Origin of the sequence: Rhodanobacter sp. ANJX3, from assembly GCF_014200755.1 — a bacterium.
Lineage (GTDB): Bacteria > Pseudomonadota > Gammaproteobacteria > Xanthomonadales > Rhodanobacteraceae > Rhodanobacter.
Genome location: NZ_JACHCM010000002.1, coordinates 571,387 through 686,729, shown reverse-complemented (window position 1 = coordinate 686,729; position 115,343 = coordinate 571,387). Strand labels below are relative to the sequence as shown.

At 63.2% G+C, this 115,343-nt stretch carries 87 protein-coding genes, 2 tRNA genes and 1 pseudogene (2 of these 90 only partly in view); 48 read left to right on the top strand and 42 right to left on the bottom strand.

The window, feature by feature from the left end; genetic code table 11:
- Positions 1-69, top strand: the final stretch of a protein-coding gene (csrA, locus tag HDE76_RS07760; protein ID WP_179477238.1) for a carbon storage regulator CsrA. Its footprint begins 135 nt before the window's first position; the window shows 69 of its 204 coding nt (coding positions 136-204); its start codon lies off the left edge, out of view; it ends in the stop codon at positions 67-69.
- Positions 70-142: 73 nt separating this feature from the next.
- Positions 143-235 (top strand) — tRNA-Ser (locus tag HDE76_RS07755).
- Positions 236-1,002: 767 nt separating this feature from the next.
- Here the strand turns inward: HDE76_RS07755 and HDE76_RS07750 are convergent.
- Positions 1,003-1,614: an acyl-homoserine-lactone synthase gene (locus HDE76_RS07750; RefSeq protein ID WP_179477237.1), complete on the bottom strand. Its 612-nt coding sequence runs from the start codon at positions 1,612-1,614 to the stop codon at positions 1,003-1,005.
- 148 nt (positions 1,615-1,762) lie between these two features.
- Positions 1,763-2,185 (bottom strand): DUF4902 domain-containing protein, encoded by a 423-nt coding sequence (locus HDE76_RS07745; RefSeq protein WP_255457617.1) that lies wholly within the window; start codon positions 2,183-2,185, stop codon positions 1,763-1,765.
- On the opposite strand from HDE76_RS07745, the gene HDE76_RS07740 reads away from it, so the two are divergent.
- Positions 2,161-2,991, top strand: a complete 831-nt coding sequence (locus HDE76_RS07740; protein WP_179477235.1) for an autoinducer binding domain-containing protein — start codon at positions 2,161-2,163, stop codon at positions 2,989-2,991. The genes HDE76_RS07745 and HDE76_RS07740 overlap by 25 nt on opposite strands.
- Positions 2,992-3,413: 422 nt before the next feature.
- Here HDE76_RS07740 and HDE76_RS07735 read toward each other — a convergent pair whose 3' ends face one another.
- Both HDE76_RS07735 and HDE76_RS07730 read right to left on the bottom strand, forming a co-directional pair.
- Complete coding sequence (locus HDE76_RS07735) at positions 3,414-5,042, bottom strand: CocE/NonD family hydrolase (protein WP_184506454.1); 1,629 nt, start codon at positions 5,040-5,042, stop codon at positions 3,414-3,416.
- Between the two features lie 26 nt (positions 5,043-5,068).
- Entirely contained in the window at positions 5,069-5,788 is a 720-nt protein-coding gene (locus tag HDE76_RS07730) for a TetR family transcriptional regulator (protein ID WP_179477233.1), read from the bottom strand.
- An 82-nt stretch (positions 5,789-5,870) separates the two neighbouring features.
- Between HDE76_RS07730 and HDE76_RS07725 the strand changes: the two genes are divergently transcribed.
- The 3 genes from HDE76_RS07725 to HDE76_RS07715 all read left to right on the top strand — a co-directional run bounded on the left by HDE76_RS07725 (position 5,871) and on the right by HDE76_RS07715 (position 9,316).
- Entirely contained in the window at positions 5,871-6,749 is an 879-nt protein-coding gene (locus HDE76_RS07725; RefSeq protein WP_184506452.1) for an SDR family NAD(P)-dependent oxidoreductase, read from the top strand.
- A 63-nt stretch (positions 6,750-6,812) separates the two neighbouring features.
- A complete protein-coding gene (locus HDE76_RS07720) occupies positions 6,813-8,381 on the top strand; it encodes an NAD(P)/FAD-dependent oxidoreductase (RefSeq protein ID WP_179477231.1) in 1,569 nt (522 codons plus the stop codon).
- Entirely contained in the window at positions 8,378-9,316 is a 939-nt protein-coding gene (locus HDE76_RS07715) for an alpha/beta hydrolase (protein ID WP_184506450.1), read from the top strand. Before HDE76_RS07720 ends, HDE76_RS07715 begins: the two co-directional genes overlap by 4 nt.
- A 117-nt stretch (positions 9,317-9,433) precedes the next feature.
- On the opposite strand, the gene HDE76_RS07710 is transcribed toward HDE76_RS07715, so the two are convergent.
- The 8 genes from HDE76_RS07710 to HDE76_RS07675 all read right to left on the bottom strand — a co-directional run bounded on the left by HDE76_RS07710 (position 9,434) and on the right by HDE76_RS07675 (position 21,971).
- Complete coding sequence (locus tag HDE76_RS07710) at positions 9,434-12,439, bottom strand: TonB-dependent receptor plug domain-containing protein (RefSeq protein ID WP_221262327.1); 3,006 nt, start codon at positions 12,437-12,439, stop codon at positions 9,434-9,436.
- Positions 12,440-12,802: 363 nt separating this feature from the next.
- Entirely contained in the window at positions 12,803-13,531 is a 729-nt protein-coding gene (gene lpxH / locus HDE76_RS07705) for a UDP-2,3-diacylglucosamine diphosphatase (protein WP_184506448.1), read from the bottom strand.
- Positions 13,532-13,540: 9 nt separating this feature from the next.
- A complete protein-coding gene (locus tag HDE76_RS07700; RefSeq protein ID WP_179477228.1) occupies positions 13,541-14,197 on the bottom strand; it encodes a peptidylprolyl isomerase in 657 nt (218 codons plus the stop codon).
- A 73-nt stretch (positions 14,198-14,270) separates the two neighbouring features.
- Positions 14,271-15,788 (bottom strand): Ppx/GppA phosphatase family protein, encoded by a 1,518-nt coding sequence (locus tag HDE76_RS07695; RefSeq protein WP_184506447.1) that lies wholly within the window; start codon positions 15,786-15,788, stop codon positions 14,271-14,273.
- Positions 15,789-15,885: 97 nt separating this feature from the next.
- A complete protein-coding gene (ppk1, locus tag HDE76_RS07690) occupies positions 15,886-17,994 on the bottom strand; it encodes a polyphosphate kinase 1 (protein ID WP_184506444.1) in 2,109 nt (702 codons plus the stop codon).
- A 54-nt stretch (positions 17,995-18,048) separates the two neighbouring features.
- Entirely contained in the window at positions 18,049-19,320 is a 1,272-nt protein-coding gene (phoR, locus tag HDE76_RS07685) for a phosphate regulon sensor histidine kinase PhoR (RefSeq protein WP_255481475.1), read from the bottom strand.
- A gap of 127 nt (positions 19,321-19,447) precedes the next feature.
- The gene (phoB, locus tag HDE76_RS07680) at positions 19,448-20,137 is read right to left on the bottom strand and encodes a phosphate regulon transcriptional regulator PhoB (protein WP_179477224.1); all 690 of its coding nucleotides are present in this window, start codon (positions 20,135-20,137) and stop codon (positions 19,448-19,450) included.
- A gap of 154 nt (positions 20,138-20,291) precedes the next feature.
- On the bottom strand, positions 20,292-21,971 hold the full coding sequence (locus tag HDE76_RS07675; protein WP_343205676.1) for a M48 family metalloprotease: 1,680 nt from the start codon (positions 21,969-21,971) through the stop codon (positions 20,292-20,294).
- Positions 21,972-22,100: 129 nt separating this feature from the next.
- On the opposite strand from HDE76_RS07675, the gene grxC reads away from it, so the two are divergent.
- The 3 genes from grxC (at position 22,101) to HDE76_RS07660 (ending at position 24,037) form a co-directional block, all read left to right on the top strand.
- Complete coding sequence (grxC, locus tag HDE76_RS07670; RefSeq protein WP_179477222.1) at positions 22,101-22,364, top strand: glutaredoxin 3; 264 nt, start codon at positions 22,101-22,103, stop codon at positions 22,362-22,364.
- The gene (locus tag HDE76_RS07665; protein WP_184506437.1) at positions 22,361-22,747 is read left to right on the top strand and encodes a carboxymuconolactone decarboxylase family protein; all 387 of its coding nucleotides are present in this window, start codon (positions 22,361-22,363) and stop codon (positions 22,745-22,747) included. The genes grxC and HDE76_RS07665 overlap by 4 nt, the downstream gene beginning before the upstream one ends.
- 276 nt (positions 22,748-23,023) lie before the next feature.
- Entirely contained in the window at positions 23,024-24,037 is a 1,014-nt protein-coding gene (locus HDE76_RS07660) for an isocitrate dehydrogenase (RefSeq protein ID WP_184506435.1), read from the top strand.
- A 95-nt stretch (positions 24,038-24,132) separates the two neighbouring features.
- Here the strand turns inward: HDE76_RS07660 and HDE76_RS07655 are convergent, their stop codons facing one another.
- The 4 genes from HDE76_RS07655 to HDE76_RS07640 form a co-directional block, all read right to left on the bottom strand.
- Positions 24,133-25,089, bottom strand: a complete 957-nt coding sequence (locus HDE76_RS07655) for an aspartyl/asparaginyl beta-hydroxylase domain-containing protein (protein WP_184506433.1) — start codon at positions 25,087-25,089, stop codon at positions 24,133-24,135.
- Between the two features lie 393 nt (positions 25,090-25,482).
- A complete protein-coding gene (locus tag HDE76_RS07650) occupies positions 25,483-26,862 on the bottom strand; it encodes a PhoH family protein (RefSeq protein ID WP_179477217.1) in 1,380 nt (459 codons plus the stop codon).
- Between the two features lie 130 nt (positions 26,863-26,992).
- Complete coding sequence (locus tag HDE76_RS07645; protein ID WP_184506431.1) at positions 26,993-27,454, bottom strand: peroxiredoxin; 462 nt, start codon at positions 27,452-27,454, stop codon at positions 26,993-26,995.
- A gap of 298 nt (positions 27,455-27,752) precedes the next feature.
- Positions 27,753-28,316 (bottom strand): glycine cleavage system protein R, encoded by a 564-nt coding sequence (locus HDE76_RS07640; RefSeq protein WP_184506429.1) that lies wholly within the window; start codon positions 28,314-28,316, stop codon positions 27,753-27,755.
- 135 nt (positions 28,317-28,451) lie between these two features.
- On the opposite strand from HDE76_RS07640, the gene dapA reads away from it, so the two are divergent.
- Entirely contained in the window at positions 28,452-29,348 is an 897-nt protein-coding gene (gene dapA, locus HDE76_RS07635; protein WP_184506427.1) for a 4-hydroxy-tetrahydrodipicolinate synthase, read from the top strand.
- 34 nt (positions 29,349-29,382) lie between these two features.
- The gene (locus HDE76_RS07630; protein WP_184506425.1) at positions 29,383-29,985 is read left to right on the top strand and encodes a hypothetical protein; all 603 of its coding nucleotides are present in this window, start codon (positions 29,383-29,385) and stop codon (positions 29,983-29,985) included.
- A gap of 96 nt (positions 29,986-30,081) precedes the next feature.
- Here HDE76_RS07630 and fdxA read toward each other — a convergent pair whose 3' ends face one another.
- Complete coding sequence (gene fdxA / locus HDE76_RS07625) at positions 30,082-30,405, bottom strand: ferredoxin FdxA (RefSeq protein WP_179477212.1); 324 nt, start codon at positions 30,403-30,405, stop codon at positions 30,082-30,084.
- A 136-nt stretch (positions 30,406-30,541) separates the two neighbouring features.
- A tRNA-Glu gene (locus HDE76_RS07620) sits at positions 30,542-30,617 on the bottom strand.
- Between the two features lie 176 nt (positions 30,618-30,793).
- On the opposite strand from HDE76_RS07620, the gene pcnB reads away from it, so the two are divergent.
- The 5 genes from pcnB to panD all read left to right on the top strand — a co-directional run bounded on the left by pcnB (position 30,794) and on the right by panD (position 34,886).
- The gene (gene pcnB, locus HDE76_RS07615) at positions 30,794-32,155 is read left to right on the top strand and encodes a polynucleotide adenylyltransferase PcnB (protein ID WP_184506423.1); all 1,362 of its coding nucleotides are present in this window, start codon (positions 30,794-30,796) and stop codon (positions 32,153-32,155) included.
- On the top strand, positions 32,152-32,631 hold the full coding sequence (gene folK / locus HDE76_RS07610) for a 2-amino-4-hydroxy-6-hydroxymethyldihydropteridine diphosphokinase (protein ID WP_184506421.1): 480 nt from the start codon (positions 32,152-32,154) through the stop codon (positions 32,629-32,631). Before pcnB ends, folK begins: the two co-directional genes overlap by 4 nt.
- Before the next feature lie 76 nt (positions 32,632-32,707).
- On the top strand, positions 32,708-33,538 hold the full coding sequence (panB, locus tag HDE76_RS07605; RefSeq protein ID WP_184506419.1) for a 3-methyl-2-oxobutanoate hydroxymethyltransferase: 831 nt from the start codon (positions 32,708-32,710) through the stop codon (positions 33,536-33,538).
- Positions 33,539-33,554: 16 nt separating this feature from the next.
- Positions 33,555-34,415, top strand: coding sequence for a pantoate--beta-alanine ligase (gene panC / locus HDE76_RS07600; RefSeq protein WP_184506417.1), 861 nt, complete (start codon positions 33,555-33,557; stop codon positions 34,413-34,415).
- A gap of 84 nt (positions 34,416-34,499) precedes the next feature.
- Positions 34,500-34,886: an aspartate 1-decarboxylase gene (panD, locus tag HDE76_RS07595; protein ID WP_179477207.1), complete on the top strand. Its 387-nt coding sequence runs from the start codon at positions 34,500-34,502 to the stop codon at positions 34,884-34,886.
- Positions 34,887-34,890: 4 nt separating this feature from the next.
- Here panD and queG read toward each other — a convergent pair whose 3' ends face one another.
- Complete coding sequence (queG, locus tag HDE76_RS07590) at positions 34,891-35,964, bottom strand: tRNA epoxyqueuosine(34) reductase QueG (RefSeq protein WP_184506415.1); 1,074 nt, start codon at positions 35,962-35,964, stop codon at positions 34,891-34,893.
- A gap of 38 nt (positions 35,965-36,002) precedes the next feature.
- On the opposite strand from queG, the gene HDE76_RS07585 reads away from it, so the two are divergent.
- The 5 genes from HDE76_RS07585 (at position 36,003) to HDE76_RS07565 (ending at position 42,682) form a co-directional block, all read left to right on the top strand.
- A complete protein-coding gene (locus HDE76_RS07585; RefSeq protein WP_184506413.1) occupies positions 36,003-37,502 on the top strand; it encodes an NAD(P)H-hydrate dehydratase in 1,500 nt (499 codons plus the stop codon).
- The gene (gene tsaE, locus HDE76_RS07580) at positions 37,495-37,968 is read left to right on the top strand and encodes a tRNA (adenosine(37)-N6)-threonylcarbamoyltransferase complex ATPase subunit type 1 TsaE (protein ID WP_184506411.1); all 474 of its coding nucleotides are present in this window, start codon (positions 37,495-37,497) and stop codon (positions 37,966-37,968) included. The genes HDE76_RS07585 and tsaE overlap by 8 nt, the downstream gene beginning before the upstream one ends.
- 221 nt (positions 37,969-38,189) lie before the next feature.
- Positions 38,190-39,779, top strand: a complete 1,590-nt coding sequence (locus HDE76_RS07575; protein WP_184506409.1) for an N-acetylmuramoyl-L-alanine amidase — start codon at positions 38,190-38,192, stop codon at positions 39,777-39,779.
- Between the two features lie 66 nt (positions 39,780-39,845).
- On the top strand, positions 39,846-41,675 hold the full coding sequence (gene mutL / locus HDE76_RS07570; RefSeq protein WP_184506407.1) for a DNA mismatch repair endonuclease MutL: 1,830 nt from the start codon (positions 39,846-39,848) through the stop codon (positions 41,673-41,675).
- A 68-nt stretch (positions 41,676-41,743) separates the two neighbouring features.
- Entirely contained in the window at positions 41,744-42,682 is a 939-nt protein-coding gene (locus tag HDE76_RS07565; protein ID WP_184506405.1) for a DUF1684 domain-containing protein, read from the top strand.
- 70 nt (positions 42,683-42,752) lie between these two features.
- Here HDE76_RS07565 and HDE76_RS07560 read toward each other — a convergent pair whose 3' ends face one another.
- Entirely contained in the window at positions 42,753-43,535 is a 783-nt protein-coding gene (locus tag HDE76_RS07560) for an enoyl-CoA hydratase-related protein (RefSeq protein ID WP_179477200.1), read from the bottom strand.
- A 165-nt stretch (positions 43,536-43,700) separates the two neighbouring features.
- Here HDE76_RS07560 and HDE76_RS07555 point away from each other — a divergent pair, with 165 nt between their 5' ends.
- The 3 genes from HDE76_RS07555 (at position 43,701) to HDE76_RS07545 (ending at position 46,197) form a co-directional block, all read left to right on the top strand.
- Positions 43,701-44,447 (top strand): FKBP-type peptidyl-prolyl cis-trans isomerase, encoded by a 747-nt coding sequence (locus tag HDE76_RS07555; protein WP_184506403.1) that lies wholly within the window; start codon positions 43,701-43,703, stop codon positions 44,445-44,447.
- 81 nt (positions 44,448-44,528) lie between these two features.
- Positions 44,529-45,332, top strand: a complete 804-nt coding sequence (locus tag HDE76_RS07550; RefSeq protein ID WP_184506400.1) for a CoA pyrophosphatase — start codon at positions 44,529-44,531, stop codon at positions 45,330-45,332.
- A 13-nt stretch (positions 45,333-45,345) separates the two neighbouring features.
- Positions 45,346-46,197, top strand: a complete 852-nt coding sequence (locus HDE76_RS07545; RefSeq protein WP_184506398.1) for a sulfurtransferase — start codon at positions 45,346-45,348, stop codon at positions 46,195-46,197.
- Positions 46,198-46,213: 16 nt separating this feature from the next.
- Here the strand turns inward: HDE76_RS07545 and HDE76_RS07540 are convergent, their stop codons facing one another.
- The 3 genes from HDE76_RS07540 to HDE76_RS07530 all read right to left on the bottom strand — a co-directional run bounded on the left by HDE76_RS07540 (position 46,214) and on the right by HDE76_RS07530 (position 49,384).
- Positions 46,214-46,984 (bottom strand): enoyl-CoA hydratase/isomerase family protein, encoded by a 771-nt coding sequence (locus tag HDE76_RS07540; RefSeq protein ID WP_179477196.1) that lies wholly within the window; start codon positions 46,982-46,984, stop codon positions 46,214-46,216.
- A gap of 22 nt (positions 46,985-47,006) precedes the next feature.
- Entirely contained in the window at positions 47,007-48,470 is a 1,464-nt protein-coding gene (locus HDE76_RS07535) for a DUF4139 domain-containing protein (RefSeq protein WP_255481474.1), read from the bottom strand.
- Between the two features lie 143 nt (positions 48,471-48,613).
- On the bottom strand, positions 48,614-49,384 hold the full coding sequence (locus HDE76_RS07530; protein ID WP_184506396.1) for an IclR family transcriptional regulator: 771 nt from the start codon (positions 49,382-49,384) through the stop codon (positions 48,614-48,616).
- A gap of 212 nt (positions 49,385-49,596) precedes the next feature.
- Here HDE76_RS07530 and fucP point away from each other — a divergent pair, with 212 nt between their 5' ends.
- Together fucP and HDE76_RS07520 are read left to right on the top strand one after the other, a co-directional pair.
- On the top strand, positions 49,597-50,895 hold the full coding sequence (gene fucP, locus HDE76_RS07525) for an L-fucose:H+ symporter permease (protein ID WP_255481506.1): 1,299 nt from the start codon (positions 49,597-49,599) through the stop codon (positions 50,893-50,895).
- Positions 50,892-51,242: an L-rhamnose mutarotase gene (locus HDE76_RS07520; protein ID WP_179477192.1), complete on the top strand. Its 351-nt coding sequence runs from the start codon at positions 50,892-50,894 to the stop codon at positions 51,240-51,242. The genes fucP and HDE76_RS07520 overlap by 4 nt, the downstream gene beginning before the upstream one ends.
- Positions 51,243-51,277: 35 nt before the next feature.
- On the opposite strand, the gene HDE76_RS07515 is transcribed toward HDE76_RS07520, so the two are convergent.
- Genes HDE76_RS07515 through HDE76_RS07490 form a run of 6 tightly spaced genes read right to left on the bottom strand, consistent with a single transcriptional unit; the run spans position 51,278 to position 57,358 of the window.
- Positions 51,278-52,459, bottom strand: coding sequence for an alpha-hydroxy acid oxidase (locus tag HDE76_RS07515; RefSeq protein WP_255457615.1), 1,182 nt, complete (start codon positions 52,457-52,459; stop codon positions 51,278-51,280).
- Positions 52,426-53,745: an L-fuconate dehydratase gene (locus HDE76_RS07510; RefSeq protein WP_179477191.1), complete on the bottom strand. Its 1,320-nt coding sequence runs from the start codon at positions 53,743-53,745 to the stop codon at positions 52,426-52,428. Before HDE76_RS07510 ends, HDE76_RS07515 begins: the two co-directional genes overlap by 34 nt.
- Positions 53,746-53,797: 52 nt before the next feature.
- A complete protein-coding gene (locus HDE76_RS07505) occupies positions 53,798-54,655 on the bottom strand; it encodes a fumarylacetoacetate hydrolase family protein (protein ID WP_184506393.1) in 858 nt (285 codons plus the stop codon).
- Positions 54,656-54,667: 12 nt separating this feature from the next.
- Positions 54,668-55,414, bottom strand: a complete 747-nt coding sequence (locus tag HDE76_RS07500; protein WP_179477189.1) for an SDR family oxidoreductase — start codon at positions 55,412-55,414, stop codon at positions 54,668-54,670.
- Between the two features lie 46 nt (positions 55,415-55,460).
- On the bottom strand, positions 55,461-56,336 hold the full coding sequence (locus tag HDE76_RS07495; protein WP_179477188.1) for an amidohydrolase family protein: 876 nt from the start codon (positions 56,334-56,336) through the stop codon (positions 55,461-55,463).
- Positions 56,333-57,358: an aldo/keto reductase gene (locus HDE76_RS07490; protein ID WP_184506391.1), complete on the bottom strand. Its 1,026-nt coding sequence runs from the start codon at positions 57,356-57,358 to the stop codon at positions 56,333-56,335. The genes HDE76_RS07495 and HDE76_RS07490 overlap by 4 nt, the downstream gene beginning before the upstream one ends.
- A gap of 407 nt (positions 57,359-57,765) precedes the next feature.
- Between HDE76_RS07490 and HDE76_RS07485 the strand changes: the two genes are divergently transcribed.
- The 10 genes from HDE76_RS07485 to HDE76_RS07440 all read left to right on the top strand — a co-directional run bounded on the left by HDE76_RS07485 (position 57,766) and on the right by HDE76_RS07440 (position 78,271).
- Positions 57,766-58,791 (top strand): glucokinase, encoded by a 1,026-nt coding sequence (locus HDE76_RS07485; protein WP_343205679.1) that lies wholly within the window; start codon positions 57,766-57,768, stop codon positions 58,789-58,791.
- 244 nt (positions 58,792-59,035) lie between these two features.
- Positions 59,036-61,615 (top strand): TonB-dependent receptor, encoded by a 2,580-nt coding sequence (locus HDE76_RS07480; RefSeq protein WP_184506699.1) that lies wholly within the window; start codon positions 59,036-59,038, stop codon positions 61,613-61,615.
- Positions 61,616-62,049: 434 nt separating this feature from the next.
- Complete coding sequence (locus HDE76_RS07475) at positions 62,050-63,690, top strand: alpha-L-fucosidase (RefSeq protein WP_184506389.1); 1,641 nt, start codon at positions 62,050-62,052, stop codon at positions 63,688-63,690.
- A 32-nt stretch (positions 63,691-63,722) separates the two neighbouring features.
- Positions 63,723-64,751 carry a glycosyl hydrolase family 18 protein gene (locus HDE76_RS07470; protein WP_255457646.1) on the top strand — a complete coding sequence of 343 codons (1,029 nt, stop codon included), beginning with the start codon at positions 63,723-63,725 and terminating at the stop codon, positions 64,749-64,751.
- Positions 64,752-64,764: 13 nt separating this feature from the next.
- Positions 64,765-67,203: a family 20 glycosylhydrolase gene (locus tag HDE76_RS07465; protein WP_184506387.1), complete on the top strand. Its 2,439-nt coding sequence runs from the start codon at positions 64,765-64,767 to the stop codon at positions 67,201-67,203.
- 11 nt (positions 67,204-67,214) lie between these two features.
- Positions 67,215-69,974, top strand: coding sequence for a glycoside hydrolase family 2 protein (locus HDE76_RS07460; protein WP_184506697.1), 2,760 nt, complete (start codon positions 67,215-67,217; stop codon positions 69,972-69,974).
- A complete protein-coding gene (locus HDE76_RS07455; protein WP_184506385.1) occupies positions 69,974-72,580 on the top strand; it encodes a glycoside hydrolase family 3 C-terminal domain-containing protein in 2,607 nt (868 codons plus the stop codon). The genes HDE76_RS07460 and HDE76_RS07455 overlap by 1 nt, the downstream gene beginning before the upstream one ends.
- A gap of 19 nt (positions 72,581-72,599) precedes the next feature.
- The gene (locus tag HDE76_RS07450; protein WP_184506383.1) at positions 72,600-74,039 is read left to right on the top strand and encodes a glycoside hydrolase family 125 protein; all 1,440 of its coding nucleotides are present in this window, start codon (positions 72,600-72,602) and stop codon (positions 74,037-74,039) included.
- Between the two features lie 33 nt (positions 74,040-74,072).
- Positions 74,073-76,430: a GH92 family glycosyl hydrolase gene (locus HDE76_RS07445; protein ID WP_184506381.1), complete on the top strand. Its 2,358-nt coding sequence runs from the start codon at positions 74,073-74,075 to the stop codon at positions 76,428-76,430.
- Positions 76,427-78,271: a beta-galactosidase gene (locus tag HDE76_RS07440; protein WP_184506379.1), complete on the top strand. Its 1,845-nt coding sequence runs from the start codon at positions 76,427-76,429 to the stop codon at positions 78,269-78,271. Before HDE76_RS07445 ends, HDE76_RS07440 begins: the two co-directional genes overlap by 4 nt.
- Before the next feature lie 135 nt (positions 78,272-78,406).
- Here HDE76_RS07440 and HDE76_RS07435 read toward each other — a convergent pair whose 3' ends face one another.
- Entirely contained in the window at positions 78,407-79,807 is a 1,401-nt protein-coding gene (locus tag HDE76_RS07435) for an alpha-L-fucosidase (RefSeq protein WP_184506378.1), read from the bottom strand.
- 167 nt (positions 79,808-79,974) lie between these two features.
- On the opposite strand from HDE76_RS07435, the gene HDE76_RS07430 reads away from it, so the two are divergent.
- Positions 79,975-81,063, top strand: a complete 1,089-nt coding sequence (locus HDE76_RS07430) for a sialidase family protein (protein ID WP_255481505.1) — start codon at positions 79,975-79,977, stop codon at positions 81,061-81,063.
- A 221-nt stretch (positions 81,064-81,284) separates the two neighbouring features.
- Here HDE76_RS07430 and uvrA read toward each other — a convergent pair.
- Positions 81,285-84,095, bottom strand: a pseudogene (gene uvrA / locus HDE76_RS07425) (excinuclease ABC subunit UvrA); the annotation flags it as partial.
- A 256-nt stretch (positions 84,096-84,351) separates the two neighbouring features.
- On the opposite strand from uvrA, the gene HDE76_RS07420 reads away from it, so the two are divergent.
- The 4 genes from HDE76_RS07420 (at position 84,352) to cgtA (ending at position 87,120) form a co-directional block, all read left to right on the top strand.
- Positions 84,352-85,125 (top strand): DUF2059 domain-containing protein, encoded by a 774-nt coding sequence (locus tag HDE76_RS07420; protein WP_255481473.1) that lies wholly within the window; start codon positions 84,352-84,354, stop codon positions 85,123-85,125.
- Positions 85,126-85,278: 153 nt separating this feature from the next.
- A complete protein-coding gene (gene rplU / locus HDE76_RS07415) occupies positions 85,279-85,593 on the top strand; it encodes a 50S ribosomal protein L21 (RefSeq protein WP_179477175.1) in 315 nt (104 codons plus the stop codon).
- Positions 85,594-85,612: 19 nt separating this feature from the next.
- On the top strand, positions 85,613-85,870 hold the full coding sequence (gene rpmA / locus HDE76_RS07410) for a 50S ribosomal protein L27 (protein WP_179477174.1): 258 nt from the start codon (positions 85,613-85,615) through the stop codon (positions 85,868-85,870).
- Positions 85,871-86,040: 170 nt separating this feature from the next.
- Positions 86,041-87,120, top strand: a complete 1,080-nt coding sequence (gene cgtA / locus HDE76_RS07405) for an Obg family GTPase CgtA (RefSeq protein WP_179477173.1) — start codon at positions 86,041-86,043, stop codon at positions 87,118-87,120.
- Between the two features lie 45 nt (positions 87,121-87,165).
- Here the strand turns inward: cgtA and HDE76_RS07400 are convergent, their stop codons facing one another.
- From HDE76_RS07400 to HDE76_RS07380, 5 genes are all read right to left on the bottom strand, one after another.
- Entirely contained in the window at positions 87,166-88,647 is a 1,482-nt protein-coding gene (locus tag HDE76_RS07400) for a J domain-containing protein (protein ID WP_184506372.1), read from the bottom strand.
- Positions 88,648-90,336: a molecular chaperone HscC gene (locus tag HDE76_RS07395; protein WP_179477171.1), complete on the bottom strand. Its 1,689-nt coding sequence runs from the start codon at positions 90,334-90,336 to the stop codon at positions 88,648-88,650. It abuts the gene before it with no gap.
- Positions 90,337-90,373: 37 nt separating this feature from the next.
- The gene (locus HDE76_RS07390) at positions 90,374-91,981 is read right to left on the bottom strand and encodes a carboxyl transferase domain-containing protein (RefSeq protein ID WP_179477170.1); all 1,608 of its coding nucleotides are present in this window, start codon (positions 91,979-91,981) and stop codon (positions 90,374-90,376) included.
- Between the two features lie 160 nt (positions 91,982-92,141).
- On the bottom strand, positions 92,142-92,549 hold the full coding sequence (locus HDE76_RS07385; RefSeq protein WP_179477169.1) for a hypothetical protein: 408 nt from the start codon (positions 92,547-92,549) through the stop codon (positions 92,142-92,144).
- Between the two features lie 173 nt (positions 92,550-92,722).
- A complete protein-coding gene (locus HDE76_RS07380; protein WP_179477168.1) occupies positions 92,723-93,907 on the bottom strand; it encodes an acetyl-CoA C-acyltransferase in 1,185 nt (394 codons plus the stop codon).
- A 223-nt stretch (positions 93,908-94,130) separates the two neighbouring features.
- Here HDE76_RS07380 and HDE76_RS07375 point away from each other — a divergent pair, with 223 nt between their 5' ends.
- On the top strand, positions 94,131-96,992 hold the full coding sequence (locus HDE76_RS07375) for a S8 family serine peptidase (RefSeq protein WP_184506370.1): 2,862 nt from the start codon (positions 94,131-94,133) through the stop codon (positions 96,990-96,992).
- A 144-nt stretch (positions 96,993-97,136) separates the two neighbouring features.
- Here HDE76_RS07375 and agaR read toward each other — a convergent pair whose 3' ends face one another.
- Genes agaR through HDE76_RS07360 form a run of 3 tightly spaced genes read right to left on the bottom strand, consistent with a single transcriptional unit; the run spans position 97,137 to position 100,162 of the window.
- Positions 97,137-97,934, bottom strand: a complete 798-nt coding sequence (gene agaR / locus HDE76_RS07370) for a transcriptional repressor AgaR (protein ID WP_179477166.1) — start codon at positions 97,932-97,934, stop codon at positions 97,137-97,139.
- Between the two features lie 2 nt (positions 97,935-97,936).
- On the bottom strand, positions 97,937-99,193 hold the full coding sequence (locus HDE76_RS07365) for an amidohydrolase family protein (protein ID WP_179477165.1): 1,257 nt from the start codon (positions 99,191-99,193) through the stop codon (positions 97,937-97,939).
- Positions 99,194-99,244: 51 nt separating this feature from the next.
- Positions 99,245-100,162: a fructose-bisphosphate aldolase gene (locus HDE76_RS07360; RefSeq protein WP_184506368.1), complete on the bottom strand. Its 918-nt coding sequence runs from the start codon at positions 100,160-100,162 to the stop codon at positions 99,245-99,247.
- Between the two features lie 104 nt (positions 100,163-100,266).
- On the opposite strand from HDE76_RS07360, the gene HDE76_RS07355 reads away from it, so the two are divergent.
- From HDE76_RS07355 to HDE76_RS07330, 6 genes are all read left to right on the top strand, one after another.
- Positions 100,267-101,427, top strand: a complete 1,161-nt coding sequence (locus tag HDE76_RS07355) for a tagatose-6-phosphate ketose isomerase (protein ID WP_184506367.1) — start codon at positions 100,267-100,269, stop codon at positions 101,425-101,427.
- Positions 101,424-102,347 carry a carbohydrate kinase family protein gene (locus HDE76_RS07350; RefSeq protein WP_184506365.1) on the top strand — a complete coding sequence of 308 codons (924 nt, stop codon included), beginning with the start codon at positions 101,424-101,426 and terminating at the stop codon, positions 102,345-102,347. The genes HDE76_RS07355 and HDE76_RS07350 overlap by 4 nt, the downstream gene beginning before the upstream one ends.
- Positions 102,344-103,273: a 1-phosphofructokinase family hexose kinase gene (locus HDE76_RS07345; RefSeq protein WP_184506363.1), complete on the top strand. Its 930-nt coding sequence runs from the start codon at positions 102,344-102,346 to the stop codon at positions 103,271-103,273. Before HDE76_RS07350 ends, HDE76_RS07345 begins: the two co-directional genes overlap by 4 nt.
- Before the next feature lie 267 nt (positions 103,274-103,540).
- Positions 103,541-106,537, top strand: a complete 2,997-nt coding sequence (locus tag HDE76_RS07340; RefSeq protein ID WP_184506361.1) for a TonB-dependent receptor — start codon at positions 103,541-103,543, stop codon at positions 106,535-106,537.
- 124 nt (positions 106,538-106,661) lie between these two features.
- On the top strand, positions 106,662-108,749 hold the full coding sequence (locus HDE76_RS07335; protein ID WP_255481472.1) for an enterotoxin: 2,088 nt from the start codon (positions 106,662-106,664) through the stop codon (positions 108,747-108,749).
- A 249-nt stretch (positions 108,750-108,998) separates the two neighbouring features.
- Positions 108,999-110,867, top strand: a complete 1,869-nt coding sequence (locus HDE76_RS07330) for a beta-galactosidase (protein WP_184506359.1) — start codon at positions 108,999-109,001, stop codon at positions 110,865-110,867.
- 5 nt (positions 110,868-110,872) lie between these two features.
- On the opposite strand, the gene HDE76_RS07325 is transcribed toward HDE76_RS07330, so the two are convergent.
- From HDE76_RS07325 to HDE76_RS07315, 3 genes are all read right to left on the bottom strand, one after another.
- The gene (locus HDE76_RS07325) at positions 110,873-112,030 is read right to left on the bottom strand and encodes an isovaleryl-CoA dehydrogenase (protein ID WP_179477158.1); all 1,158 of its coding nucleotides are present in this window, start codon (positions 112,028-112,030) and stop codon (positions 110,873-110,875) included.
- 109 nt (positions 112,031-112,139) lie between these two features.
- Positions 112,140-114,308: a YccS family putative transporter gene (gene yccS / locus HDE76_RS07320; RefSeq protein ID WP_343205675.1), complete on the bottom strand. Its 2,169-nt coding sequence runs from the start codon at positions 114,306-114,308 to the stop codon at positions 112,140-112,142.
- A gap of 90 nt (positions 114,309-114,398) precedes the next feature.
- Positions 114,399-115,343, bottom strand: the 3' portion of a protein-coding gene (locus HDE76_RS07315) for a Glu/Leu/Phe/Val dehydrogenase (protein WP_184506357.1). It continues 159 nt past the right edge of the window; 945 of the gene's 1,104 nt are visible here — the last part of the coding sequence; its start codon lies beyond the right edge, outside the window; the stop codon is at positions 114,399-114,401.

The following is a 115,343-nucleotide window of genomic DNA, read 5'->3' as shown; positions in this document are numbered from 1 at the left end:
GAAATTTACCAGCGCATCAAGGGCGAAGGTGGTACGGACGGTCCTGCCGATGAGGCCGTCGAGCACTGATTGAGCATCAAGTCTTTACCTTGATGACGTCGATCGGTATCCTTGCCGGCTCCACAGCGATGTGGAGAATTATGGAGAGATGCCCGAGTGGCCGAAGGGGCTCCCCTGCTAAGGGAGTATAGGGTCAAAAGCCTTATCGAGGGTTCGAATCCCTCTCTCTCCGCCAGTTTACATAAAGCCTTGATTATTCAAGGCTTTTTTGTGGTCTGGGAGCGAGTCGTCGAGATGCGAATCGGAACCCATGGGTTCCGTTGCTCATGCATCATTTGAAAGCTTTGCAAAACTTTACAGTATGCTAAAACCTTTGGCCTAGGCCAGTCGTATTGATGTCGGTCAGTAGTCGTAAGCGTTTGAGCAAGCGTTTTAGAATGAGTAGCGCCGCCCCGTCATCCGCCGAATTTGCTGCGCTACGGACAGATAGAGATGGCCTCCGACAAGCCAATGGCATAGCTCTCTTATTGCCGATCGGACTCCGCTTCGCGCGGTAAGCCGATGATCTGTCCTTCGGAAACGCTTCTTCACGCCCAATCTCTTCATGGGATCGAGCTGTAACGATTCTTGCTAGTCGATTCAGGCCAGACGAGGGCGGAAAGTACCGGATAAGCGCGATGCGGACCATTGGCAGCAGGTTCACTGATTAACAGAGAGCGAACCTCTCCAGTGCTGGTACTGCGCTTGTGCTAACGCCTTTTGAAGACAAGCTTTGGCGTTCTGGTGCGGCCTACACTTTAAGCCGGTTGGCTCTGTAAGTCGTCCTACCGCAGTGCAGAGCACATTTGATACCTGTCATTTCTTGCAGTAGCCCCGGTTTGGCATTGAGTTTTTAATTCAGACGTCGGCGGTCCTAAGGAATGGACCAAGGATTCGGCGGGATTTGACCGACATTGAACGACTAAAAATACCCAGTCGAGGTGACCTCGACTGGGTATTTTTTTACTGTTCGCTAGCAGTTACCGGTATAGCGGGTAAGCCCAAAGCCTTTCGGGTCCTATCATCCAGTTCAATCCAGAGTGCGAGCACGGGCTTGTCATCAATCATCTGGGGTGGTCCAACTCGGTGCGCATGTATGCCAATGCTTCTGAGAATTCGCTCGACTCCAAGGGCGGTGAAGGTAATGAGGCGGGTTGCACCTTGTGCGCAGGCGACCTCAACCACCGACGCGAACAAGGAGCAAAAGCGTCGCCTGGCCTCTTCCCGGGAAGGCGCAGTCGATTCGCCGGGGGCCATCGTTGAAAAGCGCGACAGCTCCCAGGTGTCGGGGGAGTGGGGCGCTGGTGAGCCATTCATCAGTTCCGGGAACACCTCATCGAGCAAGTAGGGCTTGGTCGTTGGCAGCAGGCGCGCACAACCACACACAATGCCATTGGCATCTCCGACGACGACGTATAGTGTGTCCGGTCGGTCGAACTGATCGCGCTCCAAACCATTTTCGACGGGCAGCTGCCATTGCAGTGCCTTGATGAAGACTTCATACCGATACGCGGCGAGCGCTATTTCGAGGCCGATGGGAAGCTCGCTTTCCGTTCCAGTTGCCACTGTAAACATGTGCCGTTACTCCACAAAGGGGGATTGACGGCATTGGAGGAGATTCCCCAGGTACGAATAACTGGAAGCTCATACAGTTGACTTTGGCTCAAATGTCGACGCTTTAACCCAGGCGTAGCGGTTCTGGTTGGGTAAGGTGGTCGCGTTTTTATGACGACAAACGGTTCATAGCCAAGGGCGGTGCGCATTCCTTGGGTTGCCAGGGTTCACCACTAAGCCATGCTTGCAGTAGCTCTTCCGTTTTCGCCTGCCCCAAGTCGTAGCCGGTTTTTGGTGTGATGAGCATCACGTTCGTACTGATGCCGCCTGGCGCAATGGCATGCGTTCCATTGGGACACTCAAACCAGGCCCATCCGATGCTGACGGCTCGTGTGGCATCGGTTTCCCATTCGCAGTAGCCTGCGTGGTGGGTTTCGATACCTTCATGGCGAAGGTCGTCATTGAGAGTGCTGTCTTCCCAGGACTTTCGAAGAGTAAACTCGAGTCCGGTAAAGACTTCGAAGGTCATACGAATATAGCCGTCCAAACAGATTTGGGCGACTTTCGATGTTGATGGGGCTGGCAGCCTCATGGCGCCTCCGGGTCGATGCGGCGCTACACCGTAGCTGCAGTTGGGAAGGTAACAAACTGCTAGAAAGAACAGTATTAGGGGAATCGTTCAGTGTGAAGACTTGGCGTGAAGATTGCCTGGACCTATTGTCTTCGAAGGCGTCGTCGTCTGACGGCATTTTGAAGGAACTTGCCGCCATCGTTGATAAAATGGGGTTCGAGTACTGTTCCTATGTGCTTCGTGTGCCGTTTCCTATCGGCAGTCCCACGGTGACCTGGTCGAGCACTTATCCGGATAAGTGGTTGGATCACTATTTTTCACATCATTACTTAGAGACGGATCCACTCATTCAGCAAGCTTCTCGCGACCTTGCCCCCGTGGTCTGGGCGAGCGGGGAGTCCCGGGACCAGCCGGAGTTTTGGGAGGAGGCGAGGGCGCATGGTGTTCAGCATGGATGGGCGCTCGCCACGCATGGCAAATTCATGACCACCGGAATGCTTTCTCTCGCACGAAGTCACGACAAAGTCAGCGCGCGAGAACTGTCGGATATCGAACCGCAGCTTGTTTGGCTCTCCCACGTAACCCATGGTCTCATCAGTGCGATTGAAACCAAGGAATGGGGGGCGGATATCGATCACCGACTTACCGAGCGCGAGCTTGAAGTTTTGCGTTGGAGCGCGGGTGGGAAAACAGCGGATGAAATTGGGACCATTCTCGGAATCTCCGCGCGTACCGTGACGTTTCATATCACGAGCACCCTTGCCAAACTCAATGCGACGAATAAAGTCCAAGCCGTAACCAAGGCTTTCTTGTTCAATATTCTCTGATGGCGAAGATCGGCAAGGTTTGTATGGTGGTTTAGCCTTCGATTCCAGTGGCGGGTGCATGCCATTGCCTCTGCCGAAGCAGCCCGATCGGAGCGAACATCGATAGAGCCAAGCCGATTCTATTGCTCGGTCAGCATGCTGAGTCGTTTTCGAGATTGTGTGCCCCGTCGTTAGGCATATATGAGTTGATTCAAACGTACCAGGCCGGTGACACATCGGCCTGGTATTTTTGTATGCGGGTTTCGCGGCTTGCAGCGAAACCCGAAGCGGTTCGTGCGGTACACCACGATGGATGCCCCTCAAACTCGCGGACATTGTGCGGGGCTATGAATAGGGCCTCGGATCCACTGGCCAGTCGGCTCGATGCTTGGTTGCGTATGGCGATGGTGGGGTGCCAATGCACAGGTCATCCATGCACGGCTTCACTGAGCTGATGTGGCGGCTTTACTTGAAAAAGTCAGCAAACAGGCGTCGGCCGAGATGCAATGCAGGGTGATTTCGACTGGCGCCATCGTGCCGTCGCCGCCGTCGTTTTCATCGATGCCGAAGTTGCGCGCAAATCGAGGGAAGGCACCGCCGGATACCAGCAGCCGCAGATGGTGACCGGGAGGCACTCGCCACGCGACAGGGGACGTCTTGAGCACGGTTGTGCGAGGGCTTGCGTCAGGCGATGACGATGGTCGAAGCCTGGTGTAGCCGTCGGTGATGTTGACGGTGCGCCCCCAAGCGTCGACATCGCACAGGCAGACAAAAAGATCGTGATGCGGTCTGCTGGATGACGTGGTCAACGTCACGCGAATATCGCCGATAAGGTCGAGGGCTTGCTCGAGGGCTGGGCCGTCGAAGCTCAACACATCGCTGCGCGCACAGAGCGTGCGAACGTCGCCGCGACCTTTGCGGTTCGCCAGCATGGGGCCGGCCACGCTGGGCGTCGGGTCGGATGGATCGTAGGTGAATGAACGAACGCCAGGGGTCACGTGGTTATCGGAAAGGCGGCCGTCGGCGCTCAGGGCAAGTTGCGTTGTCCGGATATCGGTCGGCGGCCATGTGGTTGTCGAGCGCCATTCATTCGGCCCGTTGAACCAGAATTTCACCCGATCGAGGTCTTGCGCCCGCGCCGGCCTCGCACCTTTGAGATGGATGTCGAACCACTCCAGTGCGTCACGCAGGCTTTCGCCGATCATACCGATGCTCGAGTGCGTCCACTGGCCGACGGTCATTCGTGCCGTGCAGCCGCACGCCCTCAGCGCCTGAAAGTCGCGCATCTGGTAGGCGAATAAAAAATCCGACCAGCCGGTGACCATGCTGACCGGCGTTTTGATGCGGTCGATCGTGTCGGTGAAACGAATCGGCGCCCAGCGCTCGTCCTGCGGGTTGCCTGTGGCCCACTCGCGCCAGAAATCGACCCGCCTGCCCAGCGCGTCGACGTCGATGGTGTGGACCGGCAACCGAGCGTAGTAGCGTTTAAGCGGATCGCCGAATAGACGTTCGCGGATGGCGTTACGCAAGCGATGGCTGCGCTCCTGATGCTCCAGCAGGTGCGCCCAGACCAGCAGATCCTGCAGCCGAAAGCCGCCGCCGTCGTGGATGGCTTCTTGAAAATCGCTGGTGGTGACGCTCATGGCCATGGCGGAAAGGCGATCGCCCAATTCGGCCGCCATCGCCCACTGCACTTGTCCCATATAGCTGCCGCCATAAAGGCCTAAACGGCCGGCAAACCAAGGCTGGTTTTCGATCCAGCTCACCGTATCGATGCCGTCGGCAGACTCCTGGAAAAAGGGATGAAAGCGACCCTCGGAGCCGAATGTGCCGCGGCAGCTTTGGATGACAGTTGCATATCCGCGGTTGGCAAAGGCCTGCGCCATCAGGCCGAAAACGCTGCCGCGGCCGTACGGCGAGCGCAACAATACGGTTGGCTGACCCGATGGCTCTGCCGGGAGATAGACGTCACCGAGAAGGCTCACGCCATCGCGCATTGTCATGCGCACATCGCGATGCCGAACGGTGCGCGACGTGCGTGGCGGCAGTTTCAAAAGGCGATCGAGCAGCATGCGGGTCTCGCGACGTTGGGTTACGCCTAGCGTCGCACTCGCGAGGTGTTTTTTACGGCAGCATGGTTCAGCGCGGCGCGGTTCGATCGGCTGTTACGGGCCTGCTTGATGGCGTAGGCGTAAGTTCCCAGCAATACCTGGCTGCAGTTGCGCACCATCTTTTCTTCGGAGTCGCGATAACCCGAGAGCAGCCAGGCCGTGCCTGCGTTGGTCATTGCGCCGACCAGCGCCATGCCGACAATGCGCTGATCGGCGTGATCGCCCAGCGCGTTCTGCGTGGTCGGGTCGGCCGAGGCAATGATCTGCTTGGCGAATTCGGACAAATTGCGCTGATAGGTGGCGTCGGTTTCCGCGTTGATGCCCATCACTTCGAGCATCAGCACGCGCGCCGCGCAGGTATCGCGTAAAAAAGCGAAAAATGCGCGCAGACCGGCATCGATGCGTTCTTCAAGGCGTTCGCCCTGGCTCTCTATCGCCTGCTGCAGCGCTGCGTGCAGCCGCTGGGCGTGGTGTTCATAGGTCGCGCGCAGCAGGTGGTCGGTGCTGTCGAACGCCGCGTAGAAATAACGATCGTTCAATCGGGCTTGCTGGCAGATGGCGCGCACGGTCGCCTTGCGAAATCCGAACGTGCCGAACACCTGGGTCGCCGCCTGGATCAACGCCTGGCGCCGCTCGGCGGCACGGTCCTCGTGGGCGACGCCGCCGTAGGGCCGGCCGGCAGCTTGGGGTTCAGCAGTTTTTTTCATGCGTTCATTTGACAGCAGAAAGAGCAAAATTTAAAGTGGTGACACGTAACACCACACTTGCGTGGTGGTTGAGGAATGTCCAGTGCAGATCTTCAAGGGCAAGGTCGCTGCTATCACCGGCGCGGCATCGGGGATGGGCCGCAGTCTCGCCGTCGAGCTGGCCCGGCGCGGCTGCGCTCTGGCGCTCAGCGATCGCAACGAGGCGGGCCTGCAGGAAACCGCAGCGCTGTGCGCAACACACGCGGTGAAGGTAACGACCCAAATGTTGGACGTATCCGACCGGGCGGCGGTATTCGAGTGGGCACGCCTGTCGAACGCCGCGCACGGCAAGATCAATCTGATCTTCAACAACGCCGGTGTGGCGCATACCGCCTCGGCGGCCACGGCGACCATCGAAGATTTCGAATGGATCATAGGCATCAACTTCTGGGGCGTGGTGCACGGTACGCAGGCGTTTCTGCCCTATCTGCGCGCCTCCGGCGAAGGCCATGTGATCAATCTATCGAGCCTGTTCGGTCTCATGGCCATGCCGACCCAGAGCACCTATAACGCCAGCAAGTTCGCCGTGCGCGGCTACACCGAAGCGCTGCGTATGGAATTGGATCTGGAGGGTGCACCGGTCAGCGCAACCAGTATCCACCCCGGCGGCGTGGCCACGAATATCGTGAACTCGTCGCGCATCGACAAGCAGATTGTCGACGCCACCGGACTAGATGAGGAAACCCACCGCCGTCGCGCCAATCGGCTGATCAACGTCACCACGCCAGACGCCGCAGCGCTGCAGATTCTTGCCGGGGTGGAGAAAAACGCGCGTCGCGTGCTGGTGGGCAAGGATGCATGGGTGATGGACAAGTTGATTCGCTTGCTGGGTTCGGCGTATCAGGTGCTGGTGCTTCGACGCGCGCGCAGCATGCTGGGTAGTCCAGCGAAAAGCAGCAGTGCGCCGCCTGCGGGCGATTGAATCCACCGTTTTGTATGGCCGTCCAAATCACGGCGGCAAGCAAACCTCGCCAGGAGAGATCGCATGATATCGATGAGCGAATTCAAATCATCCGGTGCGCCGGCTAGTACCGAGGTCGACTACGACATGCTAATCGTGGGCGCCGGGCTATCGGGCATCGCTGCGGCCTTCCATTTGCAGGATCGGCTGCCGTCGACGCGCTTCGCCATTCTGGAAAGCCGCACGACACTGGGCGGCACGTGGGATCTGTTTCGCTACCCCGGCGTGCGCTCCGACTCGGACATGTATACGCTGGGCTTCAGCTTCCGCCCGTGGCAGGGCGACAAGGCGATTGCCGAGGGTCAGAACATCCTCGACTACGTGAAGGACACCGCGCACGAGTTCGGTATCGACAAGAAGATCCAGTTTGAGCACAAGATGCTCGGCGCCGACTGGAACTCGGCGACCGCGAGCTGGAGCGTGCTGGTGGAGCGCACGGTCGACGGCTGTCGCGAGCAGCTGCGTTACAGCTGCAGCTTTCTCTACATGTGCAGCGGCTATTACGACTACGAAACCGGGCATGAGCCGAAGTGGCCGGGGATGGATCAATTCGGCGGGCAGATCGTCCATCCGCAGCACTGGCCGGCCGATCTCGCTTATGCGAACAAGCGCGTGGTGGTGATCGGCAGCGGCGCCACCGCGGTTACGCTGGTGCCGACCATGGCTGCAACGGCCGAGCACGTCACCATGCTGCAGCGCTCGCCTACGTATATTTTCGCGCTGCCGTCGCGCGACGCGATCGCCGACAAGCTGCGCAGCTGGTTTCCCTCGAAGATCGCGCACCGGCTGATCCGCACCAAGAATGTGCTGCTCAGCATGTATCTGTACAACTACGCACGGCGCAAGCCCGACGCGGCCAAGAAGGCCATTTTGAAAATGGCGGCCAAGCAGCTTGGCCCGGATTTCGATGTGGGCAAGCATCTGACGCCGCGCTACAAGCCGTGGGACCAGCGCCTGTGCGTGATCCCCAATGGCGATCTGTTCAAGGCGATTCGCGCGGGCAAGGCATCCATCGTGACCGACGAAATCGAATCCTTCAACAGCACCGGGCTGCGCCTGCGCAGCGGTGAGCAGCTCGATGCCGACATCATCGTGACCGCAACAGGCCTGAAATTGAAATTGCTCGGCGGCGCGACCATCACGGTCGATGGTAAAACGATCAATCTCGGTGACACGGTGTCTTACAAGGGCATGATGACCAGCGGCGTGCCGAATCTTGCATCGACGTTCGGTTATACCAACGCGTCGTGGACGCTTAAAGCCGAGCTGGTGGCGAAGTACGTGTGCCGTTTGATCGAGCACATGAAGGTCGGCGGCTACGACACTTGCGTGCCGGTGCTCGACAGCGCCGACGCCGGCACGCAGCCGGCGGTCGACCTTACCTCAGGCTATATCCAGCGGGCCGCCGCGCAGCTGCCGAAGCAGGGCGTGCACAAGCCCTGGATCTACCACCAGAACTATGCGCGTGACCTCGCCGCTTTTCGCTACGGCAAACTCGAAGATGGTGCGATGCAGTTCGAGCGACGCCGGGTGTCGAAGAGTTCCGCCAACCGTGAGCCCCGCCAGCCAGCCAAAGCGAGTGCCAGCCTGTGACCGTTATTCTTTCCATCGTCATTTTGCTCGTTGTGGTGATCGCGGCACTGGTCGCGTTCTCCGCGTATATCGCCGCCAAGGTCGAGAGGGCGCTGCCGCCGTGCGGCCGTTTTATCGATATCGGCGGCGATCGCATTCACTACGTCGAGCAAGGCAGCGGTTCGCCGATCGTGCTGGTGCACGGACTGAGCGGCCAGCTGCTCAACTTTGCCTATCTCGATCTGCAGAAGCTGGCGCGATCGCATCGGGTGATTTTGATTGACCGTCCGGGTGCGGGTTATTCCACGCGCGGGGAGGGCTCGTCAGCCACCATCGTCAATCAGGCCGCGACCGTTGCCGCTTTCATCGAGGCGTTGAAGCTCGACAAGCCGCTGCTGGTCGGTCATTCGCTGGGTGGCGCGATTGCGCTGGCGGTAGGGCTGAATCATCCGCAGTCCATTTCACGATTGGCTCTTGTCGCACCGTTGACGCACACGCAGAGCGAACCACCGGAATCCTTTCGCGGCCTGATGATTCCCTCGCCGCTGATGCGCCGTGCGATCGCCCACACGCTCGCCACGCCGCTGTCCATTCGCAAAGGCCCCGAAGTGTTGGCCTTTGTCTTTGGGCCGGAGCCGGTGCCGAAGGATTTTCGAACCAAGGGCGGTGGCCTGCTCGGGCTTCGCCCGAACAGTTTTTACGCGGCTTCGTCCGACATGCTGGCCACAGCCGAGGATCTGCCGACCATGGAAAGCCGGTACGGCACGCTACGAATGCCGATCGACGTGCTCTACGGCCGACAGGATCAGGTCCTCGATTATCGGCAGCACGGTGAGGCGCTGACGCAGAAAATTCCGCACGCCACGCTGAAACTGGTGGACGGCGGTGGCCATATGCTGCCGGTGACCGTGCCGGCCTTGACGACGGAATGGCTGCTGGCCATTGCCGGCGGTTGAACGATTTCGCTTCATCCGTTCCTGGATGAAGCGAAGTGTTTACATCCCGCAGTGGGCGCCGGCGTGTTCAGCTCCATGCATCAAGGATGGCGAGGCCTCCGCTTAGCGCCGCTGTCATCAGTAATCGTAAGTCGCGCTCAGCCGCACGTAACGAGGCTGCTGCCGCACCACGGCGGAGCCGTAGAGTGGATCGGGCGTACCGGGCGAGATTTGAAAGAACGGGTAGGCGTTGAGGATGGTCTGGCTATTGAAGAGATTGAAGACATTCACCGAGAACGCCAGCTTGCCCTCGCCGAAACTCGGTCGGTAGGTTGCACCCACGTCCACCTGCTTGTTCCACGGCAGACGATACGTGCCAGGCGGCGACGGCTGGCCGCCGCACCAGTGGTAGTAGCTGCCGTAGCCATCCGGATCGGTCTGGTTGGGGCCGTAGTAGCCCAGGCAGTTGCGTGGGTTGCCCGATTCAATCTGGATGTTGCCTGAGATCTGCCACTCGGGCGTGAGCTGGTAGTAGCCGAAGATCTTGATCTGATGCGTGTGATCGTTGCTCTGCGCGCCGTTGCTGTACGACATCAGCGCCGGGAAATCCCAGTCGATGCTGGTGGATGCAGCGGTCTGTTGAATATCGGAGCGCAGCTGGCCTTCGGTATCGCCGTAGCTGCGTGAAAACACGTAGTCGATCTTGCCGTACCACGTGCCGTCGAACGGATGCTCCAGAAAGGTTTCCAGGCCGTAGTACTGGCGCTTCAATGGCGGAAAGCCGGCGTCGGCATTGGTGAGGGTCACACTGCGGTAGGTGCCGCCGGTATCGGCCACGGTAAACGTATTGGCGCGGCCGGGATTGATCAGATAGCAGCTGTTGGTCGCATTGACGTCGTAACCCAATGTGGCGGCCTTGTTCTCGATCGCCGTGACGTCGCAATAGTCGTCGATGGCGTTGCGCAGAATGCGCTGCGTCAGTTTGGCGCCATACACCCATTGGTCGCTGATCGTCTTGGTGAAGCCCAGGATGAATTCGTCCTGATACTCCGACTTCAGGTTCTGCGCCGTCACCGTTTTTGGGTCGGGCAGCACGCCGTAGGTGTTGTTGGACGACACGGCGTTGGAGAAGGGCGTGAGGCCTGTAGGCGTGCCATCGGCGGCGATACCGCTATAAGTGAAGTATTGCTGGGTAGAAACGTAAGCGCCTGCGGCGTTCAGGGAGGGGTTGAGCGGTAGGCCGAGGTAGTAGCGTCCTGCGTTGCCGTAGAGTTTGAAGCTGGCGTCGCCGTTCACGTCCCAGCTGAAGCCCAGGCGCGGCGCCCACTGTGGTGTGGTCTGGCGGATGTACGACTGTGCGTCCGCGTTGTAGTCGGTGAACTGGTCGTTGCGCAGGCCCAGCGAGAGCAGCCAGCGATCGCTGACCTGCCATTTGTCCTCGACATACTGCGCGCGTTGGGCCGAGCGCACGCTGGCGATTGAGCTGTTGATGTACTGGATCGCGTAATAGCCGGAGGCGCCGTTCGGATAATTCGCGGGCGCGCCCACGCCCAGATTGGGGATCAGCGGCACTGTCGGCGTGGTGGTGTAGGCGTAACCCCAATAGTAGCCCGGTCCCGAGGTCTGGCTGCCCTGGTCGATGGCGCGCGAGTTCTGATTGTCGATGCCGAACGAAATGGCGTGCTGGCCGAGCTGGTAGGTCAGGTCGAGGCGCAGATTGTTGCTGACATCATGGCGGTTGGCGTTGTACAGCGACTGCGTGATCTGACTGTTGCTGATCGGCGTGCCGTTGTTGAAAGCGGGGTTCTGATACTGAACGTTGCTCAGATAGGTCAGGCTGCCGTCGTAACCGCCCGGCGCATCGTAGTTGACGGTTTTCATCTTGCCGTAGGTGGTGGTCAGCGTGAGGCTGTCGGTGATGTAGCTGGTGAACTTGGCCGTATAGACGTCGCCGCCGGTCTTGATGCTGTCGGCATAGTTGATGAAGCTGCCGGGCTTCAGCGCGTTGTAGTCGTAGTTGTACACGCTGCCGTTGGTCTGATTCTTGTTCGAGGCACCCGTGACTTCAAGGATATTGCTGTCGGTGATGTTCCAGTCCAGCTTGCCGTACCATTTGGGCTGCTGATACTGGTAGCGCACGTAGGGTTGCGCATAGGACACATTGTTGACCGTGTCGCCATTCTGAGTCGACGTTTCGGCCGCAAGGAAAAGAAACAGTTTGTCCTTGATCAGCGGGCCACCGACATAGGCATCGTATGTCTTGGTCCACTGACGATTCTTGCTGTTGGGGTCGTACAGATTGCCGGCGACCGGCGAGGCGGGAAGCCCGTTGGTGTAGTAGGTATTGGTGCCGTCGGCATGCGCAAACTCGGGCTCCCACAGCACCTGCCCGCCGAAATGCCACTGGTCGGCGCCGCTCTTGCCGACCATGTTGATCACGCCGCCGTCGGAGCGGCCATATCGCGCGCTGTAGCCACCGGTATAGATTTCCTGCTGCTCAATGGCACCGTATGGCAGCGTGATTCCACCGAAGCCGCGCTGCGGATCGGTCGTGTTGAAACCGTTGACGTAATACGCGTTCTCGCTGGCGGCGGAACCGCCAAAGCTCACCAGCGATTGTCCCGTCGGCCCCACGTAGCCGCCGCTATTGTTCACCACGCCAGGTGCCAGCTGCGCGATGGCTTCGGCCGAGCGGCCCAGTGGCAGCTGCGCGAGTTGGGCGGAGGTGATTACCGTGCGTGAATCGACGCTGGTGACATCGATCGGCGGCAGGCGATTGGCGCTGACTGTCACCGCATTGAGATTCTTGACCGCCGCTGGCTGAAACGATACCTCCGTGCCGCCGCCGACGCGCAAGCTAATGTCGCTGCGCGTATCGATCGTCTTGCCGTCGCGCAGTAGCACGACGGTGTACGTACCCAGAGGCAGTTCGCCTGCGCTATAGCGGCCGTGGTTGTCTACATTCACCACGCGCGAAATGCCGGTGCTGCTTTTTACCTGGACAGTTTCATTGGCGCCGACCGGTGCCTGGCCGAAAATGCTGCCCGTGGTCGATTGCGCGAACACCGGTGCCGCGGCGACGAAAATCGCAAAGCCTAGTGCTGCTGCCAGGGCGTTTGGCCTGGGCGTTATTCTATTGTTCAATGTGGGACTCTCGAAAGCCTGGAAAGGTGTGCTGAGCTCGGAGCGTTTTGCTCAAACATGGATGTCGAGTCGATGGCGAACGACGACTTGCGCGGCACGGATGCCGACTGATCAAACAAGAAAGCCGCAGTCTTTCGCCCCTATGGCGATCGTCGATACGATGCTGGCTGCGTGATAAATACTACACAAGATTTGGACATTTAGACGTCCAAATGCAATGAGTATTCATCATACGCACATAACAAAACGTTCTTTATGGCGAGCCGGTCGTCTCACGGCGAGGGCGCTGGCTGTCGCAGCCTTGACTTGCAAAGGTCTATTGGCTGGCGCCTCGCACGACGTCGCGCGTGGCGATGGCGGAACTCAGCTGACGGAAAGTCCGTGCAGTTCAGCGCCGGAGGGCGTGACTTTGAGCACAGAGCCGTGCTCGTACCAGTCGCCGAGCACGATGCGCTCGGCGCGATGATCGTCCAATTGCAGCGCGTGCACCGCAGGTCGATGGGTGTGACCGTGAATCAGTCGAGTCACCCCGGCATGGCGTAGCGCCTGCTGCACGGCGTCGGCGTTGACGTCCATGATGCTTTCCTGGGTTGCGCCGGTATGCGCGCGGCTATCCTCACGCGCCTTGGTCGCAAAAGCGCGACGCGCCTCCAGCGGCATGGCCAAAATCTGCGCCTTCCACTGCGGCGTGCGCACTTGCTGGCGTACGGTCTGGTACGCCACATCATCGGTGCACAGCAGGTCGCCGTGCATCAGCAGCGTGGGGCGACCGTAGAGGTCGTGCACGGCGCCGTCTTCCAGCAGCGTGAGGCCGGCGCGCTGTGCAAAGGTTTCACCGAGCAGAAAGTCGCGATTGCCAGGCATAAAGTACACCGGCACCCCAGCATCTCGTACGGAACGTATCGCCGTGGCGATGCGTTCGGGCAGCTCGGCATCGTCGTCATCACCCACCCATGCCTCGACCAGATCGCCGAGGATATACAGCGCATCGGCGCGGCGCACTTCGTCGCTGGCCAGATAGTGTTCGAACAGCTCGGTGATCTGCGGACGCGATGGATCCAGGTGCAGGTCGGCAATAAACAGCGTGACCATCGGGCAGCCTTAATGCTTTGTGGCTTTCTTGGCCGGCGCCGCGGCAGCGTCGTCGACGGTGGACTCTTCGCCCACGACGCGGGCGCTGTTGATCACCACCAGCGGATTGGGTACATCGGCGGCGAATGGACCCAGCCCGCGCGTGGGCAGCGCCGCGATCTTGTCGACCACGTCCATGCCCTTGATGACCTTGCCGAAGACCGTATAGCCCCAGGTCAGGCTGCTCTGGTTGCCGGTGAAATCCAGCCGACGGTTGTCGACCAGGTTGAAAAAGAACTGCGACGTGCCCGAGTTCGGATCGGCGCCGCGTGCCACGACCAGCGTGCCGCGCAGATTGGACAGGCCGTTGTCCGCTTCGCTGGCTACTGCCGAGCGCGTGCGCTTGGGCTGCAGATCGCGCGTGTAGAGGCCGCCCTGGACGAGATAGCCGGGAATCGCCCGATGGAATACCGTGCCGTCGTAGAATCCGTCGCGCACATATTGCAGAAAATTGGCCACGCTCTTGGGGGCCTTGTCTGGATACAGTGCGACGGTGATGTCGCCCTGTGAGGTATGCAGAACCACGTCCGGCGCCGCTGCGACAGCGGCGGGCGCAGGCTGGGCGGCTTGTGCGGGCAGCGCCAGTGGCGCGAGAAGCATCAGGGTGGCGAGCAGAGATTTGAGCATGAGTGTCGGGCGTTTTTTGGCGTGCCAACATGATACGCGCACGCAGCCGGCATGGTTCATGAAAGCCGCTTGCTCAGCTGCTTGACAGATCCAGCTTCAGTCCTAGCTCAGCCATCGGCGACTGCTCCTGCTGCAGGTCGGATTCGCTGAGTGGATGTTGCTCGAACCAGGCCAGTGGCAGGGTGACGCGCAGTTTCTGGCTGGTAGCGGCCAGGCGCATCGGCGGCAGCGACTCGGCCCGCCGCGCGCGGCGAAAAAGTACGGCCAGGCGCAGCAGCGCCGTGGTGTAGCGGGCCAGCGCGCGGTAGCGCACCGGTAGCGTGATGATCAGCGCCTTGTCCGGCTTGCGCCGATGCATTTCGACCACCGCAGCGAGCAGCTGCTGCTCCTGCCGCGAAAAGCCCGCCAGGTCGGCGTGGCGCAGGATGTAGGCGCCATGATGATGATGCTGGCTGTGTGCGATGGCGAGGCCGATCTCGTGCACGCGCGCGGCCCACGACAGCCATTCGCGCGCGTCGGCGTCGAGTTTCCAGGCCTTGGCCACCTGATCGAACAGCATCAGCGCGGTGGACTCGACTCGTCGGGCCTGCGCGCGATCCACGCCGTAGCGGGTCGCCAGCGCATCGATACTGGCCGTGCGTGGGTCACTGCCGCCGGCGCGGCCGATCAGATCCCACATCAGCCCTTCGCGCATCGAGCTTTCGCACACGCGCAGGCGTTCGATGCCCAGTGCCGCAAACGCGGCCTCGAAGATCACCACGCCGCCGGCGAAGACGGCGGCACGGTCCTCGACCAAGCCAGGCAGTTTCAGCAGGCCGATCTGGCCCTGTTCCAGAATGGCTTCGCGCAGCGACGCCAGCGACGCCGGTGTGATGCCGTCATCGGAAAATTTCATCGCCTGCACGACCGCGCCGATGGATTTTGCCGTGCCGGACGAACCGTAGGCGTCCTGCCAGCCGGCTTCGCGATAGTCCTCGTCGAACTGCTGCAGCAGTACCCCTATCTCGCTGCGCGCGCGCTGCCAGCGCTTACGCGTGAGCTTGCCGCCGGGGAAAAAGCGCAGCGTCGAGGCGATGCAGCCAGCCTGCACGCTTTCGGTATGCAGCGGCGCCAGGCCGCGGCCGATGATGAACTCGGTGCTGCCGCCGCCGACGTCGATGATCAGCCGCGGCTCGCGCGAGGCGGGCAGATCGTGCGCGGCGCCGAGAAAAATCAGCCGGCCTTCCTCGCGGCCGGAAACCACCTCGATGGGATGGCCGAGCGCCGCTTCGGCGGCGGTCAGAAACGTCTGCGGCGATGCGAGCCGGCGCACGGTGTTTGTGGCCACCGCGCGCACGCGCAGCGAGGGCAGGCCGGCGATGCGCTGGCCAAAGCGCGCCAGGCAGTTCATTGCACGGGCGCGGCGCTCGGCGTCCAGCGTGCCGTCGGCGCGCAGGCCGGCGGCCATCCGTACGCTTTCACGCAGCCGATCGATCACGCGAGGTTCGCCGTGTTCCATACGGGCAACCACCATGTGGAAGCTGTTGGAACCCATGTCCACGGCGGCAATCAGTTCGCCGTCGCGGATCGGTGTGGCATCGGCTGGGCTCACGTCAAGCCTCCCTGATCGAATGAAGGCGGATTCTCGCATGCCTGCGTGAGTCTGATGTCATCCATGGCCACTGAGATGTTTCTACGCGTGGAAAAGCTCAAGGGCAGTATCGATCGAGCAGGCTCTGCTGCGCGCTGTAGGGCGGATCGTTGCCGGGCTCGGCGCGCGCATAGCGGCCGTCGCTGTCGAGCAGCCATGCCTGCGTGTTGTCGGCCAGACTACCGGCCAGGGTTTCTTCGAACACACGGGCCGACAGTTCGGCGTCGAGAATGGGAAACGCGATCTCGATACGGCGCATCAGATTGCGCGCCATCCAGTCGGCGCTTGCGCAGTAGAGCTCAGGCTCGTCGTTATTGGCGAACCAGTACACGCGGCTGTGCTCGAGAAAGCGGCCGATGATCGAGCGCACGCGAATGCGCTCGGAGATGCCGGGCAGGCCCGGTCGCAGCGTGCAGGCGCCGCGTACGATCAGGTCGATCTCCACGCCGGCCTGCGAGGCGCGGTACAGCGCCTCGATCACGTGCGACTCGTTCATCGCATTGAGCTTGGCCACGATGCGCGCCGCACGACCGGCTTTCGCGTGCGCGGTTTCGCGCTCGATCTTGGCGACCAGGCCGGTATACAGCGTAAAGGGCGAATGCAGCAGGCAGTTGAGCTTGATCATCGGGCCGAGGCCCGACAGCTGCTGGAAGATCTTGTGCAGGTCTTCGCCGATGGCCGGGTTGGCCGTCATCAGGCCAATGTCGGTGTAGGTGCGGCTGTTGATCTGGTGATAGTTGCCGGTCGACAGGTGCGCGTAGCGGCGTAGCCCGTCGCCCTCGCGCCGCACGATCAGCATCATCTTGGCGTGGGTCTTGTAGCCGACCACGCCATACACCACTTGCACGCCCGCCTCCTGCAGGCGCACGGCGAGCTGGATGTTCGCCGCTTCGTCGAAGCGCGCGCGCAGCTCGATCACTACGGTCACGTCCTTGCCGTTGCGCGCCGCGTCCACCAGCAGGCCGACCAAAGGTGTGTCCTCACCCGCGCGGTAAAGCGTCTGTTTGATCGCCAGTACCTGCGGATCGACGCTGGCCTGGCGTAACAGATCGACCACGGCGGCAAAGTTCTGATACGGGTGATGCAGCAGCACGTCGCGCTGGCTGATCAGGTCGAACTTGTTCTTCGCCCCGTCGAGCGCCGCCGGCAGCTGTGGATTGAAGCGTGGAAACTTCAGTTCGGGCCGATCGAGCAGATCGTAGATCAGCTGCGCGCGAATGATGTTGACCGGGCCGTCGCAGCGGTAGACGTCCGTGTCTTCCAGCTCGAAGTTGCGCGTCAGCATCGCGGTGATCGCCTTCGGGCAATCGTTGGCGATTTCCAGCCGCACCGGACGCGCGTAGCCGCGGCCGATCAGCTCCTCGCTCAGCGCGTGAGCCAGGTTTTCCACTTCGGCCTCCTCGACGATCAACTCGCTGTTGCGCGTGACGCGGAACTGGTACGAGCCAACCACCTTGAAGCCGGGAAACATCAGGTCGGTGAACGCCTGCAGCAGCTCGGCCAGAAACACGAAGTGATCGCCGTCGCCGCTGACCTCGTCGGGCACACGGATGATCCGCGGCAGCGAGCGTGGCGCGCGCACCAGGGCCATATGGCCTTCGTGGCCGAAGGCGTCGCGGCCCTTCAGCACCACCGCGATATTCAGCGTCTTGTTGAGAATGCGCGGAAACGGGTGCGAGGGATCAAGCCCCAGCGGCGACAGCACCGGTAGCACCTCGTGTTCGAAATAGCCCTGCAACCAGCGGCGCTGTTTTGACGTCCACTGCGTGCGCGTCAGTACGCGCACGTTGTGCGCGTCGAGCTGTGGAATGAGGTGTTCCTGCCAGGTCGTGAACTGCTCGGTGACCAGTTCAAGCGCGCGCTTGCGAATTCTCGAGAGCAATTCGCCCGACGTGATGCCATCCGGTCCCGGCGCCGACGTGCCGTAGGCGTGGTGATGCTTGAGCATTGCCACGCGCACTTCGAAAAATTCGTCGAGGTTGTTGGCTACGATACTCAGATAACGCAACCGTTCGAGTATCGGCACCGACATGTCGCGCGCCATTGCCAGGACGCGGAAATTGAATTCCAGCGTCGCCAGTTCGCTGCTGAGATATAGGTGGGGTGCACTCAAATCGATCGGCGATGGCTCGATCGGTGGTGAGGGGGCAGGTGAGCGACGTGGCATATCGTCATTCTGGCCCATGCTGCTGGCCAAATACACACGGTGCGATCAGGGAGTTCAGCTCTCGTCATTGCCGCCCGCGGTAAGCAGGCGTGCGTTGCCGAAATGGCAGGCAAAGGTTGAGCCCACGCCCGGCGTGCTTTCGATCTGCAGCTGCGCCTGATGCAGGTTCAGCACGTGCTTGACGATCGACAGGCCCAGGCCCGTGCCGCCGCTGTCGCGCGAACGGCTGGAGGAGATCCGGTAGAAGCGCTCGGTCAGTCGTGCGATATGCGAGGCCGGAATGCCGAAGCCGGTATCCGTGACCGAATACGCTGCGCCCAGCGGCGTGCGCCGCCAGCGGATGGTGATGCTGCCGCCGATCGGCGTATAGCGCACGGCGTTGCTGACCAAGTTGGATAGCGCGCTGTGTAGATCTTTCGGCGAGCCGAGCAGGTCGGCCTCTGCGGTGGACTCCAGCGCGATCTGGTGCCGGCCCTGACTGAGCGCTTCGGCCTCCTTGCGCACGGTCGCCAGCAGGGAGGCCATCGGCACGCGCTCGTCGGCGATCTGGTGCTGGGTTTCCAGCCGCGAAAGAGTCAGCAGGTCTTCCACGATCTGGCCCATGCGCTTGGACTGCGCGCGCATCTCGCCGAGCACCGGCGCCAGTTCGGGTACGTCTTCCGGGTCGATCAGTTCGAGATAGCCGTGGATGACCGTCAGCGGCGTGCGCAGCTCGTGCGAGACGTTGGCGACGAAGTCGCGGCGAATCTGTTCCAGCCGATTGAGATGGCTGATGTCGCGCGCCAGCAGCAGATGCTGGCGGCGACCGAACGGCAGCATGCTGACGTTGAGCTGGCTTTCCGGATGGCCCGGGGCGATCACGTCGTTGATCGGTTCCAGCGCGCCGTCCTGCAACCAGCCGGACAGGTCGGAGGAGGCCAGGCGCTGATGCAGCAGCACGCCGCGGTCGCGCGGCCGGCGCAGGCCGAGCAGGTTCTCGGCGGCGTGATTGAACCAGCGCACCTGCTGCTGTTGATCGAGCAGTACCACCGCATCGGGAAGATGGCTGGCGGCGTTGCGCAGATCGCGCAAGCTGGAGGCAATACGTCGGGAACGTGTCATGAAACGGTCATGCTGTAGAGGGCTGACGCCAGCGGATATAGGCATGATGTGCTGCGTTTGATGACGAATTCGAGTCAGCAGCAAGACGACTTCGAAAAGCGCGACAACCGCCACGCCGGTAGCGATATGGCCGCCGGCCAACCAGCCCAGCAGTGCGCCAACGGCTAATGCCGCCGTTAGAGCCATTGACAATTTTGCGAGCGATGAAGCGGCAGGTTGTGCCATGAGGCGTTTGGCTGGACGGCCTTGCAGGCCGGGCGGCCAGCATCGGCAAAAGCTTGCGTCGCCGCAACCCCGGCGAGCCGAGCCATGGCTATCGGGCAGGGCATGCGTGACTCAGCCATGCACGACTTCAGGCGTTGACGGAGAACCGGTAGCCGGTGCCACGCACGGTTTGCACCATTTCGTCCAGCTTCCACGGCTCCAGCGTCTTGCGCAGGCGGCGGATGTGCACGTCGACCGTGCGCTCCTCCACGTAGACACTGCCGCCCCAGACATGGTCGAGCAGTTGCGTGCGCGAATACACGCGCTCGGGATGGGTCATGAAAAAATACAGCAGGCGATACTCGGTCGGTCCGATCGGCACCGCGTCTTCGCCGGCAAACACGCGGTGCGCGGGACCGTCGATGCGCAGGCCGCCGAGTTCGACCATGCCCGAACCGTCGTCACCCTGGCTGCGGCGCAGCACCGCCTTGATGCGGGCAATCAGCTCGCGCGTGGAGAAGGGTTTGACCACGTAGTCGTCGACGCCGGCTTCCAAACCATTGACCCGGTCCATCTCCTCCCCACGCGCGGTAAGCATGATGATGGGGATCTCGCGGCTCAGTTCTTCCTTGCGCATGCGCCGCGCCAGCTCCAGGCCGCTGGTGCCGGGGAGCATCCAGTCGAGCAGGATCAGGTCGGGCACCTGTTCGGCAATAGCCAGCTGGGCCGCCCGCGCATCGGCCGCCTGCATCGCGTCCATGCCGGCCTTGCGCAGGGCAAAGGCGATCATCTCGCGGATCGAGACTTCATCTTCAACGATCAAAATGCGCTTGTGCACGCGGTGGTCTGCCGGTGGCTTATGACGGGAGTATTGCAACCCATCAATGTTACGTGTCGATGACATGGGTCACTTCGTTCTAGCCCAATCGTGCCGGATTGTCACGAAGCCTGGTCGCCCGCGGCAGGCCGGTGGCTGGCAGGGACGGCGTCGGTCAGCGGGCGCCGAAGCACAATCGGTCGCTGCACAACTGATTCTGGCGCGGCTGCTGCCGGCCGTCGGGGTTGTCGTCGGTGCTGATCCGGCGCTTGTGCAGCTCCATCACCAGCGGGGTCAGCTGGCTGATGCGCGACTGGATGCGTACCCTGGCGTAGTAGTCCAGATCGCTGCGCTCGAGCATCCGCTTCAGTTGCTCCATCGCATCGAACGGCCGGCCGGCGTAATAGCTGGCGTCGGCGAAGGCTTCCCCGGCACGCACGCTGTCGCCGGCCTTTTCGCTGGCACGGGCGTAGGCGCTGTAGATTTCGGGCTCGTCGGCATTGTCCAGCAGCGGGCGCAGCAGGTTCGCCGCCTGCGTGGCCTGCGCCTTGTCGCCGCGGGCCACGAGCGCATCGGCGTAGGCCAGCGCCACCGCCCGATTGCGCGGCGACTGCGTGGTCAGCTCCTCGTACATGGCCAGCGCCGCGCCGCGCTGGCCGGCCTGCAGGCGGGCATCGGCCATGGCGAGCTTCAGGATCAGGTTGCCGCCGTGCGACTGCAGCAGCGGCTGCAACTGCTCGATCGCCTGTGCGCCGCGACCGCTGCGGGTGAGCGCCAGCCCATAGCCGTAGTGCGTCGCCGGCGTGTCGAAGCCGTACTGATCTTTCAGATTGGACGCGTAGTAGAGCGCCACTTTGGACGCGTCGTCGGCCAGCACCCGCGTGCGCTCACGCATCAGCGAGTAGGTGTCCAGCTGATCGGGTGTTTTCGTGCTGGCAGTCAGCACCGAGGGGTCGCGGACGAACGGCACCGGTGCGGTGATTTTCTCCCACTGGCTCTGGTCCATGCTGGACACGGTGGGGCGAAGTTTCTGCGCAGCTATTAGCGAGCCGGCGCGGGATTTCGCGTCGCTGATGCGCTCGGTGGTCACCGGGTGCGACTGCAGCAGCGACGGCGTCTGGATGCCGCCGGCGTCGGCGCTGGTGACGTCTTCCAGATGCTCGAAGAAGGTCGCCATGGCATTCGGATCGAAGCCGGCACGGCCTAGGGTCTGAATACCCACCCGATCGGCCTCGATCTCGTCGTGGCGGGTGAAGTTGATCGACTTCTGCGCGATCAGACTCTGCCCGCCGGCCAGAACCGCGACCGGCGCGTCACCGGCGTGGCCGCCGGCGCCGGCGAGAATGGCGCCGAGCAGCACCAGCGCCATCAGCGGCGCATCCTTTTTGGAATCCTCGAACGCCCGCTCCAGATGGTTTTGCGTGATGTGGCCAATTTCATGGGCGATCACGCCGGCCAGCTCGCTTTCGTTGCGGGTGATAGTGATCAGGCCGGAGTTTACGGCGATATAGCCGCCCGGCGCCGCGAACGCGTTGATCTCGGGATCTTTCACCACGAAAAACGCGAAGTGATCTTTCGGCTTGTCGCTGCTGGCGACCAGTCGAAAGCCCAGGTCGTTGATGTAGTCGTCCAGCAGCGGATCGTCGACGACCAGATCAAGCGCGCGCATCTGATGCAGCATGGCGGCGCCGTAATCCTGCGCCTCCTGTGGCGAGATCAGCGCATTGGCCGAGCTGCCCAGATCGGGCAGGCGCACGTCCTGCTGGGCACTGGCGGCACAGGTCAGGCCGGCCGCCAGCACGGCGGTCAGCAGACGTCGCGCCAGCAGGCGTTGAACCAGTCGTCGTGGTGCCATGGTCATAGGTAAGCGACAATACCACCGAGACCGCGCCGGATTGCAGCGGTTCCCGCCGACGAAGGCTTGAGCCGCGGCGCGTCTGCCCCCAAATAATTGCCATCGTTCCTACCGTTCCGGAGTGTCGTCATGTCCAAGATCGAGGTCTATTCCACCGCCGTTTGCCCGTACTGCGTGTCGGCCAAGAATCTGCTCAAGGCCAAGGGGCTGGAGTGGACGGAAGTGCGCATCGATACGGACCCGGTGCAGCGCGATGCCATGCTGACCCGCAGCGGCGGCCGGCGCACCGTGCCGCAGATTTTCATCAACGATCAGCACGTCGGCGGCTTCGATGATCTGGTCGCCGCCGATCGCAGCGGCAAGCTGACCCAGCTGCTGGAGCTGTCCGCATGAGCGACAGCCTCGCCGAGTTCAGCGAATTTCGCCAGCGTATGAACGACCGCATTCTTGCCGAGGACAATCAGGTCGTCCGCCGGTTCTTCGCGCTTGACACGCAGACCTACAAGGCCGGCGCGCTGGACGTCAAAACCAAGGAGATGCTGGGCCTGGTGGCGTCGATGGTGCTGCGTTGCGATGACTGCATCAGTTACCACATCGCCCAGTGCAAGGAAGCCGGCGTGCAGCGCAACGAGTTCTTCGAGGTATTCAGCGTGGCTCTCGTCGTCGGCGGCTCCATCGTGATTCCGCATCTGCGCCGCGGCGTCGATCTGCTAGACAAGCTCGAAGCCGGCGCGGCCAGCGATGCTGCCGGTTGTGCGGATCACTCGACCAATTAATCGTTCGAGGGCCGCGCTTCGCGCGGCCTCTTTCGGCAGGCGCGGTAAGGCGTATTTATCGGGAAGGCCTTGTGTCGTCTGGCTTTCACCGGGTGGTCGTTCCGCGCCCATGCGCCTTTTTGCAACGCTGCGTGCGAGTATTTTCAGCACCGAAGCGAACCCCCGCACTGGCCGCATCGCGCCACATCGGCGATAATCGACAGGTTATCAGCGCCGCCTTTGTTTCTTCCTCCCCCTGCGTGCGCTGCTCGATTCCCCGTTTCAAGGAGTTTCCCCATGAGCAAGACGATTGCTGTGATCGCCGGTGATGGCATTGGCCCGGAGATCATGACAGCTACGCTGCGCGTGCTCGATGCGCTCGATTGTAATCTGACGTATGACTTTGTCGATGCCGGCATGGTTGCGCTGGAAAAGCACGGCGACCTGCTACCGGCCTCGACCCTGGAAGTCATCGGTAAGCACAAGGTGGCGCTGAAAGGCCCGCTGACCACGCCGATCGGCGGTGGCTTCACCTCCGTCAACGTGACCCTGCGCCGGCATTTCGACCTGTACGCCAATGTGCGTCCGGCGATCAGTTTTCCCGGTACCAAGTCGCGCTACGAGAATATCGACATCATTACGGTGCGCGAAAACACCGAGGGCGCGTATCTCGCCGAAGGCCAGACGCTCTCCGAAGATGGCGAGATCGCTCAGTCGATCATCCGCAATACGCGCAAGGGCAGCACCCGCATCGTGCGTTACGCGTTCGAGATGGCGGTGAAGAAAGGCCGCAAGAAGATCACCGCCGTGCACAAGGCGAACATCCTCAAGACCAGCACCGGCCTGTTTCTCAACGTGGCGCGTGAAATCGCCAAGGAATATCCGCAGATCGAGTTCAACGAGATGATCGTGGACAACACCTGCATGCAGCTGGTGATGAATCCGCATCAGTTCGACGTGATCGTGACCACGAATCTGTTCGGCGACATCCTCTCCGACCTGTGCGCGGGTCTGGTCGGTGGCCTGGGTCTGGCGCCGGGCGACAACATCGGCATCAACGCGGCGATCTTCGAAGCCGTGCACGGTTCGGCGCCGGATATCGCCGGTCGCGGTATTGCCAACCCCTGCGCTCTGCTGCTCGCCGCCGCCGACATGCTGGATTATCTGGACATGGTCGCCAAGGGCAATCAGCTGCGCGCGGCGATTCGTGCCGCGGTGGAAAACGACCGCGATCAGATTACGCCGGATCTGGGTGGTAAGGGCAGCACCGACAGCTTTGCGGACGCCATCGTCAAGCGTCTCAAGGGCTGAGTTGACGTCTGCGGTTTAGCCGTCCAAAAAGAAAAAGCCGCGGAGCCATCCGCGGCTTTTTTCTTGGTGAATATGCAGTCGCCTCAGAACTTCATTCAGCGAAAGATTGGCCAGGGCGCAAGAAAGATCAGCCAGATCATCATAACGATGCCGAAGTATTTGAGGCCTTTGTAGACTTTCTTGTGGCGGCTCTTGAAGCGCGCCTTGAACGAGTTCGACGAATCGCCTTTGCGCTTGCTCAGCGCGAACATGCGGTTGATGAAGCCGGTTTTCTCCGTGTCCGTATCCGAGTTTGGCGATGCGGTGATGCTGCCCATGAAGGCGCCTACGCGATGGTTGATCGCGTTCATCCAGCGCGTGCGCAAGGGGCGCTCGACGTCGGCGAACAGGATCACCCGAGTCTGGTCGGTGCCGTTTTCGGCCCAGTGCACGTAGGTTTCGTCGAATACCACGTCCTTGCCGTCGCCCCACGCGTGCTCGTGGCCATCGACGAAAATGCGGCAGGCCGGCGAATTGGGCGTGATCAGCCCCAGGTGGTAGCGCAGGGAACCGGCGAAGGGGTCGCGATGGGGGTTGAGCTTGGCACCCGGTGGCAACAACGCGAACATGGCCGCCTTGACGCTGGGGATCGACTTCAGCAGCGCCACTGTATTGGGGCAGAGCGTTTCGGCCGAGGCCAGCGGCTCGCCGTACCACTTCAGATAAAAGCGCTTCCAGCCCTGCTTGAAAAAGCTGTTGAAGCTGGCGTCGTCATTTTTCGCCGCCGCTCGGATATAGCCTTCGTCGAACAGATGCATGGCTTCGTCGCGTATCACGCGCCAGTTGGCCTGCAGCAAGTCGAGCTGGGGGAAACCGCGGCGATCGAGAATCGGCCGCGCCGGCACTGCCGAGAAGGCGTACATCAAGAGGTTGTAAGGGGCGAAAACCGCCGAATGATCCACCAACTGCCGATCGAACCGCAGCCGCACGCGCCCTCGCAGGTGCACGAGCAGCACGCACAGCGCAAAGAAGGCGAATAGCGCCAACAAGACAAGTCGCGGGGTAAAGATCATGTAGGCAGTTAGAACCGTCAGAGCCGATAAACATCATTGTACTCGCTTGCCCCCAGCAACCATGACTGCCTCTTCAGCCTTGAGCGGATCCAGATGGGCGCGCTAAAAATTACGGCAGAGATTTCATCTTTTTCTTAAGGTAGCTACCTCCGATCCAAAATAGCCTTATCCCGGAGATAACCAAGGCAAGACCGAAAACCAGGCACAGAAAATCGATTAGTAGAGGTAAATACATGGCCACATTGAAAGTCCATTTTAAATTTTTAGATCAATAACTTGCGGTAAAGCTGCGCGATCCTTGGAAGTGCGCGCAGTGCTCATTTTATTAGTTACGAGGAACTAAGGAGCGGAATCACGGACTAGCCGTAGTCCGCTTTCCCCCGTTCTCCGCCTTTAAAGCGCCTCCGCCGCAAAGTCCGCCAGCCGCGAGCGTTCGCCGCGCCGCAGGGTGATATGTGCAGAGTGCTCCCACTGCTTGAAACGGTCCACAGCGTAAGTGAGGCCGGAGGTGGTTTCGGTGAGATAGGGCGTGTCGATCTGCTCGACGTTGCCCAGGCAGACGATCTTGGTACCGGGGCCGGCACGGGTGATCAGGGTTTTCATCTGCTTCGGCGTGAGGTTCTGCGCTTCGTCGATGATCAGATAGCGACTGAGGAAGGTGCGTCCGCGCATAAAGTTGAGCGAGCGGATCTTGATGCGCGAGGCAAGCAGGTCGTTGGTCGCCTGGCGCCCCCAACTGCCGCCGTCTTCGGGGTTGGCGAGCACTTCGAGGTTGTCGGTGAGCGCGCCCATCCACGGCGTCATCTTTTCTTCTTCGGTGCCCGGCAGGAACCCGATGTCCTCGCCGACGGACACCGTCGCGCGGGTCATGATGATTTCGCGATAGCGCTGCTGGTCCATCACCTGCGCCAGACCGGCGGCCAGCGCCAGCAGGGTCTTGCCGGTGCCGGCGTTGCCGAGCAGGGTGACGAAATCGATGTCGGGGTCCATCAGCGCGTTGAGGGCGAAGTTCTGCTCGCGGTTGCGTGCGCCGATGCCCCACACGTGATGGTTGGCGTGCGAGTGATCGTCCAGCAACACCAGCGTGGCATTGACGTCGTCCAGATGCAGTACGCGCAGTTCGACCTCGTTTTCGCCCGGCAAAAACAGGCACTGGTTGGGGTGCCATTCTTCGTCATCGTGGCGATCGACCTTGTAGAAGGTGCGGCCGCGCTCGGTCCAGGATTTGACTTCGGGGTGCAGGTTCCAGAAGTTTTCCGGCAGTTCCGCGGCACCGGTATACAGCAGCGAAAAATCGTCCAGCGCGCGATCGTTTTCGTAATCTTCGGCGACCACCCCTTCGATGCTGGCCTTGATGCGAAGGTTGATGTCCTTGGTGACGAGGATGACGTCACGATCGGCGTGCTGATCGCGCAGCTCCATCACCGAGGCGAGAATCTGGTTGTCGGCCTTGCCGCGATTGGCGCTGAGGCGCTGCTCGAAATAAAGCCTGCCCACCGCGTTGTCGCGCTTGAGATTGATGCCTTGCGGGTTGGAAAGCTCCAGGCCCTCGTTGAGGTTGTGGCCCTTGCCGCGCTCGATCAGTTCGTTGAGAAACCGGCTGACCTGTCGGCCGTTGCGGGAAACCTCCGAGGCGCCTTTCTTTTTTTCGTCCAGTTCCTCCAGCACGGTCATCGGGATAAAGACGTCGTGCTCCGCGAAGCGGAACAGCGAGGTCGGGTCATGCAGCAGGACGTTGGTGTCGAGAGCGTAGATTCGCGTGCTTCCGGTCATGCGGAAGAGTCCTCGCTGGTGGGTGGTTGGCGCAGTAACGGCGGCTGGTTTGCCGCCGTCGGATAGTCGCGGCGACCGGCGCGGCGACGCCGGGCTGCCGTGACTTTGAAAACGTAAGCTCGGGCGAAGTTCACTTGGACGCAATGGCGTCGAGCACGGCTTGCGCGTGTCCGGTTACTTTGACGCCGCGCCACTCCTTGCTGAGCTTGCCATCGGGATCGATCAGGAACGTGCTGCGCACGATGCCCATGTGGCGCTTGCCGTACAGCACTTTTTCGTGGATGACGTCGAAGGCCCGGCACCAGGCTTCGTCGGTGTCGGAAATCAGCGGAAACGGCAATTCCTGTTTTGCGCTGAAGTTGGCGTGCGATTTCAGCGAGTCGCGCGATACGCCGATGACCTCGGCATGGCGTTTGCGAAATTCGGGGTACAAGTCGCGAAAATCCTTCGCTTCAGTGGTGCAGCCGGGGGTGCTGTCCTTGGGATAGAAATACACGACCACCCACTGGCCTTTGAGGCTGGCCAGCTGCAACTCGCTGCCGTCGCTGACCTGGCCTTTCAGTGGGGGAAGTTTCTTGCCGAGCTCGGGCATGGTTACTCCGGCACGGTGAGACGTCACCGTGATCGATGTTTTTGAGGAAAATGGAATCGGAACAGAGGATGGAGGGCTTGCGAACAGCGAAGGGTTGCGGGCGAACGGCAGCGGCCTGGAGTGACGGTGTCGCCGATGCAGCGACTGGTGCGCCGTTGGCTGACCGCGTGAATCGATGGGCTGGCTGCAATGCAACGTCCCTCTGAAGTCCCGGGGCTAGACTAGCGCGTGCGTGACTGCAGATAACAGTCCTTGTCAGCCGGCCGTTATCGCGCGATGCTCAACGGCCGGGTGAGTTTCAGAATTTCACCGGATCCATGATCGCGTCGAGGTTCAGCCCGTCGCACAGTTCGAGGAAATCGTCGCGCAGCGCGGCAATGTGGATTTCCGACGGCACGCCAATGGTGAACTGGGCCTGGAACATCTCGGCCCCGGTTTGCATGGCCTGATAGCGAGTGGAGTTCAGCTGTTCGACGCTGATGCCATGCTGGGTAAAAAATTCCACGATACGCACCACGATGCCGGGCCGGTCGGCAGCCACCACTTCCACCAGATACGGCAGCAGATGCGAGCTGTTTTCGCGCGGTCCGGTACGGTACTGCACCAGCCGCAGGCTTTCGTCGCGGGCCAGCTTGGTCAGCGCGGTTTCGAGTTTGGCCAGCGCATCCCACGCGCCGCTGGCCAGCAGCATCAGCGATACCTCGGTGCCAACGCTGGAAACTCGCGACTCGGTAAGGTTGCAGCCGGCGTCGGCGATGCGCTTGGCCAGCGCCAGCAGCGGGGATTTGGTCGAGGGGGTAAGCGCGTGGATCAGCAGCTGGTTGTCGTTGCTGGCATGGGCGGAAGCGGAAGAGTGTTTCAAAAAAAATCCACCTGGTGACGGTATGGGCAGCAAGCCGCGCGGTGCGGAATCGGGAGATTACTCTATCGGGTTTACTTGCCGGCCTTGTGAAGCCGCCAGTAACATGTGCGTTCTGCCCAGGAGCGGAATCGATTCTTGAACATTCGCGGAAGTATTTGCGCGCTGGTTACCCCTTTCACGGCAGACGGCGCGCTCGATCTGCCGGCTTTCGGCCGGCTGATCGACTTTCAGCTGGCTGGCGGCACGCAGGCGCTGGTGGTGGCCGGGTCGACCGGCGAAGCGCATATGCTGGAGCACGACGAATTCGATCGGCTGCTGGCGTACGCGGTGGAGCGCGTCGCCGGACGGGTGCCGGTGATTGCCGGCACCGGCGAGGCGGGTACGGCCAAAACCATCGCGTTGACCCGTCGTGCCAAGGCCTCGGGCGTCGATGCCGCGCTGGTCGTGGTGCCGTATTACGTCCGCCCGACCCAGGAGGGTATGCGTCGGCATTTTCTCGACGTGGCTGATCACGGCGAGCTGCCGGTGCTGATGTACAACGTGCCAAGCCGCACCGGCAGCGATCTGCTGCCGGAGACCGTGGCTAGCCTGCGCGATCATCCGGCCATCATCGGCATCAAGGAGGCGCGCGGCGATCGCGAGCGTATTGACGCCCTCGCGGAACTTGTGAGCCCGGATTTCGTCTATCTCTCCGGCGACGACGCATCGGCCGGTGCCGCCATGCTGGCGGGTGCGGGCGGTACAATATCGGTGGTGGTCAATCTTGTGCCCCAGGCTTTCAGGGCACTTTGCGATGCGGCGCTTGCCGGCGACACGGCGCAAACGGCGCGCTGCGATGCCGCGCTGAGTCCGCTGGTGCAGGCACTGGACTGTGCGCCGAACCCGATTGCGGTAAAGGCCGGATTGCCGGTTTTGGGGCTGGGCTTGGCTGTGCCAAGGTTGCCTCTGGTTGAATTGAACGACGGTCCGGATCGCGCCCGATTGCACCAAGCGCTGTCCAGTCTGGCATCCTTGGCGACTGCCGCTGCTTGACGGCTGTCTGAACTTTCTCACGGAATCCGATTACATGAAGAAAACACCACTCCTCGTGGCCCTGCCGCTTCTGGCCCTCAGTGGTCTGCTGCTCTCCGGCTGCGGCATGTTCCGCTCGCACAAGGCGTGGGACACCGCCCAGCAGGAGTCGCCGCTGGAGATTCCGCCGCAGCTCGATCGCCCCACGACCACGGCGGCACTGGTGATTCCGCCGCCGGGTGGCAACCAGCCCACGTCCAACGGGGCGACGGCCAGCGTCAACGGTGGTTCGGCCGGTGCGATCACCGATGGCTTCGTCATGACCGGTAACGTCGACGACGCCTACAAGCAGGTCGGTGCCCAGCTGGCTGACGGCAGCCTTGGCCAGGTGACGGCGCACGACGATGCCACCCGCACCTATACGGTTAGCGTGCCCAACGCCGTGATTCAGCAGAAAAAGAAGGGCTTCTTCGGCATGTTCAAGAAGAGCGCGCCGGTGCCCACGGATGCGGCCGGTTCGACCACGCATCCGGTGCAGATCATGATCGACAGCAGCGGTACGGAAGCCAGTGAAGTGCGGGCTCAGGGCGATGCGCCTGCGGTGATCAAAGTGGTCGATGCGCTCAGGACGAAACTGGGCAAGAAGAAAGACAAATAAACCGGTGCTTGCCCTGCATCGTGATGGTGCGGGGGAGCGACAAAAAAGCCGCCATCGAGAGGGCGGCTTTTTTCGTTTTGCAATGCGGGGAGAACGTCAGCGCTGAAGCAGGTCGAGCTTGCCGGGTTTGTTTTCCCAGTCCTTCGCGTCAGCAGGAGCATCCTTGCGCTCGGTGATCACCGGCCAGCCCTTGGCGAGCTCCGCGTTGAGGGCGACGAACGACTCCTGACCGGCCGGCACGTCGTCTTCCGGATAGATCGCATTGATCGGGCATTCCGGCTCGCACAATGTGCAGTCGATGCACTCGTCCGGGTCGATCACAAGAAAATTGGGGCCTTCGTGGAAAGCGTCGACCGGGCAGACTTCGACGCAGTCGGTGTATTTGCACTTGATGCAGTTGTCGATGACAACAAAGGTCATGAGTTACCCGCCAGATGAAGCTGCTTTTGTGAAGAGTGCGGCCATGGATGGCCGCTTCTGATCCCCACGTTCCGGCGAGAGCTGCAAGCTGCCGGTCAAGGCATAGACGGCGATCATGGACGATCGCAAAAACAAATGGTGCTCCCTACGAGACTCGAACTCGTGTTCCCGCCTTGAGAGGGCAGTGTCCTAGGCCACTAGACGAAGGGAGCGTTATGCTGTGAGGCGCGCTAGTATAACGGAATTGTTTCGCCCGGCAATGCTGGATATACAACAGTTTATGACGTACTCCGGCCTAACCCACCGCATCGATTCGCACGTTACCTGAGACGAAAGTGTATCCAGTCATTGAACTCACGGCCAATCGTCCTGCAAGGATTTTTACCGCTTGAACCTAGAACCAAGGACCGACACCGACATCACGCCGACGTTGCGGATCATTCCGCGCGACCAGCACATCATCTCCCGCAAGAACATCAGCAAGGCCGCCCTGCGCGTGCTTTACCGTTTGAACGAGGCGGGCTACACCGCGTATCTGGTCGGTGGTGCCGTCCGTGACCTGCTGCTGGGCCTGCACCCGAAGGACTTCGATGTCGCCACCAGCGCCACGCCGGACGAGGTCAAGCGGCTTTTCCGCAACTGCCGTCTGATTGGTCGACGTTTTCGTCTGGCGCACGTGGTATTCGGGCCGGAGATCATCGAGGTGGCGACGTTTCGTGGCCTCGGGGAAGAGGGTGCCGAGGGCGATCGCCACATCGTCGATGGGCGCATCGTGCGCGACAACATCTGGGGCACGATCGAAGAGGACGCCATTCGCCGCGACTTCCGCGTCAACGCGATGTACTACGACATCAGCGATTTTTCGGTGCGCGACTATGTCGACGGCAGCAGGGATCTCGATGACCGCGTGCTGCGACTGATCGGCGACCCGGTCACGCGTTATCGCGAAGATCCGGTGCGCATGCTGCGCGCCGCGCGTCTGGCAGCCAAGCTCGACATGCGGATCGATGCTGCCGCGATGGCGCCGTTCGAGACGCTCGGGCCACTGCTGGCCGAGGCCGCACCGGCGCGACTGTTCGACGAATCGCTGAAGATGTTCCTCGGCGGCCAGGGGCTGAAAAGCTTCCGCATGCTCGAAAAATGCGGCCTGCTGAAGTTTCTGTTTCCGGCCACCGCCCGCGCGCTGAAGCGTGGCGATCAGGCGCTGCGTTCGCTGGTCGAGCAGGGTCTGGCCAATACCGATACGCGCATCGCCGAAGGCAAATCGGTCACGCCGGCCTTCCTGTTTGCGGTACTGTTGTGGGGCGAAGTACGGGATCTTGCGCACCAGTGGATAGGTCAGGGCATGGATGGCAACGAAGCCTGGGCGCGCGCCGCGGCGCAGGTGGTAGCCGAGCAGTGCCAACGGGTGGCGATCCCGCGTCGTTTCACCTTTACGATGGAAGAGATCTGGTCGCTGCAGCCGCGCTTCGAGCAGATCCAGCGCAAGCGCGTGTTCCGTCTGATGACCCAGCCGCGCTTTCGCGCCGCGTTCGACTTTCTGCTGCTGCGCGCTGACGAGTCGCCGGCGATGCGCGAGCTGGGCCAGTGGTGGGCGCATGCGCAGCTGCTGCCGCAGGACGTGCTGGCGGCGGCGCTGCCTGCCGGCGGCGGCAATTATCCCAGCGACAACGTGGTGGCGACCTCGGCCAAGCCGCCACGGCCCCGGCGCCGCCGGCGCAAGCCGGGCGACAAATCGGGCCCGGCGTGACGCTGGCTTACGTCGCGCTGGGCAGCAATCTGGGTGACTCGCAGCGGCAGGTACTCGCTGCGATGGACGCACTCGACGCCTTGCCAGCCACGCGCGTGCTACGGCGTTCGCCGCTGTATCTGACGCCGCCCTGGGGTGTGATCGAGCAGCCGCCATTTATCAACGCCGTTGTCGCACTGGATACTGCATTGCTGCCGGAAGCGTTACTCGATGCGTTGCTGCAAATCGAGAGCGACGCTGGCCGCGTGAGGGCCGAGCGCAATGGTCCGCGCACGCTGGATCTGGATCTGCTTCATATGGATGGCGTGACTCGCCACGATGAGCAGTTGACCCTGCCGCACCCGCGCATGGCCGAGCGCGCCTTTGTGCTGCTGCCGCTGTCCGCTATTGCGCCGACACTGGAGATACCGGGTCAGGGAACGGTGCACGCCTTGCTGGGAAACCTCGATACCTCCGGCTGCGAGCGCCTGCCTTGAACGTTTCGACCTTGAGCCGCCAGTGCGGGCCGCCGATAATCGGCGCCCGTTGTTCTCGTTAATGTAAGGAATTGCCGTGTACGTGCAGAACGCCAGCACCCCCGAACGCAAGCAGGTCACCGTACCGGGCCTGCACGCGATGAAAGCGCAGGGGCGGCGCATCGTCATGTTGACCGCGTACGACGCCAGCTTTGCCTGGCAGCTGGAAAACGCCGGCGTCGACATCGCGCTGGTCGGCGATTCGCTGGGCATGGTGGTGCAGGGGCATCGCAGCACGCTCCCCGTGACGCTCGATCACATGGTCTATCACACCGCGGCCGTCGCCCGTGGGTTGTCCGCCACGATGCTGGTAGCGGATCTGCCGTTCATGGCCGATCGCGACACGGCGCATGTGCTGGAAGCCGGTGCGCGACTGGTCGGCGAAGCCGGTGCGGCGATGGTCAAAATCGAAGGCGCCGCGCCGCATATCCTCGAAGGCATTGCGGCACTGGTCGCCCGGGCGATTCCCGTGTGCGCGCATCTGGGATTGACGCCGCAATCGGTGCACAAGTTCGGCGGCTTTCGCATTCAGGGCCGTGAGCAGGCGGCAGCGGACCATATTCTGGCCGAGGCGCTGGCGGTGCAGTCCGCCGGCGCGGATCTGCTGGTGTTGGAAGGCGTGCCGACGGCGTTGGGCGAGCGGGTGACGGGCGCCGTGAATATCCCTGTCATCGGCATCGGTGCCGGCCCGCACTGCGACGGACAGGTGCTGGTGATTCATGACATGCTCGGCATCACCCCGGGCAAGCGACCGAAGTTCAGCAAGGATTTCCTCGCTGGGCGCGATTCTGTGGCAGCGGCCATTGCGGCCTACGCCGAGGATGTGCGCAGTGGCGTTTTCCCTGCGCCCGAACATTGTTTCAACTGACCGGCCAAAGCCAACCATGCAGACCGTACAAGACGTCTCCGCGCTGCGCGCGGCTATCCGCGGCTGGCGCAGCAAGGGCGAAACCGTCGGCTTTGTGCCGACCATGGGCAACCTGCACGCAGGCCATCAGTCGCTGATCAAGCTGGCGCGTGCGCGTACCGAGCGGGTGGTCGCGAGCGTCTTCGTCAATCCGACCCAATTCGGTCCGAACGAGGATTTCGAGCGCTATCCGCGCACCCTGGTGCAGGATCAGGCCGCACTGGCCGACCAGGGCTGCGACCTGCTGTTTGCCCCCGATGTCGGCACGATCTATCCCTTCGGGCCGGAACACAGTGTCAGCCTGCGCGTGCCGCAGATTACCGAAACACTGGAGGGTGCCCATCGCCCGGGGCACTTCGACGGCGTCGCCACGGTGGTGTGCAAGCTGTTCAATCTGGTGCAGCCGGATATCGCGGTCTTCGGTCAGAAGGATTTTCAGCAGCTGAAGGTGATCGAGCGGATGGTGCGCGACCTGTCGCTGCCGGTGAAAGTGATGTCCGCCCCGACCCTGCGCGCCGACGACGGCCTGGCGCTGAGTTCGCGCAATCAGTACCTGTCACCCGACGAGCGGGCTCGCTCTGCGCTGATTTACGACACTCTGAGCAAGATGCGCGAGCTGTTCCTGCAGGGGCACGCGTGGCGGGCGCTGGAGCAGGTGGCCTCGTCGCGGCTGACGCGTGCCGGTTTTGCGCCGGATTATGCGGTGATTCGCCGCGCCGACGATCTGGCCGAACCGGCCGAAGATCAGCGCGAGGGCCTGATAGCGCTCATTGCCGCTCGATTGGGCACGACCCGCCTGATCGACAACTTGATGTTCGACCAGGACGCCCCTAGATAGGGCCAAGCCGGCGCCCGGTTGCGGCCAAGCCTCCAGACTTCGATAATTACCCGTTACGCAGGCTGTTCCTGCGGGAAGTACGTCATGCACCTGAACATGCTCAAGGCCAAGATCCACCGGGTCACGGTTACTCACGCCGAGCTTCATTATGAAGGCTCGATCGCGATCGACGGCCTGCTGCTCGACGCGTCGGGTATCCGTGAGTACGAGCAGATCCATGCCTGGAACATTAACAACGGCAAGCGCTTTGTCACCTACGCGCTGCGTGCCGAAGAAGGCTCGGGCATCATTTCGGTCAACGGCAGCGCAGCGCATCGTGCCCAGCCGGGCGATCTGATCATCATCGCCGCCTTCGCCCAGCTCAGCGAGGCGGAGCTGGAGAAATTCCAGCCTACGCTGGTGTATGCCGATGCGCACAATCGCATCTCGCACACCAATCGTTCGATCCCCAAGCAGATGGCCGCCGCCTGATTCGTCAGCGGTGATGCCGGGCCAGTGCCCACTGCACGTGTTCGCGTACCACTGGCGAAACATGCTCCGCTTGCGCCTCTAGCGCGGCGGTGACGGCGGCCGATGTCGGCGCATTGCCCAGCGCCACGGCGATATTGCGCAGCCAGCCTTCGTAGCCGGTACGGCGGATCGCCATACCTTCAGTGCGCTTGAGGAACTCCTCTTCGCTCCAGCCGAAAAGGTCGATCAGTTTTGCGCCGTCCAGGCTATGGCGTGGTGCGAAATCCGGCTCGGTGGTTTCCTGGGCGAACTTGTTCCACGGGCAGATCAGCTGGCAGTCGTCGCAACCGAAGATGCGGTTGCCCATCGGCGCGCGCAGCGCTTCGGGAATGCTGCCTTTGAGCTCGATCGTGAGATAGGAAATGCAGCGTCGCGCATCGAGTCGATACGGCCCAACGATGGCCTGCGTCGGGCAGATGTCGATGCAGCGATTGCAGCTGCCGCAGTGCGCGCTGGCCGGCGGGTCCACCGGCAACGGCAGGTCGGTATACAGCTCGCCGAGAAAGAAATACGAGCCGGCGCGCTTATTGATCAGCACCGTGTGCTTGCCGATCCAGCCCAGCCCGGCGTTGCGCGCCAGCGCCTTTTCCAGCACCGGCGCCGAATCGACGTAGGCGCGATAGCCGAAGTCGCCGACGACGCTGTGGATGCGATCGGCCAACTTCTGCAGCCGGCTGCGCATCAGCTTGTGATAGTCGCGGCCCAGCGCATAGCGCGCCACGTAGCCGGCTTCAGCATCCTCGATGACGCCCCAGGCGTTTGCCGTCCCGGGCGGGATGTAGTCCATCCGCACTGAGATCACGCGCTGCGTGCCCGGCTCCAGTTCGGCGGGGCGGCTGCGCTTGGCGCCGTGGCGCGCCATGTATTCCATTTCACCGTGATGGCCGTCGTCGAGCCAGCGTTCGAGGTGCTGCTCGTCGGCGCCGAGATCGGTGCCGCTGATGCCTGCGTCGGCGAAGCCCAGCTCGATCGCCCAGCGCTTGATATCGCCGGCCAGTGCGGCGTAGTCGATGTGAGGGCGTGTATCGGGGTCGGACATCGATCCATTGTAGACGGTGGCCGTGCCTATAATTCCGGATGGCCAACGCACACCACACCCGCGAGCTCTACACCGTCGAACAGCTGCGCACGCTTGAAAGCGATGCGTTTGCCACTCTGGATGTTTCCGGCACGGATCTGATGCGGCGTGCGGCCAGCGCGGCATTGAACAGCCTGCGTCGCCACTGGCCCGAAGCGCAGAGCGTCACCGTCTACTGCGGACCAGGCAACAACGGCGGGGACGGGTTTCTGTTCGGGCTGCTGGCGCGGGAAGCGGGCCTGCACGTAGAGATCGTTGCGCTTAGCGATTCGTCGCATGGCGACGCGGCGCTGGCGCGAGCGGCCTGGGCATCCGACGGCGGCACGGTGCACGTGTGGAGCGCCGATAGCGAATTGCCGAAGGCAGATGTCCAGGTCGACGCGCTGTACGGCATCGGCCTCAATCGTGCGCCGGAGCCGGCGGCTGCCAACCTGATCGAACGCATCAACGCCATGGACGCACCGGTGCTGGCGCTCGACGTTCCCTCGGGAATCAATGCAGACTCCGGGCGGCACGTTGGTGTGGCTGTGGCGGCTGACGTCACAGTGACCTTCATCGCCAACAAGCGCGGCCTGCACACGGGGCAGGCGGCTGACTTCGTGGGGATCGTGGAACTGGCCACGCTGGGCGTTCCCGACAGCGTGTACGCGTCCATCCATTCAGATGCGCAACTGTTGGCGGTGGATTCGCTGCCGCGGCGTCCGAGATATGCCAACAAGGGCAACAACGGCCACGTGCTGGTCATCGGCGGCGACCATGGCACGGCGGGTGCGGTGCGGATGACGGGAGAAGCGGCCCTGCGCACGGGAGCGGGATTGGTCAGCGTGGCGACGCGCGCGGGCAATATCACCGCATTGAACGCCGCGCGTCCGGAGCTGATGGCGCATGAGGTCGACGGGCCGCAGACGCTGCAGCCACTGCTCGATCGCGCCAGCGTACTGGCGGTTGGGCCGGGTCTGGGCAAAACAGGCTGGGGTCACGCGCTTTGGCTGACTGCGCTGGACGCCGGCAAGCCGCTGGTGCTCGATGCCGACGGCCTGAATCTGCTGTCGGTCGAGCCGCGGCAGTTCACCAGCGCTACCGTCCTTACGCCGCATCCCGGTGAAGCCGGGCGGCTGCTGGGTATCGAGACGAAAGACGTCGAACGCGATCGCTTCGCCGCCGCGCGCGAGCTGGCCCGGCGCTATCACGCCGTGGTGGTGCTCAAAGGCTCGGGCACGCTGATTGCCGATCCGTCCGGACGTTTGAGCGTCTGTCCCTGGGGCAATCCGGGCATGGCCTCGGGAGGCATGGGCGATCTGCTGACGGGCGTTATCGCGGCGCTGCTGGCACAGGGATGCGACGCGTGGCGAGCGGCCTGTCTTGGCGTCGGCCTGCACGCCCGTGCGGGAGACGCGGCGGCACGCCACGGCGAGCGCGGCCTGTTGGCCACCGATCTGCTGCGGCCGCTGCAGGCCCTGGTGAACGGCTTGCCCGCCAATGAGCGTGACCATGACTGACATATCGCCAAACAGTTGGCAGTGGGAGCTGCCCGACGAGGACGCCACGCGTGCTTTGGCCGTTCGGGTCGCCGACGCGCTCGACGATGGGCTGGTCTTTTATCTGCACGGTCCCTTGGGTGCCGGCAAAACCAGCTTCGCGCGGGCGCTGCTGACCGCGCTGGGCGTCGGCGAGCGGGTCAAAAGCCCGACGTACAGTTTGATCGAAGGCTACGTCGCTCAAGGGCGACCGGCCTGGCATCTGGATCTCTATCGGATTGCTGATCCGGCCGAGCTGGAGTGGCTCGGTCTGGATGCGCTCAGTGACCCTGCGGCTATCGTATTGGTGGAATGGCCCGAGCGCGGCACTGGTGCCTTGCCGGCGGCCGATCTGGAATGGCAGTTGGCTTACGCCGGCGAAGGCCGCCACGCCACGGTGCGCGCGTTGACCAACCGTGGCCAGCGGCTGCTGTCGCGGCTGGATTGATGGCGCGAGCTCCGGTTCGTCGGTGAAGAAGCTGCGATAGAAAAAGCTAAGTATCGATTTTTGCTTGAAAATTCATTAGTCGACTTGCAGCCATGATCCTTATCTTAAAGCGCCACTTGCAGTCGATAACTGGACGTAGCCTGACAAACAGCCCGCAGGTTACGGAAATACAAAGAAAAATGCTGTTGCATTCGCGTTGAGACTGCGCTTCAATGCGGTTTATGAGGGGATACCTGAACAGCCTTGGTGGAATCGTCGTCGCAATCGCGGCGACCAGCTCGCTGTGTGCGGTTCATGCGGCCGATCTGAAGGGCGCTCGCGTCTGGGCCGGTCCCGAGTACACGCGAGTGGTCATCGATGCCGCCGGTCCACTGGACTATAAGGTGACCCAGTCGGGCGACCAACTGCTGGTCGATCTCAGCGGCAGCAGGTTGGCGGGCAGCTTTACCGACCCTGTAGCGCACGGCCTTTTCCACGGCATGACGCACGGACAGCAGGGCGATCATCTACAGCTGACGGCCAAGGTTGAACCCAACAGCCGCCTAAAAAGTTTTGTGCTGAAGCCGGCATCCGGCTCGGATTACCGGCTGGTGCTGGACCTGTATCCGGGTACGGCGCCGACCGGTCCGGTGATGCCGCACAGCACTGTGGTGGCGGAACATCGCCCCAATGATGACGACGTCGATACGGCAAAGACAGTTGCAGCTGACGCCGATGCGGATAGTGCGCCGGTCATCCTTGCACCTGTTCCGGTCAGACCTACACGCGGCGCTCGAAGCAACGGCACTTCGGCGCGCGATGCGGCCGCGATGCTCGGCGGCCAGCGCAAGGTGGTGGTGGCGATCGACGCCGGCCACGGCGGCAAGGATCAGGGCGCGCATGGCCCCGGCGGCACGCTGGAGAAAAACGTCACGCTGGCCGTGGCCCGCGATCTGGCCGCGCTGATCAACCGCCAGCCGGGCATGAAGGCCGTGCTGACCCGCGACAACGACTACTTCATCGAGCTGACCCAGCGCTTCAAGATCGCTCGCGACAACAAGGCCGACCTGTTCGTGTCGATCCACGCCGACTCTTACACCAGCGACGATGCCAAGGGTTCGTCCGTGTGGGTGCTGTCGCCGCGCGGCAAGACCAGCGAAGCGGCGCGCTTTCTGGCCGATCGTGAAAACGCCGAGCTGATCGGCGGCACCACGCTCGACGACAAGGACGACGGCCTGGCCAAGGTGCTGATGGATCTGCAGCAAAGCTGGGCCATTCAGGCCAGCGACACGGTAGCGAACAATGTACTGCGGGCGCTTGGCATGCTCGGCCCGACTCACCGTGGCTACGTCGAGCGCGCCAACTTCGTCGTACTGCGTTCGCCGGACGTGCCCTCGATCCTGGTTGAAACGGCGTTCATCAGCAATCCGTCCGAAGAGCGCAAGTTGCGCGACCCGGAGCATCAGGATCAGCTCGCCGCAGCCGTCATGGGCGGCGTGAAAAGCTATTTCGAGTCGACCCCTCCACCAGGCACCTGGTTTGCCGCGCAGGCTGCACGCCGCAACGGTGGCGATCTGGCATCGGCCGGTACGCGTGACAAATCGTCCGTGGCGTTGGCCGATGCCGATGACGACAGCGGCGCCTCCCAGGCCGACAGCCCGTCGTCCACGGTGCACGTCAAGGCACGCGACATGCATCGCGTCGGCCCGGGCGAGAGCCTGCGCAGCATCGCCAATCAGTACGGCATCAGCGTCAGCTCGCTGAAATCCGCCAACCAGATCAGCAGCAACAGCGTGCGCGCCGGCACCATGCTGGCGATACCGACCAGCTGAGCCAGTAAACGCGCGATCGCGGCGCGCGCGCTTTCATGCCGCTCCTCGCTCGCTTAAGCTTGCCGGATGTCGATCATCCGCCTGCTGCCCCCCGAACTCATCAATCAGATTGCCGCCGGCGAGGTCATCGAACGGCCGTCCTCGGTGGTCAAGGAGCTGGTGGAAAACAGCCTCGACGCCGGCGCCAGCCGCATCGAGGTGGACATCGAGGCCGGCGGTTCGCGCCTGATCCGCGTGCGCGACGACGGCGATGGTATCCAGGTCGACGAACTGCCGCTGGCGGTCGCGTCGCACGCCACCAGCAAGATCGGCAGCTTCGACGATCTGGAGCACGTCGCCAGCATGGGTTTCCGCGGCGAGGCGCTGGCGTCGGTGTCGTCGGTCTCGCGTTTCGCCATCACCTCGCGCGTGCGCGGGCAGGATGCGGCCTTCCGCATCGAGGTCGACAGCGGTCAGTTGTTGGCGGCGCGGCCGGCGCAGCATCCGTCCGGTACCAGCGTCGAAGTGCGCGACCTCTTTCACAACGTACCCGCGCGCCGGAAATTCATGCGTGCCGAACGCACGGAGTTTGCGCACATCGACGATTTGCTGAAGTCGCTGGCGCTGGCACGCAGCGGCGTGGAGTTCCGGCTCAGCCATAACGGCAAGCCGGTTCGCATCTGGAAAGCCGCCAACAGCGAGCAGGCGGCGCTGCAGCGCGTTGCCGAAGTGCTGGGCGAGGATTTCCCCGCGCAGAGCCTGCGTGTCGATCATGAGGCCGCCGGCCTGCGTCTGTCCGGTTGGGTTGGCCTGCCGACGGCGTCGCGTGGGCAGGCGGATTCGCAGTATTTCTACGTCAACGGTCGGCTGGTGCGCGACCGCATCGTCGCCCACGCGGTGCGTCAGGCGTACGCCGATGTGCTGTTCCATGGACGCCATGCGGCGTTCGTGCTGTATTTGGAACTCGATCCGGCCGGCGTCGACGTCAACGTGCATCCGGCCAAGCATGAGGTGCGCTTTCGCGAACAGCGGCTGGTGCACGATTTTCTGTATCGCACGCTGCATGAGGCGCTGGCGCAGACGCGCGCCGGGCAGGTGGCCTCGAGCGCGCACTCGGATAATGGCGCACTGACCATGTCGACATCGGCGCCGACCTCCACAGCGTACGCTGCGGCGCCAGCGTGGTCGGGCAGCTTCAGCCAGAGTCGTCTGAGCCTGGGTGTGCGCGATGCGCCCCTGGCCGAATACGCTGCGCTGACCGGCGAACAGCCGGCGCGCCATGCCGGATATCCCCATGCATCGGCAGCCCTGCCTGCCAACGACGACAGCGAAGCGCCGCCGCTGGGGTTTGCCATCGCGCAGTTGAAAAACATCTACGTGCTGGCCGAGAACGCGCAGGGCCTGGTGCTGATCGACATGCACGCGGCGCACGAGCGCATCACCTACGAAAAGTTGAAGGCCGGTCGCGAGGGCCGCAATCTGCGCTCGCAGCTACTGCTGGTGCCGCTGAATATCGCAGTGAGTGCCAAAGAAGCCGTCGCCGCCGAGGAGCATGCCGAAGCGCTCGCCGACTGGGGGCTGGAGCTGTCGCGCAGTGGCCCGTCGGGCGTGGTGGTGCGGCGTATTCCATCGCTGCTGGAAGGCGCCGATGTCGGCCAGCTCACCCGCGACGTGCTGGCCGAGCTGGCCCAGCACGGCAGTTCGCGTCGGCTGCAGGAGCTGGAGAACGAGCTGCTCTCGACCATGGCCTGCCACGGCTCGGTGCGCGCGGGTCGACGGCTGACGATTCCCGAGATGAATGCCCTGCTGCGCGAGATGGAGGCGACCGAGCGCTCCGGCCAATGCAATCACGGCCGACCGACCTGGACCCAACTCAGCGTGGCCGAGCTGGATCGTCTGTTCATGCGCGGACGCTGATCGCACGACTTGCCCTGCGCGCAAATCGCCGGTGATACTCGGCGTTCTGCCTGCTACGGATTGCCGCCATGTTTCGTCACGCCTTTCTCGCCCTCGCGCTGTTTTCCGGAGCCGCTCTCGTGCACGCCGATTCGCCTACCGCTTCGTCTTCCTCGCCCACCGACCCTGCCGCCTACACGCAGCAGATCAAGCAGCTGCGCGACGCGCGTGTCGCTCGTCTGACGTCGCCCAACGGCTGGCTGAGCCTGATTGGGCTGGAGTGGCTCAAGGTCGGCGCCAACCGCGTCGGCGCCGCCGCAGACAACGACATCGTGCTGAAGGCCGGCCCGGCGCACCTGGGCACCGTGACGCTGGACAAGGACGGCAGTCTGCATATCGCGCTGGCCAAGGACAGCGGCGCCACCATCGACGGCAAGACCGTCGCGGACGCGGTGCTGATCGATGACGCGCATGCTACCGGCACGACCAACCCGACGATGGTCACTTTCGGACACGCCAATTTCTACGTGATCGATCGCGACGGTCGCAAGGCGCTGCGCGTCAAAGACAGCGATGCCCAGACGCGCACGCATTTTCTCGGCCTGGATTATTTTCCGATCGATCCGTCGTGGCGCATTACCGCCGACTGGGTGCCGTTCAATCCTGCGCACAAAATGGAAATCGGTTCGGTTATCGGCACGATCGACAAGGTCGACGTGCCGGGCAAGGCGGTGTTCAAACGCGACGGCCACACCTACGAGCTGATGCCGTATCAGGAAGAGCCGGACGGCGACCTGTTCTTCGTGATCGCCGACCGCACCTCGGGCAAGGAAACCTACGGCGCGGCGCGCTTCATGGACGTGCCGCTGCCGAAAGACGGCAAGGTGATTCTCGATTTCAACCTGGCCTACAACCCGCCGTGCGCGTTCACGCCGTATGCCACGTGTCCGCTGGCGCCGCCGGAAAACCGGCTCGATCTGCGCGTGACGGCCGGCGAAGAAAAATACCGCGGCGGTCATCCGCACTGATGGCGTTCTGGCGGGCGCAGGATCGATAGCGAAATGATCGATGCTGCGCCGGCCATCGACTCCTGAAGGCTCAGCGGCCGACGAAGCTGGCTTTGCGCTTTTCCAGAAACGCGGATGTGCCTTCGCGCATATCCTCGGTGGAGAACGCCAGCGCAAAGCCCTGGGTTTCGAATGCCAGGCCCTGATCGATCGCGGTTTCGCCGCCGCTGAGCACGGCATCAAGAATGCCGGCGGCCGCCAGCGGCGCCGCGGCGGCGAGTTGATCGGCCAGTGCAGCAACCGCCTCATCCAGCGCTTCGGGCGCGACCACGCGCGTGACGATGCCGAGCTCGTACGCCCGCTGCGCGTTGATCGTGGCGCCGGTCAGGCACAGCTCCAGCGCGGCCCCGCGGCCGGCCAGCCGCAGCAGCCGCTGCGTGCCACCGAAGCCCGGGATCAGCCCGAGGTTGATTTCCGGCTGGCCGAACTTGGCTTTTTCGCTGGCCACGCGCAGATGGCAGGCCATGGCCAACTCCATGCCGCCGCCCAGGGCAAAGCCCTGAATACGCGCGATCACCGGCTTGCCGAGGCGTTCGATCGCGCTCATCAGGCGCTGGCCTGTGCGCGAAAACGCTAGCGCCTGGGTCGGGGTGTAACCGTTCATCTCGGCGATGTCGGCGCCGGCGACAAAGGCCTTTTCGCCGGCGCCGGTCAGCACCACGGCGCGCACGCCGTCGTCCTGCGCTGCCTGTGCAAACGCGATGGTCAGCTCGTTGAGCGTCTCGCGGTTGAGCGCATTGAGTTTGTCCGGCCGGTTGACCATGATCGTGTGCACGGAGCCGCGGCGGGTGATTTCCAGGTTGCGAAAGGCCATGAGCAATCCCAATGAAGGCAAAACCGGCATGTTAGCAGCGGGAACCTTTGTCACCGGGGAGGTTCTCACTTTCCGAACAAGCCGCTGCACGCGCGCCCTCTAACCGCTTAGGATGTCGCATCCGGCGGCGATGATCAGTCGGCCGTAGCGACAGAGAAGGACTCGATGAAAAACCGTTCGACACATTGGCCGACGTACTGGCACTCGATTCTGCTGGGCGGTTTTCTGCTCGGCGGACAGGTGTGCGCGCAAGGTCGTCCGCCCGATGCGCCGTCGGCCAAGCTCGACAAGGCCAAGCTCTCATATGCCATCGGCTATCAGATCGGCGACCAGTTTGCCGACGGCAAACCGGATGTGGATATTCCGACCCTGCAGCGCGCGATCCAGGACGCGTACGCCAAGCGTCATCCAGCGGTGCCGATGCAGCAGATGCACGAGCAGCTGCAGCTGCTTGCGCACCAGATGCATGCCGACGCATTGACCGAGTACAAGCGCATCGCGGTGGACAACGCGCGCAAAAGCAGCGGTTTCATGGCGACCAACGCTCAGCAGAAGGGCGTGGTGCAGCTGCCTTCCGGTATCCAGTATTCCGTCATCACCAAAGGCACCGGCACGACCAGCCCCGGCGTTACCAGCACGGTGGTCTTGAATTATCGCGGCATGCTGATCGACGGCACCGAGTTCGACAGCACCTGGGCGCACGGCGCGCCGGCGATCATGACCGTCGACAAGATGATCCGCGGCTGGCAGGATGTAATTCCACGCATGCGTGTCGGCGATCGCTGGAAGGTAGTGATTCCACCGCAGCTGGCCTACGGCGAAACCGGCGCGTTACCGCGCATCGGCCCGAACGAGGCATTGGTGTTCGAAATCCAGTTGCTCGACATCAAGCCGCAGTCGGACAAGCCCTGAATCAGCCAGGCCCTGAATCCGCTTCGGCCTGACGGCCGTCAAGCCGCTGATCGCGGCAAGCGCGGTGGTAGCATGAGAGAAATGTCCAATGCCTACCGTCTCGCACCAGCCACGGCGCTCACTCCCTGTGTCGGCGTTTGCCGGCTGGACAGCCGTGGACTGTGTGTGGGATGCCAGCGCACTGGTGAGGAAATCGGTCGCTGGGCGCAGATGAACGACGACGAGCGGTTGTCGATCATGCGCGACGAGCTTCCCACACGGAAAAATCCAGCGCTGAAAGACGATGCGCTGGCGCCACTGCTGTCGGCGCTGCATCCGCTTTCGGCACCGCCGAGCGGGCCGGGCTGGAATCATGACGATATGACCACGCTGCTCGGTACGGCCGATCGTCAGCCCGCGGCGGTGCTGGTCGGATTCCGCGAGGGCGTGCAGCCGCGGCTGGTGCTGACCGTGCGCACCGCGCATCTGCAGTCGCACGCCGGTCAGGTCGCCTTTCCGGGCGGCCGCAGCGATCCGGAGGATCGCAATGCCATCGGCACGGCCTTGCGCGAGAGCCAGGAGGAAATCGGGCTCGATCCTGCGCTGGTGACGCCGCTGGGTTATCTGGACTGCTTCGAGACGATCAGCGGTTACGTCATCACGCCGGTGGTCGCGCGCATCGCCGCCGATGCGCAACTGCATCCGGCGCCGGATGAAGTCGCCGAGGTGTTCGAGGTGCCGCTGGATTTTCTGCTGGAGCCCGCGAATCTGCGTCGCTACACGATGGATTTTCGCGGCCACCGGCGCCCTATGGTCGAGTTTATCCACGGTGGCCATCGCATCTGGGGCGCCACGGCGTCGATGGTGTTGAATCTGCTGCAGCGCATGGGCCGGGAGCACATATGAGCGTGGAGCACGCATGAGTCTGACGACGCCCCTGATCGATGCCGACAGTCTTTCTCGGCTCACGCCACACGATGTATTGATCGTCGATTGCCGTTTCGATCTGGCCGATCCGGCGAAAGGTGAGCGCGAATATCTGGATGGCCATATCCCCGGCGCCGTTTACGCCAGCCTGGATCGCGACCTGTCCGATCTGTCGCGTCAGGCCGAGGGCTTGGGGCGACACCCGCTGCCGCTGGAGTCGGCGCTCGCGCAATCGCTGTCGCGCTGGGGCTGGCAGCCGGGCATGCGGGTCGTCAGTTACGACGCGGCCGGCGGCGCGCTGGCGGCTGCGCGACTGTGGTGGTTGCTGCGTCTGATCGGCGAGAAACATGTCGCTGTGCTCGACGGTGGCTACGCCGCCTGGCAAGCCGCCGGTCTGCCGATCGAAAAAGGCGCGGCGAAAGCACGACCGGCCAGCAAGGTATCGCTGCGCTTCGACGATCGCCTGATGTTGCTGGATCACGCCGCTTTGCCAGAGGTGGCGCAGGGTGCCTTGCTCGATGCTCGCGCCGCGCCGCGTTACCGCGGTGAGGTCGAGCCGCTGGATCGCGTCGGCGGCCACGTGCCTGGCGCGTTGAACCGGCCGTTCGGCGAGAACCTGGGCAGCGACGGCTGTTTCAAGCCGGCGGCCCAGTTACGCGATGAGTTTCTGGCCGTGCTGGGTTCGACAGCCCCGTCGAGCGTGGTGCACATGTGCGGCTCGGGCGTCACCGCCTGCCACAACCTGCTGGCGATGGAACACGCTGGCCTGCACGGCTCGCGACTCTATCCACCATCGTGGAGCGGTTGGGTCAGCGATCCCGCGCGCCCCGTAGCGAAGGGTTGAACAGGCCGCCGCCCGCTCAGCCTTTGTTCTTCAAGCGCGCGACCAGCTGCTGCAGCACGGCCTGTGTCTGCGGATGAAAGAATCCGTCGACAAAACCGTCCAGCGGCAGCGCCTCCGGGTTCGCGTAGGCGGTGGTGAGATCGGCGCGGGCAATGGCGCGGGTGGCGAGCATCGCTTCGGACGGGAGCGCCAGCAGCTCGTTCAACCAGACCAGCGAGCGCACGGTGACCTGATCCACGCCGGTCGTTTCGTCGACAAAGCCGCAGGCAAGCGCGTCGGCGGCGTCGATCATGGCGCCGGAAACCAGCAGCCGCTCGGCGCGGTACGCACCGACCACGCGGCGCAGTGCCATCTGGATATTTTCCGGAACGGGGAGGCCGACCCGCACTTCGTTGAGGCCGATCTTGTAGGGGCCGTCGGCCATCACCCGGTAATCGCAGAACAACGAAATGACCGCGCCGCCGGCAGGGCTGTGTCCGGTGATCGACGCGACGACGGGCACCGGCGAGCGTGCCAGCGCCGCGCAGACCGCGAAGAATTCGCTCCAGAAGGCGTGCACGCCAGAGCGGTCGATGCCGAGCAACGAAGGTACGTCGGCACCGGCGGAAAACATGCCCGGCGCGCCGGAAAGCACGATGCCGCGGACGCCCTGGGCGATGCTGTCGTCGATAGCGGCGCGCAGTGCGCGCAGCATGTCCAGATTCAGCGCGTTGACCGGCGGCCGGGCCATCTGGATTTCGCTGATGGTGCCGCCCGTCGTGGCGTCGTGTGCGATCAGGTTGAGCATGGCCGACTCCTCGAGTAGTTGCCTATTGTGGCTGATCGCTGGCCGTCCAGGCGTAATGCACGGCGTAGTCCAGCGTGGCCTTGCCGTTGGCCGGCACGTCGATCCTGAACTCCAGCGTGTCCGTGGTCTGCTGACTGGGCTTGCTGCTCGACGACGCCAGCGTCCACTGGCGCCAGCGGTTGGGATGCTCGCGCACAGTGATCACGCGCGCGCTGTCGCTGGCGTTGCTGAGTACGATGCGGAAGGCTTCGTCCAGCGTATGGCCGGCCTTGTCGACGCTGAAATGCGTGCGCGTGCGTTCGGCGTGCAGATCGAACGCGGTGCCCAGGGTGATGCTCGCATCGCTGCCTTTGGCGGTGTCGTTGATGCGACCTTCGCCGATAAATTGCGGCGTGCCGTTCTTGTCGGCGGTCAGCACGCGCAGATAGCCGGCCGGCAGGCTGTCGAACGCCTGCAGCTTCAAGGTGCTGACGATCGCGCCGCCGCCGTCCTGATTGAAGTTTTCGTCCACCATCGGCTGACCCGGCAGGTAGCTGTTGCCGCTTTCGAATAGCGCGGTGCGTTCACAGCTCATCGTGCGCGTGGCGTACAGCGGCACCTGACTCACGCTGCCGTCGGGCAGGTCGATGGCGCCGGGCAAGGTGTAGCTGCGGTAATCGGCGAGCGTCGACTGCTCAGGCATCGCATCGGCGCTGGTCATCGCGCGAGCGGCTTTCATCATCATCGGCCGAGGCGCCGAGGCCTTGGCGAAATTCGGTTCGCCGGCGATCAGGGTGAGCTGGCTGTCCTTCCAGTCGCGGCCGCTGCGGTTGGCGATACTGGCATGCGACTCGAACTGCATGCGGCACGCGCTGCCCGGCTGCAGCGTCGCGACATAGGCCGCACGCCAGCCGAGGCCGGCGGTGGGATAGCTGAGCACGGCCTTGCTGGATCCGGAGCGAGTGGCATCGATGCGCAGACTGAGGCTGGCACCCGTGGGAAAGTCCGCGCCGGTGGTTCGCACGCCGGCGTATTGGGTAATCAGCGTGGTGCTGCCGTCGCCGCTACGGACCAGCAGTGCGTCACCCGCGCGCAGCAACGTGCCGCTGGCCAGCGTCTGGCCCGTGCTGCCCAGTACGTCGACGGCCTGGCCGGTCAGTCCGGTGAGCGCAGCGCCCTGACCCTGCGCGAGAAGCAGCCGCTGCGAGATAACTTTCGCCCCGCCGTCCGGAAAGCCCAGCGCCAGTGCCTCGGTGTCCAGCGATGCAGGCAGGTTGCCGATCACCACGTCATGCAGGCCGGCGCTGAGGCTTAACTCGCGCTGTTCACGCACCACCGCGTAACCGCCGCCGATGCTGCCATCGGTGCTGCCGGCGTAGAGCGCGGCGTCGTCGCTGCGATAGAGAGTCAGCTGCGTGCCGTCGGCAGCATGGGCAGGTGTCCGACTAGCGGCGATGAGGCCGCCAACAATGGTCAGGGCAAGCATGGCGCGGCGGGCTAAAAACATCGGCAGGACTCCCTTGAAAGTACCAGCGCCCATCATAGCGGCGGCCGATGAACGCCGTTCTCCCGAATCATTCGGGTGACCTCCAGGGCGTTGGCTATCGATCGCGATCATCGACATGCCGGGGTCTGCTTGGCGACTGGCCGCTACTTGGCTTCGGAACCGTAGAGCAGGGCGTGCGAGATATCCGTTGTGGCCTGGCGCAGGTGCATGAGGGTGAAATCGATCGTCTTCAGGGCTGTGCGGCGCTCGATGAAAGGTATGGTCAGTGCGCAAACTGCGCGATCATGTTCCATGACGGGTGCGGACAGATCGGTGACGCCGTCCACTTCGCGGCTGGGATGGCTGGCGTAGCCCTGGGAACGTATTTGCATGATGGATTTCAGAAGCTTTTTGCGATCGAACTTCGGCTCGTTCTCGGCAATGATGCGCAGCCACTGCTCGCGAACGTGCTCACTCTGCCAGCACAGCAGCACTTGGCCAGAGGCCGATTGCGCCATCGGCCGGCGGTGTCCGATGCGAACCACCAGGCCGATATCGCCGGGCGGATCGACGCGGGCGATCACGACAATCTGATCGCCCGAAGGCACGACCAAATGGCATGACTGGTCGATCTGTCCGGCCAGTCGATGCATGATCGGCAGGGCGGTCTCCACCGCGCTCTTGACCGGTGGCTGTTCCATGCCGAGTCGGAACAGCCGCGGCGTGATCGAATAGCCCGCATCGCCATCGCCGCGGCTGATGTAGTCGCGTTCTTCGAGCACCTGCAGCATGCGGAATATTTCGCCACGGGATCGCCCTACGCCGTCGGAGATGTCGGCAATACTCAACGGCGCGTGCGCCTTGGCCAACAGTTCGATGATGTCCAGCCCCTTGTCCAGGGCAGGGGCGCGATATTTGGGGGGAACCTTGGGCATGGTGGTCGCTGGCAAGGAGAAAGAAGCCGACATTCCGCGTCGGGACGCTTACAAATAACGACATCGAGTGTACGCAGATGCGCACGGCGCAGGGAACGTTGTTGCGCTGCAGCTTGTTATGCTAATGAACATTATATTCATATGCGCACAAGGAATCCCTCGCTGCATGCTTTCGGCATGACAGTGGCGCCGAATGGTGGAGCAGACCTATGTTGCATTCGAACAGTGAAACGATAGCGGTGACATCGGCGTCGGGGAAGTCCGCTTCCGGCCGCCTGGCGCTGTTTTTGGTCATCACCTTGTTTTTCATGTGGGGAGTGGCGAATAACTTGAACGATGTCCTCGTGGCTCATTTCAAGAAAGCTTTCACGCTGTCCGATCTGCAGGCTGGCTTGGTGCAGAGCGCATTCTATTTTGGCTACTTTCTCGTGGCGGTGCCCGCGGGATTGTTCATGCGGCGATTCGGTTACAAGGGTGCCATTGTGTTCGGCCTGCTGCTTTACGGTGCAGGTGCGCTGTTGTTCTGGCCTGCCGCGGCGTCGGCCAATTACAACAATTTCCTGCTGGCATTGTTCGTGATTGCAGCAGGACTGGCGTTTCTGGAGACATCGGCCAATCCGCTGGTGACTCTGTTGGGGCCTGCCGAGTCGGCTACGGCACGGCTCAACCTCGCGCAAGCGTTCAATCCGCTGGGCTCGATCACCGGCATATTGATCGGTCAGTTTTTCATCTTTTCCGGCAACGAGAAGGCGCCGGAAAATCTGGCTGCGATGCCGCCTGCCCAACATCACGCTTATGTGCTTTCCGAGGTAGCTGCCGTGCAGTGGCCTTATCTGGTCATCGGCCTGGTGGTTATCGGCTGGGCGATACTCATCGCGATGACGCGATTTACCCTTTATACGAGGCCGGGGGAGACGTCTGCTGCCGCGCCAACGAGGGTGCCGCTGCACTTATTGCGCGACGCGCGCTTCATGGGGGCCGTTGCCGCGCAATTCTTTTACGTGGGCGCGCAGGTGAGCGTGTGGAGCTACCTGATTCGGTATGTTCAGGCGACCATGCCTGGAAGCACCGCGCGCTATGCGGCCAATTTTCTTACCGCGTCGCTGGTGTGTTTCATGCTCGGCCGTTTTGCCGGTGCCGCGCTGATGAAATATATTCGGCCCGCCCAACTGCTGAAGGCGTTTGCGCTGACTAACGTCGTACTGACTCTCGTGGCGGTGCTGCTGCCCGGTTTGATCGGGGTATACGCGCTGGTGGCCTGCAGTTTTTTCATGTCGGTGATGTACCCCACGATTTTTGCATTGGGCGTGGAGGGGCGCGACGATAGCCAGCGCAAGTTCGGCGCTTCGGTATTGGTGATGGCCATCATCGGCGGTGCCGTGCTCACGGCGGCGATGGGCGCGGCCTCCGATATGGCGGGTATCGCTCATGCCATGCTGGTACCCGCCGCGTGTTTTGTGCTGATTCTGCTGTTTGCCGCGCGTCATGGTCGGCAGGTCGGGCGCGTATGACGAGGCTGTATTTTGCGCTGGATCTGCACGACGACGAGGCCGCGATTCGCCAGTACGAACAATGGCACCAGCCCGATCGCATATGGCCCGAAATCGTCGCCTCGATCCGCGAGGCGGACATTCGCGAGATGGAAATCTTCCGCACCGGTCCACGGCTGGTGATGGCGATGGAGGTGGGGCACGCGTTCGATCCGCAGGCTAAGGCAGTCGCCGATGCCGCCAACCCTCGCGTGCGTGCGTGGGAAGCGTTGATGGAAGATTTTCAGCAAGCGTTGCCATGGGCGCAGCCCGGCGAAAAGTGGGTGCCCATGACGCGCATTTTCAGTCTGCAACAGTGCGCTGACTGAATCGCCGAAGCGTCTGCATCGACCTGGTTGAATCTTCAGCGGCGCAGGATCACCGCAGGATCGATATGGCGTGCGTCGCGCTGGCCGGTAAGCGCCATGCTGACACTGAGCTCGCGGCGGATGATGTCGATGGCTTGTGTCACGCCGGCTTCGCCACCGGCACCCAGGCCATACAGGAACGCCTTGCCGATCAGTCCGGCCCGCGCGCCCAGCGCCAGCGCCTTGAGCAGATCCTGTCCGCTGGTGATGCCGCTGTCGACAAGCACTTCGGTGGAGCCCGCCACAGCGTCGACGATACCGGCCAGCATGTCGATGCTGGCCGGTGCACCGTCGAGCTGGCGACCGCCGTGGTTCGACACCACGATGGCATCCACGCCGTATTCGGCGGCGAGGCGTGCGTCGGCGGCGTCCATGATGCCTTTGAGAATTAGCTTGCCGGGCCACAGCTCGCGAATCCAGCCCAGGTCTTGCCAGTTCAAGGTGGGATCGAACTGGCTGGCGATCCACTGCGCCAGCGTGGTCAGGCTGTCGGCGCCCCCAATGCGGTCTTCGAGGTTGCCGAATGAGCGACTGGGTGCCTGCAGCACGTGCCACGCCCAGCGCGGTTTGCTGGCGATGTCCAACACGTTGCGCAGGGTGATCTTCGGCGGCACGGAAAGCCCGTTCTTGATCTCCCGGTGCCGCTGGCCCTGCACGGTGAGGTCGGCGGTGAGCATCAGTGCGGAACACTTCGCGGTTACCGCACGCTGAATCAGCTCGCGGGTAAAGCCGCGGTCGCGCATCACGTAGATCTGAAACCAGAACGGCGTATCGGTGGCGGCACGCACCTGTTCGATCGAGCAGATCGACATCGTGCTGAGACAGAAAGGAATGCCGGCCTTGGCCGCGGCGCGCGCGCCGTGGATTTCCCCGCTGCCGTGTTGCAGCCCGGTCAGGCCGGTCGGTGCGATCGCCAACGGCATGCTGACGTTCTGGCCAATGATTTGCGTGGCGAGCGAGCGCTCGTCGACGTTGCACATCACCCGCTGGCGCAGTTGCAGTCGGTCCAAGGCGGCGCGATTTTCGCGCAGCGTGGTTTCCTCGTAGGAGCCGCGGTCGGCGTATTCGAAAAACGCGCGAGGTACGCGCCGGCGCGCGGCCTCGCGCAGGTCCATGATATTGGTGATGGGCTCGCGCGTCGGCATCAGGCGCTGGCAGCCAGGGAGAGGTCGCGCCATACGCGTCCTTCGGGAAACTCGTGAGAGGCCATCGATGCGGCCCGCATCTGTGCCGAGAAGCCTGGCGCCACCGGTGCCATGTAGCGACCGTGGCGGATCGTCACCGGGTCGACGAAGTGCTCGTGCAGATGATCGACGAACTCGATCGCGCGATCCTCTTTTTTGCCGGTGATGGCGATGAAGTCGGCCATCGCCAGATGCTGTACTAACTCACATAGGCCCACACCGCCGGCATGCGGAAACACGCGCACGCCGAACCTGGCGGCCAGCAGCAGAATGGCCAGGTTTTCGTTGACGCCGCCCACGCGCGCCGCGTCGATCTGCACAAGATCCACGGCTTGCGCCTGGAATAGCTGTTTGAACATCACCCGGTTGTGCGTGTGCTCGCCGGTCGACACCGGCATCGGCGCGATGCCTTGACGGATCGTGGCGTGTCCAAGGATATCGTCGGGGCTGGTCGGCTCCTCGATCCACGCAATGTCGAATTCCTTCAGCCGGCCTAGCCACTCGATGGCCGCCGTCGTATCCCAGCGCTGGTTGGCGTCGATGGCCATGGCCACGTCCGGACCGATGGTCGCGCGCGTCAGCCGGCAGCGGCGCACATCGTCATCGACGTTGAGCCCCACCTTGAGCTTGACCGTGCGAAAGCCTTCGGCGACCGCCTCGCGCGCCAGCTGCTGCATTTTTTCGTCAGAGTATCCAAGCCAGCCCGGCGAGGTGGTGTAGGCCGGATACCCTTCGGCCAGCAGCTGGCGGATGCGTTCGTGCTTGTGCGGTTCGGCGGCCTTGAGCATGGTCAGTGCGTCGGCCGGCGACAGGGCATCGCTGATGTAGCGAAAGTCGATCTGCGATACAAGTTGTTCGGGCGTCATGTCGGCAATGAAACGCCACAGCGGCTTGCCGGCCCTGCGCGCAGCCAAATCCCACGCCGCGTTGATCACGGCGCCGATGGCCATGTGCATGACGCCTTTTTCCGGCCCCAGCCAGCGCAGCTGCGAGTCGCTGGTGAGGTGCCGCGCGAAAGCCCCAAGATCACCGATCACTTCGTCCACCGAGCGACCCACGACCAGATGGCGCAGCGCTGCCAGCGCCGCCGTCTGCACGTCGTTGCCGCGCCCGATGGTGAATACCAGGCTGTGTCCGCTCATCTCGCTGCCGAGATCCGTACGCAGCACGACGTAGGCCGCGGAATAGTCCGGATCGGGATTCATCGCATCCGATCCGTCGAGCGTGCGCGACGTGGGGAAACGAATATCGTGCGTCTCCAGCTCCGTGATTTTCGCCATAGCGATGGGGTCTCCGTCGTGCCGCGTCAGTGAATCGATAAGAGGAAAAGGCTCAGCTTGCATCGGCGGGATGCGCCACGACGCGTTGCCGCTGTTGTCCCAGTCCTTCGATGCCCAGTTCCATCACGTCGCCAGGGCGCAGGTAAACTGGCGGATGCTGGCCCAGGCCGACGCCGGCCGGTGTGCCGGAACTGATGATGTCGCCCGGCAGCAGGGTCATGTAGCGACTGATGTAGCTCACCAGGTGGGCAACGCCGAATACCATCGTGCGGGTATTGCCCTGCTGATAACGGTGGCCGTTGACCTCGAGCCAGAGACCGATGTTCTGCGGGTCGGGTATCTCGTCCGCGGTCACCAGCCAGGGACCGAGCGGACCGAAGGTGTCGCAACCCTTGCCTTTCACCCATTGACCGCCGTGCTCGAGCTGGAACGCGCGTTCGGATACGTCGTTCACCACCAGGTAGCCCGCGACGTGGTGGAGCGCGTCGGCATCGGACACATCGCGCGCCATGGTGCCGATGACGATGCCGAGCTCGACCTCCCAGTCGGTTTTCAGCGAACCGCGCGGGATCATCACCTCGTCGTAGGCGCCCACGATCGAGCTGGTCGCCTTCATGAAGAGCACCGGCTGCTCTGGCACGGACGCGCCGGTCTCGGCGGCGTGATCGGCGTAGTTCATGCCGACGCAGATGATCTTGCCGACCCGTGCCACCGGCGGGCCAAGGCGCACGCCATCGTCGACGATCGGAAGCGTGCTCGTATCGATGGTGGCAAGGCGGCTTAGGCCTTGGTGCCCGATAACCGTATCGTCGATATCGCCGACCTGGGCCGCCAGGTCGCGCAGGCGGCCTTGCGCGTCGAGTATGCCGGGGCGTTCCTGGCCTGGGTTGCCGTAGCGTAGTAGTTTCATGAAAAGGTTCCGTCAGTTCGACCAGCCGCCGTCCACGATGTGGATGGTGCCGGTGGTGAAAGAAGATTCGTCGGAGGCCAGATACACGGCGAGCGCCGCGATCTCACGCGGTTCGCCGAGTCGACCCATCGGCTGGCGCTCGGTGAAGCTGCGCCATACCGCGGCCTCGTCGCCGCCCATCGCGCGCACGCGCTGTTCCAGCGACGGGCTTTTGACCGTGCCCGGGCAGATCGCATTGCAGCGCACGCCGCGTGTAACGAAATCGGCGGCGATGGACCGCGTCAGTCCGATGACCGCCGCCTTGCTCGTGCTGTAGGCGAAGCGGTTAGGCACGCCCTTGACGCTCGATGCCACCGACGACATGTTGACGATGCTGCCGCCGCCGCGCTCGAGCATGCCGGGCAGCACCGCCTTGCACAGCTGAAACATGCTGTCGACGTTGATGGCGAACGAGCGCTGCCAGCTGGCTTCGTCGGTGTCCAGGATGGTGCCGGCGTGGACGTAGCCGGCGCAGTTGAAAAGCACATCGAGCGCTCCGGCGCGCTCGACCAGCGCGGCGATGGCGGCGCTGTCGGTCACGTCCAGCGGTGCGGTGGCGATGGCCGGATGTTCGCCAGCCAGGCTGGCCAGCGCCGAAGCATCGATATCCGTCGCCAGCACTTGTGCACCGGCTTCGGCAAAGGCCACGGCGGTGGCGCGGCCGATGCCGGCACCGGCCGCGGTGACCAGGGCGGATTTTTCGCGCAGCCGGCCGCTCATGCCAGCCGCCGATACGCTGATGAAACGGCGCGATAACGATGCTGGATCATGCGGGGTTCTCCGAAGAAGGGGAAAGGGCGGGGGCTGTGTTCAGCCCGTAAAAATCGATGGCGTTGGACGCGAACAACTGCGCCTGCGTGCCCGGCGCAAAGTGCGCGGTCAGACGCATGGCCAAGCGCAGCCAGTGGCTGTAGTCGCTGCGGGTGGTGAGCACTGGCCAGTCGCTGCCCCACATAAGGCGTGCGGCGCCAAAACTGGCGAAAAGCCGTTCGACCCACGGTTCGATGGCCGTTTCCGCTTGGCCTTCCCCTAATTGGGTGAGCAGGCCCGAGAGCTTGCAGTGCAATCCCGGCAATTGCGCCAGCGCGTCGATCCAGTGAATCCAGCGGACATTTTCGCTGTCGACGATCGGCGGCTTGGCCGCGTGATCGAGCACGGCGCGCAGCTCGTGCTGGCGCTGCAGGCGCCGATGCAGCGCTGGCAGCTGATCGATAGTGACCAACGCATCGAACGTCAGGCCGTGTGCCTGCAGACAATCGAAGGCGCGATCGAGAAGCGGGTTGTTCAGCCAGTTCGGGTCGACGATGTCCTGCGCCATCGGGCGGATGCCGCGCAACAGGCCGTCGCCGTCGCGGGCCAGCTTTTCTATACGCACGGTGGCATCGTCGGCCGCCATGTCGATCCAGCCGACCACGCCCAGCACGCCAGGGTCGGTGCGGGCCAGATCGAACAGATAGCGCGTTTCGTCCTCGCTCGGCGCGGCCTGGATCAGCACGCTGAAATGCACGCCGGCAGCGTGGCGCTGGCCGAGTAGATCATGCGGAAGAAAGCTGCGTTGCAGCAGTGCCGGTGCGTGCGCCAGCCAGTCGTAGTCGCCGCGATCCGGTTGCCAGTAATGCTGGTGTGCGTCGACGATTTTCATGGCACGGGGACATCGGCACAGAGCAGGCCCAACTCGCGCAGTGCCGGCCAGATCGCCGACGCTATGGGCATCTGCAGACGCTCGGCGGCGATGTCCACCTCCGCTGGCGAACGCAAGCCGCAGACCACGCTGGCAACTGCGGGGTGCGCCAGCGGAAATTGCAGCGCCGCCGCACCCACGTCGGCATCGGCAGCGGCGCAGATGTCGTACAGGTACTGTGCCTTTTGCCTTACTTCCCGTGTAGCTGCCTGATAGTTGTAGAACTCTCCCGGGCCGGCGGAGTCGCCCAACAGGCCGGAGTTGTAGGGTCCGGCAGCCAGGATCGCCACGCCCCGTGCCTGAGCCTCGGCCATGACGGCACGACTGTGCTGTTGTTCAAATAAGGTGTAGCGCCCGGCGAGCATGATGGCGTCGAGCGGGAACTGCCGCATCACTTCGAGACACACCGCTTCCTCGTTGACGCCTAGCCCGATGGCACGGCAAACCCCGCGGTCGCGCAGCTCTGCCATGGCAGGTAGCGCTTCGTTCAATGCTTGTCGAAGGACATGCTCGTGCCGCGCACCGTGCGTCAGCGCGCCGATGTCGTGTAGCAGAAGCAACTCGACGTGATCGGTCTGCAAATGGGCGAGGCTGGCCTCGATCGAGCGCATAACGCCATCGCGGCTGTAGTCGAAATGCGCGCTGCCTTGGTCGACGGCGAAACCGTCCGCGTGATCCACGTTGCTACGGCGGCTTTCGATGACACGGCCCACCTTGGTCGACAGGGTGAAGCTTTTTCGATCGAAGGCGGACAGCGCCGTGCCCAAACGACGCTCGCTCAGTCCGTAGCCGTAGTAGGGCGCGGTGTCGAAGTGACGAATGCCTCGTTGCCATGCACGCGATACGGTGTCGATCGCCGTGGCGGTGTCTACGGCAGCATACAGATTGCCGATCGGCGCACCGCCGAAGGCGAGCGGCGAGAGCACGATGCCAGACTTGCCGACGGCGCGTTCGGCGCGGGTTGTTACCTCGGATGTCGTCATGAGTCGTTCTCCAGACCCTCGCCCCGTCCATTGCACCGGACTTTTTCAATCATTGCCGGTCATGATGGCGCAATTGATTCGTGTGTGTACAGATAAACTTTGAGTTCATATGTGGCAATGCAGCACGTAAGATGCTGATTTTTTTGTTGCGGCGAGCAGGGAAAAGGTCTAAGTTGCGTTCGGGTTACAGATAAACATAACGTTCGCCGATGAACAACATGGCCGTACATATAGACGGCCAGTCGGCGAAGGGACGAATGGCATTCGCGGGGTGGCGGGTGGATATGCACGGGTCGACAAAGCATCGGCATGACGCAGCTTCGGGCAAATCACCGCCTGCGCAGCTCGTGGCGGACGGCGCCTCGGTGAAAGCGGCGGCAGTTTCCGATTCGCTTCAGCGCACTGCCGTGCAGCCTGATCGGAAGCGCGGTGCGTTCCTTGCTGCCGACATTGGCGGCACGCATGCACGCTTGGCCCTCGTAGCTTGCGGCGCCAGCGGCAGTGCTCCTGTTTTGCTGGATTACCTTCTGTACCGATGCGCGGATCATCCGCACCTGCAAGATCTCATTCGCTGCTTTTGCGAACGCTCAGATGTGCGGCCTCGGCATATGGTGCTGGCCTGTGCCGGTTACGAGCATGCAGGCATGGTGGTCAATAAAAATCTGGCGTGGCCGGTCATACCCGCCCAGATTGCGACCGCGCTGCAGATGGATGAGGTTTGCCTGCTCAATGATTTCGAGGCGCTTGCCCATGCCACGGCGCACCTCGATGAAAGCAACACCACGCTGCTGAAATCGGCGCAGTCGAACATGCCGGTGCAGGGACCTGTGGCGATCATTGGGCCGGGCACCGGGCTGGGCGCCGCCGTACGCTTCCCGGGCAATCCGTCGCGTGTGTTGGCTACCGAAGCCGGTCAGATACAGCTGGCTGCACGCACTGCGCTGGAGCAGCAGCTGTTGTCGCATTTGGCAATGGCCAACAGCCACGTGCCCTATGAAACCGTGCTTTGCGGCCCGGGCCTGCACCGCCTCTATCTTGCCCTTTGCGCGCTGCGCGATCGCTACCCCACATTGAACACGCCGGCAGAGGTTTCCGCCGAGGCGCTTGCCGACGAAAAGTCCCTGGCACACGAAACGCTGTCGCTCTTCTGCGGCTGGCTGGGATCGTTTGCCGGCGATCTAGCGCTGCTGTACGGGGCGACCGGTGGGGTGTACCTGGCCGGTGGTTTTCTGTCGAAGATCACCGAGTTCATGCGCGCCAGCGAACTGGTCGACCGTTTCACGGACAAGGGCGTGATGCGTCCGCTTCTCAACCGGATTCCGATCCACGTGGTCGATCACGGTCAGCTCGGCGTTATCGGTGCCGCCAGCTGGTTTTTGCAGAATCGCGCCGAAGCGGGAAAGGTTTCGCAATCCGTGGGCAACGAACAGTGAGTCGCTATACCCACGGCCAGTGCGACTGATTTTCTGCAGGTCTCGTCAGGGGACGTGACCTTACCTCCAAGAACGCAAGAACGCTTCAATTGAGGGGAATACTTTTATGAAAAACAATAAGGCATTTTTGTGTGCGAGCATCCTCGCCGGCCTGGGCATGGCCGTTGCCGCGCACGCGCAGGATGTAACCGCAACAGCCCCGGCGCAGGCCGCGCCGGCTCAGAACGGAACTCCCGCAAAAGCCATGACGCCCGAGGAGCGGGCGAAGCAGAAGCAGGCGCAGTCACTGCAGGCGGTGACGGTCACCGGTTATCGACAGAGCCTTGCAAAGTCGCTCAACATCAAGCGCAACGCCAACGCGGTGGTCGACGCGATCAGTGCCGAGGACATCGGCAAGTTTCCCGATACCAACGCCGCCGAATCGCTGTCGCACTTGCCAGGCATCACCGTGGACCGGCAGTTTGGCGAGGGCGAAAAGGTCAGTATCAACGGCACCGATCCGGCGCTCAATCGCGTGCTGGTCAACGGGCAGACCATTGCATCGGGCGACTGGGGCGGCAATCCCACCGACACCAGCGGCCGCACGTTCAACTACACGCTGCTGTCGCCGCAGATCATCGGCAATATGGAAGTCTACAAGTCGCCCGAGGCGCGCCTGGACGAAGGCAGCATCGGCGGCACTGTGATCGTGAATACCCGCAAGCCGCTGGACCTGCCGGCCAATACACTGCGCGGTTCGCTCGGTTACGATTACAACGACCGCTCGCGTGATGGGAATCCGCGTGGTTCGGTGCTGTGGAGCTGGAAAAACAGCGACGGCGATTTTGGATTTTTGACAGCGCTGACGCATGACAAGGAAAGTTTGTCGCGAGCGGGTATCGAATTCTTCGGCTACTCCACGCCGGGCGTCGGCGGCATTCCACCGACAGCCACCGTGCACGGCAGCGGCGACGTCGCTACGGCGAAATACCCGGTCGGCATCAATAGCGATTACTTCCAGCAGACACGCCAGCGCGATGGCATTCAGTCGGCACTGGAGTGGCGGCCCAACGACAAGAACGATTTCAATCTGACCGGCATCTACATTCGCGGCACTTACAACAACTACAGCGAAGCGCGCTACGTCTGCCCCGGCTGCGGCGACCTCAACAAGATCACCGACCTGACGCTCAACAATGGCTACATCACCAATGCCACGGTGTCCGGCAATACCGCCAATGGCCAGCCCTACGCCGAGCTGGATGCCAACTACCGCAAGTCGACGGTCACCACCAAGAGCTTGAACCTGCGCCACGACTACAACGGCGACGAGTGGGTGTTCACCAGTCAGGTGGGCTACACGGCGGCGGCGGGCGGCAAGGATCCGGAATACCTGATGAAGTACCTGCTGCAGTCCGGCGGTTATAACTTCGGATACAACGGTCGCGATACCTCCGTCAATTACGACAACGGTTCGGCCGCCAACTGGGGTCTGCCCGCCGCACCGGCGGGTTCGGCGCCGGGTGCCAACATCGATGGAAAATATCAGGCAGGCGGCATCGATTACCAGCAGACCGAGGATCGCGAGCGCTATGCGCAGTTCGACGCCAGCCGCGATCTTGAGTGGGGCCCGATCAACCAGCTGCAGATGGGTTTCAAGTACATCAACCACGACAACCTGCAGAACGCTTGCGGCAACCGCATCAACACCACTGATGCCATTTCGCTCAGCCAGTTCAATCCGGGCACGGCGCCGAGTGGTTTGTTCGACGGTCTCAATGCCGGCGGGGATTTGAACAACTGGCCGACGGCGAATCTGGCCGATGTGGAGGCCTATCTCAAGAGCCAGCCGCAGGGAGCCTACACCCTCAATTATCCGTCGATCTTCAACGTCCGTGAAATCACTCGCGATATCTATGCGCAGTTGAACTTTGAGGACAACGGCTTGCGCGGCAACTTCGGTGTGCGCTATGTGGACACCACCGACAAGTCCAATTACTACCAATCCAGCAACGGCGGCGCGTATTACCTGGTGCAAGGCAAGACCCGCTACTACAAGCCCTTGCCGAGCTTCAACATCGCCTACGACCTCGATGAGAACAAGGTCGTGCGCTTCGGCGTTTCCAAGGTCATCGCGCGACCACGTTACGAGGACTTGGCCGGTGCGGTGTCGTTGAATGGCACGGGCGGAAACTACACCGGCAGCGCGGGCAATCCGAACCTGAAACCGTATTCATCGACCAATTTCGATCTGGCCGGCGAGTGGTATTTTGCCCCGGCCAGCCTGCTGGCTACCGAGCTGTTCTATCGCAAGATCGGCAACTACATCGTCGATACGACCACCAATCGTTCTTATCTCGACCCGACCACCGGCCAGACCAACGTCTATTCGATCACCTCGCCGATCAACGTGTCTGGCGCCAAGGTTCGCGGTATTTCCTTGATGTATCAGCAGGATCTTGGCTACGGCTTTGGCCTGCAGACCAACTACACCTACGCGCATGCCGACACCAGTCCGGGGTTGAACCTGCCGTATCTGTCCAGAGACACCATCAACATCATTCCCTACTACGAGAACGGGCCCTGGACCGCGCGTGTCAACTATAGCTGGCGCACGCCCTATTTCACCGAGATCGGTCGGCTCGATGCGCAGCAGTTCTCCGACCAGTACAAGGAGCTGGACCTCAGTGTCAGCTACCAGATCAACGACTGGATGGGCGTGACATTGAGCGCGACCAATCTGCTCGATTCGACTTACTACTCGTACAACGAGGTGAAATACGCGCCGATCGGCGAGTATAAGAACGGACGCACCTACTCGATCGGTTTCAACTTCAAGCTTTGATGCAACGTGTGCGTTAACACTGGCGGCGGGATATTTCTCTCCCAAGTTTCTCCTGTCGCCAGTGTCTTTTTTTTGGCGGAGCTATCGTTTGCGGCCCGTGCGACACGATGGATGATGCTGATGCAAAGAGCGTGCGATCTGACCTGGACGAGTTGCCCTGGCGCCGTGGAAATGTTTTCCGGACCCGTGCAACGCGTGCACGATTCCCGCAGCAAAGGTGGTTATCGGGAGGTACTTCGTTGTCCCTGCTCCCAGTGCATCCCATGCAGGATATTCTGCCAACGCCGAGGCCTAGGGTCTTCATCGTTGGCCATGCTGTTTAAACGAACGGTGGAACGCGCCACAGGCGAAGGTGGAATGCTTTGGCGTTGCTACAGCCATGCGTCGCATCTAACCCGCACTTTCGATCCCCCCGTTACGGAGACACGGTTCGCATGAAGTTATCGACGATCGCCAGTGCAGTCCTGATCGGCCTGTTTTGTCAGCTTCCGTCTCAGGCGGATGCGGTGTCGCCGTCGCCCACGTCGCCTACGGCCGGCACGCTCACGCCACGGCAGGCCGATCAGGCATGGCAAGACGCGGCCGCAAAATTCGCGCCTGAACGCAGCGCCATTCTTAGTCGTGTTGCCGGGCACATGGACGACGGTCCGTTCCACGCGGACTGGGCATCGCTGGAAACGTACCGATCCCCCGGCTGGTACGACAATGCCAAGTTCGGCATCTTCATCCACTGGGGCGTTTACTCGGTGCCGGCATTCGGCAGCGAGTGGTATCCGCGCCTGATGTACCAAAAGGGCAGCACGGAATATCTCCACCAAATCGCTACGTACGGCGCGCTGTCGGCATTCGGTTACAAGGATTTCATTCCGCTGTTCAAGGCCCAGCGCTTCGATGCCTCGACCTGGGCCGCCTTGTTCAAGGCCGCCGGCGCGCGTTACGTGGTGCCGGTTGCCGAACACCACGACGGTTTTGCGATGTACGACTCCAAACTGTCGCAGTGGACTGCCGCCCAGATGGGGCCGCACAAAGACATCATCGGATTGCTGGAAAAAGCCGTGCGTGCGCAGGGCCTGCGCTTCGGCGTGTCCTCGCATCGCGCCGAGCACGATTGGTTCTTCGATGGCGGCCGGCATGTCGATTCGGACGTCAACGATCCGCGCTACGCAGGACTGTACGGCCCGGCGGAAGATCATTTGTCCAAGGACGACCAGAAACTTGCCGAGGACTGGACCTACGTCTCGCAGGCGTGGCTGGACGACTGGCTGGCGCGCACGGCCGAGCTGATCGACGACTACCATCCGGACATGATCTATTTCGACTGGTGGATCGGTCATCCGACTTTCCGCAACACGCTGCCGAAGATGCTGGCCTACTACTACAACCAGGGCGCGAAGCGCGATGGGGTGGTGGTCAACTACAAGTTGGGCGATTTTCCCGAAGGTGCCGGCGTGCTCGATATCGAACGCGGGCAATTGGCCGGCATCCAGGCGCGTCACTGGCAAACCGATACCTCGGTGAGCGACAAGTCGTGGGGCTACGTGGACGGCGATACCTACAAGTCGCCCACCGTGCTGATCCACCTGCTGGCCGATGTCGTGAGCAAGAACGGCAACCTGATGCTCAATATCGGTCCGCGCGCCGACGGCACCATTCCCGACGCCGAGCGCGACATTCTGCTGGCTATCGGCGGCTGGCTGAAGGTCAACGGCCAGGCCATCTACGACACCCGACCCTGGCGCGTGTTCGGCGAAGGTCCTACCGAGGTGGCCAGCGGAAGTTTTCAGGACACCAAGACCAAACCTTATACCGCCGATGATTTTCGCTTCACCACCCGGCCGGGTGCGCTGTATGCCATCGAGCTGGGCTGGCCGGACAACGCCGAATCGGTGATCCATTCGATCAAACCGTCCGACCATGCCGGTGCGGTCACGCTGCTGGCCGACGGGCGCACGCTCAAGACAACCCAGTGTGCCGATGGTCTGCACATCCACTTGCCGGGCAAGCCGTCGGGCGAGGGCGCCTATGTTTTTCGCATCGCGATGCCTGGTATCGATTCAAGTAACGGGAACCCATGATGAAAAGATTCTTCCAGTGGCTGTGTGCCGCCATGATGCTCGGCGGTGCTGCACATACCGCACATGCCGCGGAGCCGGCCGCCTTGTTCTACATGATGAACACGCAAAAGTCGGTCGACTCGATGATTGCCCACGTCGACAAGATCGGCCTGCTGGTGCCCACCTGGTACGGGGTGGACAGCCAGGGCCTGGTCAACGGCGGCCCTAATCCTTATGTGCTGAAAGTGGCCAAGGAACATCGCCTGCCGGTGATGCCGATCATTTCGATGACGGCAGGCCGCAAGGGCTTTCACGATCTGCTGCATGACGAAACCGCCAAGCAGCAGATGATCGACTCGATGCTGCAGCAGGCCAAGGAATACGGCTACACCGGTTTCCAGTTCGACTTCGAGAGCATCTCGTGGACCGATCGCGATGCCTATACGCTGATGGCCAGGCAAACGGCCGAGGCGCTGCACAAGCACGGACTGCAGTTGTCGATCGCCGTGGTGCCCAATGCGCCGGGCCACGCCGGCGAAGGCGAGTTTTCCAAGTGGATGTGGGAATACTGGCGTGGCGCTTACGATCTGGCTGCGCTGGGCAAGTACGCCGACCTGATCTGCCTGATGACCTACGACCAGCACACCCGCTGGACCACGCCGGGCCCGGTCGATGCGTTGCCGTGGATGCTCAAGCATCTGGATTACGCGCTCAAATACGTACCCAAAGAGAAGCTTTCGCTGGGTATCGCCCTGTACGGCTATCACTGGTTCACCGGCAATCCGGTGAAGGCCGATGGCACCGAGGCCTCCAACATCAGTGCCGACTACATCGACGCCGATGCGTCGTTCCCACTGGCCAAGGAGCAGGGTGCGCAGATCCAGTGGGACCCGGTGGAACACGAGTCCTGGTATTACTTCTATCGCGACGACATGCGCGAGTGGGTCTTCATGCCCGACGCGCACAGTTTCAACGACCGCCTGCAGCTGGTGCATCAGTACAACCTGGAAGGTTTCTGTTCCTGGGTGCTGGGTGCGGAAGATCCGAAGATCTGGGATGCCCTGCCCATCGTGAAGCGTTGAAACGGAGCGCGTGATGAAATCAGTGTCGACCGGCCGGTCGTCAGCGCAGGGCGGTCCTGTGCGGCGCAGCACAGCAGGGCGCTTGGGGCTCGTTATCGGATGGGCGATGGCCATGCTGGCAACCCCGGCCCTGACTCGGGCCGGTCAGGCGCCGCCGCTGCCGTTGATTCCCATGCCGGCGCAGGTCGAGCGGCACGACGGCCGCTTTGAAATAACCGGCGATACCGTGCTTTCCGTGCCGACGGGCGACACGGCGGCACTCGCTGCCGTGCAGGATCTGGCCGCCCGGCTGCAGCACACGCGTTCGCTGAAGCTGGGCGTTCGGCAGGAATCGACGGCATCGCCGCATGCGATCCGCGTGGCGCTCACCAGCGACGCACCGGTCACCCAGCCCGAAGGCTATGCGCTGACGGTGGATGGCGATGGCATAAGCCTCACCGCGCGCGATAGCGCCGGCCTGTTTTACGGCGCCATGACCTTGTGGCAGCTGCTGACTCCGGACGATCGCCACGGTGCGGTCGCCGTGCCCGCGATGAGCGTGCGTGACTGGCCGCGATTCCGCTGGCGCGGCCTGATGCTCGACTCGGCCCGACATTTCCAGAGCGTCGACACGGTCAAGCATCTGCTCGACGCCATGGCCGAGCACAAGCTCAATGTTTTTCACTGGCATCTCACCGACGACCAGGGCTGGCGGCTACAGATCACGCGTTATCCCGAACTCACCACCACCGGTGCGTGGCGCACGCCGCCGGGTGCGGGCACGCATGGCGAGCCTGCACGCTACGGCGGCTTTTATACCCAGGCGCAGGTGCGCGACATCGTGGCCTATGCGTCGGCGCGGCATATCACTGTAGTGCCCGAGTTGGACATGCCCGGGCATGCACAGGCGGCCGTCGCCGCGTACCCCGACCGCGTCGGCGTGACTGGCGCGCGTCCGCCGGTGTCGGTCGACTGGGGCGTCAATCCTTATCTTTACGCTACCCATGCCGGCAGTTTGGCTTTCATCGACAACGTCCTCGACGAGGTGATGACGTTGTTCCCCTCGACCTACATCCACGTCGGTGGCGACGAGGCGATCAAGGATCAGTGGAAGGCTTCACCTGCCGTGCAGGCGCAGATGAAGCAACTCGGCATCAAAACCGAAGATGCGATGCAGAGCTGGTTCATCGATCAGGTCGGCAAGTATCTGGAAAAGCACGGCCGCCGGCTGATCGGCTGGGACGAGATACTCGAAGGCGGTCTGCCGGCCAGCGCCTCGGTCATGTCCTGGCGCGGCACGCAGGGCGCCATCGACGCGGCGCGCTTGGGTCACGACGTGGTGCTTGCGCCCGGCGGCTCGCTGTATTTCGATCATCTGCAAAGCCTGCGCGCGGACGAACCCAACGGACGCTACGACGTATTGCCGCTGAAAACAGTGTATGCCTTCGATCCCATCGACCGCTCGCTGACGGCGGCGCAGGCCGGCCACGTGCTGGGCATTGAAGCCACGCTGTGGTCGGAGTTTTTGCCCTCGGCCTGGCATATCGACCACGCGCTTTTTCCACGCATCGACGCGTTTTCGGAAGTGGCGTGGTCGATGCCGGCGCAGCGCGACTGGCCCGGTTTTCTGACCCGCCTTGCGCCACAACTGCAGCGATACCGCGCGTTGGGCATCCCGTACGCCGACAGTGCCTTTGCGGTGGACATCACGCTCGACGGCAGCGTCGATGCAACGCTGTCCAGCGGCAAGGCACGCATCGCGCTCGGCAACCAGGTCGATGACGGTTCTGCGGGCTACGGCCAGATTCATTACAGCACCGATGGCAGCGAGCCCACGCCGGCATCGGCGCGCTATGCGGGCCCGTTCGACCTCGGCCTGCCGGCCACGGTACGCGCGCGCGCCTTCGCGGCCGACGGTACGGCGTTGGCGGCTACGCGCAGCCGCCGCTTCGACGACGAAAGCCTGCGGACGCTGTCCAGCATTGAGCTTCGACCCTGCCCGGATGGCGACAGCGGCCTGCGCCTGCCGCTGCTGCCGGACCTCGCCGAGCCGGATACTCCCGTGTACAACGCCGACATCTTCCGCGCGTGCAAGATCTACCCGGCCGCGCGGCTGGACGGCATCGGCGCGATACGCGTCGACGCGGCGCGCCTGCCGCGCAACTTCGGTCTGGCCCACGACCAGGTCAAGGTGATCGGCTATCCGCGAGCCACGCCCTTCGGCGAACTCGAAGTGCGGCTGGATAGCTGCGACGGCGCGGTGCTGACACGCCTGCCGCTGCCGGCGGGTGATGCATTGGGTACGCGCCTGAATCTGCGCGGCGACCTGCCTGCGCAAAGCGGCCAGCACGACCTGTGCATGCGCTTCACGGCGCCGTCGAACGGCCCGCTCTACGCCATCGGCACGGTGCAACTGATTCCGACGGCGAAGCCCGCCGTCTCTCACCTTTCTTCGGGGAAAACCGAACCATGATGTCCCGGCACATGCCTGCGCGCGCGTTAGCCATCGGCCGCTGCCGATGGCTGGCGGCGATCCTGCTTTCAGCGGCTTTTTCCAGTGTCGCCGCGCAGGTACCGCTCGACCGGCAGTCGCTGGATCGTCAGTCATTGAATCAGGGCTGGCAATACCGTCTCGCTCCCGGCGATAGCGCCGCCGCCGTGCATCCGAGTACCACGAGCTGGCAATCGGCGACGGTGCCGGGCACGGTGCAGACCGATCTGCTCGGCGATAAACGGGTCAACGATCCGTTCGTGCGCGATAACGAGGCGGCCATCCAGTGGGTCGGTTTGTCCGACTGGCAGTACCGCACGACGTTCAGGGTCGATTCCGCCACGTTGTCGCACGAGCACGTGGAGCTGGTGTTCGACGGCCTGGACACGTTTGCGGACGTCTATCTCAACGGCCACAAGCTGACCAGCACAGACAACATGTTCCGACAGTGGCGCATCCCGGCCAAGGCAGTACTGCATGCCGGCAGCAATACGCTGGAGGTACGTCTGTATTCGCCAATCAAGCGGCTCAAGCCGTGGCTGCTCAAGCAGCCTTATGCGTTGCCGGGCGAGTTCGACTCCGCTTTCGGCGACGAGCCCAAGGGCAAGCAGACCGCCAACTACATCCGCAAGGCGCAGTACCAGTACGGCTGGGACTGGGGCCCGCGCATCGTCACCGAAGGCATCTGGCAGAGCGTCCATCTGGACAGCTGGAACATGCTGCGCGTGGCCGATTTCCACGTCGCGCAAACCGACATCTCCAAAGAGGTTGCGCAAGTCGACGTGGAACTCGATGTCGATGCCGATACCAGCGTGCCGCTGCAGGCCACGGTGGAGGCGATCGGCCCGGATGGCCAGCGCTTGACCAGCGCCACGCGCACGGTAACGATGGGGGCAGGTCGTCACACGTTGAACGTGCCGCTGCAGATCGATCGACCGCGCCTGTGGTACCCGACCGGTTACGGCGCTCAGGACATGTATACCTTCGTCGCCACGCTGAGCGACGGTAAGGGCGAGGTGTATCGCGCCCAGCACGCCACCGGCCTGCGCACGGTAACGCTGCGCCGCGATAAGGATGCCTGGGGCAAGCGTTTCGCGTTCGTGGTCAACGGCATCCCTGTGTTCGCCAAGGGCGCCAACCTGATCCCGTTCGACAGTTTCCCCACACGGGCCACCGATGCGCAGATGCGCCAGGTGCTCGCTGCCGCGCACGACGTCAACATGAACATGCTGCGCGTGTGGGGCGGCGGTTATTACCTGCCCGACGCGTTCTACAGCGAGGCCGACCGGCTCGGCCTGATGGTCTGGCAGGACTTCATGTTCGGCGGTGCGATACCGCCTTACGATGTGGCCTACCGCGAAAACACCCGGCAGGAGGCGATCGAGCAGGTCACGCGATTGCGCGATCATCCCAGCATCGTGCTGTGGGCGGGCAACAACGAGGTGCAGACGGGTTGGGAATCCTGGGCCGACCGCCAGGCCTTCATGCTGTCGATCAGCCCCGACGAGCGCGAGCGCATCGTCACCGGCATGGTCAATCTGTTCGGCAATGTGCTGCGCGACGTGGTCGCGCGCTATTCGCCGGACGTGCCCTACTGGGCCAGTACGCCCAGCACCGATTACGATGGCGCGGCCAACGTGCTGGACGACGGCGACTATCACTACTGGGACGTGTGGTCGGGCAAGGCCAAGCCGGTGGAGGAATATCTCGACGTCACGCCGCGCTTCCAGTCCGAATACGGCCTGCAGTCGTTCCCGGTGATGCGCACCGTGGAGGCCTTCACCGATCCGGCCGACCGCCAGAGCGAATCGACGGTGATGCGCGCGCACCAGAAATACGACAGCGGCAATGGTAACCAGCGCCTGCTGCTGTACATACGGCGCGCGTATGGCGAGCCGAAAGACTTCGCCACCTTCGTCTATCTCAGCCAGGTGATGCAGGCGCACGGCATCGAACTGGCCGCCGAACATTTGCGCGCGTCGCGTCCGCACGCGATGGGCTCGCTGTACTGGCAGCTCAACGACGTGTGGCCGGGAGCGTCGTGGTCGAGCATTGACTATTTCGGACGCTGGAAAGCGCTGCAGTTCCACGCCCGCCGTTTTTATGCGCCGCAGATGCTTGCCGCACTGCGCAACCATGGCACCACCGCGGTGTCGATGGTGTCCGACAGTACCACTGCCATGCCCGCGCACTGGCGCATGCGGGTCATGTCGTTCGATGGCAAGGTTCTGGCGCATGCCGAGGGCCGGCTGACGCTGGCACCGCTGTCCAGTACGCCGGCGGGCAGCTATCCCGACGCCAAGCTCTTGCACGGCGGCGATCCGAAAAAGACCTTCGCGGTATTCGACTGGATGGACGGCGATCGCTCGCTGTCTCGTAGTCTGGTGTTTTTCGACGAGCCGAAAAACCTGACATGGCCGGTTGGCGGCATCCACGCGTCGCTGGCGCAGACCGGTGATGGTTATCAGCTCACGCTGAGCGCCGATGCACTGGCGCGCGACGTATGGATTTCCTTCGGCGATCTGGACGCCGAGCTGTCCGACAACGCGTTCGATCTGCTGCCCGGCGAAACGAAAACGCTGCACGTGAAAAGCGCCGCGTCGCTGGACGCGTTGCAGCATGCGCTGCACTGGCAAACCCTGGCTGACGCTATCGCCACCAGCACGCTGGCAGGCACACCGACAGCGAAGGCTGGCAACGTTCAGCCGTCGCTGGAACAGGCCAGCGCGGTACGGGATATGGAGGCACGGTGATGACGACGCCCCGTGTTGCTGTCGCCGGCATCATCGCCATCCTCGCGCTGGCGGGTGGATCGGCCAATGCCGCGAATGACACTGTCGATACGCGCGCCGCAGCGCTGGTGGCGAAGATGACGCTGCCCGAAAAGGTTGACCAGACGCAGAGCGGGGCGCCGGCGATATCGCGCCTTGGCGTGCCCGCTTACGAGTGGTGGGGCGAGGGTCTGCACGGCCTGGCCCGTGGCGGTTACGCCACGGTATTCCCCCAGGCCATCGCGCTGGCCGCCAGCTGGAACCCGTCGCTGCTGCACGGCGTGGGCACGGTGGTGTCGACCGAGGCGCGCGCGCGTTTCAACGCCATCGGTGCCGGACACGATCACGGCCGTTACCAGGGGCTGACGATCTGGTCGCCGAACGTGAATATTTTTCGCGATCCGCGCTGGGGCCGCGGCCAGGAAACTTACGGCGAAGACCCGTTTCTCACCGGCAAGCTGGCGGTGGGTTTCATCGGCGGCATCCAGGGCGACGACCTGGCGCATCCGCGCGCCATCGCCACGCCCAAGCACCTGGCCGTGCACAGCGGGCCGGAGGCGGGTCGGCACGGCTTCGATATCGACGTGTCGCCGCACGATCTGGAGGCGACCTATCTGCCGGCGTTTCGGACGGCCATCGTCGAGGGCCAGGCCGAATCGGTGATGTGCGCCTACAACGCGCTGCACGGTACGCCGGTGTGCGCCGACCCCTGGCTGCTGGATCAGCGTCTGCGCAAGGACTGGGGCTTTCGCGGCTTTGTCGTGTCCGATTGCGATGCGGTCGACGACATGACCAAGTTCCATTATTTCAAACCGGATAATGCGCAGTCCTCGGCGGCGTCTATTCGTGCCGGCACCGACCTGGACTGCGGCCATGCCTATGCCGATCTCACGCAAGCCGTGCAGCACGGGCAGCTCGACAGCGCCGTGATCGATCGCGCCCTGGTGCGCCTGTTCAGTGCGCGCTACCGGCTGGGCGAGCTGGCGCCGGCATCCGCTGATCCCTACCGGACGATCGGCGCCGATCAGGTCGATACGCCGGCCGACCGGCAGCTCGCGCTCCACGCCGCGCTGGAGTCGATGGTGCTGCTGAAAAACGCGCACGGCATTTTGCCGCTGCGCCCCGATACACGGCTGGCGGTCGTCGGGCCCAATGCCGATACGCTGGAAACGCTGGAAGCGAACTATCACGGTACCCCTCGCGCACCGGTCACGCCGTTGCAAGGTTTGCGTGATCGCTTCGGTGCCGACCGCGTGGCCTATGCGCAGGGCTCGCCGATCGCCGCTGCCGTGCCGATTCCGGTTCCCGAAACCGCCTTGCGCGATCCTCAGGGCCGGGTAGGGCTGGCCGGCAGCTATTTCGACAACACCGACTTCGGCGGCTCGCCGACCGTGCGGCGCACCGACAGACGGATCGATTTCGACTGGGACCACATCGCGCCGGCCGAAGGGTTGCGCGCCGACCGCTACGCGGTGCGCTGGGATGGCCAGCTGCTGCCGCCCGGCGCGGGCGACTACGTACTGGCGGTGCACGTGGATCGCTGTTTCGACTGCGCCGGCCACGATCCGGTACGTCTTTTTGTCGATGGCAAGCCGGTACTGGGCGATCGCACCGGCGCCGGTGCGTTGCAGGTGCCGCTCCATTTTGCCGACACGCAACCGCATGCGATCCGGCTGGAACTGGTGCACAGCGGGCAGGATCAGGGCATCCGACTGCAATGGCTGGCGCCGGCGACGGCGCAGCTCGCCGAAGCGGCAGCCGCCGTGGCCAAGGCCGATGCGGTGGTGGCTTTCGTCGGCTTGTCGCCGGATGTGGAAGGCGAAGAACTGCAAATCGATGTGCCGGGTTTCGACGGCGGCGATCGCACCGACATCGAGCTGCCATCCGTGCAGGACGCCTTGCTCCAGCGCGTCGCCGCCAGCGGCAAGCCGCTGGTCGTGGTGCTGATGTCCGGCAGTGCGGTGGCGCTGAACTGGGCGCAGCAGCACGCCGATGCGATCGTCGCGGCGTGGTATCCGGGGGCACAGGGCGGTGTCGCCATTGCGCAGACACTGGCTGGCGACTACAACCCCGGCGGACGATTGCCGGTGACTTTCTACCGCTCCGGTCGCGACCTGCCGCCGTTCGTCAGCTATGCCATGCAAGGCCGCACTTACCGTTATTTCCGCGACACGCCGCTGTATGCGTTCGGCTATGGCCTCAGCTATACGCATTTTGCATATGCCGCGCCGACGCTGTCGTCCACGCAGCTGACCGCCGGCCAGCCGCTGGACGTCGGTGTAGACGTGCGCAACGATGGTGGACGGGAGGGTGACGAGGTCGTCCAGGTCTACCTGGTGCCGCCGCAGACGCCGCTGGCCAGTCGCCATGCGCTGGTGGGTTTCCAGCGCGTGCATCTGGCGGCCGGCGAGCAGCGTCATGTGCACTTCATGCTGTCCGCGCGCGATCTCAGCACGGTGGATGAGGGCGGCACGCGTGCGGTCAGTGCCGGCCAGTATCAGGTATTCGTCGGTGGCGGCCAGCCCGACTCAGTTCCTGGTGTGAGTGCCGATTTCGCGATTACCGGTCAGCAAGTGCTGCCGCACTGATGAGGCGGGGAGTAAAAGCATGCCGACGCGTCGCGAGCTGTTGAAATGGATGGGGCTGGCTGGCGCGGCATCGGCCCTGGGTGCCGGTACTGGTGTTGCTCTGGCTGCCGCCGCGCCGCGGTTGACGAGCAAGCGTCCGCCGCCGTCCGGGCGCAAATTCGTCAGCCAGGCGGTGGAGCGTCAGCTGGCCGCGGTGCGCGCGAGCATCGCCGATCCCAAGCTGGCGTGGATGTTTGAAAACTGCTACCCCAACACGCTCGATACCACGGTGCAGATCGGCACCCTCGACGGCAAGCCGGATACGTTTGTCATTACCGGCGACATCGACGCGATGTGGCTGCGCGATTCTTCCGCGCAGGTGCATCCCTATCTGCCGCTGGCGTCGCGCGATGCCGCGCTGCGGCAGCTCTATCGCGGTCTGATCCGGCGCCAGGCGCGCTGCATCCGTATCGATCCTTACGCCAATGCCTTCATGCCCGGCCCGCACGATTCGCCGCTGAGCTGGTCCGTGCACGATGTGACGGACAAGTATCCGGGCGTGGGCGAGCGCAAGTGGGAGGTCGACTCGCTGTGCTATCCCGTTCGGCTGGCGCACGGTTACTGGCAGGCCACTGGCGATACCGAGCCGTTCGATGACGACTGGCGCCAGGCCATGCACCTCGTGCTGTCCACTTTCGTCGAGCAGCAGCGCAAGCACGACCGCGGCCCGTATCATTTTCAGCGCGTGTCGGAGGTGCCGACCGAGACCCAGTTTTTGGCGGGTTACGGCAATCCGACGCGGCCCAACGGCATGATTCACTCGATGTTCCGTCCGTCCGACGACGCCTGCCTCTATCCGTTGCTGGTGCCGTCCAATCTTTTCGCGACGGTGTCGCTGCGCCAGCTGGCGCAGATGAGCCGCGCGATCCATCACGACAACGATTTCGCCGCGCGCTGCGAGGCGCTGGCTACGGAAGTGGAACAGGCTACGCAGCGCGACGGACTGATGCGCGAAGCCGGCAGCGAAGCGCACTGGGCCTACGAGATCGACGGTTATGGCAACCAGCTGTTCATGGACGACGCCAACGTGCCGAGCCTGCTGGGCCTGCCTTATCTTGGCTGCTGCCAGCGCAGCGACCCGCTGTACCAGCGCACCCGTGCACGGGTGTGGAGCACGCGCAATCCGTATTTCTTTCAAGGCCGCGCCGCCGAGGGTGTCGGCGGCCCGCACGAAGGGCTGCGGATGATCTGGCCGATGTCGATCATGATGCGCGCGCTCACCAGCGAGGAGCCGGCCGAGATCGCCCAGTGCCTGGCGTGGCTGCGCGATACCGATGCAGGCACCGGTTTCATGCACGAAGCCTTCGACCAGGACGACCCGACCCATTTCACCCGTCCCTGGTTCGCCTGGGCCAACACACTGTTCGGCGAGCTGATCGTCGATATCCACCAACGCCATCCCGCGCTGCTGAAGGCTTGAATCGCCGTGCGGTGGCCCGACCCGAGATGATGCATGCTTACACGTCGAGGTTTTTTGCAGGGCGCCATCGCCTTTGCGCTGGCCGCTGCCAGCGACGGATTCGCCGCCGCGCTGCCGTTGCCGCCGAAGGCGATGGAGTCTTCCGCCGGCGCCGCCGCCGCGCTCGCCGACCTGACCCGGCACGTCGATGTCTTCATCGGCACCGGCGGACACGGCCATACCTTTCCCGGCGCCAGCCTGCCGTTCGGCATGGTGCAGCTCAGTCCGGACACGTACAACGCCGTGTGGGATTCGTGCTCGGGTTATTACCGTGACGATGGTTCGATCATGGGGTTTTCGCATACCCATCTGTCAGGCACCGGCATTGGCGACATGCTCGACGTATTGGTGATGCCGGCCACCGGCGAGGTAAAGATCATGCCGGGCAGCCTGGAAAATCCACAGGCCGGTTACCGCTCGCGCTACGACCATGCCGACGAGTCCGCGACGCCGGGCTACTACAGCGTGCTGCTGAAAGATTACGGCATCCGCGCCGAGCTGACCGCCACCGAGCGCGCCGGCCTGCATCGATATACCTTTCCGGCCGGGCAGAGCGGCCATCTGGTGGTTGACCTGTTCCACGGCATGCAGGACAACCCGACCACGCCCACGCGCGTGTCCGACGCCGAGCTGACCGTGGTCGACGACCGCACGCTGACCGGTGGACGTCGCGTGCACGAGTGGGCCGATGGCCGCCATATCTATTTCGCGATGAAGCTGTCGCGGCCGTTCGCCCGCGCCCAGGTGTACGCCAACGACACGGCGCTCGCGGCCACCGCGCGGCATGCCAGCGGCACCAATCTCAAGACGGTTCTGTATTACCCCAATGCGCACGACGCGCCGTTGCTGGTGAAAGTGGGCATCTCGGCGGTCAGCGTCGAGAACGCCCTGCGCAATCTCGACACCGAACTGCCCGGCTGGGATTTCGCCGGCGTGCACGCGGCGGCTGTGGCCGCATGGGAGCGCGAACTGGGGCGTGTGCGCATCAGCACGCCGTCGGCGCGCGATCAGCGGATTTTCTACACCGCGATGTACCACACCATGCTGGCCCCCTCGCTGTTCAGCGATGTCGATGGCCGTTACCGCGGCATGGATATGACTATCCATCAATTGCCGAACGGTGCCCACAACTACAGCACGTATTCGCTGTGGGATACCTATCGCGCCCTGCATCCGATGTTCACTCTGATCCAGCCCGAACGGGTTCCGGATCTGGTCAACGGCCTGGTGCGCATGGCCAAGGAGAGTCCGGCCGGGCCGCCCGTGTGGCCGCTGCAGGGCGTGGAAACCGGCTGCATGATCGGCTACCACTCGGCCGTGGTGATTGCCGAGGCGCAGGCCAAAGGCTTCAACGGCATCGACTACACCAGCGCCTGGCCGATCTATCGCCAGCGCGCTCTGCAAGACGACTATCGTGGGCTGGCCCAGTACCGCAAACTCGGCTACCTGCCCAGCGATACAGTCGAGGAGGCGGTCAGCAAGACGCTGGAATACGCCTACGACGACTGGGCCGTGGCGCAAATGGCCAAGGCCGCCGGCGCGATGGACGACCACCGCACCCTGCTGGCGCAGTCGCGCAACTATCGACACCTGTTCAACCCGGCCAACCATTTCATGCAGCCGCGCGCGACCGACGGGCAGTGGATGACCCCGTTCGACCCGCGTGGGCTGGGTCACTTCAAGAAATGGCGCGACTATACGGAAAGCAATGCGTGGGAAGCGACCTTCCTGAACCAGCACGACATCTATCACTACATGACGATGTTCGGCGGCCGCGATGCCTTCGTCAAAAAGCTCGATCACCTGTTCAACATGAGTTCGGCCCTGCCGCCCGACGCGCCGCCGGATATCGCCGGCATGGTCGGCCAGTACGCGCACGGCAACGAGCCGAGCCATCACGTGGCGTATCTGTACGCCTATGCCGGCCAGCATTACAAAACCCAGTCGCGCGTGCGGATGTTGTGCGAGAGCATGTATCGCGACCAGCCCGACGGGCTGGCGGGCAACGACGACTGCGGCCAGATCAGCGCTTGGTATGTGCTGAGCGCGCTGGGCTTCTATCCGGTCGATCCGGTCAGTGCCACCTATGTGCTGGGCAGTCCGCTGTTCGACCGCGCGGAGCTGACGCTGGCCCAGGGGCGCCGCCTGATGATCGAGGCGCGCGACAACGGGCCGGACCGGCCATACATCCAGTCGGTGCAATGGAACGGCCAGCCTTACAGTCGCACCTGGTTCCGACACGCCGACCTGGCGGCGGGCGGTCATCTGCTGTTCGTGATGGGCGACAAGCCGAACAAACATTACGGATCGGCGGCGGTCGATTTGCCACCCTCATTCGGCGAAACAGTATGAAGAGCGTCCTGCTGAGCCTGTCGCTGTGTGCGGTGTTGTACGGCTTTTGTGGCAGGTCAACCGCGGCCGATACGCCGGTCGCGGCCGGCCCGATCGTCATCCAGGGCGATCATTTCGTCAGCCACGGTAAGCCGTACCAGATCATCTCCGGCTCGATGCATTTTCAGCGTATCCCGCGAGAGTACTGGCGCGATCGCCTGAGCAAGGCGCGTGCGATGGGGCTCAATACGGTACAGACGTATGTGTTCTGGAACGCGGTGGAAGCGCAGCGCGGCCAGTTCGATTTCAGCGGACGCAACGACGTGGCTGCCTTCGTGCGCATGGCGCAGGAGGAGGGGCTGAACGTGATCCTGCGGCCGGGCCCTTACGTTTGCGCCGAGTGGGAGGCCGGCGGTTTTCCCGCCTGGCTGTTTGCCGATCCGCACCTGCGCGTGCGCACGCGCGATCCGGCCTACCTCGCGGCGGTCGAGACGTATTTCCAGCGTCTGGGGCAGGAGCTGGCGCCGTTGATGGCCGCGCGCGGCGGGCCGATCGTCGCGGTGCAGGTGGAGAACGAATACGGCTCGTATGGCAATGACCGGCAGTACATGGACGACATCCGTCAATCGCTGGTTCGCGCCGGGCTGGGCCAGAACCTGCTGTTCACCTCCGATGGCGCCGACATGCTGGCCAACGATGCCTTGCCCGGCGTGCTGGCGGTGGCCAATTTTGCGCCCGGCGAGGCGAAAAGCGCGCTGGCGAAACTCGCGGCCTTTCGTCCGCGGCAACCGCGCATGGTGGGCGAATACTGGGCCGGCTGGTTCGACGGCTGGGGCGGCAAGCACGCGCACACCGACGCCGTCCAGCAGGCAAGCGAACTGGCGTGGATGCTGGGGCAGGGCGATTCGGTCAATCTCTACATGTTCGAGGGCGGCACCAGCTTCGGCTTCATGAACGGTGCCAACGACCAGGGCGGCCCGGCCGATCACTACGTCGCACAGACCACCAGCTATGACTACGACGCCGCGCTGGACGAAGCCGGCCGGCCCACGCCCAAGTTCGCGCTGTTCCGCCAGGTCATCGCCAGGGCGACCGGCGTCATGCCACCGCCGCTGCCGGAGCCGACGCCGTTCATGACGCTGCCGGCGATCACCCTGGGCGAGTCGGCGTCGCTGTGGGACAACCTGCCCGACCCCATCCATGTCGACCAACCGGCGCCGATGGAGCAGTTCGGCCAGGATTACGGCTACATCCTCTACCGCACCCAGGTCAGCGGGCCGGTCAAGGGGCAGCTCTATCTGGGCGATGTGCGCGATTACGCGGCGGTCTACCTGGATCGCAAGCCGTTGGGTACGGCCGATCGCGCCCTGAAACAGGAAACGCTGCCAATCACACTTGGCGCGGGCCGCCATACGCTGGATATCCTGGTGGAGAATACCGGACGCATCAACTACGGCCCGCACCTGGCCGATGGGCGTGCCGGCCTGGTCGATCCGGTCTGGCTGGACGGCAAGCGGCTGAGCGATTGGCAGGTTTATCCGCTGCCTATGCGTTCGCCCGATGCGCTGCACGGGTGGACCGCCGCCGCGGTGGACGGCCCGGCATTTCACCGGGCGCGCGTGCACGTGGCGCAGCCGGCCGATACCTACCTGGATGTCAGTGCGTTCGGTAAGGGGGCAGCCTGGGTCAATGGCCGAAACCTCGGCCGTATCTGGAATATTGGTCCGCAGCGTTCGCTGTACGTGCCGGCACCGTGGCTGGCGCGCGGCGACAACACGCTGGTGATCTTCGATCTGCAGACGAGCCACGATGCCAAAGTCACCGGCTCGGCGCAGCCGGTGTGGTCGGTGCCGGCGCACTGACGCATGGTGTGCGGACGCGCCGCTTTGATATCGCCATCACGCGCCGCCGGCTGGCGAAAGGGCGGGCGTATCGCGCGGCGCATATCGCTTTGCTGCCGCACGCTGGACTGCCGAGCCCGGTTCATCGACGACGTGTCAGGGCTTGGCCGGTTCAGCCACGTCGAACAACTCGAAGCCACGGATATGCGCGGTGCCCACGCTGGAGAGGATGTTCAGGCGTACCTTGCTGGTGGTCACCGGCGCGAAGCGATCGATCTTCATGTGGCCGATCGCCTCGGCGCTGGCGACGGTTTTCCAGCTGCCGTCGACCCATGCCTGCACGGTGTACTTCTGCACCTGCTGACCCGCATTGATCCATTCCTTGGACAGGCTGCGATCGAAGGTCACCGGCTGGGCAAAGTCCACCTCCAGCTCGGCGTGATGAGACCCTTCCGGCGCCGACCAGAAGGTGTCGTCGTTGCCGTCCAGCGCAGCGGCGGTGTTGGCATCGGTCGGCAGGTGCCGGCGGGCCAGATCGCTGTCGTTGCCGTAGCGCGCCTGCAGTGCCTCGCCAAAGGCCTTCAGGCGCGCCACATCGGCGGCTGGCAGCAGGCCGTGCCGGTTCGGCGCCAGACCCAGCATCAGCTGGCCGCCCAGGCCGACGCTGTTTTCCCAAATGTCCATCAGCTCGGGCACGCTTTTGAGCGTGGTGTCGCTGTTGGGGTGCCAGAACCATTGCAGCTTGTGCAGCGGGGTGTCCACCTCCACCGGGCGCCAGCGAAGTTCGCCATGGCGATCGATCACGTTCCAGTTTTCGCCACGGATGTGGCCGTCCTCCTGGCCCACCCAGCGGATGTCGCCGTAATCGAAAAGCGCCACGTCGGCGAACACCATGGTGTTGGGCTGGTACGTGCGCAGTTCCTCGATGTATTTCTTGAAGTCGTAGACATGGCCCGAGCTGCCCGCGCCATCGAGCCACCATTCGGTCAGCGGTCCGTAATTCTGGATCAGCTCGTCCATCTGCGCGGCGTAGAAAACGTCGTAGGCCTTGGCGTCCTTGTAGCGCGGTTCGTGGCGGTCCCACGGCGACAGATAAATGCCGAAATCCATGCCCTGTTTGCGCACGGCTTGCTCGGTCATGCGCACCAGATCGCCCCTGCCGTGCAGCCACGGGCTGCTCTTTACCGAGTAGTCGCTCTGGCCGGTGGGCCACAACGCAAAGCCATCGTGGTGCTTGGCCACCAGCACAAGATACTTCGCTCCGGCCGACTGGGCTGCCTTCGCCCATTGGCCGGGATCGACCTGGTCGGGATTGAACACAGCGGGGTCGGCGCTGCCGTCGCCCCATTCGCGGTCGAGAAAGGTATTGGTGCCGAAGTGCACGATCACGCCGAATTCGAGATCCTGCCAGTGCGTTTGCTGCGGCGACGGCGTCACGTCGATGAAGTTCTCCGCCGCGGCGGTGCCGGCGCAGGCAAGGGTAACGGCCAATACGCCGGCCAGTACGCGGCGGTGGAGATGACGACAATGATTGGTTCGATCACGGGAGGGCTTCATCACGGGGCTCTTCAGTCAACTTTATTTGGAAGTAAAAACGTCTATTCGATGGTATCCATTAAAGCCGCCAAATAGCTATCTTTCTCTGCCAATAATCAGGATAAAACCGATTGAATCGAAAAAAGATTCGACTTGCCTTTGCGCTGCTCTCGCTACCTGTCGGTGTCCTGCACGGCGAGGTCGATGCGGTGCGGTTGCGCGAATTTGTTGCGACGATGCCGACGACCCCGCAAAGTCACGCATCGACTATCGTGCAAACGCCCGACGCGCTGGTGGCGGCCTGGTTCGGCGGCAGGCAGGAGCGCGATCCGAGCGTAGGCATCTGGCTTTCGCGCAAGCTCGCCGGGTCGTGGAGCGAACCGGTGGAAGTGGCCGATGGCGTACAGCCGGACGGCACGCGTCTGCCGTGCTGGAATCCGGTGCTTTTTCTGCCGCGGCACGGCCCGCTGCTGCTGTTCTACAAGGTCGGGCCCGATCCGCAGCATTGGTGGGGCATGCTGAAAACATCATCCGACCAGGGCTTGCACTGGCGTAGCGCACGCCGACTTCCCGACGGTGTGCTGGGGCCGATAAAGAACAAGCCGGTGCAGCTTGCCGATGGCAGCATGGTCAGTCCGACCAGTCGCGAAGACGGAGCCTGGCGCATCCAGTTCGAGCGCTCAATCGATGGCGGCGAGCAGTGGACACAGGCCCAGCCGGTGCCCAATCCGCAACACATCGAGGCGATTCAGCCCAGCGTGCTGCGCTGGCCGCACGACACGCTTCAGGCGATTGGCCGTACGCGACAAAATCGCCTATTCAGCACGTGGTCGCAGGACGGTGGCCGACACTGGTCGCCGCTGCGCTTGCTGGATGTGGCCAATCCGAATTCGGGCATCGACGCGGTGCGGCTGAAAGACGGTCGCGCCCTGCTGGTCTACAACCCGACGCCGCACGGCACCGACTGGTGGGACGGCCGCGGGGTGCTGGCCGTTGCGCTGTCGCGCGACGGCGAACACTGGACGCGCGCGCTCACGCTGGAAAATGAGCCGGGCGCGGAGTTTTCCTATCCGGCGGTGATCCAGACGCGCGATGAGCTGGTGCACATCGTCTATACCTGGAAGCGCCAGCGTATCCGCCATATCGTGCTCGATCCGTCCCTGCTGTGCGCGGCGTCGTCCACGCCGCACTGTGGCGGCGCTACCTCGGTGTTGGATCACCATCATCGTGCCGGCATCAATGATGCCCAGCCAGCTGTCGCGCCGCGCATACAGTAGCTAGGCGCGCATCGCAATGGCGGCAGCGCGCAAGGTTCATGCTTGGGCCAAGCCGAAAAGCGCGCCGCCTTATTTATGCGCCGCCGCGCTTACGAGCGCTTCTTCCGCGGCAGCGGATGATGCTTGTCGGCCGAGGCGATGTGCTTGGTCGCGGCCTTCACGCGCTTCTCGGCACCGGGAGCACGCGCCGCCTTGTTGGCCTTGTGCGCTTTGAGGTGCGGCGCGAGGAAATGACCGGTGTGCGAGCTGGCCGTGGCGGCCACCGTTTCCGGCGTGCCGGCGACCAGGATCTGGCCACCGCCGGCGCCACCTTCGGGGCCGAGATCGACGATCCAGTCGGCGGTCTTGATCACGTCGAGGTTGTGCTCGATCACCACCACCGTATTGCCCTGGTCGACCAGCTGGTGCAGCACGTCGAGCAACTGCTCGATATCGTGGAAGTGCAGGCCGGTAGTCGGCTCATCGAGAATGTACAAGGTGCGTCCGGTGTCGCGTTTGGACAGCTCCTTGGAAAGCTTCACGCGCTGCGCTTCACCGCCGGACAGCGTGGTCGCGCTCTGGCCGAGCTTGATGTAGTCCAGACCGACCGCACGCAAGGTATCGAGCTTGCGCGCAATCGTCGGCACGTTCTCGAACAGCTTCAGCGCGTCCTCCACCGTCATGTCCAGCACGTCGGCGATGGTGTGGCCCTTGTAGAGAATGGCCAGCGTTTCACGGTTGTAACGCTTGCCGGCGCAGACGTCGCACGGCACGTAGACGTCAGGTAGAAAGTGCATCTCCACCTTGATCATCCCATCGCCTTCGCACGCCTCGCAGCGGCCGCCGCGCACGTTGAAGCTGAAGCGGCCCGCGGTATAGCCGCGCGAACGGGCTTCGGGCACCTGCGCGAACATCTCGCGCAACGGCGTGAACAGGCCGGTGTAGGTGGCCGGGTTGGAGCGCGGCGTGCGGCCGATCGGCGACTGGTCGATATCGACCACCTTGTCGAACAGGTCCATGCCTTCGATCGATGCGTACGGGGCCGGCGTGGTGCCGGCACCGTTGAGTTCCGATGCGGCCAGCGAAAACAGCGTGTCGTTGATCAGGGTCGACTTGCCCGAGCCGGAAACGCCGGTGACGCAGGTGAACAGGCCGGCCGGAATCGCCAGGTCGACGTTCTTGAGGTTATTGCCGCTGGCGCCTTTCAGATGCAGCCAGGACGCCTTGTCGATCGGCTGACGACGCTCCTTCGGCACTTCGATCGCCCGCTTGCCCGACATGAATTGCCCGGTGATCGAGCGAGGCGACGCAAGCAGATCCTTGAACGTGCCTTGCGCAACCACTTCACCGCCGTGCACGCCGGCGCCGGGGCCGATATCGAGCACGTGATCGGCCATGCGGATGGCGTCCTCGTCGTGCTCGACCACGATCACCGTATTGCCGAGGTCGCGCAGCCGCGTCAGCGTGCCGAGCAGGCGCTCGTTGTCGCGCTGGTGCAGGCCGATTGACGGTTCGTCCAGTACGTACATCACGCCCACCAGGCCGGCGCCGATCTGCGACGCCAGCCGGATGCGCTGCGCTTCGCCGCCCGACAGCGTGTCGGCCTGGCGATCGAGGGTAAGGTAGTTGAGACCAACGTCGTTGAGAAAGGTCAGCCGCTCGCGGATTTCCTTGACGATCTTCGCCGCGATCTCGCCGCGCCAGCCGGTCAGCTTCAGGGTCTCGAAAAACGTCAGCGTGTCGTCGATCGAGCGATGAGTCAGCGACGGCAGCGCATGATCGGCCACGAATACGTTGCGCGCCGAGCGATTCAGCCGCTGGCCGTCGCAGGTGGGGCAGGGTTTGTCGCTGATGTACTTGGCCAGCTCCTCGCGTACAGCAGCGGATTCGGTTTCCTTATAGCGCCGGTCGAGGTTCGGCAGGATGCCTTCGAACGCATGCTCGCGGGTGACCTTGCCGCCGCGCTCGGTGATGTAGCGGAACGCGATTTTTTCCTTGCCGCTGCCGAACAGGATGGCTTTTTGGACGTCCGCGGAGAGCGACTTCCACGGCTTGTCCACATCGAACTTGTAGTGCGCCGCCAGCGACAGAATCAACTGGAAATAATGCGCGTTGCGTCGATCCCAGCCGCGCACCGCACCGCCGGCCAGGCTCAGCTCGGGATGACCGACCACGCGGGCCGGATCGAATACCTGGGTCACACCCAGACCGTCGCAATCCGGGCAGGCACCGACCGGTGAGTTGAACGAGAACAGCCGCGGCTCCAGCTCCGGCAGTGAGTAATCGCACAATGGGCAGGAGAAGCGCGAGGACAGCATCTGCTCTTTCGCCTTGGCATCGTCCATATCGACGACGATGACGAGCCCGTCGCCGAGCCGCAATGCCGTCTCGAACGATTCGGCCAGCCGCTGCTTGATGTCCTCGCGCGGGCGGAAGCGGTCGATCACCGCTTCGATGGTGTGCTTCTGCCGCAGCGTCAGTGGCGGCACAGCGTCGAGGTCGTAAACGGTGCCATCGACGCGGGCACGCACGAAGCCCTGCGCGCGCAGCTGGTCGAATACCTGCACGTGCTCGCCCTTGCGCTCGCGGATCACGGGCGCCAGCAGCATGTAGCGCTTCTCGCTGTCCATCGCCAGGGTCGCATCGACCATCTGGCTCACCGTCTGCGCTTCCAACGGAATGCCGTGGTCCGGACAGCGCGGCGTGCCGACGCGCGCAAACAGCAGGCGCAGGTAGTCGTACACCTCGGTAATCGTGCCGACGGTGGAGCGCGGGTTGTGCGAGGTGGATTTCTGCTCGATCGAGATCGCCGGCGACAGCCCTTCGATATGATCGACGTCGGGCTTTTCCATGATCGACAGGAACTGCCGCGCATAGGCCGACAGCGATTCGACGTAGCGCCGCTGGCCCTCCGCGTAGATGGTGTCGAACGCCAGCGACGATTTGCCGGAGCCGGACAGGCCGGTAATCACGATCAGCTTGTCCCGCGGCAGATCGATGTCGATGTTTTTGAGATTGTGCGTGCGTGCGCCGCGGATTTTGATCGTGTCCATGACGCTCGGATTTTGGGGTGGAGGTGGACTATAACAACCTGGGTTGTGGCGTCCTTGTGTGCGTCTTCGGCCGATGTCGCCGAGCGATGACAACGCGAGCACGGGGCGATCGTGAACAGGCTCTCAGGGATCGGCCGTGCCGATCGGGCCGGAGGTCACGGCAGTCAGCTGCGGTTTGCGGGCCGGGCGACGTATCTGGTTACTATGTGAAGCTCAGATCACGAAGTCGTTTCGAACGGAAGGTAGATAGATGGCAATGCGCAAGCGTCTCGGCTTTGTCGCCGGCATTGTGCTGGCAGTGGCGACCGCCCAGGTCTTTGCCGCGCAGCCCACCGAGCAGCAGGTTCGTCGGCTGATGGACGCGATCGGGCTGGGCAAGTCGTTGAGCCAGATGAATACCCAGGTCGCCACCAGCATGAAGCAGGCGCTGCCGTGCGTGTCCTCCAACTATTGGCAGGGCTATATCGACGACAACAGCAGCAAGGACTTTGTCGGCCGCCTTGTGCCGATCTACCAGAAGCATTTCACTGCCGACGAGGTGGACGGCATGGTGAAGTTCTACAGCTCCCCACTGGGTCAGAAGGTGCTCACGGAAATGCCGTTGGCCCTGGCCGAAGCCAATCAGGCCGGCCAGCAGTGGAGTCACGACCATACCCAGCAGATGATTGCCAAGCTCGAGCAGGCGGGCACGCTCGGGGCAGACGGTCGTTGCCCGGCGTCGTTCGTCGAAAGCCCGGCCTCCGCCGGCTCCTCAGCTACCGTTTCCGAGGACTCGAGCCCCGATGCGACCGACGCCGCGGATGTCGCGGTCGTGCCCCACACCACCTCGTCCTCCCGGCATCATCACGGGCATACGCCGGTCAAAAAGCACACCACCACCAAAAAGGCTGCGCCTGCCAAGAAAGCCGCCGCCACGAAGAAAGGCGCCGCGGCAAAGGCGACGACGCCATCCAAGACGTCGGCCAAGCACCACACCACCACCAAAAAGCCCGCTTCCGGAACCCCGAAAACCACGCCAGCCGGCCAGTGAGCAGGGTCGCCCCGGCAAGACGGTAGAGCGTCGGGAACGAGAATGTGGTCAGTATTTGACCAGCGCGGGCTCAGGTCGTTATAATCCGCGGTTCGCCAAGCCGCGATTGGGCTATGGCGGTACCCAAGAGAATAACTAAAGAAGGGCAATACGATGAGTTACGCAGTCATCAAGACCGGTGGCAAGCAGTACCGCGTACAGCAGGGCGACGTCCTGCGCGTGGAGTTGCTGAACGCCGAAGAAGGCGCGACCTTCAACTTCGACCAGGTGCTGATGCATGGCATCGGTGAGTCGGTCGTTGTGGGCGCACCGCTGGTTGATGGAGTCACCGTCAGCGCCACCATTCGCAAGCATGGTCGCGCGGATAAGATTCGCATCATCAAGTTCCGCCGCCGCAAGCATTACAAGCGTCAGCAGGGACATCGCCAGCATTTCACCGAAATCGAAATCACGGGCATCAACGCCTGAGCATCTGGAGACTTAAGTCATGGCACATAAAAAAGGCGTAGGTTCCAGCCGCAACGGTCGCGATTCGAACCCGAAATACCTGGGCGTGAAGATTTACGGCGGCCAGGCCATCGAAGCAGGCAACATCATCGTGCGTCAGCGCGGCACCCAGTTCCATCCGGGTACCGGCGTCGGCCTCGGCCGCGACCACACGCTGTTCGCGCTGGTTGACGGCACGGTGCAGTTCAAGATCCGCGGCGACAAGAATCGCCGCTTCGTCGACGTCGTTCAGGCGTAAGCCTCCAGCGATGCGATATCGAAGGCCCCGCTTCGGCGGGGTTTTTCATTTTTAGAGCGGGAACGGGGAATGGGGAACAGGGAACGGTGAGCCGAAGCCGGAGCTACCATGACTTTCCCGTTCCCCGTTCCCCGTTCCCCGTTCCCCGCTTTATTTTCCCGGACCTACGCATGAAATTCGTCGACGAAGCCAATATCAAAGTTCTTGCCGGTGACGGTGGCAATGGCTGCATCAGCTTTCGCCGCGAAAAATTCATCCCCTTCGGTGGCCCGGATGGCGGCGATGGTGGATTTGGCGGCTCGGTCTGGCTGGTCGCCGACGAAGGTCTGAATACGCTGGTCGACTTCCGCCATCAGCGCAGCTTCAAGGCCAAGCGTGGCGAGAACGGCATGGGCAGCCAGATGTACGGCAAGGGCGGGGAGGACACCACCATCCGCGTGCCGGTCGGCACTATGATCACCAATGTCGATACCGACGAAGTGATCGGCGACCTGACCAGCCACGGCCAGCGCATGCTGGTGGCGCAGGGCGGCAAGGGCGGTCTGGGCAATATCCACTTCAAGACCTCGGTCAACCGGGCGCCGCGCAAGGCCACGCCGGGTACGCCGGGCGAAGCGCGCGAGCTGAAGCTGGAGCTGCGCCTGCTCGCCGACGTTGGTCTGCTGGGTTTTCCGAATGCCGGCAAGTCGACCTTCATTCGCGCCGTATCGGCCGCCACGCCGCGGGTAGCCGACTACCCGTTCACCACGCTGGTGCCGAATCTCGGCGTGGTCAGTCTGGGTGTCGATCAGAGTTTCGTGATCGCCGATATTCCCGGTTTGATCGAGGGCGCGGCCGATGGTGCCGGCCTGGGTATCCAGTTTCTACGCCATGTGGCGCGCACCAGCCTGCTGCTGCATCTGGTCGATATCGCGCCGGTCGACGATATCGATGTGGCCGGACAGGTACGTGCGATCGAGCAGGAGCTGGCCAAGTTCAATCCCGAGCTGCTGGAGCGTCCGCGCTGGCTGGTGCTGAACAAGGCCGACATGCTGGACGAAGACGAGCGCCAGGCCGTCGCCGAAAAAATCATCGCCGAACTCGAGTGGACCCAGCCGTGGTTCCTGGTCTCGGCCATCGCCCGCGAAAACACGATGAACGTCTGCCAGCACGTGCAGCGCTTCTTCGAGTCACAGCGCGAAGCCCACGTCGGACGCGTGGACATGCTGCCCAATGACGTGCGCCTGCGCGGCGAAGAGCCCTCGGCTTAACATCAGTGAAGGTTCTGCCGGCAGAGCCTTTCGAGCAGGATTCTTTTACGTCGGCTGCCGTTCCGGTCGTTTTAGTGCACTGCGCAAGCGCAGACGCCGTCGGTTTTTCCACAGATCGATCGACCAGATTAAAACGGCGACGCCAGCCAGCACGCCCGGCAGGAACGCGATATCGTCCGCGGCAACGTTGCTTTCTTTCAGCGCGTGCACGATCTGGCTCAGCACTACTGCGATGATCCAGATAAAGCGTCGCCCGACCGCAAAGATCTTGCCGCCGCCCTGCCGCCGGCCGTAACGACGTATGGCTAGCAGCGTTGCGGGAAGCATGAGTAGCAGGCTGGTCGAAGGGAAGGGCGATATCGTCAGCAGCATGCCCGCCGTACATAGCAGGGGTACCAGCAGCAGGCAGAGCCATGGCCACCGCGCTGGCAGCTCCTCGCGGCGCGAGTGCCAGTGGTCCAGCGGCAGCCACGCCATCAGCAGCGCCCAGGCCAGGCCTGCGGCAGCAGCACAGCCGACCAGAAAAAACGCAGGTCCCGCCGTAAATCTTTCGGGATAAACGCTGAAAACCAGTCCGCACAGCAGGCCGACCAGCAGCATGGCGAACATGCCTGCGATGCTGCGGGAGAGGCCCAGCAACAGACGTGGTTTGCTGACTTTTGTGCGGTCTGCCGCCGCCAGCCAGAACGCCAGCTGATTGCGCCGGATAAATACAGGCAAGGCGTCGTGCGTGCCGCCAGTCAGTCGGCCGACGGTTTCGGCGATGCGGCGAGGCTTGGTCAGATCGAGGCCGGCCAGCAGCACCTGCGGCCAGTGAAACGGGCGCGCAAGCTGGCGCAGCGTGCGCTCTAGCTTTTTTCTGGCCGGCTTGTCCTGCATGTGCAGCCTTGCTGCCAGTTCGCCGCGGTGCTCCGGCTGCAGCTCCCACGCCAGCTGCGTTCGCCGCTGCAGCATCTGCAGCGCCAGCGGATCATGCCCGGCCAGCGCATGATCCAGATCGAAAAACCGCAGGACAGTACTCAGGCACGCCGCTGGCATCGGCGGCTCCTGGCGATAGATCTGCTGCACCAGCAGCCGGCCAGCCTGGGCCTTGAGCTGTAGCGACCATAGCGCGGGGTGACGGCCGAGCCAACGTTGCAGTTCGTCCGCGTCGCCTTTCGTTGCCAGCGCGATCGCCTCCTCGCAGAAGCCTTGCATCGAAAAAGTCTTTGCCGGAACCGACACTGGATTCGCGCCGATGCGCGCGTCGGAGGTATCTTCGGCCATGGATCGCGATACAGGCACTGCCGCTGATTCGACGGACGGGGCGGTATGGCCTGCAGGCGCTGCCTCGGTATCAACAGAAGGGGCCTCCGACAGCGCGCGCTGTCGACACCAGTCCAGCGCAGCCTGATAAGCCGCGTGCAGCTGCTGAAAGCCGGCGGGATCATCTTCCGGGCGCGTTTGCCGCAGTCGCTGCGCATAGGCGCGCTTGATCGCCCGTTCATCGGCATCCGCTGGCAAGCCCAGGCGCGCGAAGGGCGACATTCAGGGCGCTTCCAGCGTATTCATGGCCGTGGCGAACTCACGGCGATGCTCGCGAATGGCCAGCTCGTCCTGACTTTCCAGCGCGGCGCGAAAGCGCGCGATCCACTCTTGCAGAATGTCGCGTGCGTTCAGATGCTCCTCGTACAGGCGTTCGGCACGCGCGAGCAGGGCGATGTTTTCCTGCTTGCCGCGCGGATGGATTTTTATTTCTTCCAGTGCCGCCAGCCGCTCGCGGATCTGCTGCGGGCTCAGCACGCCGGGATTCTGTTCCAGCACCAGCTCGTAACGCCGGCTGCTGGCGTGCACCAGCGCTTCGACCTGCAGCACGCCGTTGATGTCGTAGGTGAAGCGCACGGTCACCAGGTTTTCCTGCACGGGCAGTGCGGGATCCAGCGGCACCGACAGCTCGCCGAGGCGGATGTTTTTTTCCACCAGCGGATTTTCGCCCTGATAGACGTCCAGCTGCATCAGCTTCTGACCTGCGTCGATGGGCGCAAAAGTCTTCTCACGGCTGACCGGCACGGTGCTGTTGCGGTGAATGATCGGCGCAAAGAAACCGCTCTGCGCACGACCCTGCGCGTCCCGCCGGGCCACCTCGGTGCCGAGCGAATACGGGCATACGTCGGTGAGGATGACTTCATCGAGTCGCTGGTCACGTGACTTTAGCCCGGCCGCCACGCAGGCGCCGAGTGCGATGGCCTGATCGGGGTTGATATGGCGCAGCGGCAGCCTGCCGAACATGCGCGATACCATGCGCGCGACCAGCGGCATGCGGCTGGCGCCGCCGACAAGAATAATTTCGTCCAGCTGTGCAGCCTGCAGTTTGGCGTCGCGCATGGCACGCTCGAGCGGCGCGCGCATGCGCTGCACTAGCGGCTCGGCCAGCCGTTCGAAACGGGCTTCATCGATCGTCCAGTCGATCGACTGTTCATCGAAACGCAGCTCGACACCGGCATGACCCTTCGCGCCCAGCTCACGCTTGGCGATCTCCAGCCGGCGGCGCAGCTGCCCGCGCTGTGCGGCGGTGATTCGTTCGGCATCGAGTTTCGCGTCGGCGAGACAGGTAGTCTCCAGCAGGTCGAGAAAATCCTCGCCGCCGAGAAAATTGTCGCCCGCGCTCGCATGCACCTCGACCACGCCATCGAACATTTCCAGCACCGACACGTCGAAGGTGCCGCCGCCCAGATCGAACACCAGAAACCGCGAGCCATCGGGCTTTTCCTGCAGGCCATACGCCAGTGCCGCGGCCGTCGGCTCGTTGATCAGCCGCTCGACGCGAATGCCGGCCAGCTCGCCGGCCACCCGCGTGGCCTTGCGCTGCGCGTCGGAAAAATAGGCCGGTACGCTGATCACCGCCTCGGTGACTTTTTCGCCGAGCGCTGCCGCCGCATCGGCGAGCAGCGAGCGCAGGATCAGCGCAGAGAGTTCTTCCGGGCGAAAGCGGTGCTGGCCCAGCGTGGTTTCGCGCGTGGTGCCCATCCATCGTTTGAAGCTGGCCACGCTCAGCGAGGGATGGCTGACCATCCGCTCGCGCGCCGCCTGTCCAACGATAATCTGGCCGTCGCTGTCGACGCTGACCGCCGAAGGCGTCAGGTAGTCGCCCAGCGCGTTGGTGAAAAGGCGCGGTCCCGAGTCGCCGTAGCAGCCGATCAGCGAATGGGTCGTGCCAAGATCGATACCTACAATCATCCGTAGCTCCCCTGGATCTCCAAAATCGTAGCGCGTGTTACATCCGAAACACGCCGAAGCGCTGCGGCTCGATCGGTGCGTTGAGCGATGCGGAAATCGCCAAGCCCAGAATGCGGCGGGTATCGGCCGGATCGATGATGCCGTCGTCCCACAGTCGCGCGCTGGCATAGTACGGATGACCCTGGCGCTCGTACTGATCGCGGATCGGCGCCTTGAAGGACTCCTCCTCTTCGGCAGTCCAGGTCTTGCCGGCGCCTTCGATGCCGTCGCGTTTCACGGTGGCGAGTACGGACGAAGCCTGTTCGCCACCCATTACCGAGATGCGCGCGTTCGGCCACATCCACAGAAAGCGGGCGCCATAGGCACGACCGCACATCGCGTAGTTGCCGGCGCCGAAGCTGCCGCCGATGACCACGGTGAATTTCGGCACGTGCGAACAGGCCACGGCGGTCACCATCTTGGCGCCGTCCTTGGCGATGCCGGCCTGCTCGTATTTCTTGCCGACCATGAAGCCGGTGATGTTCTGCAGAAACACCAGTGGCACGTTGCGCTGATTGCACAGCTCGATAAAGTGCGCGCCCTTGAGTGCGCTTTCCGCGAACAGGATGCCGTTGTTGGCGACGATGCCGACCGGATAACCATGGATGTGCGCGAAGCCGCAGACCAGGGTCTTGCCGTAGCGCGCCTTGAACTCGTGCAGCTCCGAGCCGTCGACGATGCGCGCGATCACCTCGCGGATATCGAACGGCTTGCGCGTGTCCTGCGGAATCACGCCGTAGAGTTCGTCAGTCGGATATTTCGGTTCGCGCGGCGCCAGCAGCGCGAGCGGGATGTGCTTTTTTCGATTGAGGCTGGCGACGATATCGCGCGCGATCGACAGGGCGTGCGCATCGTTCTCGGCATAGTGATCCGCGACGCCGGAAATGGACGTATGGACGTCCGCACCGCCGAGCGTTTCGGCATCGACCACTTCGCCCGTCGCCGCCTTCACCAGCGGCGGGCCGCCGAGGAAGATCGTGCCCTGCTCGCGCACGATGACGGTCTCGTCGCTCATCGCCGGCACATACGCGCCGCCAGCGGTGCACGAGCCCATCACCACGGCGATCTGCGGGATGTTCAGCGCCGACATGCGCGCCTGGTTGTAGAAAATGCGGCCGAAGTGCTCGCGGTCGGGAAACACCTCGTCCTGCAGCGGCAGAAACGCGCCGCCGGAGTCGACCAGGTAAACGCAGGGCAGATGATTTTCCAACGCCACTTCCTGCGCGCGCAGGTGTTTTTTCACCGTCATCGGGAAATACGTGCCGCCTTTGACGGTGGCGTCGTTGGCCACCACCACCACTTCGACGCCGTTGACGCGGCCAATGCCGGTAATGATGCCGGCAGCCGGCGCGGCGTCGTCGTACATGCCGTACGCGGCCAGCGCCGACAGTTCCAGAAACGGCGAGCCCGGATCGAGCAGGGCGCGAATGCGCTCGCGCGGCAGCAGCTTGCCGCGGGCTTCGTGCTTTTCGCGGGCCTTGGCGCCCCCGCCTTCGCTGCTGCGCGAGAGTTCGCGCTGCAGGTCATCGGTCACTGCGCGCAGCTGCGAGGCGCTGGCCTGGAATTCGGTGGAGCGGGGGTCGATCTGCGAAACGATCACGGTCATGGGACAGACTCGTCACTGTGTGCCATTACTGGCCGATCGCCGATGATAACCGGCGCCGACGGTCGATTGGATTATCGGGAATCGTGGTGAAGCTCAGGCCAAAAAAAACGGCCGCGCGTGGCGGCCGTTTTCTCGACTTGCTGCGGCTTTATCCGAGGGATTAGTTGCCCTTGGAAGCGTCCTTGGCGGCATCTTTTGCGTTGCTGGCAGCGTCCTTGGCGGCGTCCTTGGCCTTGTCAGCCTGGTCGGCGGCGTTGGAAGCGGCGTCCTTGGACATCGACGTGGCCGTGCTGCTGTTGGCAGGCGACTGCGAAGACGCAGCGGCGGCAGCCTGCTGGGCCTGATTGGCAGCCTGGCTGGCGGCATCGGCCGAGGTCTTGGCCTGCTCAGCAGCCTGATTGGCTTCGGTGGACGGAGCCTGGGCGGCGGCCTGCTGTGCCTGATCCGAAGCCTGCTGTGCGGTATCAGCCGACTTCTGCGCGTCCTGTGCGGAATCCTGCGCGCTGTTGCTGCAGGCGGCCAGCAAAGCGACGAGCGCAGAGGCGAGAAGGGTGCGCGTCAATTTCATGGGTGAATCTCCTAATTGCCGAGGAATGCCTTTTTGGCGGGCGTATTAATAACCGGTATGTTGTGACGACGCCACTTTTTTATAGTGAAACCGTCATACACATTAAAAGCCGGTTTATCTGCTCAGGCCGGCGTCGGCGATAGGAATGCTGGCCGCCGACGCTTCGCTAGGCATCAATCGAGCCGCTCGACCGCAATGGCCGTGGCCTCGCCGCCGCCGATGCACAGGGTGGCAATGCCGCGCTTGAGCCCACGATGTTTGAGTGCGTGCAGCAAGGTCACCACCAGTCGCGCGCCGCTGGCACCGATGGGATGGCCGAGCGCGCAGGCGCCGCCGTTGACGTTGATCTTGTCGTGCGCAATGCCCAGTTCGCGCATCGGCGTCATGGCGACCACGGCAAAAGCTTCGTTGATCTCGAACAGATCGACGTCATCTACGCTCCAGCCGGCTTTTTCCAGCACCTTCTGGATGGCCCCGACCGGTGCCGTGGTGAACCACTCCGGCGTCTGCGAGTGCGTGGCGTGTGCCACGATGCGCGCCAGCGGCTTCAGCCCACGCGTTTTTGCCTCGTCAGCGCAGAGCAGCACGACGGCCGCGGCACCGTCGGAAATGCTCGACGAACTGGCGGCGGTGATGGTGCCGTTCTCCTTGCGGAAGGCCGGGCGCAGCGTGGGAATCTTGGCGATGTCGGAACGGCCGGGCTGCTCGTCGGTATCGACCACTACATCGCCCTTGCGGCCGGCCACGGTGACCGGAACGATTTCGTCGGCGAACGCGCCGCTTTGCTGGGCCGCCTGCGCGCGTTTTACCGACTCGATCGCGTAAGCGTCCTGCTCTTCGCGGGTGAAATGGTATTTGTCGGCGCACAGCTCGCCGAACACGCCCATCGCCTTGCCGTCGTAAGGATTGGTCAGGCCGTCCCAGGCCATATGGTCGACCAGCTGGCCGTCGCCGTAGCGGATGCCGGTGCGTGCGTTGACCATGTGCGGCGCGTTGGTCATCGACTCCATGCCGCCGGCCACCACGATGGCGGCCGAGCCGGCCTTGATCAGGTCGTTGCCCAGCATGATCGCCTTCATGCCCGAGCCGCAGACCTTGTTGATGGTGGTCGCGCCGGTGCCGAACGGCAGGCCGGCTTCCAGCGACGCCTGACGGGCGGGCGCCTGGCCGAGGTTGGCCGGCAGCACGCAGCCCATGATCACTTCGCTGACCTCGTCGGGCGCAAGGGTCGATTGCGCCAGCGCCGCGCGAATGGCCGCGGCTCCCAGCTTCGGCGTCGGCACGCCGGTGAACTGGCCGAGGAAGGAACCGATGGCCGTGCGCTTGGCACCGACGATGACGACGCTGATATCAGACATGGGTAACTCCGTTGGGACTGAGAAGGCGCAAACGCCCGATAGATAACCTTGGGATTATCCCAGTCCGCTGCCTGCGCCGGCAAATCGATCGGGGTTGTGCTGGCGTGCGCATTTCGGCGTGTTCCATTCGGATTTCGTTGTGAGAAGATAATCGCGGGGGACGGCTGGCGTCGGTTTCGTCGAAACGCGGCCGTCAATGGAAACGCTTTCTGGGGATTGCGTCATGAAACGAATGGATGCGGGCATACGCTCGCGCGACTGGATGCTGGTTGCCGGCGCCTTGCTCGGTCTGAATGCCTGCGGCGGCGGTGGCGGCAACGTGAAGCCGGCCCCTGTTTCCGCGCCGGCCCCTGCGCCGGCTCCCGCGCCAGCTCCAGCCCCCGCACCGGCGCCTTCACCGCCACAGCCGCCGATCGATGCGCAACTGGCGCTGACCAATACGTACGCCGCGCATACCGAGGGCTTCAACGGCGCCGGTGTCACGATCGGCATCGTCGATACCGGCGTGATGGCCAATCATCCCGCGTTGGCCGGTCGCGTCGTCAAGGAGCTGACCTACGTCGACCCGACCACCAACAACCTCAGCATAGACGATGTCGTCGGTCACGGTACCTGGGTGTCGGAAATCGCCGCCGGTGCGCCCTTCGCTCAATTTCCCGGCGGCATCGCACCGGGTGCGGATATCGTCTCGGCGCGGATCATCGACGACAACGCCGGCGACGACAACGGTTCCACGCCGCCTTCTACGGTTACCTCATCGGACCCACTGGGGCAGGTCAGCAGCGATCTGATCGCCGCCGGCGTCAAGGTGATGAACAACTCCTGGGGCGGCATTTCCTGGAGCGCCAGCGATACGGCCACCACCCAGAGTTTCCACGACGCCTACAACACCTATATCAACAGCTGGGGCGGTCTGGTGGTGTTTGCGGCCGGCAACGATTCCGAGGCCAACCCCAGCACGATTGCCGCGCTGCCGAGTCTGGCGCCCGATCTGCAAAAAGGCTGGCTCACCGTGGTGGCGGTAAACAGCAACAATCCCACGCAGCTCGAGAGTTATTCCAACCAGTGCGGCATCGCGATGGATTATTGCCTGGCCGCACCGGGCGACGTGATCGTCAGCGGCAAGGACGATACGACAACGAGCGCCAGCTATTACATCGTCGAAGGCACCTCGCTGGCGGCGCCCCAGGTATCGGGTGCCGCTGCGCTGGTGTGGCAGGCGTATCCGTATTTCAGCAACGACCTCGTGCGCCAGACCCTGCTGGGAACGGCCGATCCGCTGGGCGGTTCGCAGCCCAACCCGACATTCGGCTACGGCGAGCTCGACGTCGGTCGCGCGGTGAATGGCCCGGCGCGCTTCGACTGGGGTGACGTCACGGTCAGCTTCAGCGGCAATTCCAGTTGGAACAATCCGATCAGTGGCGCGGGCGGGTTGATCAAGCAGGGTAGCGGCACGCTGAACCTGACCCAGCCCTCCAGCTACACCGGCATGACACAGGTGCAGGGCGGCACATTGACCGCAGCCTCGCTGGCAGCGGGCGTCACGATTGCCAACGGCGGCACGCTCGACAGCACGCCGCAGATCGGCGGTAGCGTCAGCAATGCCGGCACGCTGAACGTCGGCAGCAGCAACCTGAACGTGGCCGGCAATTACACCCAGCAGGCCGGTGGGCGTCTGGGCGTGTCGCTGGGCTCGGCCCTGCACGTGGCCGGCACCGCCACCCTGAGCGGCGGCGATCTTTACGTCACCGGTGCGAACCAGGGCTACGTCGTCAACTCGCATACCGATGTGCTCGATGCCGCGGGTGGCCTCAGCGGCACGTTCTCGGCGCTCGATGCCGCGCCCAACGTGATGCTCACCGCCTCGCTCGCCTACGACGCCAACAGCGCCTGGCTCAACGTGCAACAAGTGAATGTGACCGCCGTGCCCGGCGTCACCTACACGGCCGCTTCGTACGGTGCCGCAACGCGTGTGCAGAGCGCGTTTCAGCAGATCGACGCACAGCTCGCCAATGCGGCGGCAAACGGCTCGTCGAGCGCCACCGCCTCGGCCGCCGGCATGAAACCGGTCAGCACCGACTTCATGGTCGGCGCGGCCAGCCTGCAGCAGTCGGCCACGTCAGCCGTGGCGCAGCGGTCGCTGGAAAGTCTGTCCGGTCAGATCTACGGCGCCAGCGCCGCGATGACCCTGCAGGCTATCGATGCCGGCACGCAGGCGCTTTCCGATCGCTTCGTCAGCCTGCTCGACGCGCCGCGCATCGGTGCGTGGACGCAGAGCCTCGGCTATCGCGGCGATCTGCAGCGCAGCGGTTACAGCAGCCTCGGTTACGACCTCAGCGGCTGGATGGCCGGCGCCGACCAGCGTATCGGCGGCAACGGCGTGATCGGTTATGCGCTGAGCCAGAGTCAGGGCCTGGGGCAGCTCGACGAAAGCGCCGATCAAGGCCGCAGTCACGCGATCGAGGGCATGTTCTACGGCGGCGTGATCAATGGCGCGTGGTACACCATGGGCCGTTTCGGCGTCGGCAGCTACCGCGAAAACATCCGTCGCTACGTGCAGCTCGGCGATCAGGTTGCCGGTACCGCCAGCATCAGCAACGGTCGCTATGGCGTGGCCTACGGCGAGAGCGGCTACCGGTTCTTGCTGGGCAATACCCAAGTTACGCCGTACATGAATCTGCAGTACGCGCAGATCCAGCACGACGGTTTCGACGAGCAGGGTGCGGATGGCTTCGGCCTGAAATCCGCGGCGCAAACCTCGGCTCGCTGGCAGGCCGGCGCGGGCCTGCGCGCAGCGCGCAACTGGACCCTCAGCGACGGCAGTAAGCTCAGCTGGCAGACCAAAGTCTTATGGCAGCAGTCCTTCGGCGTGCGCGGCGACGCGTTCGATGCCAGCTTCAGCGGCGTCAACCAGTTTGCCCCGGTCGAGGGCATCGGCCTGGCGCGCGACAGCGGCATCATCGGCACCTCGCTGGACTGGACGCTCACACCGCGCACGCGGCTCGCGTTCGGCCTCGACCAATACGTCGGGCAGCGCCAGCAGGCCACCATGGCGACCGCCGATATCAGCTGGACGTTCGACTGATTTCTACGCGGCCGATGAAAGCACCGACGATCCCGCGATCGTAGGCGCAATCGTCGTTGGTAGTTGTCGTGACACCTGCCGGCGCTGCTGCCGGCGCCAGTATCGCACCACCCTGATCGATGCTGAGGCGCCGCTAACGAACCGTCAGACCAGCAGCACCTGCACCCCGGCGGTCCGCAGCGTGTCGACGGCGTGTGCATCCGCGCTGCTGTCGGTAATCACCATATGCAGGTTGTGCACCGGGGTGATCACCGACAGGCTGCGCTGGCCCAGCTTGCTGGCGTCGAGTACCGCGATCGTCTGGCGTGAGACGCGGATCATCAGCGCATTCAAGGCGGCCTCGAGTGGGTCCGGCGTGGTGACGCCCACTTCGGGGTCGAGACCGTCGACGCCGAGAAAAAGTCGATCGGCGGAAAGCTTCGCCAGGGCCTGTTCGGCATCCGGGCCGACCAGCGAATACGAGGTTTGTCGCAGCAGGCCGCCCAGCATCATCACGCGGATCGGCGGCAGACCCGACAGCTCCATCGCGATGTTCAAGGCATTCGTAATCACGGTCAGCGATTCGAACTTCATCTGACGGATTTGCCGCGCGATCTCCACCGTGGTGGAGCCGGAATCGAGGATGATCGTTTCGCCGTCCTGAATCATCTTCGCAGCGGCCTGGCCGATGCGCAGCTTCTGCGCATGCCAGCGGGTTTCTTTGATATTGAGCGGGGTATCGTTCGTCGCCGCGGCAATCGGCAGCGCGCCGCCGTGCGAGCGGGCAATGACCGAGTTGCGCGCCAGCATGTCCAGATCCGCTCGAATGGTGACCGTCGATGTACCGAAGCGTGTCGCCAGTTCCTCGACTGTGGCACGCCCTTGCTGCTCTACCAGTTCAACGATCAGGCGGCGGCGCTCCTCGACCAGCAGGCGGGGCGAGGCAGTGGGGGTTTCGCTCATGGTCAGATATGCAGAAGGCGGGCGGCGTTGTCATGATATACCTTGCGCAGCACGGCATCGCCAAGCCCCAGGCCGTAGATCGACCAGCGTCCTTGTGGAGGCGTCGGCGCCGGGGCGTAATCGAAGTACTCGTCTTCGGTTTCCAGGAACCGGTAATAGATTTCGTAAAGCGCATCGCCAAACAGCTGCTGCGGTACATCGTCGCCATACGGTGATGGCACCGCATCGGTGCCGAACAGGATGCGGTCCTGATAGCGATCGAAGAAGCGTCGCGCCGTGCGCGGCTGTCGGCCCAGCTCGCCGATGCGCGCGCTGATGTCGATCACCGTGTTCGGGAAACGATCCAGGCATGCGGCGACGGCCTCCAGGTTTTCTGCGTTGTTGCCCACATGCAGCAGGGCGAACGTCGTCTTGGGGTGGCGCGCAATCAGCCGGTCGCGCGCGGCCAGCAGCTCCGCATTGCTTGGGAACGCGGGCCCGTAGAACGACCAGTCCGGGTGGTTGCTCAGTTCCTCGTAGCGTTCGTTGTTGGCGTCGGTCGGCAGAAAAAAAGCTTCGGGGTCGGAGACGTGAAGGAATACCGGCATGTCGTAGCCTGCGCAGGCTTCCCACATCGGATCAAAGCGGCGGTCATCCACGGCGACCAGAGCTCCTTCGTCGATATTTTCCCGCAGATACAGGCCCAGCGTCTTGAGCAGTTTGAGGCCGCGTGCACCGATCCGCTGCGCGTGCGCAATGGCGTCGCCCTGCAGCTGCGCGTAGTTCGGCTCGGGAAACAAGTCGAACGACGGCTCGGTAAGCGTGAGAAAGCGTCCGGGAGCCGCATGGTCGAACGAACGGATGCTTTGTTCGAGGCCGGCGCCGACACCGCCGGTGAGGTTCACCAGCGTGCGAACGCCTTTGCGGTCCATCACCGGCAGCAGGTCTTCGGGTTGGGCGAACAGGGTGATTTCCTCGCCGACCGAGATGCCGCTGCGTACATGGCTCGACCAGGTCAGGTGCGTATGCATGTCGATCACCGGAAAACGCGGGCGTTCGATCCGCGTGGTCGGCACGTGCAGCATGCTGCGCGGCTGGAAATCCTGCAGGCGCAGCCCGCTCTCACCGCCGGCCGTACTCAGCGGGTTCTTGCTGCCTTCGATTCGAACGGTGCCCGCACCGGTCGGCGGCGAGCAGCACAGGCAGCCGGCCTGGGTGACATGGCAGCCCAGGCTTGCACGGGGTTGGCGTTGTCGCGACCAGCTATGGCTTCGGATCATGCGATCACCTCATCACTCGATTGGCCGCAGGCATTGTTTCAGTCGGCATGTTCAGCGCGGATACTTGGCCATGATGTCGTGTACGGCGCGGGTCAGCGCCAGCGCCTGATCGAAGGGACGCAACCACATATTGCGTCCAAACATCACGCCGGTAGCGCCGGACTGCAGGTAGAACTCGACCTTGCGCAGTACGGCGGAGTCGTCGTCGTTTTTTTCGCCGCCGGAAAACAGCACCATGGTGCGACCGGCGGAACGCACGACGCGCGCGCTCCGAGTCGCGGCGTCTTCCTGTAGCTGACTGTAGGGCGCGGGCACGTGGGTCGTACTCTCGTTGGGTTCGTGCAGCTTGACGATGTCGGCACCCATCTCAAGCGCGATGCGGGCGGCGTAGTCCTGCGCATAGAGCGTATTGGTGCCGCCCTTGGCATCGACAGCCGCGCCGCGAGGATACGACCACATGACCAGCGGCATACCGTAGCGCTCGCAATCCTGGCGCACTTTTTCGAACTGGCGAATTTCATCGTGCTGGCGTGCCGAGCCCACATACAAGGTGTAACCCACCGCATCGGCGCCCAGTCGCACGGCGTCTTCGACTGAAGCGAACAAAGGCGACGTGGCTTCGGCATCGCTGGGGATATTGGTTTTGCCATTGAGCTTGAGAATCAGTGGAATCTGCCCGCAGTAATCGCCCATGTACTTTTCAGCAAGGCCGATGCCCAGCGCGATGGCGGAAAAGTTGCCCTCTACCGCCAGCCGAAACTGGTACTCGGGATCCACCGCCGGCGGATGCGGAAAGAAATCCGTCGGTCCGTGTTCCAGCCCCTGATCCAGCGGAAGGACCAGAAGGTTGCCGTTACGCGGGCCATGCGCGTAAAGAAGCCGCCACAGCCGGGTGCGCTTGCCGTGAGACAGTGACAGCCCGGAAATTTTCTGGCCGATGTTCGAAACCGCTTGTAAGTTTTGTTTCATTTCGAATACTCTCGTTTCGGCGATTTAGCCTTTCATATTCGATTGTATCCGGCAAAATGACAAGTTTAAACAATAAAAAGAAAGATTCGGCGCGATTCGATGCCTTGCTTTCACTTTCATCGGCGCAGCAGGCGTCGTGCGGCTATGCCGACACCCTGCGGGAGATACTGCAACAGCCGCAGACGTGGCAGGAGACCGCAAAGCGGCTCACCGATCCGACTGTGCGCGATTCGCTGCAGCAGGCACTGTCGCCGCCGCCTTCGCATGTCGTGCTGACCGGGTCGGGCAGCTCGATGTATATCGGTGAGTGCCTGGCGCCGCTGCTGCAACGCGCGATCGGTGTGCCTGTTCAGGCGATCGCCGCCGGAACCTTGCTGACGCACTGGCGCGACGTGTTGCCTCCGGGCGAGGGTTTGCTGATTTCGCTGGCGCGTTCAGGCGACAGCCCCGAGAGCGCGAGCGTGGTGAGTCGCCTTTTGGCCGACGCGCCGGGCTATCGCCATCTCGTGATCACCTGCAATGCCGCGGGCAAACTTGCCACGAATTATCGCCACGAACCGCGCGTCACGGTGCTGGTTCTCGACGAACGTACCAACGACCGCAGTCTGGTGATGACCAGCAGTTTCACCAATCTGTTGCTCGCCGGTATGGGTCTGGCGAAGCAGGGTCAGAACGGCACGTGGCCGGCTACGGTCGATTCAATGGCCAGCAGTGTGCAAAGTCTGTTCGACACGCAGGCCGATGCGCTCGCGTCGATGGCCGACGGGGATTTTTCCTCGGTGCTTTATCTCGGCAGCGGCGGTGCGCTCGGCGCGGCGCACGAGGCGGCGCTGAAAATGCTGGAGATGACGACGGGCGCAGTGATCACGCGTGCGGAAACTTACCTCGGCCTGCGGCACGGTCCGATGTCCAGCATCGACGAAAAAACGCTGGTGGTCGCGTTCTTGTCGTCAGACCAAGCGGTACGAGCGTATGAATACGATCTGCTGCGCGAGCTTTCGCGAAAGCGTTTGGGTACGACCCGTGTGCTGGTGGGTACGGATATCGCCAAGGATATGCTTGGGCCGCACGATCTTGCCGTCGAGTTGGCCGACCCGGCGGATGACGATGCCGGCCTTTTGCTGCTGGCCGACGTGGTGGTGGGGCAACTGCTCGCTTTCTTCCGCTGCCTGAAGCTGGGACAGAAGCCCGATACGCCTTCGCAAGGCGTGCTGACCCGTGTGGTCGAGCACTTCCCCATCCACCAGGATCGGGAGGGCGCGTGAAACGTATCCTGGTCGTCGGCGAAGTCAACGTCGATTTGGTCTTCAGGGATTGCAGCGCCTTTCCGCAACCGGGCAAGGAAGTGCTTGCCGAAGACTTTGTGCTGGCGCCTGGAAGTTCGTCGATGATTTGCGCCATGGGGCTGGCGCGACTGGGCAACCCGGTGGCTTTCGTCGGCAAAGTCGGCGGCGATCAGTGGGGCGATTATTGTCTGGCCGCATTGCGCGATGCGGGCGTCGATACGAACGGGATACGATGCGATACGACGTTGCGCACCGGTGTCACCGCGTCGCTTTCGACGGCGCAAGATCGCGCCTTGGTCACTTTCGCGGGCGCGATCGACGCACTGCACGCCGAAGACGTCAGTGATGCCTGCCTCCAGGCCGCCGATCATTTGCATGTGTCTTCGTATTATCTGCAGCGGTCCTTGCGTCTTGGTTGTAGCGGCTTGTTTGCGCGAGCACGAAGGCATGGCCTGACCATCTCACTGGATCCGGGGTTCGATCCGGAAGAGCGATGGGGCGATGATCTGATCGATACCTTGAAACGGGTCGATCTGTTTCTTCCGAACGATCTGGAGCTTCGCGGCATCACCGGCAGAACATCGGTCGCGGAAGGCCTGCTCGCACTGGCCAACGGGCACACACGCACCGTGGTGAAGCGCGGCCGCCAGGGAAGCGCCACGCTAGACGGCGAGCGTCTGATCGACATGCCCGCTTATTCCGTGGCCTCGGTGGATAGTACGGGGGCCGGCGACTCTTTCGATGCCGGCTTCATCCATGCGTGGCTGCGGCAACAGCCGCCGATCGACTGTCTGCGCTGGGGGAGTGCCTGCGGCAGCCTTTCGACGCGCGGTATCGGTGGCACCAGTTGTCAGGCCGATAGCGCCGAGGCGCTAGCGCTGATCGAGGCGAATCCGTGATTACCGTGGCCGGCTTCAATACGACGCTCGATCGCTTGGTCGACGTCGACGCCTTGCGTCTAGGTGAAGTGAACCGCGCCACCAACGAACGAGAGTATCCCGGCGGTAAAGGTCTGCATGTGGCGCAGACCATCGCGGCGCTGGGGGAAAGAGTGCAGCTGATCGGCCTGGTCGATGCGGCGCATCGCAATATGATCGGCCGGTGCATGAGCGAGCGCGGCGTACTGTTTCATGGCATCGAAATTCCCGACAGCATGCGCACCTGCCTGGCGCTTCGCGATGCGCGGGGGAACATCACCGAGATTCTCGGGCAGGGGCCCGAACTGGCGGAAAACTATCAGTCCGCGCTGCTGCATGCGTTCCGCCGCGGTGTGGAGGAAAGCGATCTGGTCGTCCTGTCCGGCAGTCTGCCGCGCGGATTCGCTGCCAGTACCTACGCCGAGATGGCCGCGCATGTGCGCCATGCCGGTCGGCGTTGCCTGATCGATGCCAGCGGCGATGTGCTCCGGCATGCCGTGACCGTGCAGCCGTTTCTGGTCAAGCCCAATCGCGATGAGATAACGGAGCTGCTGGGTCATCCTGTCGTCGACATCAATGCGGCGCTCCACGCGGCAACCATCTTGCACAGCGTGGGCGTGGCGATGCCGGTGGTGACGATGGGCGCTCTGGGCGCTGTTGCGGTCGATGCGGGCGGTGCCTGGCATGCACAGATCGAGCTCGAGCACATCCACAACACCGTCGGTTCGGGCGATTGCCTGCTTGCGGGCCTGACCGTAGGCATGGCGCGGAGCATGGATTTGCAAGAAACCCTGCGCCTTGGCGTCGCTTGCGGTGCCGCCAACGCACAGGGTGAGGAAACCGGTTTCGTCGAACGGCGAGCGGTAGAGGCGTTGCTCTCTCGGGTTCGAGTGCACCGCCTGGCGTGACTGAAAAGCAGGGAGTCAAACCGGAGCCTTCATTGGTCCGGCACGGATTCCTGCGTCTGAAATTTGGTGATGGTGCGGAAAAGTCTGTGGGAACGGGATTTTTTCACGGGTATCCATGAGCGGCCTGCGACAGAGGGGAAACGTTATTTCTGCGCAGCGCCACAGCGAATACGGGAGAGGCATTTCATGCGAATTGAGAAAAGTGGCTGTTTTACCGTTGATAACAGGGGAGAGAAATTGCTGGCTTCATCCATCGGGAGGTCATTGATGGCGATCCAGGTGGCATGGACAGTTGGCGGCTTGGTGTTTGCAGGAAGTACGCTGGCGCAGACCGATGCCTCATCTGCGCCCGCGGACACCACGACAACTGCTGCGGCAACCAAGAAACCTGTAGAAAACAAGCCGGCGCCGGACAAGGCGGTAAGCCTCAAGCAGGTCAGTGTCACCGGCTCGAACATCCGCAGCGTGGATGTAGAGGCAGCACAGCCGGTGATCAGCATTACCGCACAGGATATTCAGAAGCAGGGCTTCGCCACGGTGGGGCAGCTTCTGCAAAATGTCTCGTCCATGTCGCCACCCGATCTCAGTCACTCCGCACCCGGTGATCTGGGCCCGAACCAGGGTGGCTCGTTCATCGATCTGCGTGGTCTCGGTGCGCCGCGTACGCTGGTGCTGGTCGATGGTCAGCGCATCGGAGCAGCGCATGGGGGTTATACCAATATCAACGTGATCCCCACGGCCATCGTCGAGCGTATCGATGTGCTGGCCAGCGGGGCTTCCGCGGTGTACGGCTCCGATGCGATTGCCGGGGTGATCAACATCATCACCAAGAAGAATTTCAACGGCGCGGAGATCAACACCTATAACGGTGAATACTCGCCGCACAGCGACGGACGGCAGACGCAAACCAGTTTCACCGTCGGTAAAGCGACAGACAAAGGCAGCATCGTATTCAGCGCCTCATATCAGAATCAGGGTGCGGTGTGGGCCGATGATCGTGCTTTTTCCGCTTACCCATGGACGGATCAGCATCCGTATTTCGGCCTGAGCAAATATGGTCCATACGGATATATAAGCAACGCGCCGGGCGGTGCCGCACTGGTACTCAATCCGGGTGGTGACTCACGCAATATCAATGACTACCACACGTTCGTGCAGCCGACCTACGCTGCGAACGGCGACATCACCAGTCTGGCCAACGCGGGTGACCAGAATTACAACAGGCTGGCCGGCCGTACCAACATGTTGCAGACAGATGACAAGACCAAGAATTTGTATCTGGACGGCCGTTACAACTTCACCTCGAATATCACCGGCCATATCAACCTCGGCTACAACATCGACGACGAGACCGCGCAATCCGGTTCGCCGCTGTTCTATAGCGGTATGGGCTCCAACAGCGCCTTTCCCTCGCTGCTTTCCCAATACAGCTATTACAACCCGCTAAACGGCATTCAGTCAGTACAGTTCAGGCGGTTGATGACCGAGACGACCTACCGCAGCTACAACGATCCCAAGAACTATCGTTACAACCTCGGCCTCGAAGGCAACTTCGAGTGGAATGGTCATCTATTCAATTGGGACGTCTATACGTACAACAGCAAGATCAGTGGCATTAACACGCGAACCGGCTATTTCAACCTGATCAATGTGCAAAACGCGCTGGGACCGTCGTTCATGGGCTCCAATGGCGTCGTGCAGTGCGGAACGCCGGGCCATGTCATTGCCGGCTGCGTGCCGTTCAATCCGCTGGCCGGTCCCGGTGGCATCACACCACAGATGCTCAACTATCTGTCGATCAACAGCGTCGAGCATTACGGCAGCGATGAAAAGGCCTATGTCGCCGATTTCGGCGGTGATATCTATGCGTTACCAGCCGGTGATCTGACCTTCGCCACGGGCGTGCAGCGGCGTGAGGAGTCCGGCTACGACAGCCCGGATCCCTACGCTTATGCAGGTTATTCTACCGACGGCGGGGTAGGAGCCAACAGCGGAAGCTATTCGTTGAATGAGGCATATGCCGAGGTCAATGCGCCGTTGTTGAAGGATCTTCCCGGCGCCAGGAGTCTCGATCTCGATATCGCGCGGCGTTATTCCAGCTACAGCAATTTTGGCAGCAGCACCAACAGTTCGTACAAGCTGACCTGGAAGCCGTTCGACGATCTATTGTTTCGCGCCAGCTACGGCACCGGCTTTCGTGCGCCTACCGTCAACGATCTCTATCAGGGCCGATATCCGGCGGGCACGTTCACCGATCCATGTGACAGCGTTTACGGACCGACGGCCTACGGTGGCAATGCCCTTGTCGCCCAGCGCTGTCTGACGGGTTATGGCGGCATTGCGGGCGTGGCGGCCAACTTCCGTCAGACCGATAGCAACGGGGTGCCCATCATCACGTCCAGTGGCGAAGGTGCGTTGCCCAGTACCAACTTCACCGGCGGCAATCCCAATCTGAAGCCGGAGACGTCGTACAACGCCGATATCGGTCTGGTCTACAGCCCATCGTGGCTGACCGGTTTCAACTTCACGCTCGACTGGTGGAGCTACAACATTCGCAACCTGATCACCAACATCAGCAACGATCAGGTGCTGGCGAACTGTTACCAGTACAGCATCCAGTCCGCCTGTAGCCAGTTCCAGCGTCAGGCCGGCACCGGTCAGATCTACGACCTGCTGAACCTGGAGACCAATGCCGGCTGGCAAAAAGAAAGTGGCTACGATTTCACCGCCGCCTACCTCTTTCCCAAGACATCGTTCGGCGATTTCAAGCTCAGCATGAATGGTACATACATTGCGAAGTTCAACCAGCTGCCGACGATTGGCTCGAACATCATTTATGCCGCCGGTAACACGGCGAACTTCCTTACCTCTTGGCGACTGCGCGACAACCTCACCTTGAACTGGGACTGGCACGCATTCGGTGCCAGCTGGACACTGCGTTATTTCTCCCCGTACAAAGCCGCGTGCGCTTACGCGCCATCCAGCGGAACCACCGCATTTCCCTGCACCTTGCCCGACTACTACGCGCCCGGCGTGGGTGTCGAGCCGCAAACGCAGGTGCCATCGGTCACCTACAGCGACGTGCAGGTGTACTGGAAGGCGCCCTGGAATGCCACCTTCTCGGTCGGCGCTAACAACGTCTTCAATCGCACCCCTCCCTATGTTTACGGTGCCTACGCATCGGGCAGCGATACGCCCTATAACTACAACGCGTCGTACGACATCGGTCGTTACGTGTATTTCCGTTACCAGCAGAAGTTCTGACGGCATAGTGGAACAAGACCGTGTCCGAGTGCATTTCGGATACGGCATCCCGTCGGTGCTCGAGCAAGCTGACGGATAGGTGCCGAGATGGCCTGCGATGACACATCACAACAAGGGTTCAGACATGTTTTACGTGTATACCAACAAGACGAAAGTCACTGATCGTTCCCATCGCCGTGCGTCGCGCAAGGCGATGCGCGCTTCGCGTCTTGCCATGGGCGTTCTGTGCGCGCTGTTTGCTTGTGTCAGTGTGACCCACGCCGACGATGCCGGTATGGCAAGGCCCGGTGCATCGTCGTTTGCGAATCATGCGGGCCTGGAAAGTTTCGGTAACGCCGCGATCGGGGCTCGCTGGAAAATAACAGACGATCACTTGACGGACATGACGATCGCCAGTCATGACGGCAGCCAGTCGCTGGCGATCAAGACACCATTCGCGCTGACCCTGGCCGACGGACATGTGATCGGCGCGGGCGACATGCGTTTGCTTGCCGCGCCGGATGAGCAGACATTGTCTGTGGATGCCAAGGCATCACGCTTGGCGGATCGCCTGCCGGGGCATGTCATTCGCGCCAGCTTCGGCGACGCGGACGGCCGCTTCCGCGTTGACATGCAGCTGCTACAGCGCGAGGGTTCGGCCTATCTGCGCGAAGTGGTGACGATCACCGCGCTGAAGCAGGACGAGCACATCACCAGCGTGTCGCTGCTGCCGGCCGATGCGGTGAGCGCCGCGGTCGACGGCACCGTGAAAGGTTCGCCAGTCATCGCCGGGCGCATGTATCTGGGCTTCGAAGACCCGCTGTCGGACAGCGAAGTGCGTGGCAAGCATGTGGCCCTGACCATGGCCCGCAGCCTGCCGCTGCACCAGGGCAAGTCGATCAGCTATTCGGCGGTGGTCGGCGTCGTGCGCGATGGCCAGTTGCGACGTGACTTTGCTGCCTACATCGATCGCGAGCGGGCGCACCCGTATCGACCGTTTCTGCATTACAACTCGTGGTACGACATCGGCTATTTCACGCCGTACACCGAGGCGCAGGCGCTTGATCGCATCAACGCCTTCGGCCAGGAATTGACTGTCAAGCGTGGCGTGAAGCTCGATTCGTTCCTGTTCGATGACGGCTGGGACGATCGTTCCGGCAGCTGGAACTTCAGCAAGGATTTTCCACGTGGTTTTGCACCGCTGCGCGATGCAGCGGCCACATACGGCGCTGCGCCCGGCATGTGGCTGTCACCCTGGGGCGGCTATGGCCCACCGGCGAAAGAGCGTGCCGACCGCGGCGCCAAGTCGGGTTACGAAGTCATCGATGGTGGCCTCGCGCTGTCGGGTCCGAATTACTATCGGCAATTCCACCATACCGTGATGGAATTGGTCACCAAGGACGGCATCAACCAGTTCAAGTTCGATGGTACCGGCAATGCTGACAAGGTGTTTCCGGGCAGCGTTTTCGACAGCGATTTCAGTGCGGCGATCCAATTGATCAAGGATATTCGCGAAGCCAAACCGGACACGTTCATCAATCTCACTACCGGCACTTGGGCGTCACCCTTCTGGTTGCGCTATGCGGATTCGATCTGGCGTGGAGGTGAGGACGACTGGCATGCCGGCGTGGGCACCGAGCGCGAACAGTGGATCACCTATCGCGATCAGCAGACCTACGAGAATATCGTGATCCAGGGGCCGCTGTTCCCGATCAATTCGCTGATGCTCCACGGCATCATCTACGCTCAGAAAAACACACGCCTGAATACCGATCCAGGCCACGACTTCGCCAACGAGGTGCACTCCTACTTCGCTACGGGCACCGAGCTGCAGGAAATGTACGTCACGCCGTCGCTGCTCGATGCGCAGGACTGGGACACTCTGGCGTACGCGGCGAAGTGGTCGCGCGCCAATGCCGACGTGCTGTGCGACACGCACTGGATCGGCGGCGACCCCGGACGTCTGGACGTCTATGGCTGGGCCGCGTGGTCGCCGGGCAAATCCATCGTCACCTTGCGTAACCCGGGTGATCGCACGCAGCTGGCAGTGATCGATCTGCAGCACCAGCTGGAGCTGCCGAAGGATGCCGCGCGCCGCTTCCGCGTGCGCGACGTGTGGAAGACCGGCGGCAGCACGCTGCCGCTGCAGCTGGATGCCGACCGCGCCAGCACCTTGACGCTTGCGCCGTTCGAGGTGTTGACCCTGGAGCTGACGCCGCTGGCAGAGCACTGAGCCATGGCCGATCGAACTCGACACAATCTGCCGAAGGCCGCCGCACGCGCTCGAATCGTTCCGTCCGGGTGATCGGCCTCCATCAGCAGCGGAAAACCTGGACAGCGTCGCTGCGCCCACGATGCGATCGCAAGCAACGCGGCAGGGATGAATGGCATGGATTCACGCGACTGAAGTCGCGGTGCCTGCGCAAGCAGCGGCGACGGCCCGATCATCTGTTCGTAACGGCGTCCACCCAAAGGAACTCCGATGCATCGACGAGATTTTCTACGACTGACCGCGCTGACGCCGCTGGCGGCGCTGAGTTCGCGCATCGTGGCCGGTACGGTGACACGCAGTGTGACAGCCGATCGGCAGCCGGACGGTAAGCCGCACCGGTTCGACCTGTCCGCGCAGCACTTCCTGCTCGATGGAAAACCGTTCCAGATCCGCAGCGGCGAGATGCATCCGATTCGGATTCCCGCGGAATACTGGCGCCATCGCATTCGCATGGCCAAGGCGATGGGCCTCAATACGATTGCCGTCTACCTGATGTGGAACGCGCTGGAGTCGGAACCCGGCGTGTTCGATTTAAAGACGGGTCGTCGCGACTTCGTTCGTTTCATCGAGCTATGCCAACAGGAGGGCATGTGGGTCTATCTGCGGCCGGGCCCGTATGTGTGCGCCGAGTGGGATTTCGGGGGGCTGCCGCCGTACCTGCTGCGCCAGCCGGATATCCGCGTGCGCACCTGGAGCGATCCGCACTACGCGCAGGCCGTGGGGCGATACCTCGACGCGATCGCACCGGCCATCGCGCCGCTGATGGCGAAACGTGGTGGACCGATCCTGATGATGCAGATCGAGAACGAGTACGCCTCGTTCGGCCACGACCTGGGCTATCTCGAACAATTGCGCACGATGTGGCGCGAGCGCGGTATCGACGGGCCGTTCTCGATTTCCGACGGTCTCGCGCAAATACAGAAACAGAGGACGTATCTACCCGGTGCGGCGCTTGGACTCGACGGCGATACCGATTTCGCGGCCGCGCAGGCTATCGCCGGCGAGGCACCGGTCTGGGTCGGTGAGGGTTATCCCGGCTGGTTGACGCACTGGGGCGACAAGGATTTCCAGCGCGGCGATTATGTCGATACCCTGCGTCGGCTACTGGAGCAGGGCCGTTCGTTCAACCTCTACGTGGTGCACGGCGGCACCAATTTCGGTTTCGGCGCGGGTGCCAATGCGAGCAACGATTACTCGAAGTTCGAGCCGGTCATCACCAGCTACGATTACGGTGCGCCGATCGACGAACGCGGCGAAGCCACGCCCGACTATCACCGCTTCCGCAAGCTGCTCGCAGCGCACGCGTCGCCTGTGCCGGCGATCCCGACGGCACCGGCGGCGATCCGTTTTGCGGCGATCGTGCCGGCGGCCTATGCCTCGCTGTGGGACAACCTGCCGGCACCCAAGACCGTAAAGCAGCCACAGGCGAACGAACTGCTGTTTGCGCAAGACCATGGCATGGTGCTGTATCGCCGAACGATTCCAAGTGCTGCGGCGGCGCTGGCGCTGGACGGGGTGCGCGACTATGCCACCGTATTTCACGATGGCCATTACGTCGACTACGTGTCGCGCGTGCAGCACGCGCGGTTACGGCCGGGCAACCGGGTCGATCTTCCGGCGACCGACGACGGCGAGGCGTCGCAACTGGACATTCTCGTCGACAGCTTCGGTCACGTCGGCTATGGCCAGGCGATGGCCGATCGCAAGGGCATCGTCGGCGGCATCCGCCTCGGCAATGAGGCGGTCGAGGATTGGAAGGTCTACAGCCTGCCGCTGGACGAGCGCTTTATCCGTCGACTGAAGCCGCTGCTCGGCGAGCCATCGCGCCAGGGCATTTTCTTCAAGGCAGTGCTGAAACTCGATCGGCTCGGCGACAGCTATATCGATATGTCGGGCTGGGCCAAGGGCTATCTGTGGGTCAACGGCCAGCTGCTCGGCCGCTACTGGAGCCTCGGACCGCAGCAGCGGCTGTATTGCCCCGCCTCATGGTTTCGCCGCGGCGACAACGAGCTGCTGATACTCGATCTGCATCGGACCGTCGCCGCGCCGATGCATGGCGCGACGACGCTGCATGGCTAGTGGGGTCAATACTTGCCGTGAAACAGCTCGCGGCCGATCAGCATGCGGCGGATTTCGTTGGTGCCGGCGCCGATCTCGTACAGCTTGGCGTCGCGCAGCAGGCGACCGGCGGGGTAGTCGTTGATATAGCCGTTGCCGCCGAGCGCCTGGATCGCCTCTAGCGCGACCTGCACGGCATTCTTCGACGCATTGAGGAGGCAGGCGGCCGGATCGATGCGCGATTTCACGCCGGTGTCGAACTGCTGGGCCACCATGTAGGCGAAGCCGCGTGAGCTTTGCAACGCGGTGTACATGTCGGCGATCTTGGCCTGCATCACGCCGAAGGTGCCGATCGGCGCATTGAACTGCTTGCGCTCGCGCACGTAGGGAATGGTGAGGTCGAGCGCCGCCTGCATGATGCCGAGCGGGCCGCCGGAGAGCACCACGCGCTCGGTGTCGAGGCCGCTCATCAGCACGCGCACGCCTTCGTTCACTTCGCCGACGATGTTTTCTTCGGGAATTTCGCAGTTCTCGAACACCAGTTCGCAGGTGTTGGAGCCGCGCATGCCGAGCTTGTCGAGCTTCTGCGCGGTAGTGAAACCCTTCATGCCTTTTTCGATGATGAAGGCGGTCATGCAGCGGCTGCCGGCCGGACGCGGCGCGGTGCGCATGTAGACCAGCAGTACGTCGGCATCCGGGCCGTTGGTGATCCACATCTTGCTGCCGTTGGCGACCCACACGTCGCCGACCTTCTCGGCCTTGCAGCTCATCGAGCCGACCACGTCGGAGCCGGCACCGGGTTCGCTCATCGCCAGCGCGCCCACGTATTCGCCCGAACACAGCTTGGGGATGTACTTGCGCCGCTGCGCCTCGTTGCCGTTGTGGAAAATATTCTGCGTGGCGAGGTTCGAGTGTGCGCCGTACGACAGGCCGACCGAACCCGATGCGCGCGAGATTTCCTCCATCGCCACCATGTGCGCCAGAAAGCCCATGCCGGTGCCGCCGTATTCGGTCGGTATGGTCATGCCGAGCAGGCCCATCTCACCCAGCTTCTGCCACAGGTCGGCAGGGAACAGGTTGTCGCGATCGATGCGGTCGGCGCGCGGCGCAATCTCCTTGTCGGCAAACGCATGCACGGTTTCGCGCAATAGGTCGATGTCTTCTCCGAGCGGAAAGGGGCGCATGCGATGGAACTCCTGAAGGATGACTGGCCGTCAACGTAGCGGGGCAGTTTACAACCTGGCCGGGTTATCGCCGTGAAGCCGATGGCCGCAGGCGCGGCAACCGCACGAATCAGGCCTCGCGATACAGTGCCACGCCCAGCTCCGCCAGCTCGTCGTGCAATGCCAGCACCAGCGCCAGCTGCCCCACCACCAGGGTGGCGAGGTCATCTTCGGCGCCGTCGGCCTCGAGCGCCTCGAACAGGCGGTGGGCGTCGCCGAACGGCGTGGCCGGCGCGTTGCTGGCCAGGGCATCGGCGAGGCGGTCGAGCGCCTGCGTCGTGATGTCGCCGGCCTGCGTCACCACCCGCAGCGCGTCGGCCGAGGTGATCGCACGCCGATGCGCGCCCAGCGTGGAGAGGTGTCCGAGCAACCGATGCGAGGCGGTGAGGAAACGCAGCAGCGGTTCGCTGTCCTGCCGATGCCGGTCGGGTTCACGCAGCATGCTCGCCAACATGCCGCCCAGCGCCGCATCGGCGTTGTGCGCATCGCGTCGGGCGATCCGGTACGCCAGGTCGTCGCGCTTGCCGGAGGCGTACTGCGCCAGCACCTGGGTCAGATAGCGCGCGTCGGTCTGGATGGTGTCGGCGATCACGTGATGCAGCTGCCGGCCCTGCCAGTCGGGCAGGATGAAATACGTCACCATCGCGGCGATGGCGGCGCCGATCAGCGTATCCAGCAACCGCGGCCACATCACTTCGTAACCGCTGCCGAGCTGGTTGAAGCACAGCAGCACAAAGAGGGTGATCGCCGCCGTCGCCAGCGAGTACGAGCGCTGGCGCGCGGCGAAGAATCCCACGCCGCTGATCACCACCAGCAGCAGCTGTGCGGGGCCGAACGGCAGCAGCTGCAGCACGGCCCAGCCGATCACCACGCCGAGCAGCGTGCCGGCCACGCGTTGGAACAGCCGGCGCCGCGTGGCGTCGTAGCTGGGTTGGCAGATAAACAGCGTGCTCAGCAGAATCCAATAGCCGTTCTGCGGATGCACCAGATGCAGCACGCCGTAGCCCACCAATAGCGCAACGGCGAGCCGCAGGGCATGGCGAAAGCGCCGCGAGCTGGCGGTGAGCTGCAGGCGAATGCGCGACCAGGCATCGGTCAGCGATCCGGGGCCCGGATCCTGCAGTGCGCTGTCGCCGTCGTCGACCGGCGTGGCTATGCGGCTGTCGCCGGCCAGCTGCTGGCGGATCGCCGACATGTTTTTCAACAGGCCGTCGAGCGCGCGCAGCAGATGCGCGGCCGGAGGACGCGGCTGCGCGCGTAGCGCATCGACCGCGGCATGTACGTCGGCCAGCGCCGTAGCCGCCTGCACGTCGTCCTCCAGCGGCAGCCGCAGCCGTAGCGTCTCGGCGCGGCGGCGACACTGCTGCGCTTCGAGCCGCAGCAGGTGCTCACAGCGAAACAGCACGTCGCTGTGGAAGAAAGCTTTGGCCAGCGCGTCGTACGGATAGTGCGAGGAGCTGATGCGCTCGTGGATATCCTGCGCCACGAAATACAGCTGCAGGCGTGCCGCGGTAGCGCCGCGCGGCCGGCGCGTGCCGATGCGATCGATCAGCACCAGCCGGGTATCGTTGAGCGCGGTCACGACCTGTTCGTTCTGCAGCGCCAGCGCGAGCTGCAGCGCCTCGCGATCGACGCCGGGCAGCGGCGCAAACAGCGCGGCCTTTCCGTCCAGCGTGTCGGCTAGGCTGTCGAACAGCCGCGCCAGCGCGTGGCGGATCGCCTGTTGCGGCGACAGCACGCTCCAGCCCAGCGACAGCACGCCGTACCAGGCCGCGCCGGCCAGCAGCAGCGCCGGCTCGCGCCACGGGTTCAGCGCGTGCGCGCCGGGCTGATCGGCGCCGATCATGGTGTAGATCGACAGAATCAGCGTGGCACCGGCAATCGTTGCGTAGCGGCCGCTCACCGCGCCCAGCATCACCAGTAGAAACGTCGCGATCGGCAGGCTGGTGGCGAACAGCAGCGGGTAGGGCAGCAACTGTTCGATCGCAAACGCCGCCGTGGCGAAGCAGGCCATGGTCACCAGCAAGGTGCCCAGGCGATTGCGCCAGTGGTCTTCCGTCTCGGCCAGCGCGCAGGCGATGGCGCCGAGCATCGCGGGTATCGCCACCGCAAACCGATGGCTGATCACACACCAGAGCACGATGCCGCCGAGCGACAACAAGACCCTCACGCACTCGGCAAAACGATCCGATCCGCGCAACCGGCGCCAGCGATAAGTGGGGTGGGAAATCGTATTCACAGTAGCCAGCATACGTGACCGACCGGGCGGGCTGCGCATGAAAAACGCCGGCCTCGAAAGACCGGCGTCGAAGCGTTTCCGCGCGGCGGCTTACTGACCGCGCATACGGCCCTGGAAGCGCGTGGCGCCGTTGCCCATGTGCGGCAGCTTGATCCTGCCGATGGAGTTGATGCGCTCCTCGGCCAGACGATCGGCGGCCAGATACGTCGGCACGTTGTCGGTCTTGCTGATTTCGAAAATGCGTCCAAGGTTGTAGTAGATCGTGCGCATCATGCGCATGGCACGCTCGCGGTTGTAGCCGTCGATCTCCAGCGAGATGTTCATCACGCCGCCGGCGTTCACCGCATAGTCGGGCGCATACACTACGCCACGGCGGAAGATCTCGTCGCCGATCGCGTCGGTCGCCAGCTGGTTGTTGGCCGCGCCGCAGATCACCTTGGCTTTGATCCGGTCGATAGTCTGCTCGTTGATCGTGCCGCCCAGCGCGCACGGCGAGTAGACGTCGGCGTCGACGTCGTAGATCTCGTCCAGGCCAACGGCCTCGCAGCCCAGCTCGTCGACGCAGCGCTGCACCAGTTCCTTGTTGATGTCGGTGACGAACACCTTGGCGCCCTGTTCGCGCAGCAGCTTGATGAACTCCATGCCGACGTGGCCGCAGCCCTGCACGGCGTAGCTGTGCTTGCCCACGTCCTCGTTGCCGTACTTGAACTGCAGTGCGGCCATCAGGCCCTGCAGCGTGCCGAACGCGGTGAACGGCGAGGGGTCGCCCGAGCCGCCGTGCACCTGATGCACGCCGGTCACGTATTCGGTTTCGCGGAACACGTATTCCATATCGTTGACGTCGATGCCCACGTCTTCGGCAGTGATGTAGCGGCCGTTGAGCGAGTTGACGAAGCGGCCGAACGCGCGGAACAGCGCCTCGGACTTGTCCTTGCTCGGGTCGCCGATGATCACCGCCTTGCCGCCGCCCAGGTTCAGGCCGGCCACGGCGTTCTTGAAGGTCATGCCGCGCGACAGGCGCAGCACGTCGTTCAC

What these genes read in the sequence shown, in the direction of transcription:
- HDE76_RS07750 (WP_179477237.1), bottom strand. Translation starts at nt 1,614, where the DNA reads ATGTTTACAGTGGCAACTGGAACGGAAAGCGAGCTTCCCATCGGCCTC.
- HDE76_RS07740 (WP_179477235.1), top strand. Translation starts at nt 2,161, where the DNA reads ATGTTGATGGGGCTGGCAGCCTCATGGCGCCTCCGGGTCGATGCGGCG.
- HDE76_RS07745 (WP_255457617.1), bottom strand. Translation starts at nt 2,185, where the DNA reads ATGAGGCTGCCAGCCCCATCAACATCGAAAGTCGCCCAAATCTGTTTG.
- HDE76_RS07735 (WP_184506454.1), bottom strand. Translation starts at nt 5,042, where the DNA reads ATGCTGCTCGATCGCCTTTTGAAACTGCCGCCACGCACGTCGCGCACC.
- HDE76_RS07730 (WP_179477233.1), bottom strand. Translation starts at nt 5,788, where the DNA reads ATGAAAAAAACTGCTGAACCCCAAGCTGCCGGCCGGCCCTACGGCGGC.
- HDE76_RS07720 (WP_179477231.1), top strand. Translation starts at nt 6,813, where the DNA reads ATGATATCGATGAGCGAATTCAAATCATCCGGTGCGCCGGCTAGTACC.
- lpxH (WP_184506448.1), bottom strand. Translation starts at nt 13,531, where the DNA reads ATGGTCACGCTGTTTATTGCCGACCTGCACCTGGATCCATCGCGTCCG.
- HDE76_RS07700 (WP_179477228.1), bottom strand. Translation starts at nt 14,197, where the DNA reads ATGCTCAAATCTCTGCTCGCCACCCTGATGCTTCTCGCGCCACTGGCG.
- ppk1 (WP_184506444.1), bottom strand. Translation starts at nt 17,994, where the DNA reads ATGCCACGTCGCTCACCTGCCCCCTCACCACCGATCGAGCCATCGCCG.
- phoR (WP_255481475.1), bottom strand. Translation starts at nt 19,320, where the DNA reads ATGGCACAACCTGCCGCTTCATCGCTCGCAAAATTGTCAATGGCTCTA.
- HDE76_RS07675 (WP_343205676.1), bottom strand. Translation starts at nt 21,971, where the DNA reads ATGGCACCACGACGACTGGTTCAACGCCTGCTGGCGCGACGTCTGCTG.
- grxC (WP_179477222.1), top strand. Translation starts at nt 22,101, where the DNA reads ATGTCCAAGATCGAGGTCTATTCCACCGCCGTTTGCCCGTACTGCGTG.
- HDE76_RS07665 (WP_184506437.1), top strand. Translation starts at nt 22,361, where the DNA reads ATGAGCGACAGCCTCGCCGAGTTCAGCGAATTTCGCCAGCGTATGAAC.
- HDE76_RS07660 (WP_184506435.1), top strand. Translation starts at nt 23,024, where the DNA reads ATGAGCAAGACGATTGCTGTGATCGCCGGTGATGGCATTGGCCCGGAG.
- HDE76_RS07655 (WP_184506433.1), bottom strand. Translation starts at nt 25,089, where the DNA reads ATGATCTTTACCCCGCGACTTGTCTTGTTGGCGCTATTCGCCTTCTTT.
- HDE76_RS07650 (WP_179477217.1), bottom strand. Translation starts at nt 26,862, where the DNA reads ATGACCGGAAGCACGCGAATCTACGCTCTCGACACCAACGTCCTGCTG.
- HDE76_RS07645 (WP_184506431.1), bottom strand. Translation starts at nt 27,454, where the DNA reads ATGCCCGAGCTCGGCAAGAAACTTCCCCCACTGAAAGGCCAGGTCAGC.
- HDE76_RS07630 (WP_184506425.1), top strand. Translation starts at nt 29,383, where the DNA reads ATGAAGAAAACACCACTCCTCGTGGCCCTGCCGCTTCTGGCCCTCAGT.
- fdxA (WP_179477212.1), bottom strand. Translation starts at nt 30,405, where the DNA reads ATGACCTTTGTTGTCATCGACAACTGCATCAAGTGCAAATACACCGAC.
- panC (WP_184506417.1), top strand. Translation starts at nt 33,555, where the DNA reads ATGCAGACCGTACAAGACGTCTCCGCGCTGCGCGCGGCTATCCGCGGC.
- panD (WP_179477207.1), top strand. Translation starts at nt 34,500, where the DNA reads ATGCACCTGAACATGCTCAAGGCCAAGATCCACCGGGTCACGGTTACT.
- queG (WP_184506415.1), bottom strand. Translation starts at nt 35,964, where the DNA reads ATGTCCGACCCCGATACACGCCCTCACATCGACTACGCCGCACTGGCC.
- HDE76_RS07585 (WP_184506413.1), top strand. Translation starts at nt 36,003, where the DNA reads ATGGCCAACGCACACCACACCCGCGAGCTCTACACCGTCGAACAGCTG.
- tsaE (WP_184506411.1), top strand. Translation starts at nt 37,495, where the DNA reads ATGACTGACATATCGCCAAACAGTTGGCAGTGGGAGCTGCCCGACGAG.
- HDE76_RS07575 (WP_184506409.1), top strand. Translation starts at nt 38,190, where the DNA reads ATGAGGGGATACCTGAACAGCCTTGGTGGAATCGTCGTCGCAATCGCG.
- mutL (WP_184506407.1), top strand. Translation starts at nt 39,846, where the DNA reads ATGTCGATCATCCGCCTGCTGCCCCCCGAACTCATCAATCAGATTGCC.
- HDE76_RS07565 (WP_184506405.1), top strand. Translation starts at nt 41,744, where the DNA reads ATGTTTCGTCACGCCTTTCTCGCCCTCGCGCTGTTTTCCGGAGCCGCT.
- HDE76_RS07560 (WP_179477200.1), bottom strand. Translation starts at nt 43,535, where the DNA reads ATGGCCTTTCGCAACCTGGAAATCACCCGCCGCGGCTCCGTGCACACG.
- HDE76_RS07555 (WP_184506403.1), top strand. Translation starts at nt 43,701, where the DNA reads ATGAAAAACCGTTCGACACATTGGCCGACGTACTGGCACTCGATTCTG.
- HDE76_RS07550 (WP_184506400.1), top strand. Translation starts at nt 44,529, where the DNA reads ATGTCCAATGCCTACCGTCTCGCACCAGCCACGGCGCTCACTCCCTGT.
- HDE76_RS07545 (WP_184506398.1), top strand. Translation starts at nt 45,346, where the DNA reads ATGAGTCTGACGACGCCCCTGATCGATGCCGACAGTCTTTCTCGGCTC.
- HDE76_RS07540 (WP_179477196.1), bottom strand. Translation starts at nt 46,984, where the DNA reads ATGCTCAACCTGATCGCACACGACGCCACGACGGGCGGCACCATCAGC.
- HDE76_RS07535 (WP_255481474.1), bottom strand. Translation starts at nt 48,470, where the DNA reads ATGTTTTTAGCCCGCCGCGCCATGCTTGCCCTGACCATTGTTGGCGGC.
- HDE76_RS07530 (WP_184506396.1), bottom strand. Translation starts at nt 49,384, where the DNA reads ATGCCCAAGGTTCCCCCCAAATATCGCGCCCCTGCCCTGGACAAGGGG.
- HDE76_RS07520 (WP_179477192.1), top strand. Translation starts at nt 50,892, where the DNA reads ATGACGAGGCTGTATTTTGCGCTGGATCTGCACGACGACGAGGCCGCG.
- HDE76_RS07515 (WP_255457615.1), bottom strand. Translation starts at nt 52,459, where the DNA reads ATGGCGCGACCTCTCCCTGGCTGCCAGCGCCTGATGCCGACGCGCGAG.
- HDE76_RS07510 (WP_179477191.1), bottom strand. Translation starts at nt 53,745, where the DNA reads ATGGCGAAAATCACGGAGCTGGAGACGCACGATATTCGTTTCCCCACG.
- HDE76_RS07505 (WP_184506393.1), bottom strand. Translation starts at nt 54,655, where the DNA reads ATGAAACTACTACGCTACGGCAACCCAGGCCAGGAACGCCCCGGCATA.
- HDE76_RS07500 (WP_179477189.1), bottom strand. Translation starts at nt 55,414, where the DNA reads ATGAGCGGCCGGCTGCGCGAAAAATCCGCCCTGGTCACCGCGGCCGGT.
- HDE76_RS07495 (WP_179477188.1), bottom strand. Translation starts at nt 56,336, where the DNA reads ATGAAAATCGTCGACGCACACCAGCATTACTGGCAACCGGATCGCGGC.
- HDE76_RS07490 (WP_184506391.1), bottom strand. Translation starts at nt 57,358, where the DNA reads ATGACGACATCCGAGGTAACAACCCGCGCCGAACGCGCCGTCGGCAAG.
- HDE76_RS07480 (WP_184506699.1), top strand. Translation starts at nt 59,036, where the DNA reads ATGACGCCCGAGGAGCGGGCGAAGCAGAAGCAGGCGCAGTCACTGCAG.
- HDE76_RS07475 (WP_184506389.1), top strand. Translation starts at nt 62,050, where the DNA reads ATGAAGTTATCGACGATCGCCAGTGCAGTCCTGATCGGCCTGTTTTGT.
- HDE76_RS07470 (WP_255457646.1), top strand. Translation starts at nt 63,723, where the DNA reads ATGATGCTCGGCGGTGCTGCACATACCGCACATGCCGCGGAGCCGGCC.
- HDE76_RS07465 (WP_184506387.1), top strand. Translation starts at nt 64,765, where the DNA reads ATGAAATCAGTGTCGACCGGCCGGTCGTCAGCGCAGGGCGGTCCTGTG.
- HDE76_RS07460 (WP_184506697.1), top strand. Translation starts at nt 67,215, where the DNA reads ATGCCTGCGCGCGCGTTAGCCATCGGCCGCTGCCGATGGCTGGCGGCG.
- HDE76_RS07455 (WP_184506385.1), top strand. Translation starts at nt 69,974, where the DNA reads ATGACGACGCCCCGTGTTGCTGTCGCCGGCATCATCGCCATCCTCGCG.
- HDE76_RS07450 (WP_184506383.1), top strand. Translation starts at nt 72,600, where the DNA reads ATGCCGACGCGTCGCGAGCTGTTGAAATGGATGGGGCTGGCTGGCGCG.
- HDE76_RS07445 (WP_184506381.1), top strand. Translation starts at nt 74,073, where the DNA reads ATGCTTACACGTCGAGGTTTTTTGCAGGGCGCCATCGCCTTTGCGCTG.
- HDE76_RS07440 (WP_184506379.1), top strand. Translation starts at nt 76,427, where the DNA reads ATGAAGAGCGTCCTGCTGAGCCTGTCGCTGTGTGCGGTGTTGTACGGC.
- HDE76_RS07435 (WP_184506378.1), bottom strand. Translation starts at nt 79,807, where the DNA reads ATGAAGCCCTCCCGTGATCGAACCAATCATTGTCGTCATCTCCACCGC.
- HDE76_RS07420 (WP_255481473.1), top strand. Translation starts at nt 84,352, where the DNA reads ATGCGCAAGCGTCTCGGCTTTGTCGCCGGCATTGTGCTGGCAGTGGCG.
- rplU (WP_179477175.1), top strand. Translation starts at nt 85,279, where the DNA reads ATGAGTTACGCAGTCATCAAGACCGGTGGCAAGCAGTACCGCGTACAG.
- rpmA (WP_179477174.1), top strand. Translation starts at nt 85,613, where the DNA reads ATGGCACATAAAAAAGGCGTAGGTTCCAGCCGCAACGGTCGCGATTCG.
- cgtA (WP_179477173.1), top strand. Translation starts at nt 86,041, where the DNA reads ATGAAATTCGTCGACGAAGCCAATATCAAAGTTCTTGCCGGTGACGGT.
- HDE76_RS07400 (WP_184506372.1), bottom strand. Translation starts at nt 88,647, where the DNA reads ATGTCGCCCTTCGCGCGCCTGGGCTTGCCAGCGGATGCCGATGAACGG.
- HDE76_RS07395 (WP_179477171.1), bottom strand. Translation starts at nt 90,336, where the DNA reads ATGATTGTAGGTATCGATCTTGGCACGACCCATTCGCTGATCGGCTGC.
- HDE76_RS07390 (WP_179477170.1), bottom strand. Translation starts at nt 91,981, where the DNA reads ATGACCGTGATCGTTTCGCAGATCGACCCCCGCTCCACCGAATTCCAG.
- HDE76_RS07385 (WP_179477169.1), bottom strand. Translation starts at nt 92,549, where the DNA reads ATGAAATTGACGCGCACCCTTCTCGCCTCTGCGCTCGTCGCTTTGCTG.
- HDE76_RS07380 (WP_179477168.1), bottom strand. Translation starts at nt 93,907, where the DNA reads ATGTCTGATATCAGCGTCGTCATCGTCGGTGCCAAGCGCACGGCCATC.
- HDE76_RS07375 (WP_184506370.1), top strand. Translation starts at nt 94,131, where the DNA reads ATGAAACGAATGGATGCGGGCATACGCTCGCGCGACTGGATGCTGGTT.
- agaR (WP_179477166.1), bottom strand. Translation starts at nt 97,934, where the DNA reads ATGAGCGAAACCCCCACTGCCTCGCCCCGCCTGCTGGTCGAGGAGCGC.
- HDE76_RS07365 (WP_179477165.1), bottom strand. Translation starts at nt 99,193, where the DNA reads ATGATCCGAAGCCATAGCTGGTCGCGACAACGCCAACCCCGTGCAAGC.
- HDE76_RS07360 (WP_184506368.1), bottom strand. Translation starts at nt 100,162, where the DNA reads ATGAAACAAAACTTACAAGCGGTTTCGAACATCGGCCAGAAAATTTCC.
- HDE76_RS07340 (WP_184506361.1), top strand. Translation starts at nt 103,541, where the DNA reads ATGGCGATCCAGGTGGCATGGACAGTTGGCGGCTTGGTGTTTGCAGGA.
- HDE76_RS07335 (WP_255481472.1), top strand. Translation starts at nt 106,662, where the DNA reads ATGTTTTACGTGTATACCAACAAGACGAAAGTCACTGATCGTTCCCAT.
- HDE76_RS07330 (WP_184506359.1), top strand. Translation starts at nt 108,999, where the DNA reads ATGCATCGACGAGATTTTCTACGACTGACCGCGCTGACGCCGCTGGCG.
- HDE76_RS07325 (WP_179477158.1), bottom strand. Translation starts at nt 112,030, where the DNA reads ATGCGCCCCTTTCCGCTCGGAGAAGACATCGACCTATTGCGCGAAACC.